The sequence below is a fragment of the Legionella genomosp. 1 genome, assembly GCF_900640215.1.
GTDB lineage: Bacteria > Pseudomonadota > Gammaproteobacteria > Legionellales > Legionellaceae > Legionella_C > Legionella_C quinlivanii_A.
Map to the genome: position 1 here is coordinate 1 of NZ_CAAAJH010000007.1, position 115,343 is coordinate 115,343.

Below are 115,343 nucleotides of genomic sequence, written 5' to 3' on the forward strand. Positions count from 1 at the left end.
TAAACAAATTTGATCATGAATTCGTATGCACTTCAATTCTTTTCTCGTCCTTATTGAGCAAACCTTAAAAACATAACTGCTCAATTAAATGACAGGATTCCTCAGCGCCTTCGCGGGAATGACAAAATTCCTTAAATTAATGGCAGTGACCCACTGGCTATGGCTCATGCATTAATTGTTCAATATAGCGTCTGCAGGTCAAAGGTTTATCTAGAAAGTTAATTGAATAACGCGTTCCTCCGGTTCCTGTAATCATCAGAGAACCATAACGAAATAAACTGCCAATAATGGATTGACGAATATCGATACTCTCAATTTTACCCAAGGGAATATCAATCGTATTGCGAACCATGATGCCAGCACGCAAAATGACCTGCTTTCTTCGTATAGTTAAGGAAGAAAAATGGTAATTAACCCAGGTTACCGCAGCCCAGGCCAAAGCAAAAATTAAGAAAAACAAAGCGACGATTTTAATCTGTTCGATATAAATCCCTAACAGCATGGCCAAACAGGCCATCACAAACGGGCCTAAAAAAATTATCCAGTGGAGTCTGGCCACATACACCACATTACTGTCACTATCGATCATTTTTGTATCCCGGATAAAGAGTGAAAATATAATAGTGCAGATAGAATTAATTTGCTATGCTCCTGTTCGTCGTCATCCCAAATTGAGATCCTCAGCCAATGCGGCGTATCAATCATTGCATGAACAAACAGTTGCAATCCATCTGTCAAAAGGCAGCAGAAATTGACAAGCTTAATTTACTGGTAAAACAATATTTACCGACTCATTTAAGCGCACACTGTCGTGTCAGCAGTTTTAGCAAGGGAACGTTGACGGTACAAATCAATGATCCCGCCTGGGCAACTGAATTACGCTATAGCTTGCCTGAGCTGCGCGATGCCTTAAGAAAAGAAGGTCTGTATCAGCTGATATCGGTTAAACTGGCACTGGCGAATGAAAACTACACCCAGCCGTCCTCCAACAAGAAAAAGCGTCAATATCTTTCAGCCACTACCTGTTCTTCTTTACAGGCATTGAGTGATGTGTGCAGCTTCGAACCCTTGCGAAATGCCTTGAGAGATCTGGCAAACCACAATAAACACCCAGCCGATACTTGAAGATTTTTTGTGAAAGCGTTATAAAAATGTAAAATTTATTGAGTTCAAAATCAATTTGTGCAAAAATTAGACCAATAGATAATGTTCTAATGGCTCGTACAACGGAACTCTTTAATATATGGTTTTTAGAAATGCCTAAAATTTTTACAGCTACCGGAGATGGTGCTTGTCTTTTCAATGCCTTAGCGATTGGTCTGGCTATAGAGATCTTAAGTGGCCGTCTTGACCATTATGCTCAAGAAGAAAACTATCAGGCATTACTTGACGAGTTCGCCAGACAGCATCCTAACTTTTTACCCAAATCCTGGGATACATTAAAGTCATGGCTTAACTATTATAACAGCCCTCGTGACATTGAACTGCTGTTGGCCCCGGTATTATTCAAGTTCAATAAACAGTTTTTGCCTGATCCACAGGACGTATTACTGAATGAATTGACCAGCTTAATCTGGCACAAGAAAGCGGATATCCAGGCCGGGCGGCCATGGTTTCAAATCACTATGCAGGAACGACAAACAGTCAGGTTCCCGGCACTGGATATGCTGAGCAAAGAAACCAAGGTCCACATCCTGGAAAGTTTACGAACGCTCTTTAAAGGGTTTAGGGGAAGAGAGTTTAAAGATTACAAAGCACGGATACAAACTGACCAAAATCTGCTTGAACTGGTAACCGAGGAGTATAGCCGTACCGATGAATTTCAGCGTGGCTACAGCTGCGGGGATATTGAAGGACTACGCCAGGCTCTGCATCTTCAAATTTATGAAAACGCGACGCCTAACCCCAGAAATACAAAACCAGGTATCTATTTAAAACATAAAGACGCACATTGGGATGTCACCTGCACAGAGAATGACGGTGATCTGATTTATATGGATGAAGCAAAGCTTAAATTCAGCTCATTGGAAGCTTACAACAATACACAAGAGGTACCAGCGCCTCCAGCCGATGCCAGCGAGCACATACCTCAGTTTATTATTCGCAATAAATCAGTTAATAATCCGGGGCTAGGAAATTGCGCATTTTATGCACTGGCAACCGGGCTTATCCATATCATTCAGGAGGAAAGCTCGGGCAACAGCAGGGGGTTATTTGATCACTGGCTGGCATTACAAGAGCAGTTCCAGCTGGAGGCGAGTATTGATACGCTTTATCCCAGGATTTGCGCTTTTAATATCGAAGAGTCGAAACGTACCAGAGCGGATAGAGAATTACTTGATAACCTGCAAAAAGCACTCCGGGAATTACTTTTCAAGAGCCAGCTGGAAGAATTGGAACAGGTTTGCTCGAACCCTGGTGATGACTATACCCTGTTCCGATCTAACTCCCAGTTCAGCGATTTTGCCGCTGTATATCATGAGGATATCAATCGAATCAGAAATTATAATGAATTCACCAATTCAGCAGTCATATTAAGAGAAATCAGAGCATTAAAAGCGAAGCACGATCAATTACTCCGCGAATTAAGAGAGGCTGATGACACAGTAGAAGAAATTCCATTTGAACGAATCAACCTCGATTTACAGTCGCTATTCCTGCGTTTACTCTATGGAAAGGAAGTATCCCTCCCCACGAATATCCCTTTTGCTCAGGATTCACCCATTATTCTGGGCATGAAAAAGATTACTCAGAATTATACCTGGGGCTCTCATAGCCATCTGGATAGTCTGGCACGCACTTTACATGTTAACTTGCATTATTTAGTCAATGGCCAGGCAACTCAGCCTTTTAAGGATATTCCCAACCTGCACTGTATTACAATTGATAATCAAAATAATCTGCATTGGGTTACTCGTATCCCAATAGCCTGTGATCGATTAAAAAAACTATCGTCTCCTACTCCCGAAGCCCCAAATAGCCCCGCTGCAGATACCAGCTTCGATGCTCCATTTTTTGATCTCAGCTATCCTGCGAAATCGCCGAAGAGTGAAGCAAGGCATTCACTCACCGAGTTAACAGACCTGCCTGATCTTACTGAAGACCAAATTCTTCTCCGTGACCTGATCATACAAGCCGAGCGAAGTTTTGCTGAATATCAGTATCACTACAAGCGAATATGGTTTTCTTTATTCAACCGTCATGGCGAAACCGGGCAACGGAATGCTAATAATTTTGTACAGAAATTGAAAACCAAGGAAACTTATCAGGAGGCTCTGGCGTTTCTTATTGATTATCTGGAGAATAAAAAGCCAGAAAATGGCAATACCAACCCCCACTCATTCCGGACCATCCTGTTGAAGCATATGTTGGGTGAAGAATCTCTCACCCCGCTAAAGCTAATTTCCAATGGCTTTACCTATTTTCTACAGCAATACAAAGAGAGAGTAGTCATTGAAGAGTCCGCCCAAAGTGAAGCAAATAACAGCTCAGACACCCTAAACGACTGCACTCTATAATTGATAACGTTTAATTCGGCTTAACCTCTACCTGCCTGCCGAGGCAAGTAGTCGAAGGCCTGAACTGTTTTAGCGAGGCAAAAACAGAAGCTGGACAAGTTGTTATACCACTGCTTCTACTTTAATATTAATTACATTTTTTTATTTATCCAGGATTGGTCATGTTTCCTAATACAGGGAAAGTATTTGCTGCTGTTTTGTTATTTCAATTCCCGACTTCTTCGCTTGTTTTTGCTGCCTGCACACCCGGTCCTGTCGTTGTGTGTAGCGGGGTGACCCTAACGCAGGTAGGTGCAGGACCTGCAAGTGATAACTGGCAGGTTACAGTTGAGGCCAACGCTATCCTGGATACAGGAAATACACCCGCTATTTCACTGGGTGACATGGCCACGATTATTATCGGTGAAAATGCAGTAGTATCGAATTTTGGCATAAACAATGGCGGCGGTTATGGTGCCGGCGCAAATACCATTGAATTTAATAATCAATCCACTTTAATGATTGGTTTAGGGGCTCTTGTTACAGCAAATGGCCCACAGCTCTTTTCAGAAGCGGTGAATTTTATTGGTGATGGCAATTTTTTAACAAATTACGGCACAATTCAGGGAGGCCAAAGTTCGGCTCTCTATTTTCAAAATGTCAATACCGGATTTGGACAAAACATTGTCAATAACTTTGGTACAATTACAGCTGGCGCAAACAATGAAATCATCGGTCAATTTGGTACTGAGGGTGTTAACAGGTTATCCCATAGCGCTTAATTGGCATCAACTCATTTTAGAACCCGAACTACAAATAGTGTATCAACAGCTACAATTTCATTCGCAAACCGATATAAACCAGATTGGTATCCATTGGGAACACCCCAGGCAAGGTATTTTCGGGGTGGTTTGCGTTTACTAGGAACAGAAGACACCACAGACCATTTTATTACCACTTACCTTAAAGGCAATTTATTGCAGGGATTAGGAGGCGGGCATACTATCCAAATAAGCAATATTGGTTTTGATACTGGAAAATTTGGCACCATGTTACAAGTGCGAGCCGGTCTCAGTGGCCACTTAACTCCCCGCCTCAGTGTTTATGGGGATATAGCAAACCAGCAGGATGTGACAAGTTATGGTTTTCATGGTTGGAGCTATAATGGAGGCATAAGATATATGTTATAGCCCTGCTCACCCCAAAGCATGCAAAATTACAAAAGTCATTCTGCAAAATGAATTGGATGAACAACGATTACCAGAACATAGCGCTGTTCAAAATTCAACAGCGCTATTGAGATCAATATTGATAATTGATTTTAAATGCTGCTCCTATAAAGCCAAAATTACTCTCGGCCGTGACACCAGCTACTTGCGGCGCTCCTGTCATTCCGCTGCCAGGCAAACCGAATCCTGCGCCTGTTGTAGCAGATTTTGAAGCACTGCCGCCACCGAACCATTCTTGTGCAACGACTGAAAGCTGAGCGCCGATCTTGCCATTAAGAGCCTCTCGCTCATAAGCGATCCCAAGTTCTGCTTCAACAATTTCCAGCACTGTTTGATGATGATTGGTTCTTTGGACAAACGCTGTTTCACTTAATACATCGTCAACATATTGTGTTCCACGAACCAGAAGGGTTTTGCTAGCCGTCTGCTTGGATCGACCAAACACTGCAGAAGCGCGGGCAGTACCGACGAGAGAAAATCCCGATTGCCATAATGGCAATTTATCTTCTAATTGGATAACAGGCCCCCAACCTCTGAAATTATGGCCAGAATGCAGAGTCTTTTCGTGAGCAGTAATGAATTGAGGAACAGGAGGATCCATCCTGATATCCAGAGTAGCACCAGGAAGTTGTGTTTCAAATGCATTATAGGATTGCGACATATAGGCATATCGTGCTCCGCCGCCCAGTGTCAACCTGGAGTTGGCAAGTTGATAATCCTGGGTGATAATGCCGTCCCATACCTGTGTTTTGAGGCTAGTGGTAACGGTCATCGAGTCAGGCAGGTTATTATCCCTGGTATCAATGTCCAGGCCGATAGGAGCCGCTGAAGAAATGGGAAAAGACAAGGTAAGATCTGTTACCGAGGTCTGAGGTGTCGCAACGGATTGCCTGGTGTCATCATCAAAAAACCAGTAGCGTGTATAAAATCCTAAGCCATTATTTAGCTTGTATCCCAGGAAAAACTCGGGGGCCAATTCCATATTGTGAGAAACATCTCTTTGGTGCTGGACGTCATTCACGTAGAAAAATGCTTCTGAATAAGCTATACGTTCAGCTTCAAGAAAATAAAATGCTGGATTATTTTGGAAAAAGGGTTGAACAACCTGGAGATTGACGCCAGCTGTCCAGTGAGATAAGGGCTCTTGAATATCCCCCATGGTTCCTGCAGAAGCAATACCAGTACACAGAATCAAACTTACAAAACTACTTTTATTAAACATAAAGCAAAACTCCCTATTGCAAATTCATTGGAAAACGCTCATATACTAAACGATTTATCCTAAAAGTTCTAATTGAAAATTATCTAAATCAAGGGACAATAACCGATTTATTAGCCATAGAGGGGCAACACAGAATTTAACAATAAATAAAAAACTTACTATAGTAAATTGGAGATGTTCTGGATTTCACCCGTAAGGATCTATTATGGACAATAACATGGAAAACAGCCCAATCAATTACATTCACGGATATAATCAAAAAGAAACCCAGCGTTTATACCAGCAAGCCAAACTGATTTACCATTTTGCACATCAGGATCTGCCATTTCAGAAAAAAGAGCGATTGCTGGAAATAGGCTCAGGCGTTGGCGCTCAAACAGCACTTCTCCTGAAGGATTTTCCCAATCTCCATGTAACAGGAATTGATCGCGAGCCAGGACAAGTTGAGCAAGCCAGACACTATCTGTCAACACTCCCCTGGACCAAATGGCCAGATGGTACCCCGAGATATGAATTTCTGGTAATGGATGCTACCAATCTTAAGCTGGAAAAGAACAAGTATGACTGCGCGTATTTCTGCTATGTCCTGGAGCACATGCAGCAACCGGATCTGGTCTTATCCTGTGTACGGGAAGTGCTTCAACCGGGCTCACCCATTTCCTGCTATGAAGAGCTCAACGAGACAGCATACATTTACCCTCCATTGCCTAACGTCAGCACTTATTGGAAAGCCATGAATGAATTACAGCATGAAATGGGCTGTGATGGCGATATTGGCGTGCGCCTGGGTAACCTGTTAATGGATGCAGGGTTTCAGAATATTCAAACCCAGGTTCATACCTTCCATCATGACAATCGAAACTTCAGTAAAAAAACGGAGTTCTTTTATTATTTTCGTGATATTTTGCTGACCTGTTCTCAAACCTTGCTCGAGACAAAACGAATTTCCTGGGAAACACATGATTTAATGCTTGAGGAAATTAACGAGGCGGCCCAGAACCCCGAAAGCGCGATTGTATTCTTTAATATGCAGGCCCTTGGATCAGCCTAAAACGTAGGTCGGGCGCTTCGCATTAGATTTTTCACAAATGAGATGATGTTACTGATTCAAAGAAGGAGTGCCCTGTAGAAATAATTGCTAAATGCTTTAATACACTAGTTTCATTTAGAGGAGATGTCGGGCGAAAGCGCCCGACCTACGCTTAATATTTCCGGAACCAGAATCAGGCTTCTACGGGCATAAAACCTGGCATGGCAGGCATGTAATTTTCGGCGTCAAAATAAGTATATTCCCAGGCATCCTGGCGAACCATCAGCTCTCTGAGCAGGCGATTATTGAGTTCATGACCTGATTTGTAACCTTCAAATGCACCGATTAATCCACAGCCCAGCAAGTACAAATCACCGATGGCATCGAGCACTTTATGGGTAACGAACTCACTGTCGAAACGAAGACCATCTTCATTCAGAACACGGTATTCATCGACAACAATTGCATTATCCAGGCTTCCACCTTTGGCTAAATCATTTTCACGTAATTTTTCATAATCAGAAAGAAAACCAAAAGTTCTGGCTCGGCAAACTTCTTTCACATAGGAAGTATTTGAGAAATCAAAAGTCGCTGTTTGCGGCTTGTCATTAAAAACAGGATGGTCAAAATCAATAGTAAATGAAACTTTATAGCCATTATAAGGAAGAAATTGCACATACTTGCCATTATCTTCGACACGAATAGGCTTGAGAATGCGAATAAAGCGTTTAGCGGCGCTTTGCTCACGAATTCCGGCCGATTGAATCAGAAAAACAAAAGGCGCGGCGCTGCCATCCATAATCGGCAGTTCAGGCGCATTAATATCGACATAGGCATTGTCAATACCCAAGCCAGCCAGCGCAGAAAGCAGATGTTCTACTGTAGCAACTTTTACCCCTTGATGCAGTAATGACGTGCATAACATGGTATCGCCAACATAATCATAAACTGCAGGGATTTCGACCACGGGATTTAAATCGATACGTCTAAATACGATGCCAGTATTGATTGGAGCGGGACGCAAGGTTAAAAGTACTTTATCACCAGAATGCAAACCAACACCTGTCGCTTGAATCACCTTTTTAGGAGTTCTTTGTTTAATCATTCAGCGATCACCTTATTCAGATATCCCATTTTTTCACACAATAATTCCCCCAATCATATCAACAATCGGTTGATTAGTCTAATTTTTTATTTATTTTATCGATACTTGCTTAGAGTCAGGTCGCTCGGCAAATCATCTGACTGAGCTGTAGTCTCATTTCGTCTATTCTCCGATGTCGCCAGGAAACGAATACGCTGCGTGTTTTGAATTAAACTTTGCTGATTGGCACCAGCCGTTAAATTGCTTATTACTCGAGAAAGTACCGTTTCTGAAGACCTGGGAGGATAGAGTATATCGTAAGCGCCTGTGGCGATCACCAGCAGGAAGAAAGGAATCAGCATTAGCCAGTCATTTTGTGATCCAACCAGAGCATTTTTAAGAAAACTCTGTGCAAACTGCCAGTTTGTTTCGTAATGGAGTAGACCATGATGCAGGAGCATTAAAAATTTAAGTAAAATTAGTGCAAAAATTGCTGTATCCAGAAACTGAGTCTCAACAAAATTGTTCCTTTCGCGAAATGTAGACGCCAATTGTTCATAATCAGTCGCTTCGCTTTCAGAGGCTTCATGCATTAGCCAATCAGTTATATTAACTAACGTCTCAAGATGTATCTCTGCATGCCAAGGCCGTTTTTTTATGCGCTGATTCATTTCAGAAAGTAGAGTATGAATTTTATCTCTGTTTTCGGCGTCGGCGGTTCTTGCCCAAAAATGTAATCTCGACGAGGCCAGTTCAAATCTGAAAGAAATTCTGCTGAATGGTTGCGTAGGGTATTCAAGCAGAGTGGTCTTATATTTTTTAGCTCGATTGAATAGCTCAATAGGTGTTAGAAATGGCCCTGGAACAGAAACATAACTGGAAAAACTCATCCATCGCAAGCTATTGGCGGGTATGGTAACTCCCGCCAGCTGCAGCGCATAATGCGCTGCATTCGAACAATTGTGAGTCAAATATTGATAATTTTCAGGACGGTTATACTCCGATAATTCAAATTGAGAACAGAAACTATTAAAAGACATTTTACTGACAAAACTAACACAGTAATCATTGTCGTAATTATCAGGAGCAGCATAAAGCCCAACCATGCTGGTTTTCGTCGAATTATGCCATATTTTGACAATTCTGAAGTTAAGCCAAGCCTCCTCATCTGGGTCGCAGAAAGCATAGACTTGAGCACAGGAACCATTATTGAATACGTTTAACTTAATTTGCATCTGACCACTTGATAACAAGATGCAGATTGGGCGGCCATTCCCAATCTGCACTTAGACTTAAGACTCTACCTGCTCTTCCTGACGGCGTAAGAAAGCCGGAATATCGAGATAATCGACATCGGGAATAGTGGGTTCGTTTGACTTGGCAGCAGACGACTGCATCGCAGGAGTTGCTTGCTTTCGCATCACAGCGGGTCTCTCATATTGCTGATAATCAAAGGTGCCATCGCTTCGCATTGATTCCGAAGTACGGGTTTTGGCAATGCCAGCGTATTGCGGTTGCTGTTGCTGCTGCCTGCCGCGATTGGGATCACCCAAACCGGTGACGATGACTGTGACTCGCATCTCATCGGTCATATCCGGATCAATTACGGTACCGACAACGACAGTGGCATCATCAGAAATGAACTCTTTCACCACATCACCCACTTCTTCAAATTCGCCGATTGACATATCAAGACCGGCAGTAATATTCACCAGAATACCGCGAGCTCCTGAGAAATTCACGTCTTCCAGCAGAGGTGAGGCAATGGCTGCTTCTGCCGCTTGCCTGGCTCGCTGCTCGCCGGTGGCGCTGCCGGTGCCCATCATCGCCATGCCCATTTCAGACATTACTGTCCGTACGTCAGCAAAATCCACGTTAATCAATCCTGGACGGGTGATTAAATCAGAAATCCCTTTTACTGCACCCAGCAATACATTATTTGCCGCTTTAAAGGCATTAAGCAGGCTGATATTTTTACCCAGAACGCTTAAGAGCTTATTATTAGGAATTGTAATTAACGAATCCACATGCTCAGCAAGACGTCTGATTCCTTCATCAGCAGCCAGGGCTCGTTGTTTACCTTCAAAAGAGAAAGGCTTGGTGACAACTGCCACAGTAAGGATATTTAATTCCTTGGCCACCTCAGCAAACACTGGAGCCGCACCGGTACCGGTACCGCCACCCATACCCGCTGTAATAAATACCATATCCGCGCCTTCAAGCACTTCGCGAATGCGGTCACGATCTTCTTCAGCCGCTTCGCGGCCGATTTGCGGATTGGCACCTGCGCCAAGTCCCTTGGTGAGATTATCACCTAATTGAATATGAACTTTAGCATTGGAATTTTTTAATGCCTGTGCATCAGTATTGGCACAGATAAATTCAACTCCATCAATATTTTCAGCGACCATATGCTCAAGCGCATTACCGCCACCGCCGCCAACTCCCACCACTTTGATAACGGCACTGTTGTCCTGGCTTTGCGTTAATTCAAACATTCCTGCCTCTCCCCTCTTTTTAACTGCCGATTAATACTTAGAGATTATGTATATCATACTGTCCATTTAATAAATCAGAACACGTCCACACACAATTCAACTCATTTTTATACAGGGCCTAATAATTCATTGAGCGATTAGATCCTGTATTCCTAAAACTCCAGTTTAAAAATTCCCTTGAAACCATTCACGCATTCTTGACCACATGCTTTTACCACTCTCGCTAAGAGTCGGCACGCTGTAGCCTCCTTCATATTGCTGTTGGAATCCGTGCAGTAGTAAACCCACTCCTGTAGCCAGTGAGGGGTTGCTTGTCGCCTCCACTAATCCTGCCACATGATGCGCGCATCCCTGCCTTACCGGCATTTCAAAACATAATTCCGCCAGTTCAATAGCACCGCGCACGCAGGAGCCGCCACCGGTTATAACCATTCCCGCAGCAATTCGATTTTCAAATCCGCTGCGTCTTAATTCATTTCTAACCAACCTGAATAGTTCTTCATAACGTGCCGAAACCACATCAGCCAGGATTTTTGCGGAAATTTTTCGACCTGGACGTTCATTGACGCTTATGACTTCCAGCATTTCATCAGCATTCGCAAATTCGGGCAAGGCACAGGCATGGTTGACTTTAATCACTTCTGCCGCCTTGGTTGGGGTTCTTAGCGCCATCGCGATATCATTGGTTACCTGATCGCCGGCAATTGGAATCACCGCGGTATACTGAATAGCTCCTTCGGCGAATACAGCGATGTCTGTTGTACCCCCGCCAATGTCCAATACGCAGACCCCTAACTCTTTTTCATCATCAGTAAGTACTGCATGACTGGATGCCAATTGCTCGAGAATGACATCTGATACTTCAAGACCACAGCGGCGCACACACTTTGCTATATTCTGTGCAGCACTCACCGCCCCGGTCACGATATGCACTCTGGCTTCAAGCCGTACACCTGACATGCCGGCTGGTTCGCGGATGCTTCCCTGATTATCAATAATGAATTCCTGAGGAAGGATATGCAGAATTTTTTGATCAGCGGGAATGGCGACTGCTTTTGCTGCTTCAATAACCCGCTCAACGTCGGCCTGGGAGACTTCCTGATCACGAATAGCGACAATACCATGCGAGTTAAGACTGCGAATATGACTGCCGGCGATCCCGGCATATACTGTTCGTACTTCACAGCCAGCCATTAGTTCTGCTTCCTGTACGGCTCGCTGTATAGAGTTCACAGTTGCCTCAATATCGACAACTACACCACGTTTTAAACCACGAGATGGATGGCGCCCTATACCGATCACTTCAATAGTTCCATCGGAGCTAACTTCCCCAACCAGCGCCACTACCTTTGATGTTCCTATATCCAAACCGGTTATGATATTTTTTTCTGATTTTTTAGCCATTATCTTCCCGCTTCATTTTTCCATTGCACTGCCATACCACGCGGATAGCGTAGATCGACACTTGCCAATTGCGCTGATTTTTCTGCAAAAACTGCTGGATAAGCCTTACAAAACCTTAATATTCGCTTTTCCAGGTCCCGCTTACCCAGTCGCAATTGCACGCCATTATCCAAACCAAGCTCCCAGGCATGATTGTCGCGTAATTCCAGTGAGGATGCGTGCAAACCATAAATTGATAATATCTTACTCATTTTTTTGTAAACTTGTAAGACTTCTCTGTATTGATTAGACGGTCCACTCAGCTCCGGTAGCAATATATCTGTTTGAGAATTGCCCTCATTGAACATTTCTCCATCTTCAGTCAGCATAGCGTCATTCCACTTCGCGAATGGAATTTTTTCTACCAGGGTAATTTTCAGAGTGTCCGGCCAGACTCGTTCAATATGAACTTGGCGAGTCCATTCAAAAGCTGATAGCTCCGTATGCAGTCTTCCTACCGACAAAGAGAAAAAGCTGTCATTTAAATATTTTTCCAGTACCTCTTCCAGCTGCTTATGCGAAATATGGTGGTAACTGGCTGCAATCTTTACAGTACTTATTGGGAAACGCTCTGGATCTGCCACAAATAAATAAATCAGACGCGCCGCCAAAAAAAGGGCGCAGGCGATTAACAGTGATAATACACTCGCATAGCGCAGTTGCCCTTTTTCCCCATCCATCCTCTTGCCTCGTCTTTTATAATCGCGAAGGGCTTAATAAGCCCGGCAATTCGTTCCTGTTCCTACTGATAATTGGTCACTAACTGTTGTTTACAGCGATGATGTCTCATCGCCAGTTCAACCAACTTATCCAGCAGATCAGGATAGCAAAGACCACTGGCATCCCAAAGCTTCGGATACATGCTGATAGGAGTAAACCCAGGCAGCGTGTTGATTTCATTAAAATAAATCTGATTAGTCTGTTCGTTAACAAAGAAATCGACTCTTGCCATTCCCTTGCACTTCAGGCGCAGAAAAATAGCGCTTGCCATTTTTTGTAATCGATCCAGTAAAGAAGCAGGCAGACTGGCGGGAATGTGTAATTCAGTTTCGTCGCTTTCCAGGTATTTGGCCGTGTAGGAATAAAATCCATCCGCATGGTTAACTTTTATTTCACCAGCCACACTAACCAAAGGCTCGGCAGGCTGTTGACTATTCTCAAGAACTGATAATTCGATTTCCCGACCGGCAATAAACTCTTCCACCAGAATCGCTTCATCGTAGCGCAGCGCGTCGTCTACCGCGCGGGCAAGCTCTTCGGCTGTCTTGGCTTTATGAATTCCCACTGAAGAACCGAGGGAGCAGGGTTTCACAAAAAGCGGCAAGCCAAATTCGCTAATCATCTGCTGGCAAAACTGCTGTTTTTCTTTCGCACTCGCATGCCAGGACAGCATGCGGTATCTCGCACTCTGAATATCACCATAGCAAGCCAGGCGTCGCGCCATGTCCTTATCCATGCCTATAGCAGACGCCAGCACGTCGCAGCCTACATAAGCCGTATCTGCCAATTCCAGCAAACCTTGAATACAGCCATCTTCATATAGGGGCCCATGCATTACAGGAAAGACCACATCGGCTTCAACCGCTAAATGGCCATTGACAAACAGGCTGGGAAGAAGCCGGGATTTTTCAGTCTGCACTGGCAGGCTTTTCCCAGCGGCCAGCAGCTCCTGATAATCGTTTAAATAACATCGCCCTTCCTTATCAATACCAATAGGAATTATCCGATACTTATCGGCTCGGAGCTGAGTTAATACGGAGGCGGCAGAAATGAGTGACACCTCATGTTCGCCGGACTTTCCACCATAAAGAAGTACGAGATTAATTAAATTAGACATGTTTTGCTCCGATGATATGTACTTCGCGAATTAGTTCTACGCCTGTTTGTTGATGAACTGTTTCACGCACTAGCTCTATTAACGATTCAATATCATTAGCAGAAGCATTTCCATGTTGGTTAATAATAAAATTGGCATGCTTGGTTGATACCACAGCCCCACCCAATTGCCTTCCTTTCAACCCACAGGATTCGATTAATCGGGCCGCAAAATTACCCGGTGGGTTTCTAAAGACTGAGCCACAGTTATATTCGCTGGTGGGTTGAGTTTCGGCTCTGTGCGCAAGCAACTCTTTAATCAGTTTAAGAGACTGTTCTTTTTCGCCTTTTTCCAGACGGCAAGTGGCCGCAATAAACCACTCGTCATCAGTCAGTCCAGAAACATGCCGATAGGAAATTTCAAATTCTTCAGGCTTACGAATTCTGCGTTCACCTCGTCGAGTCATAGTCTCAACCTGAACAACCGCCTTCCAGGTTTCGCTGCCAAAACAACCCGCATTCATTCGCAAAGCGCCCCCCATCGTTCCAGGAATACCTGCCCAGAACTCCCCGCCCGCCATATTATTGCGTGCGCAGAAACGGGCCATCGTGGCGCAGGAAACTCCTGCTTCAACCTGTACAGTTGTCTCATCAATAAGACTAACGTTTTTCAAACACCCCTGAGTCAGAACAACCGTTCCCGGGAAACCACCATCTCGAATGAGAGAATTACTGCCCAGCCCCAGCCAGAGCAATGGTTCATCGGCTGGTAATTGCTTCAGAAAAACAGCCAAATCCTCGATACTTACTGGCTTATACAGTTTATGAGCCGGCCCCCCTGCTCGCCAGGTGGTATAATCAGCCAAAGGCTCATGCAGCAACAACTCTCCCTGATAAGTCGGCTCCCCAGATTGCAGATTCATTGTGCTCATGCTGGCTCTCTTATGGTTTGTACCAGGTTGATTGCCATCTGCCCAACATTTCCAGCACCCTGCATCAGAATGACATTACCTTCAGTAACGATTTCATCAAGGGTCGACTGCAAAGTCTGCTCGTTAATAAGGCGGGCATTGGGGAAATTTTTACGAATTTCCTGTAAAAGCGACTGACTGGAAACGCCTTCAATTGGAGATTCTCCTGCTGAGTAAATATCCAGTAACAGTAGCTCATCGGCCAGACTCAGGGCGTCTACAAATTGTGAAAACAAGGAGTGAGTACGGCTGTATCGATGCGGCTGGAATACATGAATCAGGCGTCGATCAGGCCACACCCGGCGAAATGCGTCGATAGTTGAAATAATTTCCTGGGGATGATGTCCATAGTCGTCAACCACAATAGCACTGCCTTGTTCAAAGCGGCGCTCGCCTAAAATCTGAAAGCGGCGACCCACGCCCTGGAATTTGAACAAGCCATTGATAATCGCTTCATCACTCACATCAAGCTCAGTCGCAATGGCAATTGCCGCCAAAGCGTTTAATACATTATGCCGGCCCGGCCAGGAGAACTTAATCTCCAGGGGTTTGTGGGGCGCGGGTCTGATGACCGTAAACTCACTGAGCAGGCCATTCTGCGTCCAGTCCACTGCTCGAAAATGAGCATCTTCCCGGAAACCATAGGTTTTGGTTGGCCGCTGGATGGCCGGCAATATACGCCGCACTTCATCATCCTCAAGGCAAACCACTGCCAGACCATAAAAAGGTAAATGATGGAGAAACTCGACAAAGGTGCTGCGAAGCTTGTCGAAATTGTCATCATAAGTGGCCATATGATCGGCATCGATATTGGTAACCACAGCCATCATTGGCTTAAGGTATAAAAAGGACGCATCGCTTTCATCCGCTTCAGCCACTAAATAAGCCGATTTACCTAATTGTGCATTACTACCGCAGCTATTAAGCTTGCCGCCGATAACAAAACTGGGATCAAAACCACCCTCAGCCAGAATACTGCTGACCAGGCTGGTTGTGGTGGTTTTGCCATGAGTACCGGCAATAGCGATTCCGTGACGAAAGCGCATAAGCTCTGCCAGCATGGCCGCCCGGGGGATAACGGGAATTAATTGCTCATGCGCTGCAATAATTTCGGGGTTTTCAGACTGGACAGCGGTTGATCGAACGACCACATCCGCGCCATGAATATTTTCCACGCGATGTCCGATGTGAACCTTGATGCCGAGAGATTGCAGGCGTTGAACCGTTTTATTTTCGCTGATATCAGAGCCGGTTACCCGGTATCCTTCATTATGCAGCACCTCAGCGATACCACACATGCCAACACCGCCAATTCCAACAAAATGAATCTGTTCCACCCGCCCCATCCTTGGCGAAAGAAAGTGTCCCAAGCTATTCACACGATTCCCCTTTATTTTCTATTAGGCTGGCGATCTTAATCCCAATGATTGCCAACGATTTTCATGATCGATACGCAGCAGTAATGCAATGACCATACAATTTACCACCATACTTGCGCCCCCATAACTCAGCAGGGGTAACGTCAAGCCCTTCGTCGGCAGTAACCCTGAATTCACACCCATATTAATAGCTGCCTGTAATCCCAGCCAAAAGGTTAAACCATAGGCAGCGTAAGCAGCAAAAAGCCTCTCCTGGCTATGCGCGGTATATCCAATTAATAAACCTCGACACACCAGTATACTATACAAAATCAATACTAGAAGCACACCCAGCAAACCTAATTCTTCTGCCAGTACAGCAAATAAGAAATCCGTATGCGCCTCAGGCAAATAGAATAATTTTTGAACGCTGTCGCCAAGCCCGGCTCCCATCCACCCGCCTCGTCCGAAAGCGATTAAAGACTGGGTCAACTGGTAACCGCTATTGTATTGATCCGCCCAGGGATCAAGAAATGCTGTCAATCTGGCGACACGATAAGGAGACGAAATAGCCAGTAAAGCCAGAGCCGCCCCTACCACTAGAAGTAAGCCGGCATAATAACGAAATTTAACCCCAGCCAGAAATAACATCGCCATTACAGTTCCGGTTATGACCACTGTGGCACCAAAGTCAGGCTCCATTAGTAGTAAAACCGCGACCACACCCAAAATAATCATGGGTTTTATAAAGCCTAGAATCGATTGTCTGATCGACTGTTGCTGCCGTACCAGGTAGCCCGAAACATAAAAGATCATAGTCATTTTGGCGAGTTCGGATACCTGAATGCCAATAGGGCCAAATGCCAGCCAGCGCCGGCTGCCATTTACTGTTCGGCCAATGCCAGGAACAAGAACCACCAGCAACATCAGGAGGCAGACCAGCAAAAGCGGCATACTCAATTTTTCCCAGAAGCTGCTGTCAATGCGCATGATAACCAAAGCCACCATAAAACCCGCGAACAGATAACAGAATTGGCGAATGAGAAAATGGAAAGGCTGATGATAATATTTGGTTGAAATCATGACGGCACTTGAAGCAACCATCATCAGGCCAATGATAATCAAACCCAATACCGCTCCCATAAGCCATCTGTCATAAAGGGCCAAAGGTTTATTCGTGGGTTTACCGCGTTGAGTATAATGCCTGGGTTGCATATCGTTATAACCTTCTGACTGCTTCGCTGAACACCTCACCCCTATGATTAAAATCTTTAAACATATCCATACTCGCACAGGCAGGAGAAAGCAGCACCACATCCCCCGGTTTTGCTTCATCTCTGGCAAGTGCTACGGCATTATCAAGATTTGATGCTCTTAACACCGGAACGACTCCAGTCAGCGCGGCTTCAATCTGGTCAGCATCTTTTCCAATTAATACAACCGAGCGCACGTATTCGCTCACAGGAGTACGCAATTCATTAAAATCAGCTCCTTTCCCCAAACCACCGGCTATCAGAACAATTCGCCCCTGCATGGCACCGCCGATTCCTGATATTGCTGATATGGCTGCTCCAATGTTGGTTCCTTTCGAGTCATTAATCCAGTCGACCCCATCCAGCGCTCTCACCCACTGACAACGATGAGGAAGTCCAGCAAATTGGGTTAACACATCACGAATACTTTGTGTATCGATTCCTGCGGCGGTTGCTAAAGCACAGGCAGCGAGTGAATTTTGCCAATTATGCTTGCCCTTGATCAGGATATCATTGACTGAAATGATGCAATTTTCTTCAAAGGCCAGACTGTTCATATCTGCCTGGCGAATAATTCCCCATTGTCCGGCTGTGGGCTGACTAAAGCCAAAGCTGATTGCCTTATGAGCTGCCTCTTGCTCAATCGGGGTGGTTTGCCAGTCATCGCGATTATACACACAGAGCCCGGCATTCCGATAAATTCGCTGCTTGGAAAACCGATAAGCTTCGATGCTGTGGTGTCTGTCCAAATGATCGGGGGTGATGTTTAATATGGTGGCCGCAACCGGAGACAAGCTGTAGATTAAATCAAGCTGGAAGCTTGAGAGTTCCAGAATCCAAAGATCATAGTGTTGTTTATCATCCAGTAAATCCAGTACAGGCAGGCCGATGTTGCCTGCAACAGCCACAGACAAACCAGCTTTTTTGGCCATCTCGCCAACCAGGGTGGTTACAGTGGACTTGCCGTTAGTGCCGGTAATTGCGACAACCGGAGCCTGGATTTCTCGCGCCAGACATTCGATATCACCAATTACCGGAATTTTTTTTTCAATCGCTTTTTGCAGAAAAGGCTCATCCAGAGAAATGCCAGGGCTGGCAATGATTTCTTTTAACTGGTCATATATTTCATCTGGAAACTGCCCCAGGAAAATATCAACTCCCGGAAAATCAGTTCTGAATTCGCTTAAACCAGCAGGTTCTGCGCGGGTATCAAATACCACAAAAGGTAAATTACGACGATGTAGATAGCCTGCTATTGAGCGCCCTGTTTTTCCAAGACCGGCAACCAGATACAATGATTGATTCATAATTTTCCTATCGTAACTTTAATGTAGCCAAACCACAAAGAACGAAGATTATTGTCATAATCCAGAAACGCACGATAACCTTAGGTTCCGACCAGCCTTTTAACTCAAAATGATGATGCAGAGGCGCCATACGGAACAAGCGTTTGCCACCGGTATATTTAAAATAACCCACCTGTAAAATTACCGACATAGTTTCCAATACAAACAAGCCGCCCATGATCAGGAGAACCAGCTCTTGTCTAACCACTACTGCAACCGTTCCCAAGGCAGCGCCCAATGCCAATGAGCCGACATCGCCCATAAACACCTGAGCCGGATAGGTGTTGTACCAGAGAAAGCCAAGCCCTGCGCCCAAAACCGCTGAGCAGAAGATAGTCAGCTCGCCAGTGTCAGGTACAAAGGGGATAGACAGATAATGAGCATACACCGCATTGCTGCTGGCATAGGCAAATACACCAAGCGCTCCAGCAACCATTATAATAGGCACTATGGCCAGACCATCCAGTCCATCGGTCAGATTCACCGCATTACTGCTACCAACGATAACAAAATAAGCCAGTATCGGGAATAGCGGTCCCAGATTGACTATCAGATTTTTGAAGAAAGGGATAGTGAGCTGGGTATGCACCGGCAAGTTAGCATTGAGGTATAAATAAAGTACGGCCAGGATTGCGATTACCGATTGCCAGAAATATTTCCAACGCCCTGGCAAACCCCTGCTGTTTTTACGAACGACTTTACGATAATCGTCAATCCAGCCTACCGCACCAAAGCCCAGTGTTACCAGCAGAACCAGCCACAAGGCGGGTTGATGTAAATCGCCCCACAATAAGCTGCTGGCAGTAATCCCCACAAGAATCAGTACGCCCCCCATAGTGGGCGTTCCTGCCTTTGACAAATGAGTTTGCGGACCGTCATTACGCACCACTTGCCCCATCTGCAAATTGCGAAGCCAACGAATCATTAATGGACCGCAAAACAGGCTTACTAAAAGAGCCGTGAGTGCCGCAAGAATTGAGCGAAAGGTCAAATATTGAAACACTCTGAACGCATGATACTGTCCCTGTATAAGCTGCGTTAACCAGTAAAGCATGTTGGGAATTCCTCAAAAATAATTAATATTTAAATACTTTTTCTGCCAGTTGTTTTTTTTCAGCAAAATACAAACGCAAAACCGGGCAAGAATACCACAAACCAGGCTTCAATTTGTAGCCCACCCTGAGACAAGCGTATTGCTAAAGATGGCAGGGCGCATTGGCCTGTAGTCTTTGCGAACGAAGTGAAGCAATCCAGATCGAAACTTGAACAAGGCTAGGAGCTGGATTGCTTCGCTAACGCTCGCAAAGACGTTTTTTTGTGCACCGCCGCGCACGAACAAAACTTCCTTAATTCAATGACAGTGCCAGCAATGCGGAGTCCATCACCTCAAGCCACTAACTGGTGAACAATATTTTCCATCGCAGCCGATCGAGAGCCCTTTACCAATACTGTCGTGCTACTGTCCAATTGCGGCAGTAAATCCTGGGCCAGTGCGTCCTGACTGGTGTAATGTCTGGCGGCCTGACCAAATGCCTTGCTGGTGAATTCGCTTTGCCGGCCACAGGTCAGGAGTAAATCGATGCCGTGAGACAGAGCGGCCTGACCAATTTCTTCATGATGTTTTTGCGTCCAGGCACCCAGTTCACCCATATCACCCAAAACTAAAATACGCTTGCCCTGCCGCTTCGACAGCACATCAACAGCCGTTAATACTGAGCGAAGATTAGCATTATAGGTATCATCAATAACAATGGAATTATTTTTACCGGCCAAATAAGTCATCCTGCCTTTTACACCCGAAAAGGTATTGAGACCATTGGCAATATCTCCAGAACTAATACCGGCAGCATGAGTACAACTTGAGGCTGCCAGCGCATTACGAATAGAATGCTCTCCAGGAACCTGAAGATGAATTTTCTCACTTCCATTAGGTAATATCAGGGTAAATGAGGCACATCCTTTATCATCATAAGTAATGTCCCGGGCATGAACATCGCCAGTGTGCAATCCAAAACGCAGGACTTTTCTGTCGGTAAATAGTCCATCCCAGAAATGGGCATAATGATCATCCTGATTAACAACAGCAGTGCCATTTTCGGACAAGCCCTCGTAAATTTCTCCCTTGGCACGGGCTACTCCATCAATAGAGCCAAAGCCTTCGATATGTGCCGGAGCAATGTTATTAATCAAAGCAATTTGCGGTTTGACTATGGCAACCGTATGAGCAATCTCTCCCGGATGATTCGCTCCCAGTTCAAATACTGCGTAGCGATGCGCTTTGCTTAACTGCAGGACACTGAGCGGTGCGCCAATATGGTTATTCAGATTGCCAAAGGTTGCATGGGAGGGCTTGGGTAAAATCGATGCAATCATTTCCTTGACAGTTGTTTTACCATTGCTTCCTGTCAGGGCAATCACCGGACAATCAATACTCTGGCGGTGGGCCTTGGCCAGCTCAGTCATTGCCGTTAGAGAATTGTCCACCAGAATCTGGGGTATATTCGCCTCTGGATGCTTTTGCTCACAAATAACAGCCGCCGCGCCATTCGCCTGGGCGTCCAGAATAAATTCATAACCATTAAGGCGTTCACCCTGTAACGCGACAAATAAATCGCCCTTTTTTACCTGTCGGCTATCAATCACAATCCGCTGAATTTCACCTGCGAATTCAGGGCATCCCAGTATCTTTGTAATTTCTTCTAATTTCATGAACTCTCGTCCTTCCGGAATTGCTTCATTTGGTTTTTTAATTCTGCTCAGTTCAAAAGCTAGTGGGCAAGTTCAATCAAATCTCTTTCCTCTTCCGGAATATTAAGCATCTGATAATACCTTGCCATACCTTCTTCGTTTAAAACTCGCTGCTGATCATCCAGTAAACGCGCATCCAGGCCCTCACTTAATACTCTCGCAGTTTCAAACATGGTTCTGATTCGTTCAGCATCCACCTCTGGTTCGCCGGAAGTCTGCATAAAGAGGCACAGGCCTTTTACGCTGAACGCACCGATATTCTGCAAATCAAATACCCCTGTTGCGGTTGCCGCAGCCAGACTGCAAAGAACAGCTCCCTGACCATTGGCTTGCTGATGGCGGTGAAATAGCTGACCTTCTCCAAAACGCAAACCCGCAGCCAGCACCGTCTGTAACAGCTCATAGCCAGCCAGCTGGCGATTTTCCTTAGCCTGTAAAAATAACATGATCATTTTTCCAGGTTTAACCCTCGGTTGTTTTTTCTCTTCTACGACCGCTCTTACCACGGGTGCTTTGACTTCGCGAACCGGATGCTTTCTGATTTCAGGCTCCTCTTTCACTTCAGAAGAAGGGGTATTGTCCTGAGTCAATTTGCGTACAGCGATAATGTCATCAAATGAACGGTTCTCCGCAGCAGTTCCCAGCGTGGGTTTCGCCTGCTGATTCACCGCCGTACTGAAACTTTGCCGCCTGGCTTTCATTAATCGCCCGATTGCGATTACCACCCCAATGAGTAATACCACATTGAGAATCAGACTCCAGTTTGCCTGCATGTTTGACTCCTATTAATTCGTCTTCAAGGTTTTAACTCACCTTCCCAGACATTTGATTTTTATAAATTATGATTCGGTCATTACTAAAGCTTGCTCAACATCGACAGTGACCACTCGCGATACACCGGGTTCCCTCATAGTGACACCAATTAAGTGATCCGCCAACTCCATTGCGATCTTATTGTGAGTAATAAACAGGAATTGCACGAATTGTGACATTTCTTTAACCAAAGCACAAAATCTTCCGACATTCACATCATCAAGCGGCGCATCCACTTCGTCCAACATACAAAATGGTGAAGGATTTAATTGAAATATGGCAAATACCAGAGCAACAGCTGTCATAGCCTTTTCACCGCCTGACAGCAGATGAATCGTACTATTGCGCTTGCCCGGGGGCTGAGCCATTACCATGATTCCCGCTTCCAGAAGATTATCACAGGTTAATTCAAGAAAGGCTCGCCCTCCACCAAAAAGGCGCGGGAAAAGACTTTGAAAACGCGAATTCACCTCATCAAAGGTAATTTGTAAACGCTGCCGCGTTTCTTTATCCATTTTTTCGATAGCCGCCTCAAGCGTCGACAGCGCCTCTGTTAAATCGTTGTGCTGTTCGTCAAGATACAATTTACGCTGAGCTTCGGTTTCGTATTCTTCGATAGCGGCAAGATTGATTGCACCAAGCCGGCCAATTTTGTCAACAATTTCCTGTAACTGCTGTTCGCATAATGCCCAAGTACTTTCCTCGGGAATTTCATTTAGAATGTCCTTAGGATTTACATTCAATTCATTAAGATTTTCCAGAACAGTATCAATCCGAACAGTCAGGGTCTGCAGCTGTAATTGTTCCTGCTGCGTTTTATCCTGCAGGGTTTTGGCGGCAGATTCCTCTGCTTTGTAAAGTGATTCCTGATGAGACAAACTCTGGTTTAAACTGTCAATTGCCTCCCTGTACTGGCAAAGCACATCCTCCAGCTCCTGATGCTGAGCCAGTTTGTCATCCAGTGAATTGGTCCTGCTGCTATCCGGTGTTTCAAGCTCAAATAAACGCTGTGCGATTTTTTCCAGACGTTCCCCAATAGTCTGCTGCCTGACTTCCTCTCGCTGAATGTTGGCACTCAGCTGCTTATTAATCAGTGCTTCTCTCTCTCGCTGCAATTCTATCTGATGGATGCGGCTGCGGCAGTCGTCCAGGGACTGACGGCGCGCCTTGCTATGCTCATCCCAGATCTGCTTTTCAGCATTAAAACGAGTCTGCTCCTGCTCATAACGCTGCAATTCCTGTTGGGTGAGGCTGAGTTTGATTTGAACGTCTTCTTTTTCCAGATTTAGCTCTTCGAGTTGCTGATACAGCTCATGCGTCTCATCATCAAAACGGTGGTGCATTTGTTTCTGATGCGCAATCTGTCGTTCCAGTGCGTCTATTTCCGCTTTCAGCTGTCTTTGCTGATCCTGCCTCTGTCGACGATTATCCTGCCAGTTCTCAAGCTCGAACTCTTTATTCTGAATTTGTTCGCGAACCTCCTCTAATTGCCCCTGAAGCACCTCCAATACCGCTTCGCATTCGGCCAGTTTTTCACGGCAGTGATTTAATTGCTGCTGCTTGACCAGCAAGCTCTCACCGGATTGCTCTTGCGGCAAAATGACCTGTAGCCAGGCTTGCGCCATCCAGATTCCTTGCGGAGTAATCACAGACTCTTCAGGCTTGAGTCTCGGCAGCCATGCACGCGCCTGCTCCAAATCTTCGGCGGCATAAATTCGACTAAGATTAACCGAGTACTCAGGAATCAGCCCCTGAATTTTATCGGCAAGGCAGGGAATGTCCTGTTTAACCTGTGCAGTTTGCGCCGCGGTGGTGAAGGTTCCCCCGGTAATCTGCTGTTCGCTGAGCGCCGGCATTAATTCGCTGATATCGTCCACAACGACTGCATGCATACCCAGTCCCAGGATTAACTCAATCGCATATTCCCAGCCTTTTTCCACCTGCATTTTTTCAATAAGACGGGGCCTGGCTGACCAGGGTTGTGGGATTGTATGCTGCTGGTTAACGCGATTGTGCAGGGCAGCACTTAGACTGGCCTGCTCTACATTTAACTGATTTGAGCGGCTTTGTTGCTGACGAAGACTGCTTTCAGTTTCATTCGCCAGGCGCTTCAATGCCTGGATATCGGCCATAAGAAGCTGGCTCTGTGTTTCAGCCTTTTCAGATTGTTCTGCTGTTTCAGACAAGGCATCCTGCAACCCATTGAACTGCTCATCGAACCCGTCTATGGGGGGGAGCTGCTGCTTCTCAATAGTAATTTTTTCCAGCCTGATTTGACATTCCTGCGTTCGCTGCTGAATATGCTGCAGGCGTAGTTGCTCAAGCTGGCTGTCACGTGTAAGTTTGTTTAAATGGGTGCTTACTTCACCGGCGGTATTCTGCCAGGCGGCAAATTCTTCCTGCAGCGATTGATAAGCCTGGGTACACTCATCCAGCTCATCGCGCAAGCTATCCAGTCTGACGTCCAGTTCCTTCTGATTAAGCTCACTGGATGCAAGGGTTTCAGCATCCAGTTGCAATTGCTCGCAAACCGTCTGCCAGTCATTCTGTAATTGCTGTTGATCGCTCTGCAGACGTTGTTTTTCGCGATGCTGCTGTTCACGACTTTCTTCCAGGCGGGCTATTTCAGTAGCCAGCTGATAAAATTGCTCCTGCAGTAACTGAAACTGCTGGTTCTTCTGATACAGACTCTCACGCATTTCCGTACATACCCGATAGGCAGTCGTGGATTGCGTTTGATGTTGTTCATGGCTAATGAGCAACTGGGCGAGATTTTTACGGGTTTGTTCCTGTTCTTTGATTAAGGCATCCCATTTTAAAGCCAGGATTTCGGCTTTGCATCGCTTTTCCTGCTCCACTAACTCCTGATAACGCGCGGCGGTTTTAGCCTGGCGTTCGAGGCGCTGCAATTGCTTGCCCAGCTCTTCACGGACATCAGCGACGCGTAAGAGATTTTCGCGGGTATGACCGATTCTTAGCACAGTTTCCCGCCGTCTTTCCTTGTATTTGGAAATCCCTGCGGCCTCTTCCAGAAAGGCGCGTAACTCCTCGGGTCTGGCTTCAATAATTTTGGAAATAGTTCCCTGGCCAATGATTGAGTAACCGCGGGCGCCGGCACCGGTTCCCAAAAAAATATCGGTAATATCGCGGCGGCGACAGCGGGTTCCGTTTAAAAAATAGGAGGAATCGCCGTCGCGGGTGATTAGGCGCTTGACTGAAATTTCCTGATAACTGGCGTATTGACCCGTTAAACGGCCCATGCTGTTATCAAATACCAGTTCAACCGAGGCCTGGCCCACTGCTTTTCGGGTTGATGAGCCATTGAATATGACATCGGTCATCGATTCACCGCGCAGGTTTTTTGCAGCGCTTTCACCCATTACCCAACGCACCGCATCGATGACATTGGATTTTCCGCAGCCATTAGGCCCGACAACAGCGACAAGCTGACTTGGGAATGGGATAACGGTTGGATCTACGAAAGATTTGAAACCTGCCAGTTTTAATTGTTTAAGCTGCATGGGATAAGGAGCAATCGATTATTGAAAAATTGTACCTTAATATCTCTCATCAAGAGAAGGTTTTAGGTGAATTAGCCAGAGAAAATTTTATCAAATACTCAAGGCTTAAGAAGTTTTCCCACAGTCGGTACGAAACACGACTATACTTGAAAAACAAGCAGCCATTTTCTGATAGCCAGCTTCCTGGCAGGCTGCAAGCGCCTGCAACTGCCAGAGAGGGTAAGAAAATGACCAAGGCAATATGGAATGGCACAATAATTGCTGAAAGTAATCAGTGTGAGCGTGTGGAAGGAAATTTTTACTTTCCTTTAGATTCAGTACATCAGGAATTTCTAACAGGCAGTTCCCATACTTCAACATGTCCCTGGAAGGGAATTGCTCATTACTATGATGTTACGGTAGATGGCAAAACAAACCCGGCAGCGGCCTGGTATTATCCGGAGCCGAAAGAGGCAGCCAACAGGATAAAGAATTATATCGCTTTCTGGAAAGGCGTAAGCATTATCGATTAATGAGTGATATCCTCCCTAGAAGGATTAGAAAATGGATCGGGCACAGCTTAAAAATAGTTATCAGACTATTCGCTATCAGACAGAAATTATTTGCGAACCCCTGGTTACTGAAGACTATGTGATTCAGGCAATTGAAGATGTCAGCCCGCCCAAATGGCATTTGGCACATACCTCCTGGTTTTTTGAAACGTTTATTCTTAAATCCTTTGTCCCGGATTACACTCTGTTTCATAATGATTTTGAGTTTTTATTTAATTCTTACTATCAAGGGGTTGGCCATCCTTTTCCCCGACCAAAACGAGGCTTGCTCTCCCGTCCTACAGTGAATGAAATTTTTGGATACCGCAGGGCTATTGATCATCGAATTCTCGAAATGATTGACCGCCTGCCTGAGGAGCAACTGGAACGCGTTACCGCATTGATTACGCTGGGTTTGCATCATGAGCAGCAGCATCAGGAATTATTGCTCATGGACATTAAATATAATTTTTCCGTGAATCCATTATTCCCTGTCTATAAGCCGCAACGAGCCTTGGTAAAAGCAACTGAACCGCTTTCTTTAAAATTTATTGAAGTAGCCGGCACTATCGCAGAAATTGGCCACGAAGGCGGCAAATTTTGTTTTGATAACGAGCTGCCGCGGCACCGTAAGATATTAACACCCTACGCACTCGCTAATCGACTGGTTACCAATGGAGAATATCTGGAATTCATTGAGGCCAATGCCTATCAGGAACCCCAATGGTGGTTGTCTGATGGTTGGGATTGGCTTCAGCAGCAGCAAATTCGTTCGCCTCTTTACTGGCATGAAATAGATAATCAGTGGTTCATTTTTGGATTGTCCGGTCTAAACGAGCTGGTCCCCGAAGAGCCAGTGGCGCATATCAGCTTTTACGAAGCAGAGGCTTATGCGAGATGGAGAGGTTGTCGATTGCCCACTGAGGAAGAATGGGAACATTTTGCATGTCATTATCCACTGGGAACAGGAAGCGAAAATTTTATGGACAAAGGAGTTTTTCACCCACTGCCCTGCTCACAGCCAAATAAGGGTAACGTCCATCAGCTTTTTGGTGATCTCTGGGAATGGACTGCCAGCTGTTATACCGCTTATCCGGGATATAAATCACTTGAAGGTTCCCTGGGTGAATATAATGGCAAATTTATGAATAACCAACGAGTCTTGCGCGGGGGAAGTTGTGCAACGCCTGCGGCACATATCCGCATTACTTATCGAAATTTTTTTCAACCAGATAAACGCTGGGCATTCAGCGGTATTCGTCTGGCCCGGGATGAAGAAAATTTGTCGATTCAAACTAATAAAAAGGATAAAAAATGAATGCAAATTTACAGATTAAAACGATAAGTGATCGAAAATACCCGCAGAATGATCGCCAGGAATTTATGCGTGATGTTGAAAAAGGGCTTTCCAGTAAAAAGAAATACATTTCTTCAAAATATTTCTATGATGAGAAAGGCAGTGAGTTATTTAATCAGATAACGAGGCATCCTGATTACTACCTGACCAAATGTGAACTCGAAATTCTCGAAGACAACAAGCGGGAATTCGCCGACATTTTTGGAGAAAGCAGTTTTAATCTGATTGAGCTTGGCCCAGGTGAAGGAATCAAATCCAGAATATTTATTGATGAGTTTCTGCAGAGGTCCCTTGATTTCACTTATTTTACTATCGATATTTCAAGACGCTATCTTAATCAGATTGTTAAGCAATTTAATCATGACTTGCCAAAGCTTAAGCTTATCGCTTTAAATTCCGATTATTTCAGTGGCCTGCACTGGCTAAGCCAACGCTCTAAACGACGAAATGTAGTTCTTTTTCTAGGATCCAGTATTGGTAACTTTAATCAGGAAGATACCCAGGTTTTTCTGAAGAATATTGCCAGCGATCTGCAAAATGATGACTATCTGCTTATTGGCTTTGACCTTAGAAAAGATATCAACATTTTAAACAAGGCGTATAACGACAGTGATCTGATCACCCGCAATTTCAATCTGAATCTGCTAAATCGCATGAATCGTGAACTGGGCGCCCACTTTGATCCAGAGCAGTTTCAACATTATGCCACTTATAACGTCTATTCGGGAGCAATGGAAAGTTACCTGCTCAGCCGTAAAAAACAATCCATCGTTATTGATGCCTTGAACCGCTCTTTTAGCTTTTATGAATATGAGCCTATCCATGTTGAATATTCCTACAAATATCTGATTGATCAACTGGCGGTTTTTGCAGAGAACAGTGGTTTTGAAATCGTGAAAAATTATATGGATTCAAAAAACTATTTTGTGGATTCGCTATGGCGCGTACGCAAATAGTCTGAAGCCTGTCTTAGAGGCAAGGAGAATATGATGAATCTGGTCACAGCAAGCAAGCCTGTTTCATTTATCAATACAAATGGAATACGCCTGAAAGGCATCCTTGAGCAGCCTCTCATAGCCAGTAAAACCTATGCGATTTACGCGCATTGCTTTACCTGTACCAAAAGCTCCCTGGCTGCCGTGAGAGTGAGTAAGGCACTGGCACAACAGGGAATTAATGTGCTGCGTTTTGACTTTGCCGGTCTTGGGCAAAGCGAAGGCAATTTCAGTGAATCCAATTTCACCAGCAACCTTGATGATTTGATTGCCGCCTTTCACTTTCTTAGCCAGGAGTTTAATACTCCCCAGATATTAATTGGACATAGTCTTGGCGGAGCGGCAGTTCTTGCAGCGCTTAATCAATTACCAGATATCAAGGTGGTTATAACTATCGGTGCTCCGGCTTATGCAGCACATGTGGTGCATAATTTTAATGACAAAATCAGTGAAATCGAAAAGAATGGACAGGCAGATGTCCTTTTGGGTGGGCGCAAGCTCACGCTAACCAGGCAGTTTCTGAATGATTTGGCTCAATATCATTGTGTGGAGCGTCTGGCAAAGAACAAGGCGGCTCTTTTAGTCTGTCATTCCCCTGTCGACACCACCGTATCTATAGAACATGCCGAGCAGATTTTTAAAGCGGCAAAACATCCCAAGAGCTTCTTGTCACTGGGTGATGCCGATCATCTGGTTACCCAGCAAAAGGATGCCGATTTTCTAGCCCGCATGATAGCCGGGTGGAGTATGCGTTGGGTGAACATTGAGAATGAACCTCGATCGCTTGACAGCCAGAATCAGGTCATCGTCAGTGAAAGCCATCAAAGCAAATTTCAGCAGATTATTGATTGGCAGGGACAGCAGTTGATTGCCGACGAACCCATTGAGTCCGGCGGAAAAAATACAGGCCCCGGGCCCTATGATTATTTACTAATGGCTCTTGGCGCCTGCACCAGTATGACCTTACGCCTTTATGCAGATCATAAGCAAATCCCTCTGCAGCATGTCAGTGTTCGCTTAAACCATAAAAAAGAACATATTCGCGATTGCGAGGATTTTGAAAATAAAAACAAAGTGCTCGATCACATTTTTAAACAACTGCAAATCAGCGGCCCCTTAACCGATGAACAGGTTCGGCGTCTTGAAGAAATCGCAGAGCGCTGTCCGGTACATCGTACCTTACTGGGAGAAATTATCATCACCAGTGAGATTCTGAGGAAAGATCAGGAATAAGCTCCCTCACCTTATCTATCGTCTTTGCGAACAAAGTGAAGCAATCCACGTAATTTGAACTAGATTGCTTCGCTGACGCTCGCAAAGACGGTTTGTTGTGCGCTTATCTTCTTTATCCAATGTCGACTCATTCTCAGGATCCAGAAAAGCTCATTTCTTAAGATTTCATTAAGGCTCACTCTGTATAATTGCCCTGCAGTTCAATCATGGAGTCTTTATGCCTAACTTAAGTAATGCCGCGTTACGTGAGAATTCTCTGCGGGAATTTTTAAACCCGATGGGAATTCAAACCGACGATTTAACAATCAAAAGTGTCGAGGGAGTTTTCAGCTTTGAGTTCCCCAATCCCCAGCGCAAACAGGAATTTAGCGAATCAATCCTCAATGTATTAAATGGTCCTGGTGAAAAAAATACCTTAAAAACGATCAAAGTTGCGGACATTATTGCCGAAGAAATTGAAAATGCCACCGCGGATCCAGAAGATAAGGAAGCCTGTGAAGGCCTTTTTTCTACCTTGCGAAAATTTTCATGGAATGCAAGCTTTTCAAAAGAGTCCGGCTTTATCGAAATGAAATTGCCTAAACCTGCTTATGCCGGCATGTTCAAATTGCTCAAATATCCCAATTTAAGCATTAGCGATGACGGAAAAATTCGCTTCGATATTAAAAAATATATCAAAAGCAGACCCGAGCCATTGATTGCAATCAGCGACTTAAACACCAATCAGGACATGCTTCTGCTTAATAGCGCAGCCCTTGAAGCCAATCGAGTATTCTATGCTACGAAACCTCTTGATGATGGCAACCTGGAGGTCACGCCTTACTTCTTTGTTCCCAGTGCCGTTGTACCACCCTTATATCGGATAGTGCTTGATATAAGCAGCAGTATGGCAAGTGGTAAACGCATGGAGGGATTAAAAAAGAGTGTGAATGAATTGGCCCAGCAATTATTTGAGTTTCAACCGAATGCCAGAATCAAACTGACTACTTTTTCTGACGGTATTCATGAACTTGGCACTTACGGTAACAACAATCTTAATGATTTTTTAAGAATAATTTCATCCTTGCAGACCAAAGGCGACACACCCTTATATGAAACCACTATCAGGGTGTTAAATGAAATCAGGAATGAGCCCGGCTGCAATAATGTTCTGTTATTTACTGATGGTGAAGACTGCTCCTTAGATTATGCAGGATTATTTGGCCATCCCAAAACTCCCCAATATAAGGTTAGTGATGCCCTGAATCAATTTGGTCCGGAAAATACCGCTCTAAAAGCCCGTAACAAATTCTATATCCTGTCTTTTGGTGTCGAACAGGCTCCGGTAATGAAAGATGTGGTTGAAACTTTTAAAGGCCAGATCATTAATATTAACAGCGCGGATTTTTTAGCGGCGCTGAAAGATCCTCAGATTATGAGATCCTGGGCAGCTACCCGCGGTCTTTTCACCACTGTTGTTAAAGTGGCCGGCAAAAATAATGAAGCGTTTGAAGAGTACATCGATCTGTCCGGACAATTGCATAGTCTTAAGCCACAAATCTGCAAACCAGGCGATGAAATTGAACTTAGTGTGACCGATAGCGAGAATAACGTCATTATTCATAGTACTCAAACCATTGGCAGTGCCAAAGCGGCTGAGAAAAAAGATTCGCCCTCTGTCGCGCGTCTGCTTTCAGGATTAGGGCTTAACGCGGCTCCTGGCGCACAAACTGTCCAGCCAACCGAGCCTGAAATAACCGCCCTTGCCTATCAATAACCTACACAAGGCTTGCCCCTGTGGCCTGACTTCGCCGTCGTCTTTGCGAACGGAGTGAAGCAATCCAGAATGACTCTGAGCAATGTCAGACTGGATTGCTTCGCGAATGCTCGCAAAGACGATTTTTTTTGTTCCTATCTTCCTTTGGCCGAGGCTGCATAACGCCTCGCTATTATAGACTTTATTTGCTACTCTAAATTAATTAAACAGGCTTAGGAGTACGGATGACTCAGGACACAGAACTTGGCGATTTAATGAAATCAGTTGCCGAAAAAAGTTTGAGTATGATCAGTCAGTTGAAGAATCAACCGGCTGCTTTACCTATGGTGATTAACCAATATATTGATTTGACCAATGACTTTCAGTCATTAGTGGTCAGCTTGCTGAAAAATCCTGAGCAAGTCTGGCAAATGCAGCTCGCTTACTGGCAAGACGCGATGAGCCTTGCTCAATCCCAGTTTACTTCCTGGCTTGAAGGCAAGCCTATGCCTATAGAAGACAAGCGCTTTAGCGGCGAAGAATGGGTTAACAATCCCTTTTTTAATCTTTTAAGCCAGCATTATTTACTGGCCAGCGAGCATATGAACTCCCTCCTGGAGCATATGGATTATGGGGATAAACAACTCGCTCGTCGAGTGCAATTTTTTACACGGCAATTCCTCGATGCCTTGTCGCCAGCCAATTTCATTGCCACCAATCCGCAGTTAATGGCTGAAACCATCCAAAGTCATGGCAAAAATTTATTACGCGGTTTACAAAATCTGTTAACCGATCTGGAGGCTGGCTCTTCCCGTCTCATCATTCAGATGACCGATATGAACGCCTTTAAAATTGGTGAAAATATTGCGACCACACCTGGAAAAGTCATCTTTCGCAATGACATGATGGAACTCATTCAGTTCAAACCTGCGACTGAAACCGTCTATTCCATTCCTTTGTTGATTATTCCACCCTGGATTAACAAATACTATATTCTCGATTTAAGTAAAGACAACTCCTTTATTGGCTGGTTAGTGAGCCAGGGCATTACGGTCTTTGTCATTTCCTGGATTAATCCGGATGCCAGCTACGCGGACAAGGGCTTGTTCGATTATCTGCAGGATGGCCCAATGGCGGCTATAGAGATTATGAAAAAGCAATGCCAGGTCAAGCAGGTCAACACCCTGGGCTTTTGTATTGGCGGTACCCTGCTGGCCAGTATGCTTGCCTACTTAAAAGCACATCAGGAAGATCCCGTTCGCAGCGCCACATTTCTAGCCTCGATGATTGATTTTAGCGATCCTGGCGATATCTCGGTATTCATTGATGAACACCAGATTAAGCGTCTCGAGGAAGAGATGAAGTTGAAAGGTTTTCTGGACGGCCGGTTTATGGCGAGCACCTTTAATTCATTGCGTGCCAATGACTTGATTTGGTCTTTTTTCATCAAAAATTATCTGCGCGGCCAAAATCCGGTTCCCTTTGATATTTTATACTGGAACGCCGATGCGACGAACATGCCAGCTAAAATGCACTCGCAATATCTGCGCTGGATGTACCTGCACAACGATCTAATCAAACCGGGTAAAATCAAACTGAACCATACTCCGCTTGATGTCAGTCAGATTGATATTCCAACTTTCTTTGTTTCCACTAAAAAAGACCATATCGCTCCCTGGCAAACCACTTATACCGGTTTCCAGCATATGAAAGGCAAAAAACAATTCCTTCTTGGAGGCTCAGGCCATATTGCCGGAATCGTCAATCCGCCGCAAAGTCAGAAGTACAGTTATTACACGAACCCCAAAGCGCCAGCAACAGCAGAGGAATGGCTGCAGCAAGCCACTGAGCATGCCGGCTCCTGGTGGCCAGAGTGGCTGAAATGGCTGCAGAAACAATCAGGAGAGCTGGTTGCAGCACCTGATATGGCTAAACTGGCTTTCAAAGCAATTATTGATGCGCCTGGCACCTATGTCCTGAAAAATCATAAAACGCAATCTGAAACAGACGGCACAGAGGCCCCTGCGCCGGCAAGTGTCGCAAAAAAAAAATCGCTTGATTTAGCCCAGTAAGGTTGACCATGCTGCATGACTCTTTAGCAGATGTCTTTCTGTCCTTCAGCCAGCTCAATGTGTTGTTAATCATTGCACTGGCTGGTTTTTTTCTCATCAGCAAGCCCTTGTTTTTTCAAACCGCTTGTCTCACTGCCTTTGATATAGTAGTCAATGTGGCCTTAAAAGGAACTTTTAAAGTGCCCTTGGTCGCCTGGCTAGGGAAAGGCTATGCGTTTCCCAGCGGCCATATGCAGTTATCCACCGTCTTTTATCTGTGGCTGGCCTGGCATACCCCTAGCCGGCCGCTTAAACTACTGATTGCTGCCATTCTTTCGGCTGTCGGAGCCGGCTTGATGCATTACGGCTATCATAATTTCTACGATATTCTTGGTGGCTTGTTATTCGGGGGTATTCTGACCACGCTTTATTGGTACAGCAGCTTGAAATATGCCGTGTATATGCCGTGGATATTGGCCCTTTCCGCCTCTTTGCTAATGCTTTACAATAAGTTGCAGTACGATTTGATTCCAAACCATTGCTGGCTTGGGTATTACTGTTTATTGGGTTTCATTCTGGCAGAAAGGGTATTATCGAGAGATGAACATAAGCAATACTGGCGCCTGGTGGTTTGGGGTTAGCCTTTCACTGATACTCGGTTTCCTTGCTTTGCAGATCAATCCGGTAATGGCTGAAACTTTGAACGTTTCTATTAATGCTAAAGTTCATTCTCTGGAGCAAAAGGAATTAATCAGGCATCCTGCGCTCCTGGAAATAGGACCAATGACTCTGCCCATCTATCCCAATCAAACTCTTTTATTGAAAGGGATCCCTTTATGCAAATTATTTGAAGGCCTGATTCAAAATCCAGAAAATTATCTTAAAGTCACAGCGCGAGACGGCTATGTCGCTTATTTTACTATCAAGGATTTCTATCCTTGCGCCAGCAATAAAATTCCAGGCTTTCTGGTTTTAGAAGATCCACAGTATCCCTGGCCCTTACTCCTTAACTCTGACCGCTCAGCGGGCCCCTTCTACCTGGTATGGCTGGGAAAGCGTTTTTCTGAATCAGTGTACGGCATACAGAGTCTGGAAGTCGTAGCAGAACATCCCCTGCAAGCGATTTTACCAGCCGGCATGAATGCAAAAGAGCATGCCGGGGCGCGCGTTTTTATGGCCAAATGTAATGTTTGTCATCTCTTAAACGGATCGGGTGGTTCCAAACTGGCTCATGATCTGAACAACCCAAACCCCTTGAATTATTTCAGCGAGGATGAATTACGCCGTTTTATTCGTGATCCTCATTCGCTGCGCCCGGTCATCAGCCCTAAAAAATTTCCATTTCCTCCTTCAAAACTATCTCAGCAGGAATTAAATGAATTAATCAGCTTTCTTAAGTTTATTAAAAATAACACTTCAGCTGATCAATCAGTTCCCTGAATACCGAACCAGCCGCCCGTGTCACCACCAGCCCAGCAGCTTCCTTTGCAGGATGGAATTTTACTGGTACAAAGCTGTTTGAATTGTTCAGCCTTACTAATATCCTGATGCTCGAAACCGGCAGGCTGGCAAAGCCTTGCAACATAAGTGCCCGGAACACGGATTTGTCCCATCACGCTGATAGTGGGTGAGACAGCATACACGCCTGGTTGATGAGAGTAGCAGGCAATGTAGCATCCCGGTTGTTTGGTATAACTATTGTCCGTGGGCAGATCAACTTTTGTCGCCCCCGGAGAGGGATGATTGATAACTGCCTGTCCCTCAATAACGTACACAGGAAAAGGGGAAGGAAGCAGGTTAATATTAGGGTCGGAAGTAGAAATGAGGACTAGCGGCTCGGCATTTGCAACACCGCTAATGACCAGCAACAGACTTGCGAATATTTTTTCCATATTGATTTCCTTTAATCCACCACCTTAAGTATAACCCTTATCTTCGCTGCCGCCACAATGGCTACCGCCTGAAAGCTTCAACCTCTACCTACGTATGAGTAATTGCCAAATTCCTCTAGCTTAAGTTTTACTTAAGGTATCCACCGGTAAATTCAGCTAAAATTAACATTATTTAATTAAAAATGAATCAAAATGTTGCATTTCAATCAATTGAATCTTGAAAAAACTGGTGATAAAACAGGCGGCAAAAACAAAGTCGGCGGATTTTATCGAAACACGGAAACCGGTGAAGAATATTTTATTAAACAACCGGATGATAAGGCAGAGTTATTGACTGAATTACTTGCAGGTTTGATTTTACAGGAGTTTGTAAAGCGCGGTCTGGTTGACAAACTGCATGCATCTTCCCTGATTTGTGCTGATGTTGTTCAAATGCCTGACGGCAGTTATGCACTTATCCAACCCAAAGTTGACTTTGAACTCCTCTATAAAATAATTAACACCGGCTATCGCGATGGCTCTGACCGTGACCCCAGAATTGAAGCAACCAACGGTCCTGCTTACTACATGTCACTTCTGAATACCAGTAATACGTTTGGACTATCAACCACCCTCATGCTTTCAATGTTGCTGGGCGATTACAGTGTGCATAGTGGAAATATGGTGCGCATGACAAAAAACATCGACGGTCAGGTCTGCTATCAATATGGAAAAATTGACTGGGGCGCTGCATTTCGTAATTATGGAAAAAAAGAAAATACCGACTTCATTATTTATGGCTATGAATCCATAGGGGCTTTTAATCTCAAGGGAATCACCAAAGCCTATTTCTTAAATTATCGATATATTCCTGGCTTATTCGAGACAATGGCGGAGAGAGCGCGGCTATTAAATGCCAGACTGCCACAGGAGCTTCTCATTGATATTATTCATACTGCGCTGAATGAAATACCTGCCGACTTATTGAAGACTAAAAAGCCAGGTCAGCCAGTTTCTAATGATTCACCAGATATTGACTCCCCGCTCCAGCAGGAACTTCCTGATTCCGGAGAACAGAAAACGCTTGCCACCCTGGCGAAGGATACCAGTCTCAACAGCTTCAATGCGCTTCGCCTGGGTGATGAGGAGAGTACAAGGGAGCTGGCACAGGAAATGGCCGCAATTATGGGCGGCCGTCTGGATAAAATGGAAACTTTAAAAACACCAGAGGATACTTATAAGGACAAAGCCCGAAAATTGTTTCTGACTGCACCTGATAACAGCATGCATACAAGCATCTATTTTCCCCAGAGGCCCGATCCATCCGTCTGGGAAGAACCTTTCCCGATTCTCGTTAAAGAATTCATCAAATGGACCTATAAAGATGAATTTGGACAGATTAATATTTCAGCGATAGTAAATCAGCTGAATAGCTATATCGACTTTTGGGCGCAGCAAGGTGAGCTTTTTAATCTCTGGGGGAATCAGGAATCTAATCAGAATATATTCACCCCTTATGCACCCGAAATTGAGACGGAAGCTCTGCGTGGACATGCCTATCTTCCTCAATACCGTGAAGCGACTTTACTGCGGCGAATGGCCTATAGCTATCTGCACATTGACGAAGCCCATCCATTAGGCGTATTCATAACGCACCGTATTGCTCTTTATGAAGGAGCGATTGAGCGCTATGTAAAAACTCATCCCGACTCATATTGGGTTTTATGCCAGAATGCCATTACTGAGGCCCAGGCTATCGTCAATAACCTGCACGTATTGCAAAAAATACAATCATCCCCTGACGCACCATCCCTTAACGAAGAGCATCTGAAAGAATTTAAAGACGCTATTAGCAAGTTTTTGCACCATAATAAGAAACTGGAGGAGAGCTTCCAGCAGTTAGTTCCGCAAAAAACAGACAGCGAAAGGTACAGCAGCGAGTTTTTTTACCCATTTAAGGAAGATGAGTTAAAGGCTTTGTCTGATGATCAGCTGGCCACTATCTGTCTTGAGGAATTAAACGCCAGGAAAGTGAGCTCTTTACTCACTCGAATTGTAAGTAACGATGAACTCTATTTGAAAGTACAAGCCGCTCTTTCAAAAGATGTGTTTACCAAGAGAGTGGATTCCCCAGCTGGCAAAACCGCCGAATTAGCAAAATTTTATCTATTTATTAATACATACAAGCAATTCAGTGTTGCCGAAACTTATCTTCAAAAACAGGAAGAACGACTGCGGATGGCCGAACAACTTAAAAAACTGGACACTAATTTGCAGGAAGAGGCCGTTTTACTTCTTCAGGAAGCAGATGACAGACTGTTGGCTCTGCATCAACTGGAAATCGATTATGAACAGACTTTGGAAGCATTCCAAAGCAATATCAGCCTGAGCACACTGGAACTGTTAAAATCTCATTATGAAATGCTGCCTTCTGATGTTAAGAAAAGTAAAGAGCAAAGTCTGGAAATGGCAGAGAAGTCACTGGAGCAATTGCAACTGGAAACTGCCTATATTTTATCACTCGAAAAGTATGAGCAACATTCCACAAGCGAACACTTTGAACTGTTGAAAACACACTATGAAAAATTAAAGGAACCACAACAAGTCAAGCATCAGGCGAGCTATCAAAAGGCTTCAGACAAGAACGAAACTCAACTTCGAGTTGCTGATTATCAAGGCAGACTATCGGAATTTGATAAAGATAATACCCTAACGAATCTCAGTGCACTGGACGCCGCTTTTCAGGCCTTGCCTGACGAGCATAAACCACTCTATCAAAAGGATTATGATAAAGCCGTTAGATTTATGAACTTTAAAGAGCTCTATGATGAAATTTCAGAGGATGAGGTCAGTGTGCAGCGGTTTCTCGAAATCTCTGATCAGCTTCTTATTAAATATGCCGGCATGGACAATGCCAATAAAGAATTATATCAGGGAGAGTATGAGAAGCTCCTGGAGAAAGCAAAACATTATGAAATACTGGTCGCAAAAAAGGTTGTATCTGAGGAAACCACAGTGAGGGAAATAAATCCTGTGTTGGAAAAGGTGTTTTCCAACCCGGACTTGGCGGGGAACCAGATTGAATTGCAACTCTTCAGGCAACAGCTGCTTAGCGATCACCAATTATGGAACGCAGTAAAAGCTTCAACCACGCCAATAAAGCCTGGTATTGCCGCCGATCTAGTCACATTAAAGCAGTTTCATGACCAAAGAGTCTTAAAAAATCATAAGAATAAATATGGCGATGAATATACAGCCTCTCTGGATCGGTTTTATGTACAAACACTCAAAACCCGCCTTTCTGATCAGCCAATTAAAGAGCAGGCAGAGGCCATGAAAAAGGCGGCCAAAAAGGAATTCCAGCCTCGCCATTCGACCAGACGTTTCATTGCAGATTTAGCCATGGTATTTACCACCCTTTTTGGCGGCGTTTTTGTGGGCCTGGGTCGAAAAGCCGCGGGCAAAACCTATTTTTTCAGCTCCACGGAAGTTAAAACGACTCGCGAGCAAGATTTTGATTCCATGTTGAATAAAGAGCAAAAAAAGCCTGACGAAGAATCTGCTGAAACTCTGTTTAAGAAGCCTTTTAGCGGTGGATAATTAACAATAAATTTGAGAGTATTCATTAAACTGTGTCATTACTCGCAGGCACGCCGTCATCTCGAACGCAGTGAGAGATCTCCCAAACCTTGGTTTGTGCCAGCACTCGGAGATCTCTCACTACGTTCGAGATGACATGGCATGACACAGTTTAATGAAGACTCTCATAAATTTAAGCAGATACCTCTGTCGCATGAACCTGCGGCAGGTGCTCAGTCAAGCTGACAATATGTACGTACACCGATTGCTCCTGAGCATTGGTTAATTTGAATAATTGCTCATTGCTGGCAAGATTGGGATCATTAATCTGGGTCACATGGGTGCTTTCCAGACTAATACTGTCGAAGTTCATGCTGGCTGCTGATTGTTTGCCATCAGCAACAATTTTTAACACGTTAACATCTTCTCCCGTACTTAATTCAAATACGAGTTGATTATTTTGAATCAGTTGATGAATCGCTTCGTAATCCAATTGCAGGTTATTGTTTCCTTGCCCGGTCATATCAATGATTTCCCAATTTGACTGGAAATGCTCCTTAATTTCTGAAGCACTCAAGCCCATATTCAGTTGGTCAAACTGTATGGTGTCAGTTCCGGAAGTGCCGGACATAATCCCCAAATGGCTTAGATCATCAGTCACATGCACCACCTCATCGCCTGCACTCAAACTGGAGAGATCCTGGGCCGCCATCAGGCCGCTGAAACCGAGATCTTCAATGCTGACATTGTAGTTAATCTGGCTATGCCCAATCGCTCCGCCATCATCGGTAACCGCAAAATGAATTGAGCGCGTGCCAGCGCTGCTTTCAGAGGCTACCGGTACAAACGTTATCGCCTGAAGTAATAATTCAAATACATCGACAGGTACTGCCCCGCTATGCCCTGAAAAAAGCAGATGATAAGGGTTTCCATCATTGATCTGGGTGATGTCAATCTGATAGTTCTGGTTCTGATAGTTAATGGTTATGCTGTTTGTTCCAATCGTTATACCGGGTAGTGTTCCATTAAACTGCAACAGATCACCCGCCAGAAATCCGCTGGTGCTGATTTCAACGCTGGTAATACCTGAACTGTCAATATCGGTCAAGGTATTAATACCTGAAGCAGAGGTGGTTGTCAGCTGGTTGATGTTAGTGCCAATATTCACACTGAACACTAAATCATTGTAATCACTGTCGCCAGTTCCAAATAAGTCTTCAAAACCAATAAGCAGAAGCCCGGCATAATCAGCCATATTCCCAGTGTTATTGAAGCTGATGCCGCCAATTGCATGGGCATCGTTGCTTACAGAAGCATCCGCATTAAGGCTTTTATCGTGTGAAAAAAACACATCACCGCTTACTAGGGTGCCATTGATTTTGACCTGCCCATTTTCAATAGTCACGTCATTATTCAGAGCCGCCAGACTGGAATAGTTTCCCTGAATTAAATTGGCATTAAAGGCCAGATTAGAGCCATTGGCAATTACAAAGAAACCAATCCCCTGACCGGGCTGAATCCCCTCAGTAATCGTATAGGAGGCGGACTGAGCAATACCAAAACGGACATTGGGGAGCGAGCTTCCATCAGGGGTATCCGTTGCCAGCCACATAAAGCCCACTTTATCCGAAATAATTTGCCCATTGCTATCAAAAATATAATACCCAACTAAATTATTATAACCAGAGCCTTCGGTAATAAAATTGACTGTCACCTGAACAGGGGTATTAATTATAGTATTGGATAAATCCACTCCATACTCAGGCACCGTAATCGTTTGCCCCCCGCTGCCGCTCAGTTTCTGCGACAGAAGATACTGGGCCGCCTGTAAATCAGTCAACTGCAATCCCTGTGCGTCCCGGAAAAACTCAATCGTCTGATTTATAACACTAAGTACGGGTGGTGAATCCACGGCATTGAATATTGAGGTATCCTGTACACTTAAAGCGTTGCCATTATTGTCCTGGCCAAATACCCGCAATGTCAAAACACCATCAGCAAGCCCTGAGGCATTCAACTGGCTGATATGAAACGTACCATTGCCATCTACCACCGTCATCCCTGAAATCTGGTTTCCATTGACATCACTAAGAGTAAAATTAACAAGACCTGCAGCAAAATCAATAGCCTGTCCACTGATATCAATAAGGGGAGAATAATTAGTGGTCACCAGATCAGCAGTCAACGAGCTGGCAATAGCATCAAGGCTGGCATTCTGGGTTGCATTCAAAGGATCCCCATTATTATCAGTGCCTGTAACCTGCACTGAAATATTGCCATCAGTCAAAGAGGACACATCAAGCTGGTTGATTTGAAAGGAACCATCACTATTAACAGTTGCATTTGTCGTTACCTGATGGCCGTGACTGTCGCTAACTATAACCGCCAATATCGATCCAGGATAAATATCAACGGACTGACCTCTGATGTCCACTAAAGGTGAGTGCGAATAGGTCGTTAGCGCAGTGGTTAAAGCCCCTTGCAAGGCGTCCAGTTCTGTGGGAACACTGGTATTTCTACTGAACCCATTATTATCAGTGCCTTCAACCTCAAGCACAATATCGCCATCAATTAAAGAGGACAGGTTTAGTTGATCAAGCTGGTAGCTTCCATCACTATTAACCACCGCAGTAGCTGATACCTGATTTCCGTGGCTGTCTGTAAGTGTAATGGTGACTAGGTTTCCTGGATAAATATCCACTGTCTGGCCACTGATATCAACAAAAGGTGAATGCAGGAAAGTTGTAATTTGCGCATTAACAGAACCTTCGAGTGCATCCAGTTCTGCTGCAGCATTTGCGTTTCGCCCGGTATCATTATTGTCCACACCGCTGACGGTGATAGCAATATCCCCATCAATTAAAGACGAAGCATCAAACTGGCTGAGTTGAAAGCGGCCGTCACTGCCAACGGTCGCTGTAGTGTGAATCTGATTGCCATGACTATCAGTAATGATGACATTAATAATACTTCCTGCAGGAATATCTTTTGTCAGCCCATTAATATCAATTAATGGAGAATGAGTAATCGTGCTCGCCTGGGCGCTGATTGAACCGGCAATGGCATCAAATATGGCCTGAGCAACCGCTTTTACCGTATAGCCATTATTATCCACACCAGAGATGGAAACTGTAAGCTTGCCATCCGTGAGGGAGGCGCCATTGATATTCGACAGACTGAAACTGCCATCCGGATTTATAATGACTTTCGCATTGACCACTTGCCCATGTTTATCAGTTATCACAGCATCTAAAATTCGGCCTGGCAGAATATCTGCAGACGTACCTCCAATTGCCATAGCGCTCTGATTTTGTTGGGTAACCAGATTAATTTTAAGCGCCCCCTGCACCGCATCAAGCACTAACTGATCACTGGCACTAACCACTTGATTCAGCTCATCGACCACCGTAGCATTGATGTGCAATACGCCATCAATTAAACCGGATACATTGATACCATTTAAACTGTAACCTCCAACAGCATTAACAGGGATAACTGATCGCACTGAATTTCCCTGGCTATCGGTAATCGTAACGATGACCGTTGAACCGGGCGCTATATTAACAGTCCTGCCAGTTAGATTCATTGAATAACCGCTGCCAGAACTTCGCAAGGTCAACTGCCCGTCAACTGATAATTGACCTGGCGATTGCGGCTCATAAATAATCACATCAGGCGTTTTGGGATTGTAGGGCTGTGGTTGAATAAACTCCGAGCGATCAGACTCTCGTGTTTGCTCATTACTCGTGGTGGCTGTATTTGTTGGGTTTTCGACTGATTTTCCGCGCGGTTTATACTCAGCGAGAGCCCCCTCCTGAAAATGATCTCCTAAAGAAACCAGTACCGACTGAGTTGAAAAATCATTGCTGTCACCCATGAGTTCCAATCGGCTAACCAGCGTTTTAAAAAGTTCGAGGAGGAAGGAAAAATTAAAAAAGCCATAGGAGGCGTCTTCACCTTCAGCTGAAGGAAACCAGTCATCCCAGGTTTTATAAGCGACATAGCTGGTCACTGAGGAAGCAATGGCAACAGCGAGGAGGGCCAGATAATACTGGTTGCTTCGATTATATCCCATGTTGTTCATCTGATTCAGATCATACAGGGATATTAATTGATATAATTGCGGAGAATTGGATTCTATCGCATCAAACAACACGCTGGTTAATTTAAAGCGAAATCCATTCATCAGCTTTAACAACTGATGATCATTCGTTTCTATTACAAGGCTTCCTAGCGACGTATCAATTATATCATTTTCGATTATTATAAAATTTTCATTGGCAACCAGCTCGTTCATGCTTCTGTAAATTTGAACAACTCCATCTGTCTGATATACGCGAAGAATGCGAGTGGAATTATGTGCATCCATTAAAACCCCCCAACGTATTACTTAAGTATACATAAGTGAGTAATTATTGCACAATAGAAAACGATAAGGATATGTAAATTTATTGAACAGAGTTGTATCCATGTTTAGAGCCCCCAACCTGGAGGCTCTAATATGAAGAAAGTGTGAAGCAGTTAGAAATAAACCCCGATTTGGGCTATCACTGAATCGGCGGATTGCCCGGTACCTACAGTGTTGGAATTCAGTAAGCCGGGCGCTGTAGCACCATTAGCAAAGTCGGTGACAGGAAAGTCGGTATCATGGCGGTATTCAAGACTTTCCACTGTGTCTTTCCACAAAGAAATATTGAATACTCCGGCAATACGACGTTTCGGTAAATTGAGCGCAAGCGTTTGCTGAGACCACTGGTAACCCAGAGCCAAAGAAGCCGGTTTATCAAAAGCCATGAATGTGACCGCACCCTCGAGCTGAGCGCCTTGGGGTTTTGCGCCATATCCATTAAAGCTTAGATCCTGAGTACGAAAAGCCTTGCTTGCTCCTACCCATTCAGCGGTTAAACTGTAGCGATCAAAGCTGATATTTCCATGAATATTCAGGCCTTGTCTTTTGGCGACTGCTTCATTTCCATTGGTCGGAGACGCAAAACCGCCAAAGGTGGTTAAAGGTGCCGAGCCGGTGCTCTGGAGTCCTTGCGCATCATTAATAGAGCCTATCAGGCCGCCGCCAATTTCCCCAGACGCATCGCCGTGCTTAAATATATAACCCAGATTGACTCCCCCCACTGCAGAATGGCCCAGTGTCGTGTCCGACTTGTAACCATAAACCGCTGCAAATGGACCCGTATCAGTCTGTGACTTGTATCCAAGGATGAATGGTCTGGTTTTCGTTCGCGTAATCGACTGGGTAATCGGGGAACTAATCATTGAACTGGAGTAACGTCCGAAAGGTGCATAGAGCTGTCCGGCGGTAAAATAAAAAGGACTTTCATCCAGATTACCAATGTTCACAAACCCAAGGTTCAGGCCAAAAGCAGAATTCGCCAGGCGCTGGCCTCCTACATCCGGGGGGCTCTCATCATAAGCAATACCGATAAATGCCTCAACATAACTATTCAAGGCCGCTGCCACGTCTAACTCACTCGATCCTAGCGTCAAATCACCACTTGATTGTCCCACATAGGGCTGACTGAAACTGGCAACTGGTTCCGCCTTCCCGCTTAATGCAATAATTGGAATATGGGGAATTGGATAACCAATATTTTTGTAAGCATCATAGAGTCGTCTACGTTGCTGCATTAAGCGAATGTCCCGATTAATACTGGAAATATTCACAATATAATCAGAACCATCAAATGCAGGACGTTCGCCTAAATAGGGAGAGGTTACAACTGGTGTTCCTGCAATATAGGTAACCACCTGGTTATCAGCGAGGAGTGCTGTTGGGTAAAATCCAATAGACTCCGGGTGACCCTCGGGAGTATGCACAGTGATATTGGCATCGTGAAAAACACGCGTCCCTTTTTGTGTCGTGGGCACTGATTTTGCCGCGGGCGTGCTTGCCGTCTGTTGGCGTTTTATTTCTGCCTTCCGCGCGATTGGAGCTGGCGCTGTTTTTGTGCGATTTGTCTTTTTAGGCGCAGCTCTTTTAACCGTGCTCTTATTCGCTGACGTCTGAGCAACTAACTGCTTTTGTAACTGGCTTAATTGATTTTGCAATTCTTGAGTTTGGCGTTGTAATTGCAGAATTTGCTGTTGGAGGTGCTCGTTATCGGCTGCAATAACCGGGGCTGTGACTGCGGCCAGGGCAAGGATTAAAGCTTTGTGTTTCACGGGTACTCCTGACTATTCTTTTTTTCTTCCACATAAGGCGTGGTCGATTATAGCCTGCCGAACCCGGACTGACTAGAATAATTGCACATTATTTATCATGATCAACGAGATTTTTTAAGCTGCGGAAATCTGAGATCTATTTCTTTCATTGCATGGAACAATTGGGAAATAGATCTCGATGTTCACTTAATTGATATAGTGAACTTTTAATTTAAGTCAGTTGCTTAGCCTACCCATTTAAGACCCAGGTATGGACCATACAGACCGAAATCACTATAGGCTACGACGCGTGTACAGCATTGGAATTCCACGTCTTGCAGGGCATTGAAATAGTTAAGTACATGATAACCGCCTTGAATATTCAATACACCCTGAGCTACTGGGTACGCATAGTTCGCGCCCAACTTGGCTTCAAAGCTTGGAACGATACTGTGTTTTGAACCATAATCATTCAGAGCAACCAGGCCGACATTGTACACATCTGCACGGTTAATTCTTGAAGTTCCATACAGAATAGAACCTGCAGTATTTGCAGTGATGCTAAAGCTCGGAGATAAGTCGTAAGAGTAATCGATGCCGATAACCGGACCCACTCCATTGAAATCTGTATTATTAAATGTTCTGATACCAAAGGTAGCTGCCTGAACAGTTAATGGAAGATTGTAGTAATTGGTCGCATCAACCTGAATATCAGCATACTGTAAACCGCCATAAAAACGAGCGTTCTTAAGCAATCCAAAATCTACATGCTGACCCATAACCACATTGACCTGATCAAAGCGATTATCAACATACTGACGATAAGTACCTGGAATAAAACTTTGAGTTGTAGCAACATAGAACGGACCAAAGTAAGGACCGAGTTTACTGTCAGCATCATAATGCATCCAGGTTGCAGTAATATCATTGCCAGTGCGGAAATGATAGGAACCCTCTAATCGATAACCCCAACCCCAGTCAGGATCAACGTCATTATAATACGTAGAGGAAAGATTGGACAGTAAAGTACCACCCAGTCTATAACCACGGCTAGCACTGTAAATAGGTTGCAGGTAAAGCGCCTGTATTCCCAAATCCCATTGTTTTGCTTCACAAGGAACAGTCACATCGCCCGGTGTGCAAGTAGGTGCAGGGGGCTCAGAGTACATTCCTGCAGCAGCCATGCTGCTTACAGTCAAGCCTAATACAGCCAAAGTCATTTTTTTCAACATATTCACTCCATTCTGTAAAAAAAAGCCCATCACTAGTGATGGGCTTTACTAAAGCTGTACTACGATTATACGTTACCGACCCATTTCAGACCAACGTAAGGACCGTGCAGAGCAAAGTCGCTTTCGCTAACAGTTGGGTAACCAGCTGCAGGGTAACCAACGTGGTTAACGTTGAAGTAGTTGACCCACATCCAACCAGCATCCAGAGTCAGATCACCTTGAGCCATTGCGTAAGTGTATTTAGCACCCAGTTTAGCTTCCAACTCAGGAACCATAGAAGTTTTGGAACCGTGAGCGTAGCCCAGGCTTGAGGCAACCAGGCTGTTGCTGAAATCGCTGTCACCAACCAGGATTGCAGTAGCGCCGTTTGCATAGATTGCAAATCCGTTACCCCAGTCGTAAGACATGTCAGCACCAACACGAGGACCGAAACCGTTGAATTTAGTTTCGAAACGAGTGTTCTGGATGTTGTAGTTGTACCATGGACGCAGTCTCAGATCATGTTCGATGCGAGCGTATTGAACACCACCGTGGAAACGGATGTTTTTGAACTCACCGAAATCAACGTGTTGACCGAATTCGACATTAACAGCATCCCATTTAGGTTCCCAGCTCAGGTGGTAAGGAACGTTGCCTTCCAGGAAGTAGTCGTAAGTGTTAACATTGCGATCGTCATCATTATCCCAATGGTACCAGTTTACAGTCAGGTCATTTCCAGTGCTGAAGTGGTAAGAACCTTCGATTTTGAAGCCCCAATCGAAATCAGGATCATTTTCGTTGAAACGGTAGTTGCCATTGAAAGGATCAACATAAGCACCGTGGTAACCAAAATCGCCACTGTAAACAGGCTCAAGATAAAGAGCTGATACGCCGAAGTCCCAAGCTGTTCTTTCGCAAGGAACTGTAACATTCCCAGGGGTACATACAGGACCCATGGTTCCAGCAAATACTGCACTGCTACCTAAAGCAAGAACAGCTACCGCTGTTTTTTTCAAATTTAACATGCTTCATCTCCACTTTTTTATTATTAATTTCCCGTTTTGCTGTCAAACCATTGAAGGTTGACGACAGTACGCAATCATCGCTCTAACCGAGAACGTACATGGGCAAATTATCAAGCGCCAATTTGGCAAAGTCAACAGTATTTCATCTAATTTTCAATATAATTTTTAAAAACTGATAGGCAAACCTTACTAATTGATTCCAAAATAATCATCATAAGCAACTTATCATCAACTTTATATTTTCAGGACTACAGCCCAATATTTGACCAAATGCGTGAATCCAGATCGAGATGACTCTTTCATCAACATATAGAAAAGAGTTTATTATGATCAAAGTGGCCAAATGAAGATAAGCGCATCGCTGCTTTTTAAATGGGGGTATATTTCTGCTTTGTCTGAAAGGAAAAAAGAACTAAAATTAATTACAAATGAATAAATGAATACTTACTTTACCAGCTTAACGACAACTCGCCGATTAGCCGCCTGACCTGCTTCTGTGTCATTCGTCTCTGCTGGTCTGGTTGCTCCATACCAGGTAACTGTCATCTCACTCTTATCGATACCTTTACCAGAAAGATAGCGGCTCACTGCCTCAGCCCTGTCTTCGGAAACAGCATTATTATAGGATTTCCGTCCTGTGCTGTCGGCGTAACCCGCAATAGCAATTTTTTTAACCTGCGCATCCGCGCGAAAATACTCGACTATTTTGTCCAGTTGACTCTTCGCGGCATCACTTAACTCGGAATTATCTGTGTTGAACAGGATAATTGTTACTGCAACACTTTGATAGGTATAATCCAGAAGATTCCCCAGGCATTTCTGGTATTTCGCAAACGGCTCCTGAAATTTCACAGGTGACAAAATAACTGATACAGCAAAACCCTCTTCTGAATGGTATTGAAATTTGGTTATAAATCCACGAGATAAATAAGTTAAGGCTTTTAGTGCAGGCTCTCTATTTAAAAATACACCATACTTGCCTGGATTAATGGATGTTTTGGATATAAAGAAGATTGGCCCATTTGGTTTCCACATCGGAGGCCCCGCATAAAATGCCGCCGGTAGCCTTTTTTCAACCTGCTCCCATTTAGTCATAATGAAATGAGGTGGTTTGGCTGCATATTGCTCGAAATAGGCAACACCAAAATTTGGAATTGTCAGTGATAAACCACAGCGTAAGCGGCTACCGGTCATTTTCCAGTTTTCTGTTCCCAGTGGACTTACATACTCGACATGCAGCGGCGCGGCATATGAGACTGCATATGTCAGATTCAACACAGACAATATAAGCGGTAAAAAAAGGCGTGCTGGTGTCATTTTTTGCTCATCCACATCGCGAAAGCATGTTATTCTCCTATATCGGCAATTTTCAGAGAATCTTTATCTTGAAAACTATCACCATTACCAAACCAGATGACTGGCATGTCCATTTCCGAGACGGCATCTTGTTAAAAGATACCGTCAATGCGACTGCAAGACACTTTGCACGCGCATTGGTAATGCCTAACTTAAAACCAGCCCTGACCACCGTTGAGGCAATAATAGCCTATCGTCAGCGTATTCTGGACGTATTGCCCGGAAACAGTAAATTCCAACCCTTGATGACTTTGTATCTCAATGAAACTGTTTCACCGGAAACACTACAACAGGCGGCACAATCCGATTTTATTCTTGGAGCCAAACTATATCCTGCAGGAGCAACTACCAACTCTGAACAAGGTGCCCGCTCAATTCATGCTCTATATCCATTGCTGGAGATCATGCAAGATTATGATCTGGTGCTGCAGATTCATGGCGAGACCGTTGAAGGCGATATTTTCGAGCGCGAAGAGGATTTCATTGACAGCTACCTGAGCCCTATTTTACATAATTTTCCAAGGTTACGAGTGGTTCTGGAGCATATATCTACGCGAAAGGCTGTTGAGTTTGTTAATAATGGACCTGGCACCCTGGCTGCGACCATCACCCCTCATCATTTACTGTATAATCGTAACCAGCTTCTCGCTGGCGGCCTTAAGCCGCATTATTATTGCCTTCCAATTTTGAAACATGAACGCGATCAGCTGGCCCTTCAAGAAGCCGCTTTAAGCGGTAATCCCAGATTTTTTGCAGGAACCGATAGTGCGCCGCATGCCGTCCAGCATAAAGAATCCGCTTGCGGCTGTGCAGGAGTATACTCAGCCCCTTTTGCAGTAGCGTTTTATACTAAACTTTTTGATGAGAGAAACAAACTTCCTTTGCTTAATGGATTTTTAGCTCAGCATGGTTCTGATTTCTATCGCTTAGCTCCCAATGTCGATCAATTGCAGCTTGTTAAAAAACCGCAGTCGATTCCAGGGTTTTTAACCTTCGGCCAGGACAAAATTGTGCCTATGGCCGCAGGCGAATTACTGTCATGGAGTATTGATGACTAAATTTTTAGAACCATATGGCAATCAGTTAAAAGAGCGATTCAGAGGTTTTTTACCCGTTATTGTCGATTTGGAAACTGCAGGCGTAAATCCTAAAACTAATGCATTGTTAGAAGCCTGTGTTGTACTTATTAATCGCGATGAGCATGGGAATTATTATCGAGAATCTACCCATTTTGAACATGTTATACCCTTTGAGGGTTCTGTTCTGGATCAGAAGTCGCTGGAATTCATTCAGGTTGATCCGTTTCAACCATTACGTTTTGCTATTGAGGAAAAAGAAGCGCTTGAAAATCTCTTTAAACCTATTCAAAAGGCATTGAAGAAAAATCACTGTCAAAGAGCTGTGCTTGTAGGCCATAATGCCTGGTTTGATCTTTTGTTTATGAAAGAAGCGGCTGAACGCACCAAAGTTAAATTACCCTTTCATGCATTTACCTGTTTTGATACCGCTACCTTATCTGGACTTTTCTATGGTCAAACGGTGTTGGCAAAAGCAGTCAGGGCCGCGGGGATTGAGTTTAATACCCAGGAGGCGCATTCCGCGATTTATGATGCTGAAAAAACAGCAGAGCTGTTTTGCAAAATGCTTAATACATGGCATGGTTTTTTTAAGTAAACAGGGTTAGGGACACTGCCATTAAACTGTCCTCCCCGCGCAGGCGGGGATACATCTCTGAGCTAGCTATAATGCCAACTGAGAAATAGATTCCCGCCTTCGCGGGAATGACAAAATTTCCGTAACTTAATGATCTTCGCGGGAACGAAAGTGAAATTACTCTTCTTCCCCACTACGATCTGAGCCGGCATCAGCTGTTTCAGTCTCAGCTGACTCAGTGCTTTCACTCTCAGCTTTCGCAGGGGCTTCAGGCTTGTCCTTCCACTCCAGTTTGATACGGCCTTGTTTGTCAATTCCAGCTACCAGCACTTCAATTTCCTGGCCTTCGCTGAGAACAGACTCCACCTTCTGAGAGCGATCGCTGCAGATCTGAGAAATATGCAGTAAACCATCTTTGCCAGGCAGAAGGTTAATGAATGCACCAAAATCAACTATCTTGCTTACTTTACCGCGATAGATCTGGCCTACTTCAACTTCAGCAACCAGAGCCTTGATTTGACGCTGTGCTTCTTCCAATGCCAGCGCATCAGGAGAAAATAACTGGATAACCCCTGTATCATCGATATCGATGGAAACACCAGTGCTTTCTATCAATCCTTTAATTGTAGAACCGCCTTTACCGATGACTGTCCGAATTTTATCTTCCGCAACTTTCATGGTGGTAATGCGTGGAGCATGTTGCGATAGCTCATCACGGTGCTCAGACAATGCGTTATTCATCACACCCAAAATATGAAGCCGTCCAGCTTTTGCCTGTTCCAGTGCCTGCTCCATAATCTCCCTGGTGATACCAGTAATCTTGATATCCATTTGCAAAGCAGTGACGCCTTGATCAGTTCCTGCCACTTTGAAATCCATATCACCCAGATGATCTTCGTCGCCGAGTATATCGGTCAATACAGCAAAGCGCTCGCCTTCTTTAATCAATCCCATTGCCACCCCGGCAACAGGAGCTTTCAGAGGAACCCCGGCATCCATTAATGCCAGACTGGTACCGCAGACGGTCGCCATTGAGCTTGAGCCATTCGACTCGGTAATGTCAGAAACGACTCGCAGGACATAGGGAAATTCACTGGCTGTTGGTAATACGGCGATTAGACTGCGCTTTGCCAAACGACCATGTCCAATTTCACGACGTTTGGGACTACCAACCATCCCCACTTCTCCAACAGAATAGGGAGGAAAATTGTAGTGGAGCATAAAGCGATCTTTTGATTCGCCGGTCAGGCTATCCAGAATCTGAGCATCACGCTCATTCCCCAAGGTTGCCGCTACAATGGCCTGAGTCTCACCGCGGGTAAATAATACCGAACCATGAGCTCTTTCCAGAAATTTGGTACGAATAGAGATAGGTCTTACAGTGTGCTGATCACGTCCATCGATACGAGGCTCGCCATCCAGAATACGATTACGGACGATTTCTTTTTCAAGCGAGTTCATTATGTCACTGATTTCTGCAGGCATAATTTCCTGGGTTTCGCCGCACATATTTTCAATCAGCTGCACTCTGATCTCATCCAGGCGCTGATAACGTTGTTGCTTGTCTTTGAGTAAATAAGCTTCTGTAATACTTCCTCTGGCAAACTCACTGACACGCTGAACCAGTTCCTGATTGGCAGGTTTCATTGTCCAGTTCCAGGGGGTTTTATTGACTTCTTTAGCCAATTCCTTGATCCCCTGAATAACAGACTGCATCATTTCATGGCCATAAAGCACAGCACCCAGCATGATTTCTTCGGACAATTCTTTAGCTTCGGACTCTACCATCAATATGGCGTCCTGCGTTCCAGCAACTACCAGATCCAATTCAGATTGCTGCAAGGTTTTGTAGCCAGGGTTCAAAAGATAAATGCCATCTTTATAACCAACTCTTGCGGCACCGATTGGTCCTTGGAATGGTAACCCAGAGACAGCTAACGCAGCAGAAGCACCAATCATGGAAATTATATCTGCTGGAACTTCCGGATTTAAAGATAAAACGGTGGCAATGACTTGCACTTCATTAGAAAAGCCTTCAGGGAATAAAGGACGTAATGGCCTGTCCATTAAACGAGAGGTCAGCGTCTCATGTTCGCTTGGCCGTCCTTCCCTTTTGTTAAAACCGCCAGGAATTTTACCTGCGGCATAACTTTTTTCCTGATAATTAACTGTTAATGGAAAGAAATTGTTTGAATCAGCGCCTTCTTTTTTAGCTACAACAGCTACCAATACCTGGGTACCTGCCATACTGGCTAATATGGCGCCATCCGCTTGTCTCGCAATTTCACCGGTTTCCAAAACCAGGCGATGCTCACCAAAGCGTATTTCTTTTATAATTTTGGACACGTAATTTACCTCATTTAATTATTATAAAAAAAAGGCGCAGAACACTGCGCCTTTCATTAGTCAAATATGTCAAGAGCTTCTGGCATTAAATGAAATCCTGAATCAATAAGAATCTCTTAGTCCCAAACTCTGAATTAGTGTTTGATAGCGACCTGAGTCATTATCTTTTAAATATTTAAGAAGCTTTCTTCTTTTGTTAACTAAAGCTTGCAAACCACGTTTTGAATGGAAATCTTTACGGTTCACTTTGAAGTGTTCAGTTAAATATTTGATACGTCCAGTAATAAGGGAGACTTGAACCTCGGGAGATCCGGTGTCATTGTCAGCTCGCTTGAACTGGTTGATGATTTCTACTTTTTGTTCGCTGCTTAGCGACATTGTTCACTCCTGGATATAAGCTAAGTGTGTGGTATTAAAGGCGAGCATTTTACCAAGACCACAACAAATAAACAAGTATTGGATAATGCATTGCTATACTTTAGTCAAAAAGTTATTCAAAAACAACTCTTTTTACAAAATTTCCACTAGATTTTTCTGAAGCGAATCAATCCGACTGCAACTCCAGCCCATCATTAAAACGACAGCAACCGTCTGACCAGTAAGTCTCCATTCTCATTGATTTCACCAATGCCGGAAAAACTGCTTTGATTATAAAGACGCAACAGGCCTGGAAGCACATCGTCTGTTAATTGGATTATTTTACCCTGCCGTAAGCTTTGCAACTGGTTATCTTCTAACTCAACCGCAGGCAAATGCGAAATCGCATCATCCATAGGTAATAGAAGTTTTTGCAAGTCATCTTGTACGGACAACTGCTCAAATGTATACATCGGCTCATGCTTAAATCCTGCAGTATGCAGTCGATGCAATTGTGTCATATGCGCATAAACGCCGAGCCTCTCGCCAATATCCTCAATGAGAGAGCGAATATAGGTTCCTTTACTGCAACTGACTTCAATAGCGAAATCCTGACCATCAAAGTTCTTTAATTCAATATGATAGATATTAATAATTCGTTTTTTTCGCTCGAGGGTCTTACCTTCACGCGCATACTTATACAGCGGCTTACCCTGATGTTTAAGGGCAGAATACATCGATGGAGTCTGCTCAATAGCCCCGGTAAATTTCTGGATCACCGAATGCAGCACGGATTCGCTAATCGCAGGTAAATCTGAAATCTGAGCCACGATGGTTCCAGTTGAATCACCACTGTCGGTTTTGATACCTAATCGGCCCGTCGCCTGGTAGGTTTTATCGGCATCCAGTAAATATTGGCAAACCTTGGTTGCCTCGCCAAAACATAAAGGCAGCATACCAGTAGCCAGAGGATCAAGACTGCCAGTATGACCTGCCTTAGTGGCATTAAGCAATCGTTTAGCTTTTTGTAATACTGCATTAGAAGACAGTCCCTGTGGTTTGTTCAACAGCAAAATACCATTAATTGCCAGGGAATCACGCGTCTTCATCAGGCTCCGCAGGGTTAACATCATCAATCAGCTTACTCAAACGACGGCCATACTCAATGGATTCATCATAGATAAAATGCAATTGAGGAGCTATGCGCAACTTTACAGAACGTGCCAAAGCGGTTCTTAAATAACTAGAAGCAGCGTTTAGAATCCCGGCTGTCATTTTTACATCATGATTCAGCACCGTGAAATATACTTTTGCATGGCTCAAATCAGGAGATACTTTTACAGCCGAGATTGTCACAAAAGAAGGCAGTCGAGGATCTTTAACTTCCTGCTGTATCAATTGTGACAGCTCCCGTTGCAGCATTTCCGCAACCCGATCTACTCGTTTAAAATTACTCATAAATCTCGTTTTATCTCAATCGTTTCAAAAACTTCAATCAAATCACCGGGTTTAACGTCATTATAGTTTTTAACCCCAATACCGCACTCAAATCCTTGACGTACTTCCAGGACATCGTCTTTAAAGCGGCGTAGCGATTCGAGAGTACCTTCATAAATAACCACATTATTGCGCAGCACACGTATTGGGTTATTACGTTTCACCGTACCTTCGATGACCATACAACCAGCAATTGCGCCTAACTTGGGAGAGCGGAATACGTCGCGAACTTCTGCAATACCTACAATTTCTTCTTTAAACTGTGGCGCTAACATACCCGTTAATGCACCCTTCACCTGATCTACAATGTCATAAATAACACTGTAATAATTCAAGGATACACCCTCCTGCTCGGCAAGGCGTTTGGCACCAGTATCCGCACGAACGTTAAAACCAATCAGGATCGCACTGGAAGCTATTGCCAAATGAACATCTGATTCAGTGATTCCCCCAACACCATTCGCAATAATCTCTACTTTTACTTCATCAGTTGAAAGTTTGACCAGCGCATCAGCGATTGCTTCGACAGAACCTTGAACATCTGCTTTAAGCACCACGTTAAGTACTTTAGCTTCAGTCGTCGTCATATTTTCAAAAATGCCTTCAAGAGACGATTTCTGGCGTCTTGCCAGTTTCACATCACGGAATTTACCCTGACGGAACAAGGCAACTTCACGTGCTCGTTTCTCATCCGGTACAACAACAGCTTCATCCCCTGCATGAGGTATGGCCGATAAACCCAAGACTTCCACAGGAATTGAAGGTCCGGCAGTGTCAACTAATGACCCATTATCGCTAACTAACGCTCTTACCCGGCCATATTGGAAACCTGCCAGTAAAATATCACCTTTATGGAGGGTACCGCTCTGGACGAGGACAGTAGCTACAGGACCACGGCCTTTATCGAGACGGGATTCAATTACCACCCCTTTGGCAGCACCATCAGTTGGTGCAGTCAATTCAAGTACCTCGGACTGCAGGAGAATTGCATCGAGTAATTCATCGACGCCTGTCCCTGCTTTTGCTGAAATCTGCACAAACATGTTATCGCCGCCCCATGCTTCAGGGATTACATCATAAGCAGATAACTCATTCATAACCCGATCAGGATCTGCATCAGGCTTATCCATTTTATTTACTGCGACAATGATAGGTACACTGGCCGCTTTCGCATGCTGTACCGCTTCAATAGTCTGTGGTTTAACACCGTCATCGGCTGCGACAATCAACACAACGATATCAGTAACCTGTGCACCGCGTGCCCGCATGGCTGTAAACGCCGCATGACCTGGTGTGTCAAGAAAAGTAATCTCGCCTTTCTCTGTAGCCACGTGGTATGCACCGATATGCTGTGTAATACCCCCTGCTTCACCCGCTGCAACTTTGGTACGGCGAATATAATCCAGCAGCGATGTTTTTCCATGATCTACGTGCCCCATGATGGTTACTACCGGTGCACGCTCAACACTATGGCTTCCTTTAGAGAGGGCATCACCAAGATTTTGCTCAATCGCATCCTCTTTCAGCAGATGGGCTTTATGTCCCATTTCCTCGACTACAATCAGTGCTGTATCCTGATCAATAACCTGGTTGATAGTTGCCATTGCGCCAAGCCCCATCATGACTTTAATAACTTCGGCAACTTTCACTGACATTCGCTTGGCTAGCTCACCCACAGTAATTGTTTCAGGAATAGCAACTTCCCTGACAACCGGTGCAGTAGGCATAGCAAATCCGTGGGTTAATGCTTCTTCAGCCTCCCGGTATTTATCAGATTTTTCATTTGGTTTTCGTTTTTTCGATTTGCCACGTTTGAAACGGACACCGGCGTCGTCATCATCACGTTCAGACATCTGCTGGTATTTAGGCTTCTTTTTCCCACGTTTGTAATCGCTTTTATCGGCTTCCATTTCCTCTTTGTCCATATGGCGTTTTTTAGGTGCCTTTTCCGATTTCTCATCGGTAGTTCTTGGAGTAAAGGGTTTTTGGACAGGCTCGGCAGCAGGAGTTTCGGCAACAGTGCTGGCAACTTCCTCCATTTTAGGAATAAGAGCTTCTTTTACTTCCTGGATTTCAGAAACTATTCCGGATTCATCGGTCTCTGCCACTTCAGCTGCAATTGGGGATTCTTCGTTGCTGACAGGCTCAATCGGCTCTTCCAAAGCAATCGGAGGTTCTATAACCTCTACCTCATGCTCCACAGGCTCCATCAACGCAGTGGTGGTCTCTACTTCGACTTCAGGTTCCTGCTCCAGAGCTGAGCGCTTCACATAAATGTGTTTTTTTCTAAATTCAACATTGACTGTTTTTCCACTGTGAATATCATGTCCCACAGTGACTTTGGTGAGACTTTTTCTTTTGAGCGTAATCCGCTCGGGACTCGCCCGCAGCTCGCCACGACTACTGGTTTTCAAGTGATTGAGTAAAATCCGCTTCTGATCTTCATTTACAGTTTGAGTACCATCAGTAAACGATAGCCCCGCTTCCTGCAACTGGTTTAACAGGCTCTCAACCGGGATACCCACGACCTGAGCTAATTGTATAACCGTTACATCCGCCATATTTATGATCCTCTTTTGGCAACTTCAATCAAATTGCTTTGTTCTAAATATCATTTCGTAACATTGGTCAGGCGCCCTGCAGACACTTAACCTGTTTTGCCCCAGATGTGCTTAATTTAGCTAAACCAGGGTTCACGTGCTTTCATTATTAAGGCAGCCGCCTTTTTCTCGGTCATACCTTCAATTTCCAGAAGCTCATCAACAGATTGCTCTGCCAAATCGTCCATGGTGACAATCCCTTTTTTGTTGAGGGCATCCGCAATCTCAGCAGTCATTCCTTCCATTTCTAGTAAGGAATTATCATTTTCACTCTCTAAATCCTGGCCTGAAGAAAGGGCTTGAGCAAGTAATGTGTCATTCGCTCGATTTCTCAATTCATCAACAATTTCTTCATCAAACTCTTCAATTCCCATTAGCTCTTCTTTGGGCACGTAAGCAATCTCTTCAAGAGAAGAGAAGCCATTGGCGACAAGCAGAGCTGCAATTTCTTCGTCAATATCTAGTGCTGAAGTAAACAGGTTTACTATTTTAGATGATTCTTCCTGTGTTTTTGCATTAAAGTCATCGACGGTCATCACGTTCAATGTCCAACCGGTTAATTGGCTGGCTAGTCTTACGTTCTGACCATTGCGCCCAATTGCCTGGGATAACTGCTCTTTCTGAACAGCCAAATCCATCGTATGACTGTCTTCATCTACAATAATGGAGGTAATATCGGCAGGAGCCATTGCATTGATAACTAATTGCGCCGGATTATCATCCCATAATATAATATCAACGCGCTCTCCGCCTAATTCGCTAGATACGGCCTGAACGCGAGCCCCTCTCATACCGACACAGGCCCCTACAGGATCAATACGCCCATCGTTAGTTTTTACTGCAATTTTAGCACGAATTCCAGGTTCTCGGGCAGCAGCCTTCACTTCGATAACATTCTCACCAATTTCAGGCACTTCAATGCGGAATAATTCAATCAGCATTTCATTACGAATGCGGCTGACAAACAATTGAGGACCACGTGATTGCGGTGTGATTTCATAGAGGTATGCGCGGACTCTGTCATTGGGTCTGAACATTTCATTAGGAAGCATTTCCTGACGTGGCATAAACGCTTCTGCTTTGCCGCCCAGGTCGATAATAATATTGTCTCTGGTTACTTTTTTAACGGTTCCATAAACCAGCTGCCCCTGTTTGGCACGAAACTGTTCGACAATTTGTTGCCGCTCAGCTTCCCGGACTTTTTGCATGATGACCTGCCGCGCCGTTTGAGCAGCAATACGTCCGAACTCAATAGAAGGCATCGGCTCTTCAATTTTTTCACCGATCTCAATGGCGGGTGAACGCTCACGGGCTGCTGACAGGGTTATTTCAGCCGCTGGATTTACAATCTCGTCATCTGCAACAACCTCCCAATAGCGGTAGGTCTCATATTCGCCTGTTTTAGGGTCAAGCTTAACGCGCACGCCCATGTCATGCCCTGACAATTTTCGAGTGGCTGATTCAAGAGCTGCCTGAATGGCTAACAACACGACATCTTTTGTCACCCCTTTTTCATTGGACAATGCCTCTGCTACTAATAACAATTCTTTACTCATGCCTGCCTCACTCGCCTGTCAAATTAGCTTTTATAATGTCGGAAAATGGTATTTCCAGATGTTCGTTTTCAACATTTAGTACCAAAGATTGTTCCTGAACGCTTTCAATGCTCCCTTTCAATTTTTTTCGTTGGCCTTGTATTGCTCTTCTAAGCTTCAGTTGAATTTCCTGTCCAACATACATTAAATAATGTTCTCTATAAAAGAGTGGACGCGGTATACCCGGTGAAGAAATCTCAAGGCTATAATTCCCGGGAATCGGATCCTCGACATCAAGCAATGCACTGATCTGTTTGCTGACTATTTCACAATCCCCAAGGCCAATGCCTTCGGGTCTGTCTATATAGACTCTTAACAGGGAATGTTTGCCCTGAGGTAAATATTCACAAGCCCATAGCTGGTAACCTAGTGCGGTCACTATTGGATATAACAAATTTTCTATATCATTTTTAATCATCGATAACTTCAATTTAGTTTAATCATTTGCTGTTCAGGAATTACTTTTTTCCTATGCTTGTTCAGTCATCTGAATTTACACCAGCGCTATGGCGATTTGAAGGATTCAACCTTTGTTCAGAATATGATTGCAGGAAACAGTACACCTCTCGGTTTCAAAGAGTGTTTATTGGCGTCGGAGCATTTAGTTCCAAAAGAATATATCTCCATACTCCAATTACCCATCCATCAATGATTTTGACATTCCCTTTCGCTCCTGGAAGCAGTTCAGAGGGTTGCCGATAAATGAGATCCGTTTTTTACATAATAAAAAACCCCATAAATGGGGCTTTTAGTAGTGGTAGCGGGGGCAGGATTTGAACCTACGACCTTCGGGTTATGAGCCCGACGAGCTACCAGGCTGCTCCACCCCGCATCAACAGAACCAAGTATACGCAGCATTTATTAACTCTGCAAGTATTTTCTTATAATCTCGTCGATTTATTGATATTGTTGTGTTTTATATGGTTAAACAAGGGTTTTTTGACTAAAACCAATACATATATTTGGAAGATACAATTTATTCCGGATTTACTGTATCGAATATTTATTATGCTTAGCTGTTGATTGGTAACAACAGGCTGAGCAACATAACCCAGCCCTGAGAGAACTAACTAACTGGAAAACGCGTTAACGCAGGCGGTTAATAAGCCTGTAGGAAACAAGCCAAGCGCAAGTAAAGACAGGCAATTGAGTGAATAAAGTAGTGTTGTAGGTCCTGACAGTCTGATAGGAGCACTATCTTCCATTTCATCAAAGTACATTACTTTAACCACACGAATATAGTAATAGGCACCAATCACAGCAAAAATCAGACCGAAAACAGCAATCCAGGTAAGGTGGACATCAACCAGCGCCTTGAGTACCAGCAGTTTGGTGAAGAAGCCCACTGTTGGAGGTACACCGGCCATTGAAAACATGACGATCAGCATCATAAACGCCATCCAGGGGTTTCGTTTATTAAGGCCTTTCAGATCGCTGATTTGTTCAATCTCTACACCACTGCGTGAGAGCAGAAGAATGATACCAAACGCAGCTACTGTCATGATTGAATACATGAGGACATAAAATAAGGCAGCGGAATAACCAGCCGCGTTACCAGCCAAAATACCAAATAAGGCATAGCCGGCATGTGAAATTGCAGAATAAGCCAGCAGCCGTTTTAAATTCGTTTGAACGATTGCCAGCAGATTGCCAATACCAGTAGAGAGTAATGTGATAACAATTAATAGTTGCTGCCAATCAGCCGCCAAGTCAACTAGTCCAAGCGTAAGCAATCGGAAAGTCATCCCAATTGCCGCTATTTTAGGCGCAGTACTGATAAATAAAGTTACAGAAGTTGGCGCCCCCTGATATACATCGGGTGCCCACATGTGAAATGGCACTGCAGCAAGCTTAAAGGCAAAGCCGGCAACAATAAAGACTAATGCGAAGGTCAGCAAGCTGCCCTGCTCCTGCCAGTTCGCAGCAATTGCATTGGCAATGTCCAGTAAATCGAGTTTACCGGTTGCTCCATAGACGAGGGACATGCCATAAAGCAGCATACCAGAAGCAATAGCACCCATTACGAAATATTTCATGGCAGCTTCTGAAGCATCGCTGTTTGTTCGTCTTATAGCGGTCATTGCATAAAGCGGTAATGACAACAGTTCAAGTCCAAGATAAACCGTCAGCAGCGAATGAGCGGAAACCAGGATCATCATTCCTAAAGTGGAGAAAAGACCCAGCACGTAGTAATCACCCGAGGGCATCTGACGTTCATCCAGATACTTTTCTGAATAGATAAAAGCAAGAAACACGCTAAGCAGAATGAATAATTTCATTAACTGGGAAACATCATCACAGATAAAAAGTCCGCCTAGCACGATAACTTTAAAATTACCCAGAAGCAGATAGCAGACTACTCCAGCCAGTAACATACCCGCCAGGCTAATGCCATAAGCCAGGTTTTTAATTTTTTCCCTGAAGAAAAGATCGCCCAACAAAGCCAGACAAGCTGTTATCAGGAGTATTATTTCCGGTATGGCGACATGTAGATTATCAAGTAAAGACATCATGTTTATTAACCTTGCATTTTTATAATTTTGATTTATCAGCCTGAGCCAATGTGTAACTGACGGACTGATGAACGTAATCAAGAACTGGCTTTGGATAGACTCCCATAAGAATAACCATCAATGCCAACAGCACATAGGCACTGGTCTCATAAACAGATAAATCTTTCAAAGCAGCTACTTTTTCATTTGCAATTTTGCCGAAAATGACGCGTTTATACATCCATAATGTATAGGCAGCACCGATAATCAGTGTCGTAGCAGCCCAGAATGCAATCCAAAACCCGGCTTTAATGCTGCCAAGAATAACCATGAACTCGCCCACGAAACCGGAAGTACCTGGTAAGCCTGCATTAGCCATAGCGAACAGCATAAAGAAGGAGGCAAAGACAGGCATGGTATTTACAATACCTCCAAAATCACTGACTTTACGGGTATGCATGCGATCATAAATAAATCCGACACCAGCAAACATCCCACTTGATATAAACGCATGGGAAATCATAACAACAATGGCGCCTTCAAGCACGAGCCCTGCGTTGCTTAAGCCAGATCGCTCAGCAATAGTGAATATTGTAAAGCATCCTAATGTGACAAAGCCCATGTGAGAGATTGATGAATAAGCAATCAGGCGTTTCATGTCTTTTTGAATAATCGCAACCAAACCTACATAGACCACGGCTACTAAAGACAATCCAATCATCAATGGCGCATAATGTCTGCAGGCGTCTGGAACAATCGGTAATGCAAAGCGAATGAATCCGTAAGCTCCAAGCTTCAGTAATATAGCGGCCAGGACAATTGAACCACCAGCCGGTGCTTCTGTATGAGCATCAGGCAACCAGGTATGAACAGGAAACATGGGTATCTTGATAGCAAAACCCAGAAAAAACGCTATAAAAATCAGGGTCTGAGCTGTCATTCCCAATCGAATCGCATAGAAAGTTTCAATTTTGAAAGAACCAACTGTATATCCCATATATAAGAATGAGGCCAGCATTAACACTGAACCAAGGAATGTATAGAGGAAAAACTTAATGGCAGCATAAACACGATTATCCGATCCCCAGATACCAATAATCAGATACATCGGTATTAATGTCGCTTCCCAGAAAATATAGAAGACAATGGCATCGGTTGCGGAGAATACTCCAACGAGCAAGCCCTGCATTATCAGAAAGGCTGACATGTATTGGGCAACACGCTTATGTATGCTTTCCCAGGTCGCAAGAATAACTATCAGATTAGTGAAAACACTTAATACAATTAGCAGTATCGATAAACCATCAACACCCAAAGTATAATTGATTCCTAAAGCCGGCAGCCAGATAATTTCTTCTACATACTGCATACTGTATGTATTTGGATCAAACCCGGTCATCAGAGGGATGCACATTAATAACGTCAGCAGCACGGTAAATAATGACAAATACCGGGCTGTGTTTGGGTTTTTGTCATCACCAGTGAGGAATACAAAGACACCGCCAACAATTGGCAACCAGATCAATAAATTCAGCAAATGATACATACCTTCACCTTATAATTAGCCTAATAGCAGCCAGCATAAGAAAATAAAAAGACCCAGTACCATAACTGCAGCATAATGGTAAAGGTAACCACTTTGGAATGCACGTCCCTTCTGAGCAAACCAGCGAACTGTCTGACCAGTTCCATTGACGATTAATCCATCAATGAGCTTTTGATCGCCAGTATTATAAAACAACCGACCCAAAGCTTTTGTACCGCGGACGATAACCAGATCATTGAAGGCATCAAAGCCATATTTGTTCAGCAGCAGTTTATAAAGCCACTTGAATGTATGAGCAATTTTTCCCGGGATAGAAGGCAAGGCAATATAGCAAATCCAGGCGATCACAATCCCCGCAACTGTCAGCCAGAACGTCAAGGTCATTGGCGCCTCCAAAGCACTTAGCAAGGGAGAGTGAACTTCTTTTGCAAGTTCAGCCATTACATTATGTTCAGGTAATATGAACAGCGAACGAGATAATAATGTGGGGCTATCAAACAGCATGGGCATATAAAGAATATAACCAATAATGACAGAGGGAATCGCCAGAATCACCAGAGGCAACCAGACAACCCAGGGAGACTCGTGCAAATGCTCTTCAGTGTGTTTATCCATGCGCGGTTTGCCATGAAATGTCATAAACAAGGAGCGGAAGGTATATAAAGCAGTCACCATGGCACCGAGGCTTACACAGAAATACGCATATCCACTCCCGGGAATTTCAGAAAGTTTGGCTGCTTCAATAATAGTATCTTTGGAGTAAAAACCTGCAAAAGGAGGAATAGCACATAATGCCAGGCTGCCAATAACAAATGTTACATAGGTGATTGGCATTTTTTTCCACAAGCCACCCATTTTACGCATGTCCTGTTCATGGTGCATGGCGATAATCACGGATCCTGCGCCAAGGAAAAGCAAGGCTTTAAAACAGGCGTGTGTAAGCAAGTGAAACATCCCTGCACTATAAGATGAAGCTCCCATTGCTACCATCATATAACCTAATTGTGACAGAGTTGAATAAGCGACAACTCGCTTGATGTCATTCATTACGATAGCGAGAATACCGGTGAATAAAGCGCCTGTCGCCCCAATCACCAAAACCACTGTCAGCGCAGTAGTTGAATATTCAATTAATGGTGAAATACGCGCAATCATAAATACACCAGCGGTAACCATCGTAGCCGCATGGATTAATGCAGAAATCGGCGTCGGACCTTCCATTGATTCCGGTAACCAGACATGTAATGGTACCTGTGCTGATTTACCCATTGCACCAACAAATAACAGTAAACAAATAATGGTTAATACGGACCAGTCATGACCGGTATAAAGCTGCATGGTTTGTGCAGTCAGTCCTTTTACACTCGCAAAAATTGTTTCATAGTCCAGCGAGCCGGTATATGCTAAAATCAGGCCAATTCCCAGAACGAAGCCAAAATCCCCGACCCTGTTGACCAGAAATGCTTTCAGGCTGCCTTCAATCGCTGATTCTTTTTGATACCAGAATCCGATTAATAAATAGGAAACAAGACCAACGCCCTCCCAGCCAAAGAAGAGCTGCAGGAAATTATTACTGGTAACCAGCATCAGCATCATAAATGTGAATAATGAAATGTAACTGAAAAAGCGCTGATAACCATCATCATCTGCCATGTAACCGATGGAGTAGATATGAACCAGTAAAGAGACAAATGTGACTACAACCAGCATGACCGACGTCAGCGGATCTATTAAGAAACCAATATGAAATGAATAGGGAAATAATACCCCACCGCTTGCCCATGTATATAAATTCAGATTCTGTATTTCTGCTGTTCCACTAAAAATCTGAGTCGCAACGATAACAGACAATACAAATGAAATACCCACACCGGCTATAGTGACAGTGTGCGCGCCAATTCGGCCAATCTGATTGCGAAACAAACCAGCAACGAGGCATCCCACCAATGGCGCCAGAACAATTATTAGACTTAGCTGAATAATATTCACAATTTTTAACCTTTTAAATGATTCATCTTGTCAACATCAATGTTACCTCTGTTGCGGTAGAGTAACATCACGATCGCCAAACCAATTGCAGCCTCAGCAGCAGCAACAGTAAGAATAAAAAATACGAATACCTGGCCGGCAATTCCACCATAGTAATGTGAAAAGGCGATGAAATTTGTATTTACTGCCAACAACATTAATTCAATGCATACCAGCAATAGAATAACGTTTTTTCGATTCAGCATGATTCCTACAAGACTAAGTCCAAATAGAATTGCACTTAGAATGAGGTAATGATTAATTGGTACCATGTGGACAATTCCCGGTTATTTTTCTGTTTTCATAGAGACAATACTTAAGCGATCCTGCTTTCTAGTCATGATTTGCCGCGTTATATCTTGCCGTTTCGAACGAACCGCACCTCGGTGCGCAAGGGTAATCGCAGAAATAATAGCTACTAATAACAAGGCAGCTGCAATTTCAAAGGCAAATACATAATCAGTAAACAGAGCCATTCCAATCTCTTCTGTATTTGAAGGTTTGGCGGGGGCTTTAGGCGTATCCTCGCCGTCGCTGTACGTGGTACTGGAACTACTTGCGGCTGCCGGTGTCTGCTCAACAGCGTTTTTATACCAGTTTTCAGGAACTGCAACCAAAAGCAAGCCAACCAGCAATGCAACAATAATCAGTCCGAAAGGCATATAACGGATAAAGTGCGAGCGCATTGATTCAATGTCGATGTTAAGCATCATCACGACGAATAAAAATAAGGTCATAACTGCGCCAACGTAGACTAACACCAGAATCAAAGCCAGAAACTCTGCAGAAAGGAGGATCCATAAAATTGAGCTGGCAAAGAAAGTTACCACCAGGAACAAGACACAGCGCACAGGATTGTTCTGGGTAATAACCATCAGCGCGGATAAAACCGCGATTGCAGCAAACACATAGAAAATAACTGGTACTATTAAGTTATGCATGAAGCGCCTCGTTATCGGTAATCTTTGTCTTGTTCACGATCAGCAGCCAGGCGCTTTTCCATCAAGTCACCTACTGCCAGCAGTTTTTCTTTAGTCAAAATATTTTGCCCGCGCTCAGCAACATGCCAGTGTTGAATCGGCGTCAAGACAATAGAATCAACAGGACAGGACTCCTCACACAAACCACAGTAAATACATTTGAACGCGTCAATATCATAACGAGTAGTACGTCTGGATCCGTCCTCTCTTGGTTCTGATTCAATAGTTATTGCCGACGCAGGACAAACTGCCTCACATAATTTGCATGCAATGCAACGTTCCTCACCATTTGGGTAGCGTCTTAGCGCTAACATACCGCGAAATCTCGGCGAAATGGGAGTAACTTCTTCAGGGAACTGCACTGTAAATTTCTTTTTGAAAAAATATTTACCTGTCAGCTTTAAGCCGGAAAGCAACTCTAAAAGCAGGAAACTGCGAATATAATGTTTTAAATATTGATATGCTTTTTTCATTAGCTTGCTCTGCACAATTAAAACCAGGGTTTAACTTGGGCTACAACCATAAACGCGGTAACCATAACCCACACTATTGTTACTGGAATCAAAACCTTCCAACCCAATCGCATCAGCTGATCATAGCGATATCGAGGAAAGGTTGCTCTGACCCACAGATAAACAAAAAGGAAAAAGGAAATTTTCAGAAGCAGCCATACGAAACCAGGAACAATTAAGAAGATATCTTCAAGGACAGGAAGCCCTTCAAAAGGTGAAAGCCAACCGCCCAGAAAAAATAATGTAATTGCCGTGGAAATAAGAATCATACTGGCGTATTCAGACAGAAAGAATAAAGCAAAGCCAATACCGGAGTATTCCACATGGAAACCAGCGACAATTTCAGATTCGCCTTCTGCCAAATCAAATGGCGCGCGGTTAGTTTCAGCAATACCGGAAATCCAGAACACAAGGAACATTGGTAATAAAGGTATAAACCACCAATGGTAAATACCTCCTTGCTGAGAATTTACAATTTCAGTGATATTCATACTGCCTGATGCCAGCAAAACACCAACCAGAGCAAAACCCATCGCGATCTCATAGGAAACCGTTTGTGCCGTACTGCGCAATGCACCAAACATAGCGTATTTTGAATTAGATGCCCATCCTGCTATCAGAACCCCGTACACTCCGAGTGAACTCATTGCAAAGAGATAAAGTACTCCTGCATTGATATTGGCCAGAACGACACCTTCCGAAAAAGGAATTACAGCCCATCCAGCCAGTGCAGGCACCAATGCAAACAAGGGTGCAATCACAAATAAATATTTATTTGACTTGGTTGGTACGATAATTTCTTTGGTTATTAATTTGAATAAATCAGCAAAGGGCTGAAGCAAGCCTTTAAAACCAACTCGATTCGGGCCTACACGGATTTGTATATAACCAATTACCTTGCGTTCGGCATATGTTAAATATGCAACAGCAATTAAAAGTGGAACAACAATAATCAGGATTTTAATAACAATCCACAGCAATATGCCTATATCATGAAGCATTTTTATACCTGTTTAGCGCTTAATAGTGATTGCAGCAAATGAATGACCAAGATCAACTGTCTCTGGCATTGCATTTGCTACCCATACTACATCGGGTGCTACTCTCTCATCGCGTTTAAGCGGCAATGTTATCTCAATATCCTCCTGAGAAACAGTAGCAAACTCATCTAATTTCAATCGATTGGCTGTTATTGGATTAATCCTTATACAAGCAGACTCGGCAGCTGCACATAATTGCAAAGCCTCAGCATTCCTGACAATCTGATCATTTCTATACAGCGGCCATTCACCCACACGCGTCAAATGATGATCAGCGACTGGTAATGACTCTGGATAATAAGGACGGTACTCTTCCTGGGGCATCATTGCAGTCAAATGCCGAATTTCATTAATCACTTCTTCAGAAGAAGTATAATTAAATTCTTTACAATGCAGCAGATTAGCTAATACCCGCAGAACCTTCCAGGCAGGTCGTGCTTCACCAAATGGAGCATAGGCACCCTGTACTGTCTGCCATTTATGGTCCACATTAATATATGTACCAGAGGTTTCTGCATAGGGAGCTACTGGCAGAATTACATTGCAGTAATCTCTCATCGATTCGTTATCAAATGCAGATAACATCACTACAAACTCGGCAGCAAGCATAGACTGTCTTGCTCTGTATGGATTGGCAAAATCAAAGCCAGGCTCAACAGCATGCAAAAGGTAGCCTTTTAATTTGTGTTCGAGGGCTAAATGGACATCTAAACCCGCAGGCTCTACTCGTTTCCCTGCAACCGTCCTGTCAGGCAACATTCCTGCGAGTCGGGCACCTGCGGCATTCGCACCAGTTGAAAACCAAATTATTCTTACAGAGGTATGTGTTTCAAGCAGATGCACTAATGTTCTTATCAGACTGGCTTCAGGATGATTTTCACTAATAGCACCCAGAAGAATGACCGAGTTCCCTTCAGCTAAGCCATTCGCAATTTGTCTTAAGTTCTCTTCTGGCTCCAATCCTAAAATAAGGCGCTCAATTTCCTGAGACAAATTGGGTCTGTCACCAATCATCAGTTTAACCAGCTTGGCCAATTGCATTGGTATTTCCTGGGGCGACACAATACTTCTGGCAGTCAGATCAAATCGGTATTCATAATCTACTGCATTTATCGCATAAATATTCGCGTTGTTACGGAATGCTTTGCGGACACGCAGACCTGCCAATGGAATTTCCCGGTCAATATTACATCCTACCAACAGAATGTGCTGAGCATTCTCAATTTCCTGGTAGCTCATACTATTGGCTTTTACAGCAGGCAAATGATGCTGATCACGAAAATCCGACTGCTGCAAACGATAGTCCAGATTGTTTACACCCAACTCTCTCATTAGTTTTTGTAGTAAATATAACTCTTCAAGAGTATTAGATGGCGATGAAAATGCTGCAAATTGCTCAGGGCCATGCTGCTTAATGAGTTTGCTAATGCCTTCAGCAGCAAACTTCAGTGCCGTTTCCCAATCTGTTTCTTCCCATTGTCCATTGCGCTTGATCAAGGGCTGAGCCAGCCGGTTAGGGCTTTTTAATCCGAGATAACTATAGCGGTCTCTGTCAGAAAGCCAGGTCTCGTTAATGCTTTCATTCTCTCTGGGTACAGCACGCATTATCTCATTGCGTCGAACATGCACATAAACATTGGAACCCAGGCAATCGTGAGGGGCAATGCTCTCATATTGATCCATTTCCCAAGGACGCGCTGTAAATCGATAAGGCTTGGATGTTAAGGCGCCGACAGGGCACAAATCAATGACGTTTCCGGAAACTTCTGAAGTAATACTGTGCTGAATGTAGGTGCCTATCTGAGTTTTTTCGCCGCGCCCGGTTGCTCCCAGTTCGCGAAGGCCCGCCACTTCCTCGCCAAAACGTACACAGCGTGTGCAATGTATACAACGTGTCATTTCTGTTGCTATAAGCGGCCCCAGGTTGTCGTCATCTACCGAGCGTTTTTCTTCTGTGTATTCTGATGAGTCATGACCGAATCCCATGGATATATCTTGTAATTCGCACTCACCGCCCTGATCGCAGATAGGACAATCAAGGGGATGGTTAATTAATAAAAATTCCATCACCGCCTGCTGAGAACGTACAGCTTCTTCCGATTTGGTAAATACCTTCATTCCATTAGTAATAGGCGTTGCGCAAGCGGGAACTGGTTTTCGCCCATTCTCTACTTCTACAAGGCACATTCTGCAATTGGCAGCGACAGATAATTTTTTATGGTAGCAGAATCTCGGAATATAAATACCGGCCTCATCCGCAACTTCAATAATCATCTTGCCGTTATCGGCTTCAAGGGTTTTTCCGTCAATTTCAATGGTTGCCATTGTCTAAACCTTCTCAATTATGCTGCGACGATCGAGCGTTTGTGCTTAATGAAATAATCAAACTCGTGATAAAAATGTTTAACAAAACTTTGAACAGGCCATGCCGCTGCCTCTCCAAGAGCACAAATAGTACGTCCTTCAATTTTGTCAGCAACATTAGCCAGTTTTTCAATATCACCAGGCTCTCCATGCCCGTGGCGTATGCGATGAATGAGTCTTACAAGCCAACCTGTACCTTCGCGGCAAGGAGTACACTGGCCACAGGATTCATCCATATAAAATTCGGAAATGCGGTAAAGCGCATCGACCATACAGGTCGTTTCATCCATAACGATCACAGCACCAGATCCCAGGCCTGAACCTGCTTTCTGAATACTGTCGTAGTCCATATCAAGTTCCATCATTACATCTCCTGGCAATACCTTCATCGAGGTTCCACCAGGAATTACCGCTTTAATTTTTCGGTTCTGGGTAACTCCACCGGCCAGCTCAAGCAGGGTTTTAAAAGGAGTTCCCAAAGGGATTTCAAAATTTCCAGGACGATTAACATGACCGCTAACGCTAAAGCATTTGGTACCGCCATTATTTGGTTTACCAAGCTTTAAAAACCATTCGCCGCCTTTCTCCAGGATTACTGGTACAGACGCAAAGGTTTCTGTGTTATTAATTGTTGTTGGCTTTCCATATAAGCCGTAGTTCGCTGGAAATGGCGGCTTGAAGCGAGGCATGCCCTTCTTACCTTCAAGTGAGTTTAATAATGCCGTTTCCTCACCACAGATATAGGCTCCTGCCCCCAGGTGATTATAAAGGTCAAAATCCACGCCGCTATTCAATATGTTTTTACCGAGTAAACCCGCCTCATAGGCTTCATGCAAGGCATGGTCCGTACGTTCAAATGGCAGCCAGAACTCGCCCCGGATGTAGTTATAACCAACTGTGGCACCCATGACATAACCAGCAATAGCCATGCCTTCAATGAGCTGATGTGGATTTCTGCTAAGAATTTCACGGTCTTTGCAGGTACCTGGCTCGCCTTCATCCGAATTGCACACGACGTACTTTTGCACCGGGGCATTGCGGTTCATGAAACTCCATTTGAGTCCTGTAGGAAATCCTGCGCCGCCTCTTCCACGTAAAGCCGATGTTTTTAATTCTTCAATGATCTGCTGAGGAGGTATTTTTTCAGCCAGAATTCTTCGCCATACACTATAGCCGCCAATGCTTTCATAAGCCTTCAGCGTCCAAGGTTTATCTAAATGAAATGTACGGTAACAGACTAGATTTTGCTCAACCATGACAACTACCTCTATCTTTCATTGGTATTGTTCCAAAATTTGATCAATTTTTTCAGTAGTCAGGTCTTCGTGATAATTTTTTCCAATTTGCATCATCGGTGCATTCACACAAGCCCCAAGGCATTCAACTGAACGTAAAGTAAAGCGTTTATCCTCTGTCGTAGATCCCAGTTTAATCCCTAATCGGGATTCCAGGTAATCCACTACTTCAGCGGAACCACGCAATTTGCATGAGATATTGGTGCATACATTAATGAGATGTTTCCCTAATGGCTTATGCTCATACATGGAATAAAAGGTTGCCACCTCATAGACTGCAATCGCTGGCATATCGAGATATTCAGCCACTGCATCCATTAGCTCAGGCGTTAGGAATTGATGTTCTTCCTGAACAATCCGCAAGGCACTCATCACAGCTGATTGTTTTTGGTCAGCAGGATACTTTTTTATCCAATGGTCAATTTCATCAATTCGTTTTGATGTAACCAGTTGACATAACAACTTACCTGAATTTTCAGACATACTAACTAGCCTTAACTATATTTCAAAGAGTAACACCTCTTCAGTGAAGATAGTGTAAACTCAAGATTGCTATCGATCAATTTCGCCAAAAACGATATCCTGGCTTGCCAAAATGGCAACGCCGTCTGCAAGCATGTGTCCTCTGACCATTTCATCATAGCTGGCCAAATGAGCAAAACCTGGCGCTCTGATTTTTAGTCGATAGGGTTTATTTGCTCCATCTGAAACCAGATAGATGCCAAACTCTCCCTTGGGCGCTTCTACAGCGGAGTAGACTTCGCCTGCCGGCAGGCAAAAGCCCTCTGTGAATAGTTTAAAATGGTGGATTAATGCTTCCATGTCATGTTTCATCACTGCCCTACGTGGCGGAGTCACCTTATAATCATGAACACGAACAGGACCAGGGTTTGCTTTTAACCATTCAATACACTGTCTGACAATTCGATTGGACTGACGAAGTTCTTCAACTCTTACCAGATATCGATCATAACAGTCACCTGTTTTTCCAACGGGAATGTCAAACTCCATCTTGTCATATGCAGCATAAGGCTGTTTCCTTCTTAAATCCCAGGCAACACCGGAGGCACGCAGCATAGGCCCGGTAAACCCCCATTGCAACGCCTGCTCAGCACTAAACCGTCCTATATCGACTGTGCGCTGCTTCCAGATGCGATTATCGGTAAGAAGAGTTTCATATTCATCAACGCATTTAGGGAAGCGCTCAGTAAAACTCCATAGAAAATCCAGGAGACTGCCTTCTCTATTGCTGTTCATCTTTTCTACTTCGCGCTCGTTGTGCCAGCGTGAAGGTTTGTATTTAGGCATGCTTTCTGGCAAGTCTCTGGCTACGCCGCCTGGACGATAGTATTTGGCATGCATTCGGGCGCCGGAAACAGCTTCATAGCAGTCAAACAAGTCTTCGCGTTCACGGAAGCAATAAAGGAAAACAGTCATTGCTCCAATATCAAGAGCCACTGCACCCAGCCATAATAAATGGTTCAGTATGCGAGTTACCTCATCAAACATTGTACGGATATATTGTGCGCGAATGGGTACTTCAATACCGAGCAGCTTTTCAATGGCCATTACATAGGCATGTTCATTGCACATCATGGAAACATAGTCCAGACGATCCATATAACCTATGTTTTGCAGGTAAGGCTTGGTCTCGGCTAGCTTTTCAGTTGCTCTATGCAGCAATCCTATATGCGGATCGGCTCTGACAATTGTTTCCCCCTCCAGTTCCATTACCAGACGCAGCACACCGTGCGCTGCAGGATGTTGGGGACCAAAATTCAGAGTATAGTTCTTTAGCTCAATCATGGTGGCTCATCCCCGGAGTGTCAATGTATCGATTATCATCGCGTATTACTTTAGGTATGATAACTCGTGGTTCAACATCCACGGGCTCATAAATAACCTTTTCCAAATGTGCATCATAGCGCATTTCAACGTGACCACTCACCGGGAAGTCTTTTCTGAAGGGATGGCCAATGAAACCATAGTCGGTAAGAATTCGTCGTAAATCCGGATGATTTTCAAACAGAATACCGTATAAATCATAGGTTTCTCTTTCGAACCAGTTGGCGGACTTCCATAGATCATGTACTGAAGGGATTATCAAGTGACTTTCTTCCAGGAATACCTTCACTCGAAGCCGCTGATTATGAATTGTAGACAGAAGATGATAGACAACTGCAAAACGTGGCTTTTCCCAAACACCAATCCGCTCTTCCTGTGGCTCAACTGCTCTGGAGAAACCTTTCTCAGTGGCTGCCTCAGTTTCCCAGTCAAAACGTCCATAATCGAGATAGTCAACACCGCAAACATCAATTAGCTCATCAAATGCAAATTCTTCATAATTGCGTAATTGAGTAAGCGCTTTGCGAATGTGGGCTGCCTGGCATTCTATCGTTACTTCATCGTAGGCAAGAGTAACAGACTCTGTCATACCTTTCAGTTCATTTTCAATGAGTTCGACCAAGCGGGTTAATTTTGTCATTTTGCTATCTACCTGCCCTTAAGCTTCAATGATTGTTTTATGTCTTATCTTATTCTGCAGCTGGATAATCCCATAGAGAAGCGCTTCTGCAGTTGGAGGGCAGCCAGGAACATAGATATCTACTGGAACTATACGGTCACAACCGCGAACAACAGAATAGGAATAATGATAATAGCCTCCACCATTGGCACAGGATCCCATTGAGATAACCCAGCGCGGCTCAGGCATCTGATCGTAGACCTTGCGCAATGCAGGGGCCATTTTGTTACATAAAGTACCTGCAACAATCATTACATCCGATTGACGAGGGCTTGGTCTGAAAATGATACCGAAGCGGTCCAGATCGTAACGGGCAGCTCCCACATGCATCATTTCTACGGCACAGCAGGCCAGTCCAAAGGTCATTGGCCACATTGAACCGCTTCGCGCCCAACCTAACAATTTATCGACACTGGTTGTAATGAAACCACTTTTTTGCAATTCTGCAGCAGCCATATATAAGCCTCTGAAAAGTATGGAAATAAGAAACAAAACGTTCTGTTCTATATTGAACGAATATTGTTATTATTCCTAACCAAGATTCAAGATTTGTATGCCCTGCGGGAATACTATTCCCATTCTAGCGCCCCACGTTTCCACTCATAAATAAATCCAATGACCAGAAGTCCCAGAAAAATTGCCATTGAGAGAAAACCAAACCAGCCTATCTTGCGCAACACTAAAGCCCAGGGGAAGAAAAACGCGGTTTCCAAATCAAAGATAATAAATAGTATAGCAACTAGATAAAATCTTACATCAAAAGGGATATGAGAGCTTTCAAAGGCATCAAAGCCACACTCATAGGGGGAGTTCTTAGCTGAATCTGGATTGCTTTTTGATAACAGCGAACCCGCAGTTATCATTGCGATACCTAGAATCAAGCCAATAATTATAAAAACAAATATCGGTAAATATTGTGATAGCATCATTTAAATCGCTTGGATAAATGGTGCCGAAGGCCGGACTCGAACCGGCACGGCTTACGCCACCGCCCCCTCAAGACGGCGTGTCTACCAATTCCACCACTTCGGCATTGTTAGTTTATTGTTTTTCGTTTTTACTGCTATCAACCGGCACGGGAACTTTGTTTTCCTGTACACTGGTCTGCTGAGGTATTACTTGTTGCCCTGCTTTTTGATATTGCATGGAAACAATATACGACAGAGTCAAACTGGTTATAAAAAATGTTATAGCCAGACCGCCAGTAAACCTGAACAGGAAACCGCCAGTACCTTGACTACCAAACACTGTATTCGATGCGCCAGAGCCAAATGCTGCACCTATATCGGCTCCTTTGCCATGCTGGATTAGCACTAATCCGATCAGAGCAATCGCAACAAGTACATGAATCATTAAGATTAATTGATACATTTAACAATTTCCACAAACTGTTGTGCATTAAGCGATGCACCACCTGCCAAAACGCCATCCACATCAGACATGCTGAATAGTGATGCTGCGTTCTTGTCATTAACACTTCCGCCATAGGCAATCGTTATCATTGACGCGGCATTTTTATCGTATTCTGCCACTAACTCTCTGATAAACTGATGAACTGCCTGTACCTCTTCGGGTAAAGGTGGCACACCTGTTCCTATAGCCCAAACTGGCTCATATGCAATTACGCAATTTCTAAAACAATGTTCTTTGTCGGCGACTGCTCGTATTTGCCTGGCAACTACTTGCTCTGTAAGACCATCTTCTCGTTCGCTTAAGGTCTCGCCCACACAAAGAATCGGTATCATATCATGATCTTTTACATGGTGGAATTTTTCTGCAACAAATTTTTCACTTTCCGAAAAAAATCTTCGTCGCTCCGAATGCCCTACCATTGCATATCGGCAGTTGTACTCTTTTACCATAGCTGCTGAAACTTCACCCGTATAAGCCCCAGAGTCCTTCGGATACACATTCTGGGCCCCCAATTGAACTGGGCTGGATTTTAGTATCTCGCTTACCATGGGTAAATGCAGCATTGATGGCATCAATACACAATCAACTGTCAAATCTTTTGGCAACCCATGCAAAATAGCCTGAAGAAGAGATCTGATTTGATCAATTTGACCATTCATCTTCCAATTGCCAGCTACTATTTTTTTTCGCATGCGAACCTCGAATCTAATTTTGCGACTATACCTTAGACAAAGCACTTAATCAAAACATTTCATCTATATTTTCTTTATTCTCTCATGATCAGTTTAATTTCCTCGCAGCTATTGAAGTCCTTCCGGCTATTTTTTCAAAAGTACTGGCTATTATTGCCAATTTTCATTAAATTTGTTCTAATTCTTCTCATCTTACGTACTTTGTTCAGGGAGGACAGGTTATGAAGAATCGAATTATTGATCTTGCCCGGCGGCTTTCCATGCTGGAGCATCCGATTAATGTTCTGGAACTAGGAAAACTGCTTCACTCCTGCCAGGATTTATTTTCAAAACCATTGGCAATTGATTCTGAGATAGAAGTCCAATGGCAGATAATCACAAACATTTATAAAATCTATCTGAAAGTCAACGAGCTTAAGACAAGGGAGTTAAATGGTCAGCTGCTGGCCCAGCAAGTCAAAGAATTATATCACCAAAAATTATCATTGGAGCCCAGGTTAAACTCTCTGCTCAAAGAAGAAGCAGACGTTCGAAAGAGAATTGATTCCCACTCCCCTGAGCTTCTGAAAGCCTGTGAAGGCTCTCCCTCGTCTGCTTTGCCCCAGGCAAACGATGGCGACGAACCGATTATCCGCCAGTTTTTTATTTTCACACGGGACGAATATCAGCGCCTTTTACTTCAAAATCATCAGGTTATTGTTGGTGAGAAGCTTCTCCTTAGGGACGAGGCAATTCATAAGCTTAATGCACTTAATGTTATTTTCACTGCTTCCACCACGATTAAACATGCATCGCTTTTTGCCGCTAATTCCTTAAGTGAATCCAAACGCTTGCATGCCATTCTTCAGCAGTTATCATCAAGCAAAACGCAACTTATTGACACCGTTTCAAAAAATGACCTTGTTGCTGAGATTCAGGATTTGCAAAAGAAGATTCTGTTTTTGGAAGATACCGTAACTGCCATTGGCAGGCAGATAAATGAAAGCAAGCTTGTTAATACCAGGGAACTTGATGATCTTTATTCTGCAACCTCAAATATAGAAGATTTACTAAAGGATAGACAAAGCAGAGTTTCTCATCTTAATTCCTACTGGCCCAGCGCTTTGGTTTTTTATTGGGCCAATCCTGAGGACCATAATGAGGAGCTGACCCGCGAAAAGAGCGAGCTTGAGTACCTTAAACTTCTTCATGATAAGGACAATGCAGCTTACCAATTGGCGCAACTGAGTGAAATACTGGATGATACCAAAAAGCTTTTATCAGATAACTCGCGCGAGTGGGTTGATAACCCTAAGCATCACCTCTCATCTGATGCAATCAATCTAATCATTAATGCAATCCAGGGTTTTATTCCCGGCTTCATTGCCAGAGAACCTGTTTCAAGCGTGTCACTATTAATTGAGTTAGACAAAATTCTTCCGGAATTAGAACGAGCCTGCAGTAGACACTCCCAAATTATTGCTTTACTTCCCCAGTTTATAGAGGCAAAAAAAGAACTCAACAGCCTGGAAACTAGCCATATATTTAATGGCCTCCCTGAAGATTTTGTTCCACCGGCACGCGAATTGGCAGTCTTGAAAGAAGAGTCGGCAGGGCGGCAGAATGAACTCATTCGATTAGCGCAGTTATTAAGTAAATGCCAGAATTTACTTGCGGAGTTTGGTCTTCTAAGGCAGATTAGTCAACAGATAGAAGGAATCAGGACAGTTCAAACCAATACTTTAAATAAATTAGCGCAGCTTGAAAATGAACTGTTAAGGCTTGATCAACATCCGATTGATCCTCAAAAACTGGATACACATATTGCCAGCTTATCGCTTGAGCTAAAATTGTTACAAACTACGATAAAGCCTCATGAACTCAGTACAAAACCACAGGAAACTCTTGAGGCTGCATTGACGAATGCTCGCATGCGACGTGCGAGTACAATGGATTTACACTTGGGTAAATTGCAGTACTGGAACAGCAAAATTATCGTCAAACTTCAACAACTACCTGCAGATTTAAATAGTTGGTATGTTAAGCTGTTCATGTGTTTGCAGCAACAGCATGTCAATGAAGCGACCAAACGGCAAATGTATCAGTTACTGAAAGACATTCTTTTTGAGATGAACGAACCGCCTCCATCAGCTCCTTACAGTTTACTTTATAAATATAAATCCTTATGTGAAAATCCCAGCGAACAGTGGTCCGTTCTACTTAGTTTCAAACCTCCTGTTGAACCAAACTTGCAGGAAAAAGGGAAGTTTCATCCCATTTTGCAATCACAACTGGATAGTTTATTAAATAGAAAATATTCTCGTGAAGCCAAACTCTGTGCTGATCTGGCGCACCAACTGCAAAAACAGCCCGCTCAAAATGCTAACACTAGTGTACAGTTGATTAGAAATTACCTTTCTGATCCGCGTTATCAAAGTCTTTATGAGCACCGTGGATTCTGGATTCTTTCACAATGGGCTGCAAAAGTGAGTACTGCTTTATGGAATTGCTTCTCGGAAAATAAATCTTCTTTTTATCAAAGTGTTTTTTATAAGTCCACCTCCACAGTGCATTCCTTGCAGGAGGATTTTGAGTTGGCTAACACTTTGGCAAGACAATAATGTACTGTATAAGCATCCCTGCGGACAAGCCGCAGGGCGTAGGGTGATAGGTAGATACCTATGGATTAAGCCTCAGTATTTGAAGATCAGCGCAGACCCTGTTCGATAGTGACGATATTATCTCGGAGTTGCTCTGCCTGTACAAGAACTTCATCCTGATCCAATCCCTCTACCATCACCCGCAGTAATGGTTCAGTACCGGATGGGCGCAATAAAACGCGGCCGTCATTGCCTAGCTTTTCAGACAAGGCACGCACAGATGCCTGGACTCTCTGATCTTCAAGTAATTCCGTTGCGTGTTCTGTCTTGATATTGATTAGGGTCTGGGGTAGCAGGGTTATCCCCTCGGTAAGTTCTGAGAGAGATTTACCCTGCTTAACCATACAGGCAAGCACTTGCAGAGCAGCAATTATGCCGTCACCAGTCGTAGTTTTATCAAGACAAACGATATGACCGGAAGATTCTCCACCAATTCGCCAATCTTTCTCTTTTAAGGTTTCCAAAACATAACGATCCCCAACTTTGGTCCTTAAAAATGGGATGTTCAGATTTGAAATAGCTTTTTCTAATCCGTAGTTACTCATTAAAGTTCCGACTACGCCACCATGAAGTATGCCCCGTTGAAACCTGTCTTTGGTAATAATATATAATACCTGATCTCCGTTGATGATATTTCCCCTGGAATCAATGAGGATGAGACGATCGCCGTCTCCATCGAGAGCGATACCTATATCAGCCCCTGTTTTCAGGACCCACTGGCGTAACATTTCCGGCGAGGTGGAACCACAGTTCTGATTAATATTAAATCCATCCGGATTATCGGCGATTGCCGTTACCTGCGCACCAAGTTCCGTGAATACATTCGGCGCAACATGATATGTCGCACCGTTTGCGCAATCGACGACAATTTTTAAGCCAGACAGTCTGGTTAAGGAAGGAATGGTCGATTTGCAAAATTCAATATAACGTCCAGGCGCATCACTAATCCGTTTTGCTTTCCCAAGTTTTACTGAACTGACTGTGGTAAGCGGCTTTTCTAATTCTCTTTCTATCGCCAATTCCATCGCATCCGGTAATTTACTTCCATCAGCTGCGAAAAATTTAATCCCGTTATCTTCAAATAGATTATGTGAGGCACTGATAACAATTCCGGCATTCGCACGTAAAGTCTGGGTCAAATAGGCCACAGCAGGAGTAGGCATCGGCCCCACCAGGCTGATATCCACACCGGCAGCAGCCAGTCCTGCTTCCAATGCGGATTCCAGCATATAACCTGAAATTCTGGTATCTTTACCAATCAATACATGTTTTCGATGGCCATTCGCCAAAACACGCCCTACGGCCCAACCAAGCTTTAACATAAATTCTGGATTTACATTTGATAAACCAACCTGCCCACGGATACCGTCCGTACCAAAATATTTTCGTTGATCCATCTTTAAGTCCTCAATTTGTTAGTATCGCCACAGGATTCATGGATAGCCTGCATCATAGTTATTACCTGTTTTGTTTCTGCTACATCGTGCGTCCTGATAATGCCTAAACCCTGTTCGATAGCGACTGCAGATAAAATCAGGCTTCCAATTAGTCGCTCATCGACATTCTTATTTAAAACTTTGCCTATAGTAGTTTTTCGGGATACACCTAAAAGTACAGGTCGCTGGTGTATCCGAAAACGGCTTAATTGTTTAGTTATCTGTAAATTGTGTTCCACCTTTTTACCAAAACCGAAACCCGGATCGACAATCATTTGCTCTGGTTTTATTCCTGCTGAGATGCAGGCTTGTATGCGTTTTGCCAGAAATTCATTAATTTCATCGACTACATCCTGATTGTAATGTGGATTGACTTGCATCGTCATGGGTGTGCCTTGCATATGCATCAGACAAACCGGAATGTCTGTTGATGCCACAAGCGCCAGAGCTGCTTCATCCTGCAGGGCATTAATGTCATTAATCAAGCCGGCGCCTGCGCGTATGGCCTCTTTCATAACCCCGGGTTTTGTAGTATCGATAGAAATACAGATATCGCTCTCATTGCGAAGTGCTTCGATAAGCGGTATCACGCGATTCAACTCCTCCTGTTCGCTTATAGCTGTCGCACCGGGTCTGACAGATTCACCACCAATATCAATAATGTCTGCCTCGTCATCTATTAGCTGAAGTGCATGCGAAAGTGCTTTAGGCAAATCATTATATTGACCGCCGTCTGAAAAGGAATCAGGTGTCACATTCACAATACCCATCACCAGTGCCTGAAAAACAGGATCAACGGAGGCGGGATGATTTTCACACCAGAATTTGAATTGCTGATTGTTCAATTTAGTCCTGAATATTTGAATGCCTGGAGAATAAACCAAGTAGGCTTCCAATAGCCACTACTATTGGAAGCTGTGTTACGCTAATGTCCTTCAGCTGGATGATCAACCTGCTTGCCATTGATTTTTTGATCCAGAGAGGGCGACGCATTGGAATCCGGTTTTTGACCAGTCCAATCCTCAGGAGGTGACGGCTCATGACCTGCCATAATTTCTGCTATCTGATTGGAATCAATTGTTTCAAACTTAATTAAAGCGTCCGCCATCAAATGCAATTTATCAAGGTTAGCTGTGAGAATCTCTTTAGCACGTTGATAATTTCTATCAATAATCTGTCGAACTTCCTCATCGATCTGATGAGCAGTGTTATCAGACATCTCCTTACGTTGTGACATACTGCGTCCGAGGAACACTTCGCCTTCTTCTTCGCCAAACGTAAGCGGACCTAAAGCAGAAAGCCCCCAGCTGGTGACCATCTTGCGGCTGATTTCGGTAGCACGCATAATGTCGTTTGAAGCACCAGTGGTTACACTGTCAGCGCCAAAAATCAACTCTTCTGCGATTCGTCCACCGAATAAACTGGATAACTGGCTCTCGAGACGCCTCTTGCTATGGCTATAGCGATCTTGTTCGGGAAGGAACATAGTCACACCCAATGCTCTTCCGCGCGGAATAATGGTCACCTTATAAACAGGATCATGCTCAGGAACCAACAGACCAACAATGGCATGACCTGCTTCATGATAAGCGGTGAGCTTCTTCTCGTTCTCATCCATTACCATCGAACGGCGCTCAGCACCCATCATAATTTTGTCTTTGGCTTTATCGAGCTCCAGTATGCCTACTTTGCGTTTATTGGAGCGTGCTGCGAACAATGCAGCCTCATTAACCAGATTTGCCAAATCAGCGCCAGAAAAACCTGGGGTTCCCCGAGCGATAGGTAAAATATCTACCGTTTTTTCAATCGGCACTTTCTGCAGATGAACTTTCAAAATTTGCTCGCGCCCACGAATATCGGGTAAAGGAACCACAACCTGGCGATCAAAACGACCCGGTCTTAGCAGTGCAGGATCCAGAACGTCAGGCCTATTGGTCGCAGAAACAATAATAACCCCTTCATTTCCTTCAAAGCCATCCATCTCAACCAACAGCTGGTTTAATGTCTGTTCGCGCTCGTCATGGCCGCCGCCAAGGCCGGCGCCGCGATGCCGTCCGACAGCATCAATTTCATCTATAAAAATAATACAGGGGGCATGCTTTTTGGCTTGCTCAAACATATCTCTAACCCGGGAAGCCCCTACCCCGACAAACATTTCAACAAAATCAGAACCCGAAATTGTGAAAAATGGAACTTTTGCTTCACCCGCCACCGCTTTGGCCAGCAGGGTTTTACCAGTTCCAGGAGGGCCCACCAGCAGCACACCGCGGGGAATACGTCCACCCAGATTCTGGAATTTGCTTGGATCACGAAGGAAATCAACCAGTTCTTTCACTTCTTCCTTGGCTTCATCGACACCGGCGACATCAGCAAAAGTCACCTTAACCTGATCTTCACCGAGCAGGCGTGCGCGTGAACGGCCAAAAGACATGGCCCCGCGCCCTCCGCCTCCTTGCATCTGACGCATGAAAAATATCCATACACCTATTAAAAGCAGCATGGGGAACCAGTTAATGAAAATATGCAGCAGGAAGCTTTCCTGTTGTTTCTCCTGACCGCTAATATCTACTTTATTTTTCAGTAACTGACCCAGTAAAGCATTATCCGTCATGGGCATATACGTAACGAAGCGGCGGTTATTTTTGGTAACCCCTTTAATAATCTTGTTATCTTCAATCGTAACCGCATTGACTGCGCCCTGGTCAATTTCTGTTAGAAATTGGCTGTAAGAGATTTTCTCAGCCGCAGCATGTCGAGGACCAAAATTACTGAATACAGAGACCAGCACAATGGCAATAACAAGCCACAGAAATAAATTTTTTACCATGTCGTTCAAAGCATTTACCTCTATTAAGGGCGTATCTTTAGTTCCAGTTAAGGCAGCGGCAAAACCTCTGTCGTCCTGCCTGATATGTAAGAACTATTCTACGACGTCAGAACGATTAACTTACTATAAATTATAGTCCTTAGCCAGCAAATAGGTCTCACGAGATCGTGATCGCGAAGCCGCTGGTTTTCGGATTGCTACTTTTCCAAATTTTTGTCTTATTTGCTTTACCAGTTCATCAAAGCCTTCTCCATGAAACACTTTCATAAGCATAGCGCCCTTTGGCTTGAGCATTTTATCAGCAAAATCGAATGCCAGTTCAGCCAGATACATGGCCTTGGGAATATCAATCGCATAGCTTCCACTCATATTTGGGGCCATATCGGATAAAAGCAAGTCCACACTGCGCTCCGGGATTAAAGCGAGTAATTGCTGCAGAACCTCATCTTCTCGAAAATCTCCTTGAATAAAGGTTACGTCGGCCAGGTGGTCCATTGGTAATATGTCCAGCGCAATAATTTTGCCTTTTCCGTTTAGTTTCTGACTAATATATTGTGTCCAGCCACCGGGGGCAGCTCCAAGATCGACCACGGTCATTCCGGACCGCAATAAATGCTCTCGCTCGTCAACTTCTTTCAATTTATATACAGCACGGCTACGATAACCCTCAGCTTGCGCTTTTTTGACATAGAAATCGTCAAAATGCTCTTGTAACCAACGCTTACTACTTTTGGAACGAGGCATAAACTTATTTTTTAAACATAGAATGCTTCATGATACTCAAAATTCCTATTTTTTCCCAGTGAAACGTGCAATAATCTGAAGTTTTTTTAATCAGGATCCACAAATGGACACCGCATTCAGGCAATCTTTAAAAGCAAAGGCACATCATTTGAAGCCGGTTATTCAAATCGGGGCAAAAGGCTTAACGCAGGCAGTTATCGATGAAACAAATATTGCCTTGCAGGCGCATGAGTTAATTAAAGTCAAAATCTATGGCGTTGAAAAAGAAGATCGTCAGCCGATGTTCACGGAAATTTGCGAAACTCTCCATGCTGAACTGGTTCAGCTGATTGGAAATATCGCGATAATTTACCGCCCACGAGAAAATTGAAAACCATCCCGTCCCCTTCGAAATAATCAACAGCCTCTGGCGAGGCTGCATTGCAGGTCAAATTTAGATTAAAGATTTTTCCGCAAAAGATGGGATTGAGACTTGCGCTGGTTGAACCAATCCCGCTATTCTGCCCCATACTGCCGACAGATCAGGCGTCTTTATTTGCTTGAAAAGAAATGCTGAACGTTGAACATCCCGCCGCTTTAATAATTCTTCCACCGTGATAGTACCGAAATATTTGAACTGTATCATTCGCCATTTATCATAAATCGATTGCAAGCTGTCTTGAGGGCCAGAATTCACAACGCGCAGTGATAAATCAACGAGACACTCCTTCTGTTGTCTTGCCAAATAATTATCTTTCAGAGAATTATTTGTAAATTGATTAACATAGTCGTTTAATAACTCAAGAAGCTTGCGTTTCTTATGATTTTCCAACAAGGAAAAAGCATCCGTAAACGGTGGCGGATAAGCATTACATTGTAGTCCTGATTGATTAATATACTGCCATTCCATAGAGTACTTCAATAAAGCTTCTTGATATGCTGAAAACTCCTTGGGAAAGCGATAAATATTTGTCTTTAACCCCGCAAGCATTGGCTTAAATAATTTGTCATAATATTCTTGCCGGCTAAGCTCACTAGCCTTGATATCAGCAGGTAAATTCCTATTATATCGAGCCGTCAGACCATACAGATTTTTCATTGCGGACAAAGAGGGTTTATAGTCAGCCTGGAATAGCGAATCAATATTCAAATGGAATGCCTGGGCAATGTAGCTCATTAGTGCTTTTCTATCTATATTGGCAAAGACTTCATCAGAAAAATTGATGCTGAGTTCATAATATTTTACATCGTTCTGAACGCTGGAAGTAATTTGAAATTTAAGCCGCTGTGATATTTTAAAATGCTGATAGGCCTCTTGAATTACTTTCTGCAAATGCTCAAAATTCCCTGACTCAGCTCCACGCATAACCATCTGGCAGATTTTCCCCATGAGCGGATCGTGAATAATCGTTAATGAAGCAGGAACTGCGGCAGCCAGCACTTTGCGGCAGGCAAGCAATTCAGTGTCTTGTGTTTCGCTAACTACCACATTATCAGCTATTGCTGCAGGGTTAAAATGTTGCTGGTAAATTAATAAATAATCTACCGCATTCTTTTTTTCACCATAGGCCATGCGCCGCTTTAATTGTGAAATAAAATCAGTTTTTTTCACAAGCTTCAGCTGTAATGCCTGTTCCAGGCTGGCTTTTTCAGTTTGTATATCGGTTTTCACCTCGGCAGGGAGCCAATATCTTTTGTATCCATGTCGAAAATAATTCCCATAACCTTGATTACTCGAATCAAGATAGGCGTTTAATTGCACTCCGTCTTTCCATTTTTCATAAACCTTAACTTTAGGTTTATCTGGCCCACTTCCCAGCACATCTTGTCGTCTGTCAATCAGGCGATGCTGCTGTATCTCAATGGTTTGTTTTAAATTGGAAATATGCTGATTTTCCTTTGCAGGAATTGAATGATTTAAAACACCCTCTATTGCAGCCAGAGTCTCCTGGTAATGTTGCAGCAGAAACGCGTTATAAGCATGTAGTTCCACCGTTCGCCCAGGCTGGGTAAAATCACAGATATGAACCACAGAAGTTATTTTTTTCAAACCAGCAACATATAATGCCAGCACCTTAGCGCGCATACTTGCTGTTACCAAGGCATCTTGAAACAAGGAGGACCATAAACGATTAAAATCTTCTTGGATTGTATTTCTGCAGATACTGAGCAATTGCCGGTTTAAACGCAGCGAGGATTCCTGACTGTAGTGTGCGAAATATTGTCGTTTTCTGAATCCATCCGGATTAATCCGAATATCGTCAATGGGGTTCACAAAAGGATAACGCTGACATTCTAATTCGCGATTATATACAGCAAAAAACTTTCCTTTATCCCGTTTTCCAGTCAGCGGGTTAATGCGCCCGCCCCGGCCTTTTACCTGAATTTCATCTACCCAGTTTTTTAAATACGTGGTTATGACAACTAATTGACTCACATCAATTAACTTGGTATCAAAACCACGACTTATTAATCCTCCCACGGCAATAAGGATATGCCCTGACTGTCCGGATTTTTTTTCTAATTCACCCAGCGTTTCATCGCTAATATTTTCTAATCCGGCGTGCAATAAAGAGATAGAATATGTATTCTCGCCTTTCTTTAAAAAATCACTCACTATTTCAGCAAAATCAATATTTTCCACAACAATAAGGATTGCTCGTGATTTCAGACGAGTTCTTTCCTGCGTATAATAGCGGCAAAGTTTTGCGATCCCTTGTAATTGTTCCTGCTGGTTATGATAAAAACGGGCAGGATAATCAGCAATTGTATTGCTTTGTGTTTTGGGTAGTTTAATAAACTCAAAATCCAGACCTAACTTCATTTCTCTGATTTCAGAATCTGAACCAACAGTTGCACTCAGGGCAGTCAAAAGACCGCGAGTCTTCATCCAGGCGAGAACGGCATCCGGTGTCATGCTGGAAAGTAACTGAGTTTCAGCCGCAACAAGGTAATGTCGCTGTAAATTATTTTGCTTTGCGAGAGCATTTAAACTGCCATGCAGGGCTTGCTGTATTAAGCCATCGAAGGTCACATTTTTGGGCATATATTTATCATTGCATAACACTGCCGCATACAACTCTTGCGCATTCTTTGTATTCGCCGGTTTAGAGAGAAAATTCTGACGTTCTTTCAAAGTTTTGGCTTGCCAGGAAGCCAGCAAATAGTCCGGCAGGGCGAGCAGGAAATCAATTTGCTGGCAAACAGTTATTCCTACGGGTGAATACCCTTGCAAATACTTCACTAAAGCAGCTAAAGAAACCTTTAAAGAATCTTTTTTTGGATCATATCGATGCAAATACTCAGCTAAGGCTTCAAAAACCCAGGCGTAGGGATGCGTCTCTGTTGAGCCGACAGTTTCTGTGAGATTATTGGCAGTCAGATTATGCAGGATCGTTTCATCTGCTTCATCAAGCACAAAAGACATCTCCTGGATCGTTTCACCGGTTTTCAAGCGTTTTTGCTGGAGAATCAGTGCGAGATCGTTAAAGTCGATATAGTAAATGCCGGTAAACTCTGGCTTATTATCCTTTAGCAATGAACGCCATAGTAACTGCCAGCGATACGCATCGGCGGTGAGATGGAGGCATTCTATTGACAGAGCTTTAAGCAACTCACCAAACATTTTGGCATCACGTAATGCCAGGGATGCGCGATGCGTAACCACTGCGGACGGATTACCATTTAACCAGGATAAAAGAGCAATGCAGAGCGCTAATAAGGACTTACCCTCTCCGGTTGCCATTTGAAGAAATAACGGGCTTATTTCGGAGGCTGATTTATTTTTTACCACGCGTTCTACAAAACTGAAAATCCCCAACAACTGCACCGGTGAGAGCCATAAACGAGCAGCTGGTTGGCTGGTTTTGTAAATTGCTTCACGTATCAGACTCAAGGCAGTAAGATAAATAACGGTCCGCTCTTCAATATTTTCAAGCACACTTAGTTTTTGCCTGCAGAGATGCAATCGCTGCTGTATCTCATTGAGCGACAAAAAGCGTATTTCTTCAAGGCCAATTTGATTAATAAACTTTAAATAGTCTATAAACAACTGCGTTGACGCGTCCAGAGCAGCAGAATCAGGTGAAAGATTTTTCAGTTTATGGAGATAATTCCATAAAATTTCATTATCAAACTGCTCCTTTAATTTCTTTGAACATCGCTCTTGATGCGGATCACTATTGTGTGATCTTTGAAATTGCTCGACCGTTATTTTGCTTTGCATTAGTTCGCTCATTAAAGCAGAACTCGGTATAGGAGAGCAGTTATAGCAATCAGCCAATTGCTTGAGTGCGGTTCCTGACAAGGATTGCAAAAAAGCATAGACCTTGCTTAGCTCAACATTTTTTACTTGCGCCAGAATACCCATTTGCTGCAATGTTTTATGCGGATTTTTATCATCCCATTGCTCAGCGAAGCAAACAGTCAATTCCCAGGTTTGGTTAATATTAGCCAGCCATTGCGATAATAGCCAACTCAAATCATTTCTCCAGTCGGTTTTTTCCAATGCCGTCTTACATAATTTTTGTAAGGAAAAACAGATTTTATTCAACGAATCAAACGCCAGATTTTTCTGTTTCCAGAATTCAAGTAAATTGCCAATATCACTGTACCAGTCATAACAATCCCGCGCTTGAACTGCTCTCATATCCTGCAAGGTCTGAAAAATATTTTTTAAAACTTCCGCAGGTAATTCATAAGCAGATAACTGATTCAATAAACTTAATAAACCACTGTAATATGCAGCAGGTTTTTTTATTATTTCCTTAAACCAAGAGTGTACAAATTCAATATAAAGATTCTTGAGTGGATGGCCAATAAGCTGTGGCTGAAGTAAATTATAATAAGCCGGATGAAACGCTGTTTTTTCATCTACAGGATTTAATAAGGCAAGTAACCAGGAATTGAGCGTTTTCATATCGGTCTGATGCGACGACTGCATTAGAGTCTGCAAAATTAACAGCCTTTCCTCATCCGTCTTTCTTTCCTGCATCAAATATAAAAACCGACTCCACAAACTGACCTTGTCTTCTCCAAAACTCACTGGAAACCGATTTAATAACAGCGGTTTTATCAAACCATAGTGCCTGCCCAATCCTGAAAATTTTTCCTCCAGAAGAGCTGCACTCTGATAAAAGTCGGGATCGTTTATATCACTGATTTCATGATCATTCTGGCATTCAGGAAAACGCTTGGCGATCAATAATATGCCCAAGGGCTGTTTTTTATGCATAGTATCAATACAAGCGGCAGTGACTTCCTCTAATCCTTCCAACTTAAGCTGAGGTACAAGATTACTAACCGCAGACAATAACTCATCTAATGCCTGTGTCGATAACTCTCCCAATGTCTGAAGTTGCTCAGTCCACTGAATATACTGGGGAACAAGCTTAAGATAGTTATCATTTCTTAGCTCAAAAAGGGCAAAAAGACGTAGCATCCTTGCCTTATTCTCAAAACTTAAATGTTGATGCCTAAGGTTTAGGCAAAAAAGCAAGAATATGGGATAATTTATTGTTGAGTTATATTTACTCATGCGATGCAAGGCATCCACATAAAATTGCCCATACTCCAGTAACAATTCTTTGGTAAACAATAGCTGATTATCAACCCGATCCCAAACTGCCTCCGACTTCCATTTATTTTCAATTTCAAACTTGTATAATTTTTCAGGATTACGGAGTTTAGAGTATTCTCTGTCCGCTCTTTTGATCGCACGCAAGACCACTGTTAATTCTTGCAAGTCCAGTCGAACTTTCTGACTCTTATTCCGATAGTTTTCATCATTCGTTAATTCAATACATCGGCCCAGAACAGTAGTCAGACAGAAAAAAGAAACGGCATTGATTCTGTTGAATTGATCCTGTAACTCTTTACAGGACTTCTCATAAGAAGTTTCCAATGAGCAATCATATGCAGCTAAAATAAACTCACTGAGATCCCTGTTTCGCAATTTTTCCTGTTTTTGCATACTATCCAGACCACGAGCACCAGTCATGCTAAAAGCAATAATCTTTAACAGCAGGGAAAGAATTAACGGCACCGCATTTTTTTTAGGAACAGGTTTGGTTTGCAATACATCATTATGATAAGAAAGAGTGTGAACAGGCTCTATTATTGTATAGGCTTGTGGCAGGCGAAGATGATTCAGCAACTGCTGATAGACCGCCATTGGTGCTACATATTTCTCACTGCCGATAAAGCGGTAAAAACAAGCCAGATTAATCTCTAAAAGAGCCTGCAATTCATCCGGAGTCGCCTTGGCAATGATGTCATTATGCTGGCAGGCGAATTGTTCAATTAATCCAGCATCGTGATGAGCATATTGCCGATAATAATTATGTAATTTTAAATTCGATATAACGGTATTTAGTTGCTGCTCACAGGCAAGATTCAAGCGCATGTCAGCACTTACGAAATGGAAACTATGTTCCTGGACTGCCTTAATAACCCCGCAAGCCCCCCAATCCAGCCTGGCAAGATTGTTCCACTGCTCAAGCGGATTTTTTACCAATTTTAACAAGCTGATAACCCGATGCAAATCCACAGGCATATTGACTATATCCCACAAAGGACAGGGCATAAAAAGCGAGTCATAAAGATTTAACTGACGCAGTTCGCCCAGGAAATCTCGAAAAGCCTTTATCATGGGAGCCAACTCACTATAACCGCTTTCTGCGACATGTTGGCGAGTCAGCTGCTGCCACCAATGGTATTCAAGCTGAGAAAAGGCCAGCAACTGTTTCAGAGCGGCCTGTTGTTCTGGTTGAGCCAGACAGGCGAAATTAAGGGAGGGGTCTAAAAAAACCGCAATAAAATCAGCAAAACCAACAGCCCCCCATACCCGCTCAATTTCAGAAAAAGAACGAAGAATGGTATGAACTACACTTGAATGATTGGCAAGAATTAACTCCATCAAATGAACTTCATTGGCATAACCCAGCTTATCCAGCAACTCGATTATGCGGGATTGCTCAAGCGCAGGCTTTCCATCCTCAGTACTTTGTTTAGCCATTAACTCAAGAAGCAATTCGCGATAGTAGTGAGCCGTTTCCTTTGTCTTAGAATTTCTTAGTTGCTCCTGGGACAGTACGCTTCCAATTTGCTGATGGATTTTTTCCCGTAAGGCTTCAGGCAAAGAAGCAATTAATTCAGCAGACAAGGCATTCTCAATGCCCAGAGCCTCGTTATCCCTCTCCTGCTCCTCGAACAAAGCCTGGCTCATAGTCACATTAGTCAATCGATTGGCTAACTTACGGTAATGCCAGGCACTCAAAGCGTTTATAAAATAAGCAATTGTCTGGCTAATTTTCGCAGCATCCAGCCCCTGTATTAAATTAATCAAGCTTTGATTTAAGTTTTCTATCCCCTTTTCATTAAAAAAATTAAGCGCAGCAAACCCATGCCGCCAATAATGCCAGGCAGTATAAGTATCCAGTAATTCGCTACAAGTTGAAAAAAACATTCTGGAAGGAAGTCTTGACTGAGCAAGCAGAGCGAAATATGCGGAACACACTGCCTGCGGCTTCATCGGAGTGCTTACAGGAGGCGTTGCCAAATCAGGTCCGCCCCCCTCATTAATATAAAGCGCACTGCCATTTCTGTCAAAAGACATCTTTAGAGAGAGAGCGGCAAGATTGGCTCCGTGCTGAAACATATGCGGATGGCGCACAATTTGAGTCAGTGCGGCAACACTTATTTGTTTAGGTACATAGGGTGAATAAAATTGTAAAAATTTTGCTGTGTCGTCCTTATCGTCAGGAATAACATTCTGCTTCGTCAATGCAGCATTCCCGGTAAGACGTTCCCACAAATCAAATAAATCCCGATCCATGAAAGAGTATTGTAAAATTTCTTCTCCCAGCTTATTTTTAGCCTGCTCATGGCCAGGATGGCTCCGATCCTTTGCTGCGTTAAGATCATGCCAGGAGATCAGTGTTTCATTTCCAGACATAAAATTAACTCGTCGCTCCGCTTGCTGCTGAACTTCCTGCATTTGATCAATTTGCCAGGATTGCAATATGTTAACCTCTGTCTGCTGCTGAATTTCCTGTTCATAGTCAAACTTATTTTCAATACCAATTGCTCCCTGAATGCGGGGCAGAGTGATCTCCTGCTGCAGTAAAGCGTCTATCTTTGCCTGGTTAAACAGCGAAGAAGCTGGTGCAGGAGTTTTCGACGGGATAATGCTATCGACAGTGTTGTCGACTTTTGTTTGTAATGCCGCCTCACTGATTGCTTCAAGCTGCAAGGCCGTTTCGACGTCAGGCAAGCCTGCAAAACAAACTGAGGTGTTCTTGAGTGATTGAAGTACTTCGCATAGCGCGCGAAGATGAGCGGGTTGTAGTGAAGCGATCTTAAGAGTTAATTTAGGTAATCGAGCTTTATCAGCAAGTGCCACCAACCTGAAAAGCTCAGGCATCACTTGCTCAAACCCGGCAGAAGGTGGATTAGCTACCGTAATAGTTAATTCATGGCAGAAAAAATAACTGCTTTTGCTGGCAGAGAGCCAATTAGCAAGGAAATCATTTATTCCTGCGATAAGACTGGAACTGATCGGCAAGTCATTGATGCCCTGATTGCCTGGGATAAATAATGCGTAGCCTTTATTTATTTTATTCCGCTGTAAGTCCAGAACAAATTTTTGTTCCAATGCACTCAAAGATGAAATAACGTCCTGATTTATTAACTGCATAATCCATTCTCATTTAAAGGCTTGGTTAAAGGCAAAAACATTATGGCATGATAAACCGCCTGGGTTAATTGTTATGGGAGCAATCAAGATATAAGTTTTATTTATGAATATCTTGCAAATGAGAATGATTATCATTTATATTTATTCTAATAGTTAACTTGCAGAGACAGTTATGGCCCTCGCTTACGGTGATTATCACGGCTTAACGCATCAATTACGCTTTCTTCTGTTTGAAATGGGGATTGCCTGCTCACACCAGCAGGTAGAAACGGCCATTTCCAGATCGCAAAGTGTATGCCTTCAGCAACTGCGTCAAATGGCTGCGTCAGAAAATCTGACTGCAGACATTCTGAGTCATGAGGCGCATGATTTTGTATTACAGCTTAAAGAAAGTCAGCTTCAGAAAAACCCTCAGAGTTATTTCTTCCAGTGGCCCAAACTGCTTGCTGAGGTGGATCATTTTATCGCTAACAAGGCAATGATGCTTCTTTATGAACAACGCTGGCATAAGGAGTTAAGTTGTGAAATGGGCAGTGCCTCCAGTTTCTGGTCCTGGCTTTCGAAAACCGGTAATGCGCATGACTTATTGTTATTTCTTGGACAATGGGCCGCGCCCTATGACTTGTTAGAACCTGAGCAATTTATTCCAGACGCATTTAAACGCCGTGAGGTGTTACAGTATGCCCCGCAATTCAATTCCCGGATAAGTCTGCACTGGTGTGCTTTACATCACAGCCAAACCATTACAAAGGAGAAGCAGGCTTCTCTCACTTATCAAAAAGAAATACAGACCTGCTTCCCTGAAGAATATAAATGCTGGCAAGATAAATTATTTATCATGCAGCGAAACGCGTCAGATTACCTGCCTGTTCCTGTCCATCCCTGGCAATGGCGAAATCTGATTCAATCCAGGTTTAGCCATTTAATCGATCAGAATGATTTATTACTTATTCCCCATCATCAGCAGGTAAAACCACTAATGCCTCTTTCCTGCATGGCCCCTGTGAAACGAGGTACAGCCGAATTGCAGTTACCTTTGTCAGACCGCCTGGCCTCCTCTTATTCAAATGACAGGGCTTTACAGGCAGCGCTTGATCAGGTGAGTCAATTTGAGGAAGGAGTATTTGTCACAGACTGTATGTCTGAAGAAGAATTATTTCGAAAAGAGCTTCATCTACTCAAGCCAATGCTATTTCAATCCCCCCTGGATTTCTTAAAAAAACATCAAATGGCCGTTCCTTTTCATGCTTTGCTTAATCGCTGCCCGGGAAGCGGTTCAAAGTTAATTAGTGAAATAGTGGCTGGCAGCTCGTTCTCGCCCATCGCTTTCTTTGAACAGTATAGCCAGAAGTTCCTCACGACTTTCATCAGATTATTGGTTGAACAGGGAACAATTCTGCTATTTGCGTCCGCAGACCTTCTGCTCATCCTTGATAACCATATCCCCAAGGGAATTATTTTTAAAAGAGTTCAGCGTCAAACAATAGCCGAGACCCCGGAGGGTTCAGAGTTGATACAGCAGTTTATCAGCACCATTTTTTTGAATCACTTGCAGGTATTGATCAAAGCCTTTTCCCATGATTATCAGCTTAATCCTGCAGTTTTCTGGAAAATTATCAAAAAGAAGCTGCTCGAAATCCTGCCGAGAACCACCGAGGCCTTTCCCGGATTAAAGCTTAGGGTTCATACCCATTTGTTCTCTGTTAACTGGCTTATAAAGAAACGTCTGAGTTTAAACTTATTACCAGCTCCAGTGAATGAATGTATTTATTACAGTGTTTCGAATCCCCTGCTTGACTAAACTGTCTCAGCAGGTGACAGCAGCTATGGTATTGTATACACTTGTCAGAGAGCCTGGTCTCCCAAATTATACAGGAGCATTTTGAAATAGCGTGTCACATCCGATTCTGAGACATATACCCAATGTGCTAACCCTCGGTCGCCTGGTGTTAATTCTGCCTTTTTTATGGCATCTATACGTCGGTGAATTCGTGGAGGCTTTTTATATTTTTATGCTAGCCGGTCTTACTGACGGGCTGGACGGCTGGCTTGCGCGTCATTATAACTGGTCAACGCCATTAGGTTCGTTTATTGATCCGCTGGCCGATAAATTACTGGTTGCCTCCAGTTTTATCTCACTGGCTTTATTGGAAAGTTTGCCCTGGTGGCTGGTTATTCTGGTTTTTTTAAGAGATTTGACTATTTCCTTCGGTGTATTGGCCTGGTATCTGCTCATAAGTAAGCCGATTAATTTTGAACCCACACGGCTTAGCAAATTCAATACCGGCCTGCAATTGCTGCTGGTCACTCTTTGCCTGTTTCAACTGGCCTTTTTTGAATTTTCACCCTATGTTCTTTTCAGTTTGATTCTGCTTACCGCCGTTACTACAGCGGCAACATATATTGATTATGTGTGGACCTGGGGACGGAAAGCCCTGTCAATTAGCCAAACCAGTCAATGAGCCGTCAGTTAGTATTTGAAATTCAACAGAACTATGATGCCAAGCTCTCGGAGTTTTTCTGGGGCACTAATCGCTTGCTGGAACTTCAAATTCAAACTCTTTTTACAAATAAAACCGAACCCTATCTATTTATCTGGGGAGAACCCGGAAGTGGGAAATCCCATCTGCTGCAAGCCTGCTGCCAAATGGCCAGCAGCCGGAATCTTAGCGCCGCCTATCTTCCATTAAGCCTCTTAAAAGCCTGGGGGCCAGGCTGTCTTGAGGGAATGGAACAGCAGCAGTTAATTGCAATTGATGATATTAATGAAATTGCCAATGACAGTATCTGGGAAGAAGCTATATTCCATTTATTTAATAAAATTCGCGACAATGAGTCTTGTCTTCTCATTTCAAGTCAAGCGTCTCCCGCTGCTTCAGCTATCAGCCTGCCCGATCTGCGCTCCCGTCTGGCCTGGGGAGTAGCTTATCATTTGGAAGAGCTGAATGATGATTTGAAAATAAAGATTTTACAACAGGGCGCTGAGAAAAAAGGGTTCCAGCTTAAAGACAGCGTAGCCTTGTTTTTAATTAAACGATGTACAAGAAATTTACATGATTTGCTGAATATCCTTGACCAGCTGGATATCGCCTCACTTGCAGCCCAACGAAAAATCACCATTCCTTTCGTAAAAGAAACTCTGGGAATTTGAAATAGTTTTCTCCCTGTAAACATTCTTTAGTTGACTTTTTGCAATTCTTCTTATAAGTCTATAAGTAACTGATTTCAGAGAAAAATAATGATTGAATCTATAATATCCAGAACAGATATTATTTTGCTTCCAAGTGAAAAAGATAAGCTGGCAGGGCTTATCAAATTGCTTGAAAATTTTACCGCCCGCCATTATCAGCTTTCAAGCCCGGAGCAATTCAGGAATGAGGTCTTAGGCGTTGAGAAGCCGGGGGCACTTGCTCTTTATTACGATCAATTTAATCACCTGACCGGCTTCACACGCGTATGCCGTCAGGTGATTTACCCTAAAAGTAAGCCGGTTATTGCTTACTGGGGAGGCACTTACTACAATCAGCGTGTCAATCCAGGATTTGTAGCAGCAAAATTTGGCCTCGCTCATGCAATGAAAGATAAATTAGCCCATCCGGAAGAGGAATTTATTTATTTTGCACATACAAACACACCATCCCGATATCAGTTTTTAAATAGCTTCAACCACAATATTTATCCCAAACCCGATACACGCACCCCGGACTATGTGTTGGAAAGAGCGGATTGTCTCATTAATGACAACAACTGGACTCCTCATTCAGAACATCCAATGGTCATTAAAAACCATGTGGCCTTAACCAATGGCATTGACCCTCATTTTGATGACAGGAATCCTTTTCATAACTATTATGTGTCTATTAATCCCAACTATCATTTGGGTAATTCCTTATTGGTTTATATTCCTTTGAATCTGGCAACCATTGGAATGGGTATAAAGCAGGTAGTATCGACGCCTTCCCTGTTATAGAAATATTATATGCATTGAAGTTCCTGGCTTACGGGGGCCTCAAGCTTGAGTATAGAAGATGCCTGCGGCTCCTGATTACTGAAAAAACTGCTATTTGAAACTGTGCGCGTAATACGATTGATGCGTATTGGCATCCTGACATCGCTGTTGAGTAAGGGCTCTGCTCTTTTTTCCAGCGTCAATAACTTTTTCATAAGCCGGCCCTCCAGCTTTTCAAGCTGTGCTTTTTGCTGGCTTACAGCCTCCTCATCGCAGAGCAAATTAATCACCCCTTCATCGAGCCCCAGTTGCCTGCCCACCAGCTCTTCTATCTCGGGTTTCGTTGAATACCAATAGCAAACTAATGCGCATGCTCCCACAAGGATACTCGTCAGCAGAACAGGCCAGAAAGTGGGACTGACTGAGGCAAGCACCCAGCCTGCAATAAACATGGAAACCGTTTGGCCGGCACAGAATGCACCACTGAACACTGTAATAGCCTGAAGGCTAACCGCGAGTAGTTTTAGTGCTTTGCTGGCAGTGCTCGACCGCCTGGCTCGTAGAATGGCTCTTGCTTCATCCAATTCCGCGAATTTTAATTGCAACACCTGTGAAAGCGTCAGATAGTCCTGTAACACGCAGAGATTTTCGGTTTCATCATAGATTTCAGCAAGTTTTGCCTGAATCGCATGAATTAATTTCACTTGTTTTGCATACACATTCGTCAGCTGAGGAACCTGTTGCATTTTGATTCCGAACTCTTTCGCCAGAGCGCTTAAATCGAGCCCATAAAATAATAAAATGGATATGGCGGAGAAAACCAGGCTGGCCACGAATACGGCTGCAGTAGGGATTGAGAATAAACCCAGGACATTACTGATTCCGTCAAAGCCTTCGCAAATAAAATAAAGCGTTCCGCTAACGAAAAGTAAAATAAATTTAAACTTTGCCCATTTACTTTTTTTTTCCTTCTCCCTGACTTCAGTATGCAGGATCTGGTATATGTCCTTCAATAGCGCAGCCTGCACTTGCTCAAGAATAAGCTGCTGCTTTTTATCCGCCACAGGATTGCTTTTTAACCAGGGAAGAAGCAGGGATAATGGTAGTTTTTCTTCAGCAAATTCCTGGGGGAAATAATTCACCCCCTGGTTTACCTCATTCATTTGCTGAATGTAACGGCGTGTTTTATCACTTAATTTAACCAGATTTACCATCTTTTCCCTTTTGGTAATGGTACAGCCTGGAATAGCCTTCCACTCAATGCCATTCAGTTAAGCTCAATTGTATATTAAACTGTCATCCCCGCGAAGGCGGGGATCTATCTCTGAGCTTGCTATAATGCCAATTGAGGAATGGATTCCCGCCTTCGCGGGAATGACAAATTCCTTTAACAAAATTCCTAACTTAATGACAGTGAGCCTTCCACTGGGTGAAAGGCTTACGCAGTTTAACAACTTTACTGATTAACTGAAAATACGGAACTGACTCCCTGTGCTTTAAGGGCAGGATCATACATGGCTTCAGCCAAAACAGGTGGTACTGTAAACTGTCCAATATTGACTGCCTTAATCCGGTAGCTAATTTCTTTAACCTCAGCCCCGAGACTGCCAAAAAAGATAACCCGATCTTCACGAATATCAGCATACTCCATATTATCTGTTTTTACTGAGTCACGAACCACTTCAAATCCACCCGGCAACAAGTCGACAATGGCGATATTATTAATGTAACGATTATCGAGTGTCCGTAATTGAATATGAACTTCAACTTCCGAACCCAGGGCGACTGAGCTTATCGTATTGCCCTCATCATCACGGTATTCTCTCAATACCTCCATTCCCTGTGTCAGAGGTTTATCAACCTTGTTTCTATCAAAACCTGCCTGGATCAGTTGATAGAAGTAACTTATTTTATTGGGATTGTCGATAGTAACAGAGGTTGTCTTATCATTAATATCAACCTTTTGATACGCTTTATCCATGGGCTCCAAAGAAGTTTGCTGACCACCGATGACCGCCTTGATGGATAATCCCTGGGTTTGTGCCGGAGGCAAGCTTTGAGCATAGGCATTTAAAGCCAGGCTGGTATAGCCCGAAAGTACAGTATTTATTTCATTCGCATTAATTGATTCAACCAAAGGCATAATTAAGCGCTCCCCGACTGAAGACAATAACTGCGGGAAATGGCGGGCAACCAGATACAGGTACTGTGCGTCGACAATACTGCTGTCATAGAAAGCACCCATATTGTTTGACTGATTATTCATTTTGAATTGTTTGATTAAGCGCTCAGCCTCGCTGAAGTTTTTCAGTAACTGATAAGTCGAGGCGAGGTAGGCACCGGTAATATCCTGCTGCCAATTATTATTTTTGTCCTGCTCCAGACTCAACTGAAGGTTGGTCAGATAATTGGTAGTGATAATCTCATTTCTGGTTAATACATAAATGGCATAGGCCTGTATGCGCCCCTGATAAAGATCAGTATATTTTCGCTCAGCCAGCTCTTTTAAGTAGTTAATCCCATAATAAATAATGTCGTTAGAAACATTATAGCCCTGCTCGCGGGCCTCGGTTAGAAAATGCATGGCATACACTGAGGCAAAATCATTATTGCTATTGTCACCGAGCCCAGGCCAATAACTGAATCCGCCATTGGTCATCTGACGTTGGCCCAAGGTTTGAATAGTCTCAACAATTCGTTGTTTAACCTGTTGGCTGTCATTATCAAATTGCGGCTGATTACCCATCGCCAGAAGAGGCCAGGCCTTACTGGTGATTTGTTCTGTACAGCCATAGGGATAATTTTCCAGATAGCGTTGCAAACCTGCCACTAAAATGAGTGGACTGCTCGATACAGCAGCCTGTACCTGGCGATACTCTGGATAAAGCGCCCGGTCGAGCGGCAGATTCATCGATTTTGATGCCTCCCGTCCGCTTTTTACTGTCGTCATATAACTACTGGCAGGACGAACGCTTAAACTGGCATTCATCTTACTCAATTTATCACCGAGGCTGGCGGTAAAGCTCAAATCCGCATTACCGAGTTCGGCTTTGGCTTTCACATGGAAACGCAGCGTTTTTTCCTTTCCTTCATCAATCTCAATCGTTTCCTTGTCATTGCCTATAATTTCCAATGCGGAAGAAGCTGACATTTGTACATCAACTTTCGCAGCAGCTCCCGAACCTTTCACATTATTGGCAACACTGGCCGTCACATCAAACTCATCACCCGGGGCTACAAAATTGGGAACATTCGGGTTAATGATAAAATTACCTTTCACCTTAATCTGCTTTTCAGCAGACCCCAAATCATTGTCGCCAACGGCTACAGCCATGATGCGCAAGCTGCCATTAAAATAATCTGGAACCTCGTAAGTCACTTGCCGTGCGGTGGTGTCAGTTGGCAAAAGACCAGACCAGAAAACCACTGGTAAATCAGTTTTACGTTTGAAGGGATTTAAATGACTGGCTAATAGTTCTTCCCCGTCGTCGCCCCCTACCGCGGACAATTCGCGTTCGCGAATATATTTTGGCAAAATCTGATCAACAGTCTGCTGAGTAAATACCTGCAGGGCGTATTTCTGGAAGAAGAATGCCAGAGGATCAGGCGTAACATAACGGCTAACCTGCAGAATACCTTCATCAACAGCAAAGACAATGATCTTTCCGGGTTTATCGCTTTGATATTCAATGTTTAAAGGCATCCCCGGCTTTGCTTCTTCCTCCGTCTTCAATGCAATATGAATTGCGCGGTTATCATGATTTACACTAAAAGGCATCACGCTGTAGCTTAAAGGACTGATAAATATTTCAGGAGAATCCCAATTGCGCACAAAAGCCACATTTACATAGCCATTGCCCTGGAAATCCGCCGGAATCCGAATTTTCTGAATCGAGCTGGTGCTGTCTGTTTTAAACCATTGGCTGGCATAGACCTTATCCCGTTCAATAGTAATTAAGCCAGAACCCGTGTAGGGCGCTGTAATCTGCAGCTCGATATCTTCACCGACATTATATTCTTCTTTATTCAACTTGACCGACAATTCCGCATTTTTAGCCAGAGGAAGCTGACTATTACCCACTACACTGTATTTCAATTGGCTTAATTCAGTATTGTTTTTGTCGAGCACCTTGATTGCAAAATCACCGATTTGCTGGGTGGGCAAATCGTAAGCACTGCTTTGCTCGTCCACTTTAAACGGCTTGGTTTCAAGTACTGTTGACTGAATAATAGACTGGTACTGATAGCTGCCATTGGGATTTTTTACCAGTGTGACTACCGGTCGCAAGGAAATCCACTGGAGTTTCAGCTCATCAATCGCCAGCTGCTTTAACTGCGGGTCCACCGCAATAAAATTCACACTGCGTTTATCGTTCTGTTTAATGTATGAGAGATCCCCATCCGGTTTATAACCAATGAAATAGCTCAGAGGACTCACCAGCACCGAACTTTGAGTATTTACACTACGGCCGCCCTCCGCCTCGAATCCTTCCGCAAAAAAGGTGAGCTGGTAGGTGGCTTTATCAAAGCGATTCAGATTAAGAGCCAGCTCGGCTTCACCTTTATCATTAGTGCGGGTTTCCGGTAAATCCTCAGTAAACACCTTTGCCGGCTTCGATGGATCAAGCAAGGGGTCAATAAAGATATACTCAGGGTATTTCGTGAATTGCACACGCTGAGGCGATAGCAGTATTCGCGCACTGATTTTTCGATCCGCTGCCGGCGCGCCATAGAGATTCCACAGGCTAACCTGAGCAGTTAAATTATCCGGAGAAACCCAGCCTTCTGTTGGCTTCTGCGAGAAAGAAGAGGTGATTCGCATCCGATCCGGTTGAAACTCAGCTACTCGAATGCTGGTGCTGCCTAACAGGCTTTGTGGATTATTGTCTTTAATAACATATAAGTTTACCTGATATTGTCCGGTTGGAGACGTTGCCGTAGTCGGAAAATCCAGTGTCAGATAACCGGTGTTATCAAGCGTTAGTTTTTTATCTAAAACCGTAGTGCCGCGCGGATCGGTTATAAGTACTTCCAATGGCAGGCCAGCTGGTTGTGAAAAGGCGTAAGCCTGTTTGATAATCATGCCAAAATGAGCCTCATCACCAGGCCGATAAATTCCGCGGTCCGAAAACAGATAAGCACTTAAACTGTGCAGATCCTGATTATTTACGTAGAGGCCACCCACATCAAAGCGCGAGAAATTGAGCTGACGGCTGGCATTATTATAAGGAATAAACGACACATCACTGCCAAGGCTAGCCAGATAAACGGTAGGTTCGCGTTCATCCACATAATCACTTAACACAGGAAAACTGGCTTGCCCCTGCTCATTGGTCATGCGGGTCAGCAAAGGCAGACCATTTTTTCCAAGAATGGAAACACTGGCATTGGCGAGTGGAGCGCCTTGTGCAATCGATTGAACAAATACCTCATGACTCCCGTCATTATTATCTTTTGCCAATAATCCAAGATCAGTCATCAATACCAGACGGCTGGTTTTAACATCAAGGGGCTGTTTCTGCTGAACATCCCAACCGGTCGCCTGCAATAGAAACAAGCCCTGGGGTCCGCCTGTATTGGCTTGTGCGGACAAATACTTCCCAAGGTCGAGTGCGGTATAATTTTGCTTAGTTAGATCGGAGGTATCAAACTGCTGAATCTCTGAAAAGATTTCACTGATATTTTGCTGATTAAAACTTTGATTAATAAAATAGGGATTATTAAAATCGCCCTGAGTCTGTGTGACCAGCTGATTCACATTGTCAGGCAAGACTCTGGCAATTTCAAATTTAACCGCTGGCACGCCGCGGACCGCGACCGAAAGCATTTGCTCGCCCGCTAAGGCCAGTAAAGCCCCTTTATGGAGAAAACTAATTTCCTTCGGGAGCTCAGGCACTTTAATAATGGCAGTATAGTCCGTCGATAAATCAAAATCGCCAAAGCCTTTCAGGCCTTTATCAAGTTTTAAGTAGAGATATTGCGGAGTATTGCTGCTAAAGCGATAGCTGTGCAAGCTCGAATAATTCCTGTCCGCTGGTAAAGCCTGTAATGAAAGAGGTTTGGATAGTGCAAGAATAGCCGCGTTTACTTCCCCGGGATTTTGCCAGTCATAGTCAGACTTTTCAGGCTCAGAAGCAGTTGCCGGGTAGTTTTTTGGTAATAAATACACATGAAGCGCCTTATTGATAGCGGCCTCAGTCACTCCCAGGCTGGTTTCCACATTTAAAATCTGCTCGGGTCTGTCTCTTTCATTACGAATAATGGATGCGTCTGCGGAACTTACCTTAAAATAATTGCTGGCATCGGGAATCAACAGGTTCTTGCTGATACTTTCTCCCGTTTTGCCAGAGCCGCTTTCTGCCTCAACACCCTTGGGGATAATCAAGTCCACATAACGAGACACCTTGGGCAGTGACAATGGTTCCGAACGGAGGTAAGCAATTCGTTTGTACTTATCATAGCTCACTGTAAATTTGAAATGCTTTGCATCAAGATCTAATTGATTATTCTTAATTTTTTGCAAAATGAGTGTGGTTTTCTCTTCAAAACTGTTGCTGTCCACTGGAAAATTGAAATTGACAGTGGCGACAATCTGCCTGTTTTTGGCATCAAGAGGATCCTGATAAAAACCAAGCTCAGCAATTTTTGCCTCGAAAGGTTTGGTGGAAAACTGATAGCGAAGCTTTTCCATTTGGACATTGGCGGCAAAAACCTCTTTATTGAAACGAACTTCATAGGTTTGCCCTGCTGGCCAATCTTTTTCAGGGGTAAATATCAAACGACTGTCATTATCCCATGCCCATTCCCCCGGCATGTCTGGAATCAATTCAATTCCTTCGGTCACTTCTTTGCCAATGAGTTTCAGCGGTGCCACCGATTGAGATACCAGTTCATCTCTCTGAATACCAAAATTAATGATCAAATCATTGGGAACTAAATCCTCTTCCAGAGGCGTGATATCAGGCGGGGTAATCACCGCCATGACCAATTCTGGTTGTGGTAAATTTTTATACCAGATATAGCCATAGATGCTGCTGGCTGCCAGCAGAAGAACAACGAGTGTGCTTCCCCAGAAAAGGCCCGGTCTGGAAATTGCCTGCTGCCTGACACCTTTTATCCAGGGTGGGCTGCTCCAATGGACTCGACCGAATAACAGGGAAAAAAACGCACCGATAGCTAGGAATGGTTTCAAAATAGATTTTTTGTTCATGGGATGTGACCAGGAAATGGGGGGGTTGAACTATCAGTCTTTTCTCTAAAACTCATTCCAGCTGAGCGTGGAAAAAAGCCTGTTTATTTTTCGCATAGAAGCCAAAATCAAAAATTAGTCTCAATGGAAATATTACTGGCTATTTCATTCAAATTGATTTAAATTTGCTCTACATTGCATCTATGCGCTGCGCGGCTTTAGTTTATCACTAGTTTTCTAATTATGAAATATCGTTTAAGCATAATTTTCCTGGTCATTTGTGCCGCAGTTTCGCTGGGCTATTACTGCCTACCCAAACCCCCTTTACTGCAGGGGCTCCCTTTCTCCACAGCAGTCTGGGATAGCAATGGACGTCTTCTGCGTCTTAGTTTAAGCCGTGATGAAAAATATCGTCTTTATGTACCCCTTTCAAAAATTTCACCGCAATTAGTTGAAGCGGCTCTTCTGCAGGAAGATCAGTATTTCTATAAACACCCAGGTCTTAATCCGGTTTCAATGCTGAAAGCAGTCTGGGAAACCTATGTTGTGCAATCGCGGCGTCAGGGCGCGTCAACGATTACCATGCAATTGGCGAGAATCCGTTTTAATATTAATTCGAAAAAGTGGCCGGGAAAGCTTCAGCAAATCTTTCGCGCCATTCAATTGGAAAGGCATTATAGTAAACAGCAAATATTGGAAGCTTATTTAAACCTGGCCCCCTATGGCGGCAACATCGAAGGGGTTGGAGCAGCCAGTCAGATTTATTTTAATGAATCGGCCATGCAATTGAGCTTGCCGCAGGCCCTGACTTTAAGCGTTATTCCGCAAAATCCTGGCAAACGCACACCACATAATCAACAACTCAAAACAATTCGCAATAAACTCTTTGCCCGCTGGCTGCAAATTCATCCCCAGGATCGACGCTATCAGAATGCAATGACACTTCCGCTGGCGATGAAAACAATTCGCGATCTCCCTTTTGCCGCGCCTCATTTTGTGAATAGCCTGTTAAGTACACACAGAAATCAGCAGGAAATTCATACGACTCTGAATCTGAAACTACAGTCTCTGACTGAACGCATCACCCGGCGCTATTTGCTGCGTAAAAAAGGCGTGGGCGCATTTAATGCGGCCGTCTTGTTGATTGATACCCGCGACATGAGTGTTAAAACTGCAATGGGGTCGGCTAATTTCTATGACGCGGCAATAGGCGGGCAGATTAACGGAATGGATATCAAACGCTCGCCGGGTTCCACACTTAAACCGTTTATTTATGCGCTGGCTCTTGATCAGGGTTTAATTCATCCCTATACCGTACTAAAGGATGTGCCGCATAGTTTCGGTGCCTATAATCCTGAGAATTTTGATAATGACTTCATGGGACCTATCCGGGCAAAGGAAGCACTCATTTTAAGCCGAAATATTCCGGCAATTTATCTGGCCAGCCAGCTGGCAAAGCCTGGATTATTTGGTCTTCTTGAACAGGCGCAAGTCAGCCAGCTGAAATCAGAATCCTACTATGGGCTTGCTTTAACCCTGGGTGGGGCAGAGGTCACGATGAAAGAGCTGGCCACGCTCTATGCCATGCTGGCAAATGAGGGATTATGGCGTCCTTTGCGCATGCTTAAGGAGGATCCTTCAGTTACCGGTAAACGTTTATTAAGCCGGGAAGCGAGTTTTCTTATACTGGAAATGCTGAAAGACACACCTCATAGCGATCTGTTGTTTAAATCACGCAGCCTGCCCATCGCCTGGAAAACCGGAACCTCATCAGGTTATCGTGATGCCTGGACGGTTGGGAATTTCGGTCCTTATGTGTTGATCGTCTGGATAGGCAATTTCAATAACAAGGGGAACCCGGCTTTTGTCGGGAAGAATATCGCAGCGCCCTTATTCTTCGAGCTGGTGGAGGCCATCCAGCATGAAAATGGGCCGCTAAAGCCAATTGAGAAACACCCGGAGCGAATGAATTTAACACGTATTCCAGTTTGTAAAGCTTCCGGTTTATTGCCCACCCGCTACTGCAAAGATACTGAAATGAGCTGGTTTATCCCCGGAAAATCCCCCATTAAAACTGATAATATCTATCGCGAAGTAGCAATCAATCGATTGACGGGTCTTCGCACCTGCCATTTTGATGAAAACACCCGCTTTGAAATTTACGAATTCTGGCCCTCCGATCTTGCCCGGATTTTCAAACAAGCAGGTATACAGCGTCGTATTCCCCCCGCCTATGAAGCTGACTGTAATCTGTCAGCAGGAAAATCACTGGCTTTGCAAATATCCTCCCCTCAATCTGAGCTGAATTATATTGTCAAAGCCAATTCAGATCAGCCGAGCATTATTCCTCTTTCAGCGGTTACTGATGCGGATGTGCGCAATCTCTATTGGTTTATCAATGATAATTACCTGGGCAAAACCGCCAGTGATCAACCCTTGTTATGGGCAGCCAGGCCCGGAAAATTTGTGGTTCGGGTAATTGATGATCACGGGTATTCGGACGCCAGAGATATTACTGTGCGTGTCAGCAGTTAAATCCCCGCTGTATTCAGCATTTTTCTTTAATCTTGCTTATACTTGGATAAGACAACAGGCATTCTCTTCTATGCCAGGCCTTAACTCTTCATAAATTAATCAGTTGGGGAGTGAATAGTGGATAGCATTCTCATCGGTATAGCGGGGGCATCCGGCTCAGGTAAAACCACGGTTGCTGCAGAACTTCAGCGATATCTGGGTTCAGAGCATTGCACTATTATTTCTTCTGACAATTACTACAAAGGCCTGGGAAACATACCCCTGGAACAATTTCTGGAAGTGAATTTTGATCATCCTGACAGTATTGAATTTGAATTATTGGCTCAACACTTACAACAACTAAAACGGGAACAGGCAGTCGATATTCCATTATATGATTTTTCAACCTCCACGCGTAAAAAAGAAACCAGGAGGATAACCCCCAAATCCGTCATTATTGTTGAAGGCATTTTAATTTTTTACCCTGACTATATTGCGGATTTATTCGACATAAAAATATTCGTAAAAACAAAGGCCGATGTCTGCTTAATCAGACGGATTGAACGCGACACCAAGGAAAGAGGACTCACAACAGAGCAAGTCATGGCTCAGTATACGCGCTATGTGAAGCCCATGTACGAACAATATGTGAAACCTTATAAAAAAAGAGCTGATTTAATTATTGAAAATAGTGTAAAAACGCCTCTCTCGGCAGAAACGTTGCATTTTGATGGAACAGTAATTAAACAATTGTTGAATTCAACCCTGATTCATAAGAATGCCGTATCTGCAGCAGCCAATTAAGTTTGGGGCTATGCGCGTATCTCCATTTCAAAATACTTTTGGATCAAACTGAAAATTATCATTTTCCGCTGGATATTGTATAATTTAATAAACCTTTACTTGTAGATAAGTTATGAATGGACGCTTATTAATTTTGCTGACTGCCTTTCTTTTTCCCTTTTCGGTGACCCATGCCGCGGATGATTTTATTGATAATGTAACGACAACCATCAAACAATGTTATACCAAGCAAAGCAATAAAGAGGATGGCATCGTATTGGCTCAATGTATAAGTGGACAATTAGAGACGATGCCAAACCCGGAGAACTACATTGTTAATCTTGAAGGTAAAGATCCTCATTACATGACACTTTATCTTTATAATCCCAAAGGCTTTCGTATTGTTTGCGCAGTTACTGCCAATCAAACCCTGGAAATTAATAATTGCCAAACATACCAAGCCAAGCCGCTTGATTCGGAACAGCAGTTGTCAATTGATCCCAATGAATTACCAAATGCACCCTGAAATTAAGCTTCAATAGACGGCAAATTCAGCAATCACGTCAACTTGAAAAAACCAGATTAATCCCTACTTATTTCTTACACAGATCAATTACAGTAAGGAGAAAGTTATGAATGGTTTAAAACGTGATTATTTTCCCATCAGTAAAGATATCAATAGCCTGCTGGAGCATTTCTTCAAAGGTCAGACCGATGCTTCCTTTGTGGATACCGGCACCTGGGCTCCAGCAGTGGACATCAAGGAAGAAAAAGATCGCTTCCTGGTCGTCGCGGATATTCCAGGTGTCAAATCCGAAGATATTCATATTTCCCTTGAAAATAATTTATTGACGATTCAAGGAGAGCGGTATTTTGAAAAAACAGAGGGTAAGGAAGGTTACTCGAGAATAGAACGTTCGCAAGGACAGTTTTATCGCCGATTTAGCTTGCCTCAATCTGCTGATGAATCGAACATCAGCGCTAAATGCAAACATGGCGTGCTCGAAGTAATCATTCCCAAGCGAACCACGCCTAAGGAAAAACGTATCGAGGTAAGAGTGGAGGACTAAGCAGAACCGATATGCGCCGTGAAAAATACGGCGCGTAAAGCTGATTCCAGGTAGAAACGCAAGTATCAGCGTCCAATAAGTTCATTAAAGCATTGCGCTGCCGGTGAAGCCTTTGCCTTCCAGGAACTCGTTCCAGCCCACAGAGACATATACTCGGCATTCTCAAGCTGTTTCGCATAATTTCGCAATTGGCTGGTCAGCTTGTTTTGCGCAGGATAGGGAAGCGTGTAAGAATTTTGCATCTTATTCATGAAGCGGTTATCTACCCCCCGGGCCAACTTGCCAGAAAATGCGCGGGTCAGGCTGGTTTTATCGGCGAACTGATTCAACACGGCTTGCTTATAGGCATGTGACGTGCCCGATTCGTGAGCGGTTAAAAACAGACTACCCACCTGAACAGCATGGGCGCTATTCCTGAGGTGCTTCTCGACATCAGCAGGACTGGTTATGCCCCCAGCGACTAAACAAGGCAGTTTAAGTCCTGAGTTCGGAGCCTGAATTACAGGTAAAATACTACCAGCCTGTTTGGATAACAAAAGAGGCTTCATGCCAGATACTCCCTTTATTTCATTTATTTCTTTCGAAACAACAAGGCGATATCAATTGAATCAAATGAAAAATGGCTATTGCAGAAATCGCAGCTGATATTAATCTGGCCCTGCTCGGCTAACAGTTTATTGGCCTCTTCTTCGCCAAGAACTACGATCACCTGTTTCATTTTTTCCTGACTGCAGCGGCATTTAAATTGAGTCGCTTTTTCATCAAATAAACGCAGTTCGGTCTCATGATAGAGCCTGTAAAGCAATGTCTGGTTATCCAGAGTTAAAAGCTCATTCTCACTTACTGTCTGCCCTAGATGAACAGCATATTCCCAGAACTGCTCGCGTTGCAGGCTATCTTGACCTGGCATCAGCTGTAGCAGCATGCCAGCTGCCCGTTCTTCATTCACTGCCAGCCACACCCGTGTGGCAACCTGCTCTGACTGGGCAAAGTAATGGGTCAGATTTTCACTCATGGAAGTAGCAAGAATGGGAACTACGCTTTGATAGGCCTGAGTGTTATGATACTGATTGATGGTGAGCACCATTTGGCCTTTCAAAAAAGCCTCGGCATAATCCTCTATTTCAAGATTTTCCTGAAACTTGGCAAATCCTCTTAAATTGAGTTGATGATCGCATTGGACCAATAACAGAGGCAGACGTTTGTCACCCTGGAACTGCAGGCTTAAATCACCCTCAAATTTAATACTGCCTGATAGCAGTAAACAGGATACTAATGCCTCACCCAACAAATATTTAACCATTTCCGGGTAAGCATGTTGGTTCATAATGGTCCGATAGGTTTCATGGAGATGAGCAATTTGCCCTCGAATACTGGCATGCTCAAATATAAAACTCTGCAAACTATCCAATTTTTTTCTCACTCATTAATTATTCATATTTCGCGAAAAAAACGCTTTTTTTTCCGCTCAGGCATTAAATGTTGTTAATTCTAACACATTTATGATTGTTTGCTCAGGCTTGTCAGGTGATAATTCCTCTTTTGAGTTTCGGATTGTGGTATGTTAAATCCTCAGCAAATGGCTGCTGTGCGCTATATAGACGGACCATTACTTGTATTGGCTGGCGCAGGTAGCGGCAAGACCCGGGTTATTACGCAAAAGATTGCCTATTTAATTGAAGAATGCGGTTATCAGGCCCGCTCTGTCTTCGCAGTAACATTTACTAACAAGGCAGCCAATGAGATGCGCTCCCGGGTCAATTCGGTTTTATCTGCACAGCACCGACGGGGTCTTAAGGTCGCCACCTTTCATACCCTGGGTCTGACTATGATTAAAAAGCATGTAAAGCTTTGCGGTTTAAAATCAGGTTTCTCTATTCTCGACAGCGAGGATTGTCTGCAATTATTTCGTAATTTTCTGCCCCCGGGTAAAAGTAATGACCGAGAGTATCTGGCACAAATACAACATCAGATTTCGCGCTGGAAAAATGAGTTGCTAAAGCCAGAGCACCTGAGCAGCAAAACGCCAGACACCCCCATTTTTCTTGAGGCACTTCCCATTTACGAACGCTATCAAATTTCATTGCGGGCTTATAACGCCGTCGATTTTGATGATTTGATTTTACTGGCTGTTAACCTCTTGCTTGAACATGAAGAAGTAAAAGATTACTGGCAAAATCGTGTTCGTCATTTACTGATTGACGAATACCAGGACTCCAATCTCAGCCAATATCTGCTGGTCAAACTGCTTACTGGTCTTCGCGCACAATTTACGGTAGTCGGCGATGATGATCAGTCTATCTATGCCTGGCGAGGTGCACGGCCTGAAAATCTTGCTCAGTTACAACGTGACTATCCGCAACTTAAAATTATTAAACTGGAACAAAATTATCGTTCTACGGGCAGAATTCTGCATGTCGCCAATACTCTGATTGCCAATAATTCCCACTTATTCGACAAAACCCTGTGGAGCGAACTGGGTTATGGGGAGATGCTGCGCGTGCTTTGCTGTAAGGATGAGCAAGATGAGGCTGAACAGGTTATTGCTGATTTGATAAGCCATAAATTACGTCATGGTAAACAGTATGGCGATTACGCCATATTGTACCGTGGAAACCATCAGTCACGTGTTTTTGAAAAATTACTCCGCCATCATGGCATCGCCTATCGCATAAGCGGCGGCCAATCCTGGTTCGCGCGAAGCGAAGTGAAGGACATTTTCGCCTATTTGAAATTACTCTGTAATCCCCAGGATGATGCTGCATTTCTGCGTGTCATCAATACTCCTAAAAGAGGAATTGGGGAATCAAGCCTGGACAGCCTTGGGAATTATGCCCAAAACCGTGGCGAAAGCCTGTTTTATTGTTCGGACCATTTGGCTCTGTCTGAACTGTTGGCGGACAAACCGCGCCAGGCTTTGCAACAGTTTAAGCAATGGATGCTGGGAATTAACAAACGTCTCGAAAGCCAGGCGGTCGCGGAAACGCTTCGGGAGATGGTTGAGGAATCCGGTTATGAAGCTTATATTTATGAACAATGTGATACGCCTGCGAAGGCGCAGAAGCGAATGGAAAATATCTGGGAGTTGCTGGATTGGATAGACCGGTTACTAAATAAAGATCCCGAAAAAAATCTGGTCGATATCATTAATAAATTAATCCTTATCGATATCCTCGAGCAGGGTGATGAACAAGACAGGGAAGCAGTTCAGTTAATGACTTTGCATGCATCTAAAGGTCTTGAATTTCCCTTTGTCTATCTGGTCGGCATGGAGGAGGATTTATTGCCTCACCGGGTGAGTATTGACGAAGATCAGATCGAAGAAGAGCGCCGCCTGGCTTATGTTGGAATTACCAGAGCGCAGCGCGAGCTTTGCCTTAGTCTCGCCAAACAAAGACGGCGCGGCGGCGAAGTACAGGATTGCCAGCCCAGCCGCTTTCTTGAGGAATTACCTGTCGACAGCATTGAATGGTTTGGCAAATCAGGTGAAAAAAATGAAGAGCGAGCCAAGGCAGTTGCCAAATCACATTTGACGGCCTTGAAAAACATGTTGACGAATTAAGCCTGCTAAAGCCTTTACTGGACCGACCGGACAATTTGTTCATTTAAGGGCTTCCATAGCCAAAAAAAAACCGGTATAATCGACAGACTAATACACTATTAGCGCAGAACAAATGCTATTTGGAAACTTCTCCACATACATCATTTCTTTCATTATTATCGGCTGAAAAGCCGACTATCTACCTACGCCTTAAAATTTTATCTAATTCCTGAAAACCTCCGAAAGTGAGCGAGAAGATGAGCTTTTTTAAATTACGGCCTCTTTTAATGTGGCTTTTTCCTTTAGCATTTTTTACTTATCAATTCATCCTTCGCCTATGGCCGGGCTTGATGATGCAACCCATCATGACCCGTTTTTCCATAGATGCCAGTGAATTTGGAGTTCTTGCTGCCCTCTATTATTATGGCTATGCCGGCATGCAAATACCTGTGGCGATGATGCTGGAGAAATGGAGTGCCCGCTATGTGATTTCCGGATTCGCCATACTATGTGGTTTCGCAACGCTGCTTTTTAGTTTTACCTCGAGCTGGTATCTGGCTTGCTTAAGCCGCTTCCTGATTGGAGCCGGCTCAGCGGTAGGTTTTCTGGGTGTTTCCAAGATCATTTCAGAATGGTTCCCTGCGTCTCAGTATTCCAGAATGATTAGTTTCTCCTTTACACTAGGATTAACAGGAGCCATCTATGGAGGTAAACCAGTTAACCAGTTGATTGAATCCCAGGGCTGGCAACCGGTGGCTTTAGGCTTGTCATTATTCGCAATTGTTTTAGGCTGCGGCATCTTTTTACTGCTGCGCTCAAACACTGCAGCAGGCATCAGCAAAACGTCAGGCTGTTTTAATCGCCGTCAATTCAAATCCTTACTGAAATCACCTCTCATCTGGTTTCTGGCATTAGCCAACTTCATGATGGTTGGAGCACTTGAGGGATTCGCTGATGTGTGGGGCGTTTCTTATTTGATGAGCGCCTATCATTTTGATAAGAGCCAGGCGGCCCAGCTCATGTCGTTTATTTTCATCGGCATGCTGGTCGGCGGCCCACTGCTGGCCCTGCTTGCGCGTAGAGCAGGAAATTTTTCCATCATCGCTTTCTGTGGAGTGGGCATGGCCACGGCTTTGTTCTGGATCCTTAATTCGACCTCTTTGACTCATTTTGAATTGAAACTTTTACTTTTCGTGGTCGGTGTTCTCTGCTGTTACCAGGTGATTATTTTTTCAGCCGGAGCAGATCTGGTCAAGCCGGAGTTACTGGGTGTTAGTGTCGCATTTTTAAATTGCATTAATATGCTGGGGGGATCTTTTTTCCATACTATCATTGGTCAGTTGATGGAAAAAGAGTCCGTTATCCAAGCGGGAGAGACCGTGTATAACCTGTCAACTTTTCAAACCTCTCTGAGTGTAATCCCGCTTTGCGCCTTGCTTGGTGTGATTTTAGTGGCTGTGTTGGCTTATAAAACGTCCCGGGCAGATCAATTGAAAACCGCCGCTGGAATATAATCCTTAAGAAAGCAAAGAGAGGTTAAATCAACCCTCTCCCTGACCCTCTCCCAGAGGGAGAGGGGATTCTAAAGTCCTCTCTCCCTCTGGGAGAGAGTTAGAGAGAGGGGGTTCTCTTAAATGGAATCATTCCTTAAAGTCCTCTCGCCCCTCTGGGGAGAGAGTTAGAGAGAGGGGGTTCTCTTAAATGGAATCATTCCTTAAAGTCCTCTCGCCCCTCTGGGGAGAGAGCTAGAGAGAGGGGGTTCTCTTAAATGGAATCATTCCTTAAAGTCCTCTCGCCCCTCTGGGGAGAGAGCTAGAGAGAGGGGTCTAACTCAAGCTATTTCTTCAATTTGCGCTATCTCGGAAGGCATAAGTGAAAAATTGCCAATATCCAGGTCCTCTTTCATATGTTGCAGCCTGGTTGTGCCGGTGAGCGCAAGAATGCCTATATCCAGGGCAAACCGAAAAATCATCTGTGCCAGTGTTTTATTGTACTTTTCACATAAGAGATGAAGCTTAGGATTTGCAAGATATTGATAATTGGCAGTCAACAATGAGAAACCCTGATAGATTAAGGATTTTTCATCACAGAACTGTCGAATCTCCTTGTCCCACAACTTAACAGCAAAGCAGCGATTCTGCACAAAGCGAGGTTTTATTGCAGCTCGCTGGTAGAGCGCCTTCAATTGAGCAAGATTGACATTGGAAACTCCCAGCATGCGGACTTTTCCTTCGCGAAGCAGTTCCTCCATTGTATTCCAGACCTCCCAATCCTGCTCAGTTAAGCCCTGCCCGGAATAAGGGCCATGCAGAATATAGGAGTCCAGATAATCAGTCTTTAGATGTAAGAGGGAGCTTTCAAGTGATTGCCTGACCTGATTGGCATAGGAGTCACTCTCATCATAAGGTTTTCGGTGATCCTGTCCCTCTGCATAGGTGTATTTGCTCTGTAAAAACAGACTTTCGCGGCTTTGTCCAGACTCAATCAAAAACCGACTAATTCCCAGGCCAACCCCTTCTTCATAATAGTGTCTGCGCTGATTAGCCGTATCAATTCCAGTAAAACCGGCTTTCAAAGCCTGGTAACAAAGCACTTCGGTCTGCTCTTCCTTCCAGGCAGTTCCGTATAGAATCGATGGCAGTAATTTGTCCTGATTCATGATCCATTCCTTTATCAATGCTATATATTTATTATATTATGCAGGAATCAATGAACAATAAGTTTTATATTTTAATCTGAATAGTATGTCCTCATCTTCTGACCTGATTATAGAAAATACCAAACGCTGGATAGAAACTTTTATTATCTCTCTTAATCTTTGTCCTTTTGCAAAACGCGAAATGAAAAAACAAACCGTCAGATTTCAGGTCGCTGAAGTGGACACTATGGCTGAAGCTCTGCAGTGCTTACTCGATGAACTTCATATATTGGAAACCAATCCAGCGATTGAGACCAGTTTTTTAATTTTTCCACAGCAATTTGCGGACTTTTTTCATTATCTGGAATTGCTTGAGCGTAGCGATTTATTAATCCAGCAAGAAGAACTTGAGGGTATCTTTCAGTTAGCAAGCTTCCATCCAGATTATTATTTTTCAGACACATCAAGCGATGATGTTACTAATTACACCAATCGCTCACCCTACCCCATGCTGCATATTTTACGAGAGGAAAGCCTGGAAGAGGCGATTAATCGTTATGGTGATACTGAATCAATTCCTGTAAATAATATCCGCTTGTTAAGAAAACTGGGCTTGGACACAGTGAAGAGGATTATTGATGGAACTGAAGTTTTTAAGAGGATGGAGTGATTCGCTGGAGAATTCCCTCCGCCAGGCTGCACTCCAATTATGTTAAGAATTAGTCTTTCCCGCAAAGGCGGGAATCCATTCTTCAGTCGGCATTATAGCCAGATCAGAGATAGATCCCCGCCTTCGCGGGGATGACAGTTGGATATACAATTGAGCTTAACTTAAGTGGGAGGAGAAATCCTTATGGCTGACTGCGATCGACCCTAAGAATTAATGTTGTACTCCACCCTTTTCACGGGCTTCCTGAACCATTGAAAGCATCGCTTTTTCCACAATTTCAAACGAACGTTGCATGTGATCCAGCGTTTTATGGCCATTCTCAATCAGTAATCTGATTTGTTTTTCAAACAACTCTTCAGGTTTTTTTAAGTTAGCTAATTCTTCAGGCTTGATATAGTTCAAATTTTGCAAAGTTTTGACATTTAACTCTACAATTTCTTGCCAAGGAGCCTGAACCTTTTTAGCCATTTCAGTCCATTTTTCAAAATATTCTTGATTCATAACAGTCTCCTAATATGTTGCATTGCACAATAATAGATTAGATCCGTCTTATGAGGATGTCAAGAGATTGGAGTAATTTTTTTTTGCAGTGCACCATTTAACTGGTTTTGAATATTTTCTGCCATTGAGAAACAAACTGCTGCATTTGCTGCTGCCATGCCATACTAGTTTGCTGGGCATTCGTCAAATAGGGATTTGAATTCAATGATGCTTGCATATTGGTGAAAAATTGCTCCAGCATATTAGCAAACAGCTGATGCATTGGATGTTTCGCCAGTATAATTAATTGCCTTAGAACCTCTGGAGA

General features: G+C 43.8%; 84 protein-coding genes, 2 tRNA genes and 2 pseudogenes (1 of these 88 running past the window's edge). 28 read left to right on the forward strand and 60 right to left on the reverse strand.

Translation table 11 applies throughout. From position 1 onward, the window contains the following. Positions 1-157: 157 nt before the first annotated feature. A complete protein-coding gene (locus E1O89_RS08250) occupies positions 158-589 on the reverse strand; it encodes a PH domain-containing protein (protein ID WP_112220174.1) in 432 nt (143 codons plus the stop codon). 119 nt (positions 590-708) lie between these two features. Here E1O89_RS08250 and E1O89_RS08255 point away from each other — a divergent pair, with 119 nt between their 5' ends. The 3 genes from E1O89_RS08255 to E1O89_RS08265 all read left to right on the forward strand — a co-directional run bounded on the left by E1O89_RS08255 (position 709) and on the right by E1O89_RS08265 (position 4,279). After that, the gene (locus E1O89_RS08255; RefSeq protein ID WP_165483108.1) at positions 709-1,125 is read left to right on the forward strand and encodes a DUF721 domain-containing protein; all 417 of its coding nucleotides are present in this window, start codon (positions 709-711) and stop codon (positions 1,123-1,125) included. Positions 1,126-1,256: 131 nt separating this feature from the next. Beyond that, positions 1,257-3,518, forward strand: a complete 2,262-nt coding sequence (locus E1O89_RS08260; protein ID WP_133139760.1) for a hypothetical protein — start codon at positions 1,257-1,259, stop codon at positions 3,516-3,518. 161 nt (positions 3,519-3,679) lie between these two features. Next, positions 3,680-4,279, forward strand: a complete 600-nt coding sequence (locus tag E1O89_RS08265) for a hypothetical protein (RefSeq protein WP_133139761.1) — start codon at positions 3,680-3,682, stop codon at positions 4,277-4,279. Positions 4,280-4,799: 520 nt separating this feature from the next. Here E1O89_RS08265 and E1O89_RS08275 read toward each other — a convergent pair. Continuing rightward, positions 4,800-5,948: an Lpg1974 family pore-forming outer membrane protein gene (locus tag E1O89_RS08275; RefSeq protein WP_262337466.1), complete on the reverse strand. Its 1,149-nt coding sequence runs from the start codon at positions 5,946-5,948 to the stop codon at positions 4,800-4,802. 205 nt (positions 5,949-6,153) lie between these two features. Here E1O89_RS08275 and E1O89_RS08280 point away from each other — a divergent pair, with 205 nt between their 5' ends. After that, positions 6,154-6,999 carry a class I SAM-dependent methyltransferase gene (locus E1O89_RS08280; RefSeq protein WP_133139763.1) on the forward strand — a complete coding sequence of 282 codons (846 nt, stop codon included), beginning with the start codon at positions 6,154-6,156 and terminating at the stop codon, positions 6,997-6,999. Between the two features lie 172 nt (positions 7,000-7,171). Here E1O89_RS08280 and lpxC read toward each other — a convergent pair whose 3' ends face one another. The 14 genes from lpxC to smc form a co-directional block, all read right to left on the reverse strand. Then, on the reverse strand, positions 7,172-8,083 hold the full coding sequence (lpxC, locus tag E1O89_RS08285) for a UDP-3-O-acyl-N-acetylglucosamine deacetylase (protein ID WP_112219281.1): 912 nt from the start codon (positions 8,081-8,083) through the stop codon (positions 7,172-7,174). 95 nt (positions 8,084-8,178) lie between these two features. Further along, positions 8,179-9,297: a hypothetical protein gene (locus E1O89_RS08290; protein ID WP_133139764.1), complete on the reverse strand. Its 1,119-nt coding sequence runs from the start codon at positions 9,295-9,297 to the stop codon at positions 8,179-8,181. Positions 9,298-9,354: 57 nt separating this feature from the next. Further along, complete coding sequence (gene ftsZ, locus E1O89_RS08295) at positions 9,355-10,560, reverse strand: cell division protein FtsZ (RefSeq protein WP_112219283.1); 1,206 nt, start codon at positions 10,558-10,560, stop codon at positions 9,355-9,357. Between the two features lie 165 nt (positions 10,561-10,725). Beyond that, the gene (gene ftsA, locus E1O89_RS08300; RefSeq protein ID WP_112219284.1) at positions 10,726-11,964 is read right to left on the reverse strand and encodes a cell division protein FtsA; all 1,239 of its coding nucleotides are present in this window, start codon (positions 11,962-11,964) and stop codon (positions 10,726-10,728) included. After that, the gene (locus E1O89_RS08305) at positions 11,964-12,683 is read right to left on the reverse strand and encodes a cell division protein FtsQ/DivIB (RefSeq protein WP_112219285.1); all 720 of its coding nucleotides are present in this window, start codon (positions 12,681-12,683) and stop codon (positions 11,964-11,966) included. Before E1O89_RS08305 ends, ftsA begins: the two co-directional genes overlap by 1 nt. A 62-nt stretch (positions 12,684-12,745) precedes the next feature. After that, on the reverse strand, positions 12,746-13,840 hold the full coding sequence (locus tag E1O89_RS08310; protein ID WP_133139765.1) for a D-alanine--D-alanine ligase family protein: 1,095 nt from the start codon (positions 13,838-13,840) through the stop codon (positions 12,746-12,748). Continuing rightward, a complete protein-coding gene (gene murB, locus E1O89_RS08315; protein WP_410054765.1) occupies positions 13,833-14,741 on the reverse strand; it encodes a UDP-N-acetylmuramate dehydrogenase in 909 nt (302 codons plus the stop codon). Before murB ends, E1O89_RS08310 begins: the two co-directional genes overlap by 8 nt. A gap of 5 nt (positions 14,742-14,746) precedes the next feature. Then, a complete protein-coding gene (murC, locus tag E1O89_RS08320) occupies positions 14,747-16,135 on the reverse strand; it encodes a UDP-N-acetylmuramate--L-alanine ligase (protein WP_410054766.1) in 1,389 nt (462 codons plus the stop codon). Positions 16,136-16,189: 54 nt separating this feature from the next. Further along, on the reverse strand, positions 16,190-17,362 hold the full coding sequence (ftsW, locus tag E1O89_RS08325; protein ID WP_133139768.1) for a putative lipid II flippase FtsW: 1,173 nt from the start codon (positions 17,360-17,362) through the stop codon (positions 16,190-16,192). A gap of 4 nt (positions 17,363-17,366) precedes the next feature. After that, positions 17,367-18,707 carry a UDP-N-acetylmuramoyl-L-alanine--D-glutamate ligase gene (gene murD, locus E1O89_RS08330; RefSeq protein ID WP_133139769.1) on the reverse strand — a complete coding sequence of 447 codons (1,341 nt, stop codon included), beginning with the start codon at positions 18,705-18,707 and terminating at the stop codon, positions 17,367-17,369. 7 nt (positions 18,708-18,714) lie between these two features. Then, positions 18,715-19,800, reverse strand: a complete 1,086-nt coding sequence (gene mraY, locus E1O89_RS08335; protein WP_058506299.1) for a phospho-N-acetylmuramoyl-pentapeptide-transferase — start codon at positions 19,798-19,800, stop codon at positions 18,715-18,717. A gap of 332 nt (positions 19,801-20,132) precedes the next feature. Further along, positions 20,133-21,455, reverse strand: coding sequence for a UDP-N-acetylmuramoyl-tripeptide--D-alanyl-D-alanine ligase (gene murF, locus E1O89_RS08340; RefSeq protein WP_133139770.1), 1,323 nt, complete (start codon positions 21,453-21,455; stop codon positions 20,133-20,135). A gap of 59 nt (positions 21,456-21,514) precedes the next feature. Further along, positions 21,515-22,267, reverse strand: coding sequence for a cell division protein ZipA C-terminal FtsZ-binding domain-containing protein (locus E1O89_RS08345; RefSeq protein WP_133139771.1), 753 nt, complete (start codon positions 22,265-22,267; stop codon positions 21,515-21,517). A 66-nt stretch (positions 22,268-22,333) separates the two neighbouring features. After that, a complete protein-coding gene (gene smc / locus E1O89_RS08350; protein ID WP_133139772.1) occupies positions 22,334-25,828 on the reverse strand; it encodes a chromosome segregation protein SMC in 3,495 nt (1,164 codons plus the stop codon). Positions 25,829-25,974: 146 nt separating this feature from the next. Here smc and E1O89_RS08355 point away from each other — a divergent pair, with 146 nt between their 5' ends. The 8 genes from E1O89_RS08355 to E1O89_RS08390 all read left to right on the forward strand — a co-directional run bounded on the left by E1O89_RS08355 (position 25,975) and on the right by E1O89_RS08390 (position 35,169). Continuing rightward, entirely contained in the window at positions 25,975-26,340 is a 366-nt protein-coding gene (locus tag E1O89_RS08355) for a DUF427 domain-containing protein (protein ID WP_222845431.1), read from the forward strand. Between the two features lie 31 nt (positions 26,341-26,371). Continuing rightward, a complete protein-coding gene (gene egtB / locus E1O89_RS08360; protein ID WP_133139773.1) occupies positions 26,372-27,676 on the forward strand; it encodes an ergothioneine biosynthesis protein EgtB in 1,305 nt (434 codons plus the stop codon). Continuing rightward, a complete protein-coding gene (egtD, locus tag E1O89_RS08365) occupies positions 27,673-28,671 on the forward strand; it encodes an L-histidine N(alpha)-methyltransferase (RefSeq protein WP_133139774.1) in 999 nt (332 codons plus the stop codon). Before egtB ends, egtD begins: the two co-directional genes overlap by 4 nt. 30 nt (positions 28,672-28,701) lie before the next feature. Continuing rightward, a complete protein-coding gene (locus E1O89_RS08370; RefSeq protein WP_222845432.1) occupies positions 28,702-29,943 on the forward strand; it encodes a bifunctional alpha/beta hydrolase/OsmC family protein in 1,242 nt (413 codons plus the stop codon). A 217-nt stretch (positions 29,944-30,160) separates the two neighbouring features. Beyond that, positions 30,161-31,699 carry a vWA domain-containing protein gene (locus E1O89_RS08375; protein ID WP_133139775.1) on the forward strand — a complete coding sequence of 513 codons (1,539 nt, stop codon included), beginning with the start codon at positions 30,161-30,163 and terminating at the stop codon, positions 31,697-31,699. A gap of 224 nt (positions 31,700-31,923) precedes the next feature. Further along, positions 31,924-33,750: a PHA/PHB synthase family protein gene (locus tag E1O89_RS08380; RefSeq protein ID WP_133139776.1), complete on the forward strand. Its 1,827-nt coding sequence runs from the start codon at positions 31,924-31,926 to the stop codon at positions 33,748-33,750. An 8-nt stretch (positions 33,751-33,758) separates the two neighbouring features. Then, positions 33,759-34,370: a phosphatase PAP2 family protein gene (locus tag E1O89_RS08385; RefSeq protein ID WP_133139777.1), complete on the forward strand. Its 612-nt coding sequence runs from the start codon at positions 33,759-33,761 to the stop codon at positions 34,368-34,370. Further along, on the forward strand, positions 34,330-35,169 hold the full coding sequence (locus E1O89_RS08390) for a c-type cytochrome (protein WP_133139778.1): 840 nt from the start codon (positions 34,330-34,332) through the stop codon (positions 35,167-35,169). Before E1O89_RS08385 ends, E1O89_RS08390 begins: the two co-directional genes overlap by 41 nt. On the opposite strand, the gene E1O89_RS08395 is transcribed toward E1O89_RS08390, so the two are convergent. Continuing rightward, entirely contained in the window at positions 35,154-35,621 is a 468-nt protein-coding gene (locus E1O89_RS08395) for a hypothetical protein (protein WP_133139779.1), read from the reverse strand. The two genes, E1O89_RS08390 and E1O89_RS08395, sit on opposite strands and share 16 nt — an antisense overlap. 192 nt (positions 35,622-35,813) lie before the next feature. Between E1O89_RS08395 and E1O89_RS08400 the strand changes: the two genes are divergently transcribed. Then, complete coding sequence (locus E1O89_RS08400; protein ID WP_133139780.1) at positions 35,814-39,200, forward strand: LepB GTPase-activating domain-containing protein; 3,387 nt, start codon at positions 35,814-35,816, stop codon at positions 39,198-39,200. Positions 39,201-39,372: 172 nt separating this feature from the next. Here the strand turns inward: E1O89_RS08400 and E1O89_RS08405 are convergent, their stop codons facing one another. The 5 genes from E1O89_RS08405 to E1O89_RS08425 form a co-directional block, all read right to left on the reverse strand. After that, positions 39,373-43,548, reverse strand: coding sequence for a beta strand repeat-containing protein (locus E1O89_RS08405; RefSeq protein WP_133139781.1), 4,176 nt, complete (start codon positions 43,546-43,548; stop codon positions 39,373-39,375). A gap of 152 nt (positions 43,549-43,700) precedes the next feature. Then, on the reverse strand, positions 43,701-45,356 hold the full coding sequence (locus E1O89_RS08410; protein WP_133139782.1) for an LbtU family siderophore porin: 1,656 nt from the start codon (positions 45,354-45,356) through the stop codon (positions 43,701-43,703). 224 nt (positions 45,357-45,580) lie between these two features. Continuing rightward, on the reverse strand, positions 45,581-46,567 hold the full coding sequence (locus E1O89_RS08415) for an Lpg1974 family pore-forming outer membrane protein (protein ID WP_112219305.1): 987 nt from the start codon (positions 46,565-46,567) through the stop codon (positions 45,581-45,583). 65 nt (positions 46,568-46,632) lie between these two features. Next, the gene (locus E1O89_RS08420; RefSeq protein WP_133139783.1) at positions 46,633-47,571 is read right to left on the reverse strand and encodes an Lpg1974 family pore-forming outer membrane protein; all 939 of its coding nucleotides are present in this window, start codon (positions 47,569-47,571) and stop codon (positions 46,633-46,635) included. A gap of 444 nt (positions 47,572-48,015) precedes the next feature. Beyond that, positions 48,016-48,888: a flagellar protein MotY gene (locus E1O89_RS08425; RefSeq protein WP_133139784.1), complete on the reverse strand. Its 873-nt coding sequence runs from the start codon at positions 48,886-48,888 to the stop codon at positions 48,016-48,018. 68 nt (positions 48,889-48,956) lie between these two features. Between E1O89_RS08425 and pyrC the strand changes: the two genes are divergently transcribed. Together pyrC and rnt are read left to right on the forward strand one after the other, a co-directional pair. Then, positions 48,957-49,985 carry a dihydroorotase gene (gene pyrC / locus E1O89_RS08430; protein WP_165483111.1) on the forward strand — a complete coding sequence of 343 codons (1,029 nt, stop codon included), beginning with the start codon at positions 48,957-48,959 and terminating at the stop codon, positions 49,983-49,985. Further along, on the forward strand, positions 49,978-50,601 hold the full coding sequence (gene rnt / locus E1O89_RS08435) for a ribonuclease T (protein ID WP_133139785.1): 624 nt from the start codon (positions 49,978-49,980) through the stop codon (positions 50,599-50,601). The genes pyrC and rnt overlap by 8 nt, the downstream gene beginning before the upstream one ends. A 156-nt stretch (positions 50,602-50,757) precedes the next feature. Here the strand turns inward: rnt and pnp are convergent, their stop codons facing one another. From pnp to tpiA, 26 genes and pseudogenes are all read right to left on the reverse strand, one after another. Continuing rightward, positions 50,758-52,926 (reverse strand): polyribonucleotide nucleotidyltransferase, encoded by a 2,169-nt coding sequence (pnp, locus tag E1O89_RS08440; protein WP_133139786.1) that lies wholly within the window; start codon positions 52,924-52,926, stop codon positions 50,758-50,760. Positions 52,927-53,028: 102 nt separating this feature from the next. Further along, on the reverse strand, positions 53,029-53,304 hold the full coding sequence (rpsO, locus tag E1O89_RS08445) for a 30S ribosomal protein S15 (RefSeq protein WP_058507252.1): 276 nt from the start codon (positions 53,302-53,304) through the stop codon (positions 53,029-53,031). A 194-nt stretch (positions 53,305-53,498) separates the two neighbouring features. Beyond that, positions 53,499-54,392 (reverse strand): tRNA pseudouridine(55) synthase TruB, encoded by an 894-nt coding sequence (truB, locus tag E1O89_RS08450; RefSeq protein WP_133139787.1) that lies wholly within the window; start codon positions 54,390-54,392, stop codon positions 53,499-53,501. Further along, entirely contained in the window at positions 54,379-54,741 is a 363-nt protein-coding gene (gene rbfA, locus E1O89_RS08455) for a 30S ribosome-binding factor RbfA (RefSeq protein WP_133139788.1), read from the reverse strand. The genes truB and rbfA overlap by 14 nt, the downstream gene beginning before the upstream one ends. Continuing rightward, positions 54,738-56,738, reverse strand: a pseudogene (infB, locus tag E1O89_RS08460) (translation initiation factor IF-2); the annotation flags it as partial. The gene rbfA and the pseudogene infB, both read right to left, overlap by 4 nt. 293 nt (positions 56,739-57,031) lie before the next feature. Then, positions 57,032-57,341: pseudogene (locus tag E1O89_RS15785) on the reverse strand (translation initiation factor IF-2 associated domain-containing protein); the annotation flags it as partial. A gap of 116 nt (positions 57,342-57,457) precedes the next feature. Beyond that, a complete protein-coding gene (nusA, locus tag E1O89_RS08465) occupies positions 57,458-58,936 on the reverse strand; it encodes a transcription termination factor NusA (protein ID WP_133139790.1) in 1,479 nt (492 codons plus the stop codon). Between the two features lie 7 nt (positions 58,937-58,943). After that, positions 58,944-59,393: a ribosome maturation factor RimP gene (gene rimP / locus E1O89_RS08470; protein ID WP_133139791.1), complete on the reverse strand. Its 450-nt coding sequence runs from the start codon at positions 59,391-59,393 to the stop codon at positions 58,944-58,946. Between the two features lie 337 nt (positions 59,394-59,730). Next, positions 59,731-59,807 (reverse strand) — tRNA-Met (locus E1O89_RS08475). A gap of 238 nt (positions 59,808-60,045) precedes the next feature. Then, positions 60,046-61,488, reverse strand: a complete 1,443-nt coding sequence (nuoN, locus tag E1O89_RS08480; protein ID WP_133139792.1) for an NADH-quinone oxidoreductase subunit NuoN — start codon at positions 61,486-61,488, stop codon at positions 60,046-60,048. Positions 61,489-61,507: 19 nt separating this feature from the next. Further along, positions 61,508-63,013: an NADH-quinone oxidoreductase subunit M gene (locus E1O89_RS08485; protein WP_133139793.1), complete on the reverse strand. Its 1,506-nt coding sequence runs from the start codon at positions 63,011-63,013 to the stop codon at positions 61,508-61,510. 15 nt (positions 63,014-63,028) lie between these two features. Beyond that, entirely contained in the window at positions 63,029-65,002 is a 1,974-nt protein-coding gene (gene nuoL / locus E1O89_RS08490) for an NADH-quinone oxidoreductase subunit L (protein ID WP_133139794.1), read from the reverse strand. A 5-nt stretch (positions 65,003-65,007) separates the two neighbouring features. Next, positions 65,008-65,313 carry an NADH-quinone oxidoreductase subunit NuoK gene (gene nuoK, locus E1O89_RS08495; protein WP_058507242.1) on the reverse strand — a complete coding sequence of 102 codons (306 nt, stop codon included), beginning with the start codon at positions 65,311-65,313 and terminating at the stop codon, positions 65,008-65,010. Between the two features lie 15 nt (positions 65,314-65,328). Then, the gene (locus E1O89_RS08500) at positions 65,329-65,982 is read right to left on the reverse strand and encodes an NADH-quinone oxidoreductase subunit J (protein ID WP_112219320.1); all 654 of its coding nucleotides are present in this window, start codon (positions 65,980-65,982) and stop codon (positions 65,329-65,331) included. An 11-nt stretch (positions 65,983-65,993) separates the two neighbouring features. Continuing rightward, positions 65,994-66,494: an NADH-quinone oxidoreductase subunit NuoI gene (gene nuoI, locus E1O89_RS08505; RefSeq protein WP_058507240.1), complete on the reverse strand. Its 501-nt coding sequence runs from the start codon at positions 66,492-66,494 to the stop codon at positions 65,994-65,996. Positions 66,495-66,511: 17 nt separating this feature from the next. Further along, positions 66,512-67,534 carry an NADH-quinone oxidoreductase subunit NuoH gene (gene nuoH / locus E1O89_RS08510; RefSeq protein ID WP_133139795.1) on the reverse strand — a complete coding sequence of 341 codons (1,023 nt, stop codon included), beginning with the start codon at positions 67,532-67,534 and terminating at the stop codon, positions 66,512-66,514. Positions 67,535-67,546: 12 nt separating this feature from the next. Next, complete coding sequence (gene nuoG, locus E1O89_RS08515) at positions 67,547-69,898, reverse strand: NADH-quinone oxidoreductase subunit NuoG (RefSeq protein WP_133139796.1); 2,352 nt, start codon at positions 69,896-69,898, stop codon at positions 67,547-67,549. Positions 69,899-69,915: 17 nt separating this feature from the next. Further along, positions 69,916-71,193 carry an NADH-quinone oxidoreductase subunit NuoF gene (nuoF, locus tag E1O89_RS08520; protein ID WP_058507237.1) on the reverse strand — a complete coding sequence of 426 codons (1,278 nt, stop codon included), beginning with the start codon at positions 71,191-71,193 and terminating at the stop codon, positions 69,916-69,918. Between the two features lie 18 nt (positions 71,194-71,211). After that, a complete protein-coding gene (nuoE, locus tag E1O89_RS08525) occupies positions 71,212-71,715 on the reverse strand; it encodes an NADH-quinone oxidoreductase subunit NuoE (protein WP_112219323.1) in 504 nt (167 codons plus the stop codon). Positions 71,716-71,784: 69 nt separating this feature from the next. After that, positions 71,785-73,038, reverse strand: coding sequence for an NADH-quinone oxidoreductase subunit D (locus E1O89_RS08530; protein WP_133139797.1), 1,254 nt, complete (start codon positions 73,036-73,038; stop codon positions 71,785-71,787). Beyond that, positions 73,031-73,717: an NADH-quinone oxidoreductase subunit C gene (locus tag E1O89_RS08535; protein WP_112219325.1), complete on the reverse strand. Its 687-nt coding sequence runs from the start codon at positions 73,715-73,717 to the stop codon at positions 73,031-73,033. The genes E1O89_RS08530 and E1O89_RS08535 overlap by 8 nt, the downstream gene beginning before the upstream one ends. Positions 73,718-73,735: 18 nt before the next feature. Next, positions 73,736-74,212: a NuoB/complex I 20 kDa subunit family protein gene (locus E1O89_RS08540; protein WP_058507233.1), complete on the reverse strand. Its 477-nt coding sequence runs from the start codon at positions 74,210-74,212 to the stop codon at positions 73,736-73,738. A gap of 113 nt (positions 74,213-74,325) precedes the next feature. Next, the gene (ndhC, locus tag E1O89_RS08545) at positions 74,326-74,682 is read right to left on the reverse strand and encodes an NADH-quinone oxidoreductase subunit A (protein ID WP_058507325.1); all 357 of its coding nucleotides are present in this window, start codon (positions 74,680-74,682) and stop codon (positions 74,326-74,328) included. Between the two features lie 21 nt (positions 74,683-74,703). Continuing rightward, a tRNA-Leu gene (locus tag E1O89_RS08550) sits at positions 74,704-74,788 on the reverse strand. A 9-nt stretch (positions 74,789-74,797) separates the two neighbouring features. Beyond that, on the reverse strand, positions 74,798-75,127 hold the full coding sequence (gene secG / locus E1O89_RS08555; RefSeq protein WP_112219326.1) for a preprotein translocase subunit SecG: 330 nt from the start codon (positions 75,125-75,127) through the stop codon (positions 74,798-74,800). Then, positions 75,115-75,861 carry a triose-phosphate isomerase gene (gene tpiA / locus E1O89_RS08560; RefSeq protein ID WP_133139798.1) on the reverse strand — a complete coding sequence of 249 codons (747 nt, stop codon included), beginning with the start codon at positions 75,859-75,861 and terminating at the stop codon, positions 75,115-75,117. Before tpiA ends, secG begins: the two co-directional genes overlap by 13 nt. Before the next feature lie 221 nt (positions 75,862-76,082). On the opposite strand from tpiA, the gene E1O89_RS08565 reads away from it, so the two are divergent. After that, positions 76,083-78,461 carry a hypothetical protein gene (locus E1O89_RS08565; protein WP_133139799.1) on the forward strand — a complete coding sequence of 793 codons (2,379 nt, stop codon included), beginning with the start codon at positions 76,083-76,085 and terminating at the stop codon, positions 78,459-78,461. An 86-nt stretch (positions 78,462-78,547) separates the two neighbouring features. Here the strand turns inward: E1O89_RS08565 and glmM are convergent, their stop codons facing one another. The 4 genes from glmM to rlmE all read right to left on the reverse strand — a co-directional run bounded on the left by glmM (position 78,548) and on the right by rlmE (position 83,507). Further along, entirely contained in the window at positions 78,548-79,897 is a 1,350-nt protein-coding gene (gene glmM / locus E1O89_RS08570) for a phosphoglucosamine mutase (RefSeq protein WP_133139800.1), read from the reverse strand. Between the two features lie 2 nt (positions 79,898-79,899). Beyond that, on the reverse strand, positions 79,900-80,781 hold the full coding sequence (gene folP / locus E1O89_RS08575; protein WP_262337469.1) for a dihydropteroate synthase: 882 nt from the start codon (positions 80,779-80,781) through the stop codon (positions 79,900-79,902). Positions 80,782-80,861: 80 nt separating this feature from the next. Next, positions 80,862-82,763 carry an ATP-dependent zinc metalloprotease FtsH gene (gene ftsH, locus E1O89_RS08580; protein WP_165483109.1) on the reverse strand — a complete coding sequence of 634 codons (1,902 nt, stop codon included), beginning with the start codon at positions 82,761-82,763 and terminating at the stop codon, positions 80,862-80,864. A gap of 123 nt (positions 82,764-82,886) precedes the next feature. Further along, positions 82,887-83,507, reverse strand: a complete 621-nt coding sequence (rlmE, locus tag E1O89_RS08585; protein WP_133139802.1) for a 23S rRNA (uridine(2552)-2'-O)-methyltransferase RlmE — start codon at positions 83,505-83,507, stop codon at positions 82,887-82,889. A gap of 103 nt (positions 83,508-83,610) precedes the next feature. On the opposite strand from rlmE, the gene yhbY reads away from it, so the two are divergent. Further along, positions 83,611-83,877: a ribosome assembly RNA-binding protein YhbY gene (yhbY, locus tag E1O89_RS08590; RefSeq protein WP_133139803.1), complete on the forward strand. Its 267-nt coding sequence runs from the start codon at positions 83,611-83,613 to the stop codon at positions 83,875-83,877. A 63-nt stretch (positions 83,878-83,940) separates the two neighbouring features. Here the strand turns inward: yhbY and E1O89_RS08595 are convergent, their stop codons facing one another. Further along, positions 83,941-92,181 carry a hypothetical protein gene (locus E1O89_RS08595; protein ID WP_133139804.1) on the reverse strand — a complete coding sequence of 2,747 codons (8,241 nt, stop codon included), beginning with the start codon at positions 92,179-92,181 and terminating at the stop codon, positions 83,941-83,943. 172 nt (positions 92,182-92,353) lie between these two features. On the opposite strand from E1O89_RS08595, the gene E1O89_RS08600 reads away from it, so the two are divergent. From E1O89_RS08600 to E1O89_RS08615, 4 genes are all read left to right on the forward strand, one after another. Continuing rightward, complete coding sequence (locus tag E1O89_RS08600) at positions 92,354-93,982, forward strand: IucA/IucC family protein (RefSeq protein ID WP_133139805.1); 1,629 nt, start codon at positions 92,354-92,356, stop codon at positions 93,980-93,982. 91 nt (positions 93,983-94,073) lie between these two features. After that, positions 94,074-94,643 carry a CDP-alcohol phosphatidyltransferase family protein gene (locus E1O89_RS08605; RefSeq protein WP_233012971.1) on the forward strand — a complete coding sequence of 190 codons (570 nt, stop codon included), beginning with the start codon at positions 94,074-94,076 and terminating at the stop codon, positions 94,641-94,643. Then, positions 94,640-95,332 (forward strand): DnaA regulatory inactivator Hda, encoded by a 693-nt coding sequence (hda, locus tag E1O89_RS08610; RefSeq protein ID WP_112219333.1) that lies wholly within the window; start codon positions 94,640-94,642, stop codon positions 95,330-95,332. Before E1O89_RS08605 ends, hda begins: the two co-directional genes overlap by 4 nt. An 87-nt stretch (positions 95,333-95,419) precedes the next feature. Continuing rightward, positions 95,420-96,151: a hypothetical protein gene (locus tag E1O89_RS08615; protein WP_133139806.1), complete on the forward strand. Its 732-nt coding sequence runs from the start codon at positions 95,420-95,422 to the stop codon at positions 96,149-96,151. 5 nt (positions 96,152-96,156) lie between these two features. Here the strand turns inward: E1O89_RS08615 and E1O89_RS08620 are convergent, their stop codons facing one another. Together E1O89_RS08620 and E1O89_RS08630 are read right to left on the reverse strand one after the other, a co-directional pair. Next, positions 96,157-97,344, reverse strand: coding sequence for a hypothetical protein (locus tag E1O89_RS08620; RefSeq protein ID WP_133139807.1), 1,188 nt, complete (start codon positions 97,342-97,344; stop codon positions 96,157-96,159). 242 nt (positions 97,345-97,586) lie between these two features. After that, positions 97,587-103,340 carry an alpha-2-macroglobulin family protein gene (locus E1O89_RS08630; protein WP_133139809.1) on the reverse strand — a complete coding sequence of 1,918 codons (5,754 nt, stop codon included), beginning with the start codon at positions 103,338-103,340 and terminating at the stop codon, positions 97,587-97,589. Positions 103,341-103,562: 222 nt separating this feature from the next. On the opposite strand from E1O89_RS08630, the gene pbpC reads away from it, so the two are divergent. From pbpC to E1O89_RS08650, 4 genes are all read left to right on the forward strand, one after another. Further along, positions 103,563-105,854 carry a penicillin-binding protein 1C gene (gene pbpC / locus E1O89_RS08635; protein WP_133139810.1) on the forward strand — a complete coding sequence of 764 codons (2,292 nt, stop codon included), beginning with the start codon at positions 103,563-103,565 and terminating at the stop codon, positions 105,852-105,854. Between the two features lie 117 nt (positions 105,855-105,971). Next, positions 105,972-106,637 carry a uridine kinase gene (udk, locus tag E1O89_RS08640; protein ID WP_165483110.1) on the forward strand — a complete coding sequence of 222 codons (666 nt, stop codon included), beginning with the start codon at positions 105,972-105,974 and terminating at the stop codon, positions 106,635-106,637. Between the two features lie 112 nt (positions 106,638-106,749). Next, positions 106,750-107,142 (forward strand): hypothetical protein, encoded by a 393-nt coding sequence (locus E1O89_RS08645; protein WP_133139812.1) that lies wholly within the window; start codon positions 106,750-106,752, stop codon positions 107,140-107,142. A gap of 106 nt (positions 107,143-107,248) precedes the next feature. Then, a complete protein-coding gene (locus E1O89_RS08650) occupies positions 107,249-107,686 on the forward strand; it encodes an Hsp20/alpha crystallin family protein (RefSeq protein ID WP_112219340.1) in 438 nt (145 codons plus the stop codon). A 65-nt stretch (positions 107,687-107,751) separates the two neighbouring features. On the opposite strand, the gene E1O89_RS08655 is transcribed toward E1O89_RS08650, so the two are convergent. After that, complete coding sequence (locus tag E1O89_RS08655; RefSeq protein WP_133139813.1) at positions 107,752-108,234, reverse strand: NAD(P)H-dependent flavin oxidoreductase; 483 nt, start codon at positions 108,232-108,234, stop codon at positions 107,752-107,754. Positions 108,235-108,257: 23 nt separating this feature from the next. Continuing rightward, entirely contained in the window at positions 108,258-109,097 is an 840-nt protein-coding gene (hslO, locus tag E1O89_RS08660; RefSeq protein ID WP_262337470.1) for an Hsp33 family molecular chaperone HslO, read from the reverse strand. 150 nt (positions 109,098-109,247) lie between these two features. Between hslO and E1O89_RS08665 the strand changes: the two genes are divergently transcribed. After that, the gene (locus E1O89_RS08665) at positions 109,248-111,248 is read left to right on the forward strand and encodes a UvrD-helicase domain-containing protein (protein WP_133139815.1); all 2,001 of its coding nucleotides are present in this window, start codon (positions 109,248-109,250) and stop codon (positions 111,246-111,248) included. Positions 111,249-111,484: 236 nt separating this feature from the next. Beyond that, positions 111,485-112,741: an MFS transporter gene (locus E1O89_RS08670; protein WP_133139816.1), complete on the forward strand. Its 1,257-nt coding sequence runs from the start codon at positions 111,485-111,487 to the stop codon at positions 112,739-112,741. Between the two features lie 317 nt (positions 112,742-113,058). On the opposite strand, the gene E1O89_RS08675 is transcribed toward E1O89_RS08670, so the two are convergent. Then, complete coding sequence (locus E1O89_RS08675) at positions 113,059-113,886, reverse strand: aldo/keto reductase family protein (protein WP_133139817.1); 828 nt, start codon at positions 113,884-113,886, stop codon at positions 113,059-113,061. 85 nt (positions 113,887-113,971) lie between these two features. Between E1O89_RS08675 and E1O89_RS08680 the strand changes: the two genes are divergently transcribed. Then, a complete protein-coding gene (locus tag E1O89_RS08680; RefSeq protein ID WP_133139818.1) occupies positions 113,972-114,535 on the forward strand; it encodes a DUF1415 domain-containing protein in 564 nt (187 codons plus the stop codon). A gap of 210 nt (positions 114,536-114,745) precedes the next feature. On the opposite strand, the gene E1O89_RS08685 is transcribed toward E1O89_RS08680, so the two are convergent. Further along, positions 114,746-115,036, reverse strand: a complete 291-nt coding sequence (locus E1O89_RS08685; protein ID WP_133139819.1) for a phasin family protein — start codon at positions 115,034-115,036, stop codon at positions 114,746-114,748. A 97-nt stretch (positions 115,037-115,133) separates the two neighbouring features. Further along, positions 115,134-115,343: the 3' portion of a polyhydroxyalkanoate synthesis regulator DNA-binding domain-containing protein gene (locus tag E1O89_RS08690; RefSeq protein WP_133139820.1), read on the reverse strand. The gene runs 204 nt beyond the window's last position; 210 of the gene's 414 nt are visible here — the last part of the coding sequence; its start codon lies beyond the right edge, outside the window; the stop codon is at positions 115,134-115,136.

Coding starts and splice junctions, on each gene's coding strand:
- E1O89_RS08250 (WP_112220174.1), bottom strand. CDS start 589: ATGATCGATAGTGACAGTAATGTGGTGTATGTGGCCAGACTCCACTGG.
- E1O89_RS08255 (WP_165483108.1), top strand. CDS start 709: ATGAACAAACAGTTGCAATCCATCTGTCAAAAGGCAGCAGAAATTGAC.
- E1O89_RS08260 (WP_133139760.1), top strand. CDS start 1,257: ATGCCTAAAATTTTTACAGCTACCGGAGATGGTGCTTGTCTTTTCAAT.
- E1O89_RS08265 (WP_133139761.1), top strand. CDS start 3,680: ATGTTTCCTAATACAGGGAAAGTATTTGCTGCTGTTTTGTTATTTCAA.
- E1O89_RS08275 (WP_262337466.1), bottom strand. CDS start 5,948: ATGTTTAATAAAAGTAGTTTTGTAAGTTTGATTCTGTGTACTGGTATT.
- E1O89_RS08280 (WP_133139763.1), top strand. CDS start 6,154: ATGGACAATAACATGGAAAACAGCCCAATCAATTACATTCACGGATAT.
- lpxC (WP_112219281.1), bottom strand. CDS start 8,083: ATGATTAAACAAAGAACTCCTAAAAAGGTGATTCAAGCGACAGGTGTT.
- E1O89_RS08290 (WP_133139764.1), bottom strand. CDS start 9,297: ATGCAAATTAAGTTAAACGTATTCAATAATGGTTCCTGTGCTCAAGTC.
- ftsZ (WP_112219283.1), bottom strand. CDS start 10,560: ATGTTTGAATTAACGCAAAGCCAGGACAACAGTGCCGTTATCAAAGTG.
- ftsA (WP_112219284.1), bottom strand. CDS start 11,964: ATGGCTAAAAAATCAGAAAAAAATATCATAACCGGTTTGGATATAGGA.
- E1O89_RS08305 (WP_112219285.1), bottom strand. CDS start 12,683: ATGGATGGGGAAAAAGGGCAACTGCGCTATGCGAGTGTATTATCACTG.
- E1O89_RS08310 (WP_133139765.1), bottom strand. CDS start 13,840: ATGTCTAATTTAATTAATCTCGTACTTCTTTATGGTGGAAAGTCCGGC.
- murB (WP_410054765.1), bottom strand. CDS start 14,741: ATGAATCTGCAATCTGGGGAGCCGACTTATCAGGGAGAGTTGTTGCTG.
- murC (WP_410054766.1), bottom strand. CDS start 16,135: ATGGGGCGGGTGGAACAGATTCATTTTGTTGGAATTGGCGGTGTTGGC.
- ftsW (WP_133139768.1), bottom strand. CDS start 17,362: ATGCAACCCAGGCATTATACTCAACGCGGTAAACCCACGAATAAACCT.
- murD (WP_133139769.1), bottom strand. CDS start 18,707: ATGAATCAATCATTGTATCTGGTTGCCGGTCTTGGAAAAACAGGGCGC.
- mraY (WP_058506299.1), bottom strand. CDS start 19,800: ATGCTTTACTGGTTAACGCAGCTTATACAGGGACAGTATCATGCGTTC.
- murF (WP_133139770.1), bottom strand. CDS start 21,455: ATGAAATTAGAAGAAATTACAAAGATACTGGGATGCCCTGAATTCGCA.
- E1O89_RS08345 (WP_133139771.1), bottom strand. CDS start 22,267: ATGCAGGCAAACTGGAGTCTGATTCTCAATGTGGTATTACTCATTGGG.
- smc (WP_133139772.1), bottom strand. CDS start 25,828: ATGCAGCTTAAACAATTAAAACTGGCAGGTTTCAAATCTTTCGTAGAT.
- egtB (WP_133139773.1), top strand. CDS start 26,372: ATGGATCGGGCACAGCTTAAAAATAGTTATCAGACTATTCGCTATCAG.
- egtD (WP_133139774.1), top strand. CDS start 27,673: ATGAATGCAAATTTACAGATTAAAACGATAAGTGATCGAAAATACCCG.
- E1O89_RS08370 (WP_222845432.1), top strand. CDS start 28,702: ATGATGAATCTGGTCACAGCAAGCAAGCCTGTTTCATTTATCAATACA.
- E1O89_RS08375 (WP_133139775.1), top strand. CDS start 30,161: ATGCCTAACTTAAGTAATGCCGCGTTACGTGAGAATTCTCTGCGGGAA.
- E1O89_RS08380 (WP_133139776.1), top strand. CDS start 31,924: ATGACTCAGGACACAGAACTTGGCGATTTAATGAAATCAGTTGCCGAA.
- E1O89_RS08385 (WP_133139777.1), top strand. CDS start 33,759: ATGCTGCATGACTCTTTAGCAGATGTCTTTCTGTCCTTCAGCCAGCTC.
- E1O89_RS08390 (WP_133139778.1), top strand. CDS start 34,330: ATGAACATAAGCAATACTGGCGCCTGGTGGTTTGGGGTTAGCCTTTCA.
- E1O89_RS08395 (WP_133139779.1), bottom strand. CDS start 35,621: ATGGAAAAAATATTCGCAAGTCTGTTGCTGGTCATTAGCGGTGTTGCA.
- E1O89_RS08400 (WP_133139780.1), top strand. CDS start 35,814: ATGTTGCATTTCAATCAATTGAATCTTGAAAAAACTGGTGATAAAACA.
- E1O89_RS08405 (WP_133139781.1), bottom strand. CDS start 43,548: ATGGATGCACATAATTCCACTCGCATTCTTCGCGTATATCAGACAGAT.
- E1O89_RS08415 (WP_112219305.1), bottom strand. CDS start 46,567: ATGTTGAAAAAAATGACTTTGGCTGTATTAGGCTTGACTGTAAGCAGC.
- E1O89_RS08420 (WP_133139783.1), bottom strand. CDS start 47,571: ATGTTAAATTTGAAAAAAACAGCGGTAGCTGTTCTTGCTTTAGGTAGC.
- E1O89_RS08425 (WP_133139784.1), bottom strand. CDS start 48,888: ATGACACCAGCACGCCTTTTTTTACCGCTTATATTGTCTGTGTTGAAT.
- rnt (WP_133139785.1), top strand. CDS start 49,978: ATGACTAAATTTTTAGAACCATATGGCAATCAGTTAAAAGAGCGATTC.
- rpsO (WP_058507252.1), bottom strand. CDS start 53,304: ATGTCGCTAAGCAGCGAACAAAAAGTAGAAATCATCAACCAGTTCAAG.
- truB (WP_133139787.1), bottom strand. CDS start 54,392: ATGAAGACGCGTGATTCCCTGGCAATTAATGGTATTTTGCTGTTGAAC.
- rbfA (WP_133139788.1), bottom strand. CDS start 54,741: ATGAGTAATTTTAAACGAGTAGATCGGGTTGCGGAAATGCTGCAACGG.
- nusA (WP_133139790.1), bottom strand. CDS start 58,936: ATGAGTAAAGAATTGTTATTAGTAGCAGAGGCATTGTCCAATGAAAAA.
- rimP (WP_133139791.1), bottom strand. CDS start 59,393: ATGATTAAAAATGATATAGAAAATTTGTTATATCCAATAGTGACCGCA.
- nuoN (WP_133139792.1), bottom strand. CDS start 61,488: ATGATGTCTTTACTTGATAATCTACATGTCGCCATACCGGAAATAATA.
- E1O89_RS08485 (WP_133139793.1), bottom strand. CDS start 63,013: ATGTATCATTTGCTGAATTTATTGATCTGGTTGCCAATTGTTGGCGGT.
- nuoK (WP_058507242.1), bottom strand. CDS start 65,313: ATGGTACCAATTAATCATTACCTCATTCTAAGTGCAATTCTATTTGGA.
- E1O89_RS08500 (WP_112219320.1), bottom strand. CDS start 65,982: ATGCATAACTTAATAGTACCAGTTATTTTCTATGTGTTTGCTGCAATC.
- nuoI (WP_058507240.1), bottom strand. CDS start 66,494: ATGAAAAAAGCATATCAATATTTAAAACATTATATTCGCAGTTTCCTG.
- nuoH (WP_133139795.1), bottom strand. CDS start 67,534: ATGCTTCATGATATAGGCATATTGCTGTGGATTGTTATTAAAATCCTG.
- nuoG (WP_133139796.1), bottom strand. CDS start 69,898: ATGGCAACCATTGAAATTGACGGAAAAACCCTTGAAGCCGATAACGGC.
- nuoF (WP_058507237.1), bottom strand. CDS start 71,193: ATGGTTGAGCAAAATCTAGTCTGTTACCGTACATTTCATTTAGATAAA.
- nuoE (WP_112219323.1), bottom strand. CDS start 71,715: ATGTCTGAAAATTCAGGTAAGTTGTTATGTCAACTGGTTACATCAAAA.
- E1O89_RS08530 (WP_133139797.1), bottom strand. CDS start 73,038: ATGATTGAGCTAAAGAACTATACTCTGAATTTTGGTCCCCAACATCCT.
- E1O89_RS08535 (WP_112219325.1), bottom strand. CDS start 73,717: ATGACAAAATTAACCCGCTTGGTCGAACTCATTGAAAATGAACTGAAA.
- E1O89_RS08540 (WP_058507233.1), bottom strand. CDS start 74,212: ATGGCTGCTGCAGAATTGCAAAAAAGTGGTTTCATTACAACCAGTGTC.
- ndhC (WP_058507325.1), bottom strand. CDS start 74,682: ATGCTATCACAATATTTACCGATATTTGTTTTTATAATTATTGGCTTG.
- secG (WP_112219326.1), bottom strand. CDS start 75,127: ATGTATCAATTAATCTTAATGATTCATGTACTTGTTGCGATTGCTCTG.
- tpiA (WP_133139798.1), bottom strand. CDS start 75,861: ATGCGAAAAAAAATAGTAGCTGGCAATTGGAAGATGAATGGTCAAATT.
- E1O89_RS08565 (WP_133139799.1), top strand. CDS start 76,083: ATGAAGAATCGAATTATTGATCTTGCCCGGCGGCTTTCCATGCTGGAG.
- glmM (WP_133139800.1), bottom strand. CDS start 79,897: ATGGATCAACGAAAATATTTTGGTACGGACGGTATCCGTGGGCAGGTT.
- ftsH (WP_165483109.1), bottom strand. CDS start 82,763: ATGGTAAAAAATTTATTTCTGTGGCTTGTTATTGCCATTGTGCTGGTC.
- rlmE (WP_133139802.1), bottom strand. CDS start 83,507: ATGCCTCGTTCCAAAAGTAGTAAGCGTTGGTTACAAGAGCATTTTGAC.
- yhbY (WP_133139803.1), top strand. CDS start 83,611: ATGGACACCGCATTCAGGCAATCTTTAAAAGCAAAGGCACATCATTTG.
- E1O89_RS08595 (WP_133139804.1), bottom strand. CDS start 92,181: ATGCAGTTAATAAATCAGGACGTTATTTCATCTTTGAGTGCATTGGAA.
- E1O89_RS08600 (WP_133139805.1), top strand. CDS start 92,354: ATGGCCCTCGCTTACGGTGATTATCACGGCTTAACGCATCAATTACGC.
- hda (WP_112219333.1), top strand. CDS start 94,640: ATGAGCCGTCAGTTAGTATTTGAAATTCAACAGAACTATGATGCCAAG.
- E1O89_RS08615 (WP_133139806.1), top strand. CDS start 95,420: ATGATTGAATCTATAATATCCAGAACAGATATTATTTTGCTTCCAAGT.
- E1O89_RS08620 (WP_133139807.1), bottom strand. CDS start 97,344: ATGGTAAATCTGGTTAAATTAAGTGATAAAACACGCCGTTACATTCAG.
- E1O89_RS08630 (WP_133139809.1), bottom strand. CDS start 103,340: ATGAACAAAAAATCTATTTTGAAACCATTCCTAGCTATCGGTGCGTTT.
- pbpC (WP_133139810.1), top strand. CDS start 103,563: ATGAAATATCGTTTAAGCATAATTTTCCTGGTCATTTGTGCCGCAGTT.
- E1O89_RS08645 (WP_133139812.1), top strand. CDS start 106,750: ATGAATGGACGCTTATTAATTTTGCTGACTGCCTTTCTTTTTCCCTTT.
- E1O89_RS08650 (WP_112219340.1), top strand. CDS start 107,249: ATGAATGGTTTAAAACGTGATTATTTTCCCATCAGTAAAGATATCAAT.
- E1O89_RS08655 (WP_133139813.1), bottom strand. CDS start 108,234: ATGAAGCCTCTTTTGTTATCCAAACAGGCTGGTAGTATTTTACCTGTA.
- E1O89_RS08665 (WP_133139815.1), top strand. CDS start 109,248: ATGTTAAATCCTCAGCAAATGGCTGCTGTGCGCTATATAGACGGACCA.
- E1O89_RS08670 (WP_133139816.1), top strand. CDS start 111,485: ATGAGCTTTTTTAAATTACGGCCTCTTTTAATGTGGCTTTTTCCTTTA.
- E1O89_RS08675 (WP_133139817.1), bottom strand. CDS start 113,886: ATGAATCAGGACAAATTACTGCCATCGATTCTATACGGAACTGCCTGG.
- E1O89_RS08680 (WP_133139818.1), top strand. CDS start 113,972: ATGTCCTCATCTTCTGACCTGATTATAGAAAATACCAAACGCTGGATA.
- E1O89_RS08685 (WP_133139819.1), bottom strand. CDS start 115,036: ATGAATCAAGAATATTTTGAAAAATGGACTGAAATGGCTAAAAAGGTT.